Source organism: Rahnella sp. GSA61A, from assembly GCF_019969905.1.
GTDB classification, from domain to species: domain Bacteria; phylum Pseudomonadota; class Gammaproteobacteria; order Enterobacterales; family Enterobacteriaceae; genus Rahnella; species Rahnella aceris.
In genome coordinates, this window is sequence record NZ_JAHXYO010000013.1 from 57,672 (window position 1) to 173,014 (window position 115,343).

Here is a 115,343-nt window from a genome sequence, read left to right on the forward strand (position 1 = left end):
TTAGTGGTGATTACCAACATCATTGATATTAATGAACTTGAAACAAAACTGATTGCTCACTTTGAAAAACATCCAGTGTCCTGACCGGCACTGAATAACCCTACAAATAAAACAAATAGACAAACGAGGTGGATATGTTTATCCAGGAAACGCTCAAGTTTGTGGTCGATATATTAAAAGTGCCTTCCATACTGGTGGGGCTCATCGCATTAATCGGTCTGGTGGCACAAAAGAAAAACTTTTCTGATGTGGTGAAAGGCACGGTTAAAACAATACTTGGCTTTTTAGTATTGGGCGGTGGTGCAACAGTATTAGTTGGCTCATTAAATCCTTTAGGCGGTATGTTTGAACACGCCTTTAATATCCAGGGTATTATTCCTAATAACGAAGCGATTGTTTCCATCGCGCTGGAGAAATTCGGTGCACCGACAGCGTTAATTATGGCGTTTGGTATGGTGGCAAACCTGATCGTGGCCCGTTTCACCCGTCTTAAATATGTGTTTCTGACCGGTCATCACACGTTTTATATGGCCTGTATGATCAGCGTTATTCTGACGGTGGCCGGTTTTGAAGGCGTTTCACTGGTGTTCACCGGTTCCCTGACGCTGGGCCTTATCATGGCGTTCTTCCCGGCGCTGGCGCAACGTTACATGCGTAAAATTACCGGCAGCGACGACGTGGCATTTGGTCATTTCGGCACCATTGGTTACGTCTTATCGGGCTGGATCGGCAGCAAGGTCGGTAAAGGTTCACGTTCTACGGAAGAAATGAATCTGCCGAAAAATCTCAGTTTCCTGCGTGACAGTTCCATTTCTATCTCGCTCACCATGATTATTATTTACCTGATTATGGCGGTGTTCGCGGGTCAGGTCTTTGTTGAGGCGACCTACAGTGCAGGCCAGAACTACCTGGTGTACGCCATCATCATGGCAATTACCTTTGCGGCAGGCGTGTTCATCATTTTGCAGGGTGTGCGTCTGATCCTGGCGGAAATCGTTCCGGCATTCGTCGGCTTCTCCGAGAAACTGGTGCCTAATGCCCGTCCGGCGCTGGATTGTCCGGTGGTGTATCCGTACGCGCCGAATGCGGTGCTGATCGGTTTCCTGTTCAGCTTCCTTGGCGGTCTGGTGGGACTGTTCCTGTTAGGGCAAATGCATCTGGTGCTGATCCTGCCGGGCGTGGTGCCACACTTCTTCACTGGTGCGACGGCAGGTGTGTTCGGTAATGCGACCGGCGGGCGTCGCGGGGCAATGATCGGTGCGTTTGCCAACGGCGTGCTGATTACCTTCCTGCCGGTTCTGCTGTTGCCAGTACTGGGCGCGCTGGGCTTTGCTAATGCCACCTTCTCTGATGCGGACTTCGGCGTTATCGGCATCCTGCTGGGTAATCTGGCTCGCTTTATGTCGAAGGAAGGCATCATGGCGCTGATTGTCGGTATCTTCGCGGTACTGGTTGCCTGGAACTATCTCGGCAAAAAACCGGCGGCTGAGAAAGAAATCACTGAAAAGTAATTCCCTGCACCACTACGTTTTTTAACTCCATCCGGGAAACACTGTCCTGCCTGTTAGAAATAACAGGCCAGGATAAGTGCTCATTAAAATAAGGACCAATGAAGATGAAAGATGTCCAGGAGGTTCGTGATCTGGCCCGCCATATCCGTATCGAGACGCTAAAAATGCTGACCGGTTTAGGATTCGGGCACTATGGCGGCAGCATGTCCGTGGTGGAAACGCTGGCCGTGTTGTATGGCGATGTGATGCGCATCGACCCGAAAAAACCAGACTGGCAGGAACGTGATTATTTCGTGCTGTCCAAAGGCCATGCTGGACCAGCGTTGTATGCCACGCTGGCACTGAAAGGTTATTTCCCGGTCAGCGAATTACACACCCTCAACCAGAATGGCACAAAGCTGCCGAGCCATCCGGACCGGCTGCGGACCACCGGCGTGGATGCCACCACCGGCTCGCTGGGACAAGGCGTTTCCATTGCGGCGGGCATGGCACTTTCGCATAAGCTGGCTGGTCGCAGCAACCGCGTCTTCTGCATTCTTGGCGACGGTGAGTTGAACGAGGGCCAGTGCTGGGAAGCCTTCCAGTTTATTGCGCACCACAATCTGCATAACCTGACACTGTTCATCGATTACAACAAACAGCAACTCGATGGCACGCTGGATGAAGTGATTAAGCCATTCGATCTGGCCGGAAAATTCAGTGCGTTCGGGTTTGATGTAGAGACCATTAAAGGCGATGACATTGTGGCTATCAGCGAGGCGGTCACGCCGGTTCGTCACGCCGAGCAGCGTCCTCTGGTGGTGATCCTCGACAGCATCAAAGGGCAGGGCGTGAAGTATCTCGAGCAACTGGCGAACTCACATCACCTGCGTTTAACGCCGGATGTGAAACTGGAAATCGAAAACGCTATCGCTGAGCTGGAGGCCACTCATGTTTGAAGTTTCTCTTGAATTGCAAAAAGACGCAGTAGAAATGCGTAAAGTTTACGCCAGCACTGTGCGCGAAAAAATTGTAGAGAATACGCCGATTATCGCGCTGGAAGCCGATCTGATGAGCTCGATGGCGATGGACGGCGTACACAAAAATCATCCTGATCACGTGATTAACTGCGGCATCATGGAAGCGAATGTCATCGGTGTTGCCGCCGGGCTTTCGCTGACCGGTCGCGTGCCGTTTGTGCATACTTTTACCGCCTTTGCCAGCCGCCGCTGTTTCGATCAGCTGTTTATGTCGCTGGATTACCAGAAGAATAACGTCAAGATCATTGCGTCAGATGCGGGCGTCAGCGCCTGTCATAACGGCGGCACGCATATGTCGTTCGAAGATATGGGTATTGTGCGCGGGCTGGCGAGTTCGGTGGTGATGGAAGTCACCGACGCCGTGATGTTCCGCAATATTTTGCTGCAACTGATGGATTTAAAAGGTTTCTACTGGGTGCGTACCATTCGCAAACAGGCTACGCAGGTTTACAAGGAAGGCTCGACGTTTACCATCGGCAAGGCCAATGTGCTGCGTGATGGCACAGACGTGACGCTGATTGCGAACGGGATTATGGTGGCGGAAGCGCTGAGAGCGGCGCAAATGCTGGAACGCGAAGGGGTCAGTGCGGCAGTCATCGACATGTTTACCCTCAAGCCGATTGATAAAGATGTCATCATCAAATACGCCACGAAAACCGGCAAAATTGTGACCTGTGAAAACCACAGTATTCATAACGGACTGGGATCAGCGGTGGCGGAAGTGCTGGTGGAAAACCAGCCGGTGCCGATGCGCCGGGTTGGTGTCAAAGAGCGTTACGGACAGGTGGGCACCCAGGAGTTTTTACAGCAGGAATATGGCCTGACGGCTGAACATATTCTGGAAGCAGCAAAAACACTGCTCTGAATCTTTATCGATCAGCCATGAAGCGATCCACAAAAAAGACCAAAAAAAACGCCGGACTCAAAAAGCCCGGCGTCTTGCGTTCAGAGGGTTTGGCTTATTTGGCCGCAACCGCTGCTTCTGCCTGAGCAGACTGAATCGCAGTCAGTGCAACGGTGTAGACGATATCGTCAACCAGTGCGCCACGCGACAGGTCATTAACCGGTTTACGCATACCCTGCAGCATCGGCCCGATAGAGACCAGATCCGCAGAACGTTGTACCGCTTTGTACGTGGTGTTACCGGTATTCAGGTCAGGGAAGATGAACACGGTCGCTTTACCCGCAACCGGCGAGTTTGGCGCTTTAGATTGTGCAACATCAGCCATGATCGCAGCATCATATTGCAGCGGGCCATCGATGATGAGATCCGGACGTTTTTCCTGGGCCAGACGGGTCGCTTCACGCACTTTCTCAACGTCGCTACCTGCGCCGGAGTTACCGGTTGAGTAGGAGATCATGGCAACGCGGGGTTCGATACCGAAGGCTGCAGCGGAGTCCGCAGACTGGATCGCGATTTCAGACAGCTGTTCAGCAGTAGGATCCGGGTTGATCGCACAGTCGCCATACACCAGAACCTGATCAGGCAGCAGCATGAAGAACACAGAGGAAACCAGTGAGCTGCCCGGCGCAGTTTTGATCAACTGTAACGGCGGGCGGATGGTGTTTGCGGTGGTGTGAACAGCACCGGAAACCAGACCGTCAACGTTACCTTGTTCCAGCATCAGGGTGCCGAGAACCACGTTGTCTTCCAGTTGTTCGCGCGCAACCACTTCGGTCATACCCTTGCTTTTACGCAGTTCAACCAGACGCGCCACGTATTCTTCACGGACAGCCACCGGATCAACGATTTCGATGCCTTTACCCAGCGTCACGCCCTGAGCTGCTGCAACGCGTTTGATCTCGTCAGGGTTACCCAACAGAACACATTCCGCGATACCACGTTCAGCACAAAGCGCTGCCGCTTTCACAGTGCGTGGCTCGTCGCCTTCCGGCAGAACGATACGTTTACCGGCTTTACGGGCCAGTTCGGTCAGCTGATAGCGGAATGCCGGAGGTGACAGACGGCGTGAACGTTCAGAGTGTGCGCTCAGGGAGTTGATCCAGTCAGCATTGATGTGAGAAGCCACGTACTGTTGCAGTTTCTCTACGCGCTGATGGTCATCTGCAGGCACTTCCAGATTGAAGCTTTGCAGGCTCAGGGAAGTCTGCCAGGTGTTGGTTTCTACCATGAAGACTGGCAGGCCTGTCTGGAATGCACGTTCGCACAGGCTGTTGATGCGGGCGTCGATTTCGTAGCCACCGGTCAGCAGGATAGCGCCGATTTCCACGCCATTCATGGCTGCCAGACAGGCTGAAACCAGCACGTCAGGACGGTCAGCGGAGGTCACCAGCAGGGAGCCAGGACGGAAATGCTCCAGCATATGCGGAATGCTGCGTGCGCAGAAAGTGACGGATTTCACGCGGCGGGTTTTGACGTCGCCTTCGTTGATGATACGTGCGTTCAGGTGCTTAGCCATGTCGATTGCGCGGGTGGCAATCAGCTCGAAGCTCCACGGAATGCAGCCCAGAACCGGCAGCGGGCTGTTAGCGAACAGCTGAGTCGGGTCGATATTTGCCACGCTGGCTTTGGTGGAATCATCAAAGATTTCAGACAGGTCAGGACGTGTACGCCCCTGCTCGTCAACCGGTGCATTCAGTTTGTTAATGATTACGCCGGTGATATTTTTGTTTTTGCTGCCACCGAAGCTGGAACGGGCCAGTTCGATACGTTCTTTGAGCTGCGCAGGAGAATCATTACCCAGCGCCAGAACGAAGACGATTTCTGCGTTCAGGGTTTTGGCAATTTCGTAGTTCAGCGCATTGGCGAACTGGTGTTTGCGGGTAGGCACTAAACCTTCAACCAGCACCACTTCGGCATCTTTGGTGTTTTCGTGATAACGCGCGATGATTTCTTCCATCAGCACGTCTTGCTGGTTTGAGCTCAGCAAGGTTTCAACGTGGCTCATTTTCAGCGGTTCGGCTGCAGTCACGGTGGAGTTAGCGCGAATAATGGTCGTGGTTTGGTCAGGAGCATCTCCGCCAGTACGCGGCTGGGCGATAGGTTTGAAGATACTCAGGCTGACGCCTTTTTGTTCCATGGCACGGATCACACCCAGGCTGACACTGGTCAGACCGACACTGGTGCCTGTAGGGATCAACATAATTGTACGGGACACGGCTAAACCTCTTTAACGGTTGCCAGGCAGGGACATTCGCAGGTTTGTGCAGAGGGGATAATGATCAGCATAAGCGCGATGATTATCCTGCGCGGTGCGTCCAAACGGGCGGCGTTTGCCTATAAGTGAAAAATTGCCCGCATTACGCGGGCAGTCTTGAATCGAATTATGCAGTCAGACGCGCGGCGTCTTGTGCAATCACCAGCTCTTCGTTGGTTGGGATAACCAGAGCGGCGCGAGTGCCTTCTTTGTTGATCGCCCCGGATTTACCGAAACGGGCAGCCAGGTTACGTTCGTGATCCACTTCAAAGCCCAGCAGGCCTAATTTAGCCAGAGACAATTCGCGAACCATTGCGGCGTTTTCGCCGATACCGCCTGTGAATACGACGGCGTCCAGGCGGCCTTCCATCAGTGAAGTGTACGCACCGATGTATTTCGCCAGGCGGTGGCAGAAGACGTCCATGGCACGTCTGGCATCAGCTTTAGTGGTGTAGTTGTCTTCAACATAACGGCAGTCGCTGGTGACTTCAGTCAGGCCCAGCAGACCCGATTCTTTAGTCAGCATTTTGTTGATTTGATCAACGCTCATGCCCAGAGAATCGTGCAGGTGGAAGATAATTGCCGGGTCGATGTCACCGCTGCGGGTACCCATCACCAGACCTTCCAGCGGGGTCAGCCCCATGGAAGTATCCACACATTTACCGTTACGGATGGCACTGACAGAACCGCCGTTACCCAGGTGGCAAGTGATCAGATTCACTTCTTCCACGGGTTTGTTCAGCATTTTTGCGGCTTCCTGAGTCACGTAGAAGTGACTGGTGCCGTGTGCGCCATAACGACGGACATGGTGATCTTTATACAGGCTGTACGGCAGGGCGTAGAGGTATGATTCTTCTGGCATTGTCTGATGGAAAGCGGTGTCGAAAACGGCAACGTTTTTATCAGCCAGTTTAGGGAAAGATTTCAGTGCTTCATCAATACCGATCAGGTGAGCCGGGTTATGCAGCGGCGCAAACGGGATAGACTCTTTGATACCCTCGATGACAGCGTCGTTGATCAGCATTGATTTGGTCAGCTTCTCGCCGCCATGAACGATGCGGTGGCCGATTGCAACCAGTTCTGCGGACAGCTCAGGTTTTTTGCTCAGAATGTTATTAACGATGAATTTCAACGCTTCACTGTGTGCGGCGCCCGCACCTAAAGCGGCTTCTTCTTTGCCACCGTCCATTTTCCATTTAATGCGCGCTTCTGGCAGATGGAAACATTCGGCTAAACCTGAAATGTGTTCTTCGCCATTTGCAGCATCAATGATGGCAAACTTTAGGGAAGAACTACCACAGTTAAGAACCAGTACAAGCTTACTCGACATGGAAGTACCTATTTATTGTTGGTGCTGTTTAAAAAAAACAATACACGTGGTTAATAAATCGTCAGTCTGACATCAAGCGTAGCGCATAATGGCGGCGACAATTATGATTAACATCATGCCAGAGAGCCAAAACAGGCATGACGATGAAAAAGCTGAAGAATTGCCGGGCTTTGGTTTTTTTAAGCGTCCGGATGACAGAAATAAAGCGGTTTACTGCGCCGCATATTTCGGTTTACGTATCTTCAGGGTGTTACTAATCAGCAAAAACACTAACAAAAAATACAATAATTAATTACAAATCCTCTCAGACCGAGGCACTATGGTTATTATGGGGGCGAAAGATTGCAATTCACCGCGTTTGCCCCAAGTTTATATTGATCTCGTTGCCTGAGAGGGTTGCGAGGCTGCGATAGAATACCGACAGGTGCCAGCAAAAACAAAATATATTTTATCGTGATAAACTCCAGTTTGTGTTTTACAACTATTTTTTAAATTTTACACGTGAAGTTGAGGTGCAAAGATGACGAGTAAGCCAACAGGCTCGGTAGGCTGGTTCCAGGTATTCCAGCGCGGGCAGCACTATATGAAGACATGGCCGTCAGATAAGCGCCTGGCTCCGATGTTTCCGGAGAACCGGATTTCTACTGCTACACGCTTCGCGGTACGCATCATGCCACCGGTTGCGGTCTTTACCCTGACGTGGCAAATCGCGCTCGGCGGACAACTCGGGCTGGCCGTCGCCACGGCAATTTTTGCCTGTAGCTTGCCGATGCAGGGACTGTGGTGGCTGGGTCGCCGTTCTCTGACGCCACTGCCGCCGGGATTACTCGGCTGGTTCCACGATGTACGCAATAAACTCACTGAATCCGGACTGGCGCTGGCGCCAGTTGAAGGCACGCCGACGTATCAGTCACTGGCTGACGTCCTTAAGCGCGCGTTCAAACAACTGGACAAAACCTTTTTAGACGATCTGTAAGCCTGATTTCCCCGCTTACTGCGTCTGTCATCATCTATAGTCTTTCATAAGTCGCATTTCACCGGGGGAAAGTCTCCCCTGGTGATTATTTCAGATGAGATCCCGACCCAAATCAAAGAATGGTGTGCTTGCGATTTCGCAGAACTTTGCGCTATGCCATGCTTTGCTCATTATGCAGACATGAGGATTTTCACGATGGAAATGACGAACGCTCAACGCCTGATTTTGTCCAATCAATACAAGATGATGACCATGCTGGATCCCGATAACGCAGAACGCTATCGCCGGTTACAAACAGTGATCGAACGGGGTTTTGGTTTGCAAATGCGCGAGCTGGACAGAGATTTCGGCGAATTGCCGGAAGAAACCTGTCGCACAGTCATTAACATTATGGAAATGCATCATGCGATGCAGGTGTCGTGGACCAATTTGAAAGACACGCAAGACTTGGATCGCCGCCGAATTGATTTTCTGGGTTTTGATGCCGCAACGGAATCCCGTTATTTAAGCTATGTCCGCTTTATGGTGAACACCGAAGGACGTTACACTGATTTTGATGCAGGCACTCATGGGTTTAACTCGCAGACCAAAATGTGGGATAAATACCAGCGTATGTTGGCGGTCTGGCAGTCGTGCCCGCGTCAGTATCACCTGAGCGCGGTAGAGATCGCGCAAATTATCAATGCCTGATGTAAACACTTAAAGGAGTCGCCTGTGCTTTGTAAGGGTTTTTTGTTCGACCTTGATGGAACGTTAGTTGATTCATTACCTGCCGTTGAGCGTGCCTGGGTGAGCTGGGCGCTTAGCTGGGGTGTCAGCCCGCAGGATGTACTGGCGTTTATTCACGGTAAGCAGGCGATCACTTCTTTGCGTCATTTTATGGCGGGTGAAAGCGAAGAAACGATTCAAAAAGAGTTTCTCAAGCTGGAACAAATTGAAGCCACGGACACCGAGGGTGTCGCCGCTCTCCCGGGCGCACATTTGTTGTTGAGCGAACTCAATCGCCAGAATATTCCCTGGGCGATTGTGACTTCCGGATCAATGCCTGTTGCCAGTGCGCGCCATAAAGCGGCGCATTTGCCTGAACCCGAAGTGTTTATCACCGCTGAACAGGTCAAACACGGCAAGCCACAACCCGATGCCTACTTGCTGGGGGCAGAACGTTTAGGTCTGGCCCCGGAAGATTGTGTGGTGGTTGAAGATGCTGCAGCCGGCGTGATGGCCGGGCTGGCGGCGGGCTGCAAAGTCATTGCCGTCAATGCGCCAGACGATACACCCGGGATTGAAAATGTCGATTTCGATCTGACTACGCTCGAAATTCTGCTGGTCAGCAGTTCCGACGAAGGTGTGAAAGTCAGCCTGCGTTAAGGACAGAAAAAATACAATTTCCCTGTATAAATTGATATAAACCTCGCCTGTGCGGGGTTTTTTTATGCCATTCTCATACCCAGTCATACATCAAACTGTCTCAGCGTTGGCTGCGTTACCCGGCCCATCCATGGGCCTCGCCCCTGAACGAGTCGCTGCAAGCAGCATACCAGTCTGCTCCCGGCAGATTAGTCCCGAACCCCGGTCACTTACTCATGTAAGCCCCGGAGATTCACGCAGTTGCCGCCTTGATACAATTTGAATTATTTAGGGTATATAGCTATTTATCCTCCTCTCTCAACGCAAATGGAGTGTGTTTTGACCGGTGAATTGCTTTGGGTAGTCACGTTACTGGTTATTGCTATGGTGCTGTTCGCGCGCAATACGCTGCGAATGGATATTGTGGCATTGCTGGTGATTATTTCTTTCGTCCTGAGCGGCACGCTGACCATCAATGAAGCGCTGGCCGGATTCAGTGACCCGAACGTCATTTTGATCGCGGCGCTATTTGTCGTCGGGCACGGGCTGGTCAGAACCGGTGTGGCGTATCAGGTCGGTGACTGGCTGATGAAGGTGGCGGGCAACAGTGAAACGCGGATGCTGGTTTTGCTGATGCTCACGGTTGCCGGTCTCGGTGCTTTTATGAGTTCCACCGGCGTAGTCGCGATCTTCATTCCTGTCGTGATCAGCGTTTCGGCGCGAATGAAAACCTCTCCCGCACGACTGATGATGCCACTGAGTTTCGCCGGGCTTATTAGTGGCATGATGACGCTGGTCGCCACACCGCCGAACATGGTGGTCAACAGCGAACTGTTGCGTGAAGGATTCGACGGTTTTGGTTTCTTCGGCGTCACCCCTGTCGGGCTCGTGGTGCTGATAATGGGTATCGGATACATGTTGATCGCCCGTCGCTGGCTGTCATCAGAAGATGCGTCACGAGGCCAGCAGCGCTGGAAGCGGCGAACGTTCCGGGATTTGATCCGCGATTATCACCTGACCGGCCGGGCGCGTCGCGTCACTATCCGTCCGGGTTCGCCTCTGGTCGGGCGTACACTTGATGATGTGCATCTGCGTTCCCGCTACGGCGCGAACGTGGTGGGCATTGAACGCTGGCGTAAATTTCGCCGCGTGATGGTCAGCGCAACGGGGAATACCGAACTGTTTGCGCGCGATGTGTTACTGCTTGATATGTCAGATCCAGACATCTCCATCAGGCAATTTTGCACTGACGAAATGCTCGAGCCTATGGTGCTACGCGGCGAGTATTTCTCTGAGCAATCGCGGGATGTCGGGATGGCCGAAGTCTCGCTGATCCCGGATTCGGAGCTCCTGGGTAAAACGTTGCGTGCCGTCGCCTTCCGTTCGACCTACGGGCTGAATGTCGTCGGGATCCGCCGTCAGGGTGAAGCACTGGACGGAAAACTGGTGGATGAAGAATTACAGCTCGGCGATATGCTACTGGTCATTGGCGACTGGAAGCTGATCCGCCAGCTTCAGCAACAAATGCATGATTTCATTGTGCTTAATCTTCCTGCCGAAGTGGACGAGGTCGCGCCAGCCCTGAGTCAGGCACCGCATGCATTGTTTTGTCTGGCGCTGATGGTTGCGCTGATGCTGACCGATGATGTGCCTAATGCTATCGCCGCCATTATCGCCTGCATGCTGATGGGTAAATTCCGCTGTATCACGATGGAAGGGGCCTACAAAGCCATTCACTGGCCCAGTTTGCTGCTGATAGTCGGGATGATGCCTTTTGCGCTGGCGCTGCAAAAAACCGGCGGTGTGGCGCTGATTGTGAAGGGGTTAATGGAGGTAAGCGGCGGCTATGGGCCATATATGATGCTGCTGAGTTTATTCATTCTCTGTGCAGGTATCGGGCTGTTTATTTCCAATACGGCGACTGCGGTTTTGATGGCACCGATTGCTATCGCAGCAGCACACCAGATGGGGGTATCGCCATACCCGTTCACCATGATTATCGCTATTGCGGCTTCTGCCGCCTTTATGACACCGGTGTCTTCACCGGTAAACACGCTGGTTATGGTGCCGGGTAACTATAAATTTGGCGATTTCCTGCGCATCGGTGTGCCGTTCACTCTGCTGGTGATGCTGGTCAGCGTTTTTCTGGTGCCGGTGCTGTTCCCGTTTTGACCTTAAGATCAGAGCGGGGAATCCAGGCTGATTTCATCCAATGACAGACTGAAGCTCGGAATGAACACTTCCATAAAGTAGTCCATTTCCGGGCTTTTTCTGTCTGCCAGCGTTTTCTCCAGACGGGCTTTCGCCAGTGTGAATTCGTTATTGCCTGCCGACAATTCCTCCAGACATTTCAGGTAAGCACACAGCGCATCAGCCTGTTTGACGGTCAGTTTTTCTTCTTCAGTGTAATAATGCTCGTCAATCAGCGGTCGGAAATCTTCCTGTAATTCCTTTGGCAGCATTTCAATCAGTTTCTGCTGAGCAATTTTCTCAATCTTTTTGTACTCATGCGCGATTTGCGGATTGTAATACTTGATTGGCGTTGGCATATCACCGGTAATCACTTCGCTGGCATCGTGATACATGGCGAGCAGGGCAACGCGTTCTGCGCTCAGATTGCCGTTAAATTTGCGGTTCTTGATCACGGCTAAAGCATGGGCGACAAAAGCGACTTGCAGACTGTGTTCCGACACGTTTTCGGTGCGGACATTGCGCATCAGCGGCCAGCGGCTGATCAGTTTGAGGCGGGAAAGATGGGCGAAAAAATGGCTCTGGTTCATAGCACTCTCAATAACTACGGTGAATGAGTGACTATTGTGAGCAGTGCGAAACAGTTATGCAAATGCGGAAACTGGCGGGAGAAAGAAAAGGGCGCCATTATCAGCGCCCTTACTGCATTACTGGCGATAGGTTTCGAGGAAACGTCCCAGTTTGTTAACGGCCATTTCCAACTCATCAACGCGTGGCAGCGTCACGATACGCACATGGTCCGGATACGGCCAGTTGAATGCAGAACCCTGAACCAGCAAGACTTTTTGCTGTAACAGCAAATCGAGCACCATTTTCTGATCGTCATGGATGTTAAAACGTTTGGCGTCAATGCGCGGGAACATATACAGCGCCCCTTTAGGTTTCACGCAGGAAACACCCGGGATTTCATTGATCAGTTCCCATGCACGATCACGCTGTTCGACCAGACGTCCGCCCGGCTGAATAAACTCGCTGATACTTTGATAGCCGCCCAGCGCGGTCTGAATGGCATGTTGCATCGGCACGTTGGCACAAAGGCGCATCGAGGCCAGCATTTCCAGACCTTCGATATAACCTTTCGCATGTTTCTTCGGTCCGTTCAGAACCATCCAGCCTTGACGGAAACCCGCCACGCGATAGGTTTTTGACAGACCGTTAAAAGTGACGGTCAGTAAATCCGGTGCCAGTGAAGCGATGGAAATGTGCTGGGCTTCGTCATACAGGATTTTGTCGTAAATTTCGTCGGCAAAAATAATCAGATTATGTTCCCGGGCGATGTCCACAATCTGCATCAGCAATTCTTTGCTGTATACCGCACCGGTCGGGTTGTTCGGGTTGATGATCACAATGCCGCGGGTGCGTGGTGTGATTTTGTCACGAATATCGGCAATGTCCGGGAACCAGTCAGCCCCTTCATCACACAGGTAATGCACCGCATTACCGCCTGATAACGAAACCGCCGCTGTCCACAAGGGGTAATCAGGTGCCGGGACTAACATTTCATCGCCGGTGTTAAGTAATGCCTGCATTGACTGAACAATCAGTTCGGAAACACCGTTGCCGATATAAATATCTTCGACCGTGATGTCGCGCATGTCGCGTGCCTGATAGTGCTGCATGATCGCTTTACGTGCAGAAAACAGACCTTTCGAATCACAATAACCCTGTGCGGTAGGAAGGTTGCGGATAACGTCGACCAGGATTTCATCAGGTGCATCAAAACCGAATGGCGCAGGGTTGCCGATGTTCAGCTTGAGGACTTTATTACCTTCTTCTTCAAGACGTTTTGCTTCTTTGAGCACCGGGCCGCGAATGTCATAACAGACGTTGTCCAGTTTGCGGGATTTTTCAATCGGGGACATGTAAATGAGAGCCTTTTGCAATAAAGCCTGTTCTTCCCTGGTGCGGAGCGACCGTAGAACAGTGCGAAGGGCTCAATTTACTCTCCCGCAGAGGGCATGAAAAGGGCTGTGCACCGTTTTGGTGAAAAACAGCAGTAAAGCGGGCTATGGTGGGTTATTACCTCAAAGTATGAGAAGCTTAATGGTTTATTATGCTGTGTTATTGTTATTTTGTGATTTTATATTTTGCAAATGAGTGCTTTGTGAACAATAAATTCACTGTTTTTGCTGCGTTACCTCTATTCCCGGCGATGTCAGTTTGTTGTCTTTAATGGGGTGAACATCATGAAATCTTACCAAAGCTCGACAAATTCTGAAAAAAGTTCAGGAGGCTTTGTTTTACCGCTGAAAAATTTTAACAGGAATTAGTTATATTTATCTAATGATTAATAGCGAATGCTGGATGAATGATCATGTTCTAAGTAAAGTCTTAAACGTATTTTCCAGGATTAGATAAATGCTTTCAAAGGATATATTGCAACAGGCGGGCGTAAACAAAATTTGATGAAACAAGAAAAATCTTAATGTTACTTAAACAAAACACCTTGGGCATAAAATGGTTATTAGGGTGACTCAATGAATTTATTGAATTATATTTTTAATAATCACCTTTATTAGTTAATTTAGCTTATGTTTTTCTGACGATGATATTGCCGAAACTTAGCTTTATGGTTGCGGCAAGCGGTACTGTAAGGGATATGGAATGGTTTGCGGGGAAAGGCTATATTAAATAAGAGGTTCTAATCATTCAGCCTTTGTGAGGAATTATTGCGCACAGGTTTAATGACTGAACGCTCACAATGATGAAAACTTTCATGCACAAATATTTCTCAATTTAGGTTATCAAATGAGTGAGTATCCGACATATCTGGTATTCTGCTTTTTGCGGGTACTTTGACGCACCATCAGGGTAGCTTGTTATTAGATTCTATAAAGTGAAGAAAAACTATGACAATTGCAAATCGTCCAATCCTCAATCTCGATCTTGATCTGTTGAGGACATTTGTAGCTGTTGCTGATCTTAATACGTTCGCTGCGGCTGCTGCTGCGGTGTGTCGTACTCAGTCGGCGGTAAGCCAACAAATGCAACGTCTAGAACAACTCGTTGGAAAAGAACTGTTTGCCAGACATGGACGCAATAAATTATTAACTGAACACGGTATTCAGTTATTGGGATACGCACGCAAAATCCTTCGTTTTAATGATGAAGCCTGTACCTCTTTGATGTACAGCAATGTTCAAGGTGGGATAACAATTGGTGCATCAGATGATACTGCTGACACCATTTTACCTTTCCTGCTCAGCCGCGTGACATCCGTATATCCAAAGTTGTCTATTGATGTCCGCGTCAAGCGCAGTCCTTTCATGTTGTCGATGCTCGAAAGTGAAGAAGTGGATTTGGCCATCACTACGATGACAAACACTGATCACCCGCACATCGTATTGCGCACGTCGCCAACACTCTGGTATTGCTCGGCTGATTTTGCATATCCCTCCGGCGACAGTGTTCCGCTGGTGGTGCTCGATGAGCCAAGCCCTTACCGGATGATGGCGATAGAGCACCTCAGTCAGGCAGGTATTCCGTGGCGTATTGCTTATGTCGCGTCGACATTATCGGCAATTCGTGCGGCAGTGCGTGCGGGGCTGGGTGTGACGGCACGTCCCATCGAAATGATGAGTCCGGAGCTGCGTGTTCTGGGTGAACAGGACGGTTTACCACGTTTGCCGGATACGCAGTATGTGTTGTACAAAAATGCCCGTTGTGAAAATGAACTTGCAATGGCGATCTTCAATGCAGTTGAGCAAGGGAATGATCCCTATTCTCTCAGTGCCTATGGTCCTCGTCCGGTAGTGGATGACGATCATGAGTTACTGGCAGACTCTGAAAGTTAAGGTAATCCCCCGGCTTTACCTTCCGCCTCTGTCTAACGAGGCGGGGGTTAAGGCTTCTACCTATTAAGGGGCGGGAAAGTCGTTCTTTTAGTGATTTTGTTTAATATCCTTTCTAAAGCCTCTGTTTTTGTTCATTATCCTTTCTTCTTCCCAGTAATGACTGCCATCCTTATCACCAAGGACTACAGTAAATGGCGTAAAATGCTGACTTTTTTCAGGTTAAAAAAAAGCATCAAATTTTTCCGCAAATCGCTTGTCGTTTTTTGAAAATCAATAAAACTTGTTAAATGTGTGCCTTTTTTTCTATCAAAATTGACAGAACTCTGACATGGATCAAAAAAATAACCCCATTAAGAGAGTGGAAGCGCTGTCTATTCCTGCGACAATAGTAAAGTTGGAAAGATGTCATAACTCCCGTCACAGGCCCATGCTTTATCACAGAATTTAACTGACACGATTTAGCTTAAGTCCTGGCGCATGATATGTTAATTAAATGCTAAGCATGTAAACTAATGTGGAGATACTTTTGTCAAAGTTGACAAAAGGTTATAGAAAAGGGTAAAAAGCCCACAACAAATCACTGGCTTAATCCCTTGTTGAGCCGTGAACTGTGTGGTTTTTAATCCTTCCCTTGAATCGATGTGGTGCGCAAACTGCCGACCTTACAGAGCAGATGCCAAAGTGCCACTTTTGATGAGTAAGCAATGAGTATGTCAACAGCCACTGAAGTCATCGCTCAACACTGGGCGTTCGCCGTTTTTCTTGTCGTTGCAGTAGGCCTCTGCTGCCTGATGTTACTGGGCGCCGCGTTCCTTGGCGGGAGAGCCAGAGCACGCTACAAAAACACGCCTTTTGAGTCAGGTATCGCCTCTGTCGGCACTGCCCGGCTACGTCTTTCCGCCAAGTTCTATCTGGTCGCCATGTTCTTCGTCATCTTCGACGTTGAAGCCCTGTATCTCTATGCATGGTCAACGTCTATTCGCGAAAGCGGCTGGACCGGATTCGTGGAAGCTACCATTTTCATTTTGGTACTGCTGGCAGGTTTGTTCTATCTGGTGCGAATTGGCGCACTCGACTGGACACCAACACGTTCGAAAGGACCTGTTAAACCAAGCCCGGCGATTAATACCAACAGTCACCCTCAGTAAGCAGTCAAAGCGAGGCATTAAGATGGACTATACGCTCACCCGCATAGACCCGGACGGTGAGAACGACCGTTACCCCCTGCAGTCTCAGGAGGTCGTCGGCGATCCTCTTCAGGAACAGGTTAAACGCAGCGTCTTCATGGGAAATCTCCAGGAGTCGCTTCACGGAATGGTGAACTGGGGTCGTAAAAACTCCCTTTGGCCCTACAACTTCGGCCTTTCCTGCTGTTATGTCGAAATGGTGACGTCATTCACTGCGGTGCATGACGTTGCGCGTTTTGGTGCAGAAGTTCTGCGTGCTTCACCACGCCAGGCTGACTTTATGGTGGTGGCGGGAACCTGCTTCACCAAAATGGCTCCGGTTATCCAGCGTTTATACGATCAGATGCTGGAACCGAAATGGGTGATTTCGATGGGCGCCTGTGCGAACTCCGGCGGCATGTACGATATTTATTCTGTGGTGCAGGGCGTGGATAAATTCCTGCCTGTCGACGTGTACATCCCGGGATGTCCGCCGCGTCCGGAAGCCTATATGCAGGCTCTGCTGCTGTTGCAGGAGTCCATTGGCAAAGAACGTCGCCCATTGTCATGGGTTGTTGGCGACCAGGGTGTTTACCGCGCGAATATGCAGTCTGAAAAAGAGCGTAAACGTGCTGAGCGTATTGCCGTGACAAATCTGCGTTCGCCGGACGAGATTTAACACTGCGGTCTGAGAGTCAACCCTGAGGGGCGGTGTGTATGAATATCCCCCTTACGGCATAAATGACCATTTAGTGTGGTGAAAAAAATATGACAGATTTGACGACGCAAGATTCCGCCCTGCCAGCATGGCATACCCGTGATCATCTCGATGATCCGGTTATTGGCGAATTGCGTAACCGTTTTGGGCCAGAGGCCTTTACTGTTCAGGCAACCCGCACCGGAATTCCCGTGGTGTGGTTCAAGCGTGAACAGTTACTGGAAGCGATTACCTTTTTACGAAAACAGCCAAAACCTTATGTCATGCTTTTCGATTTGCATGGCTTTGATGAGCGTTTACGTACACACCGCGACGGTTTACCGGCCGCGGATTTTTCCGTTTTCTACCACCTGATCTCCGTCGAGCGTAACCGCGACATCATGATCAAAGTGGCATTGGCAGAAAACGATCTTCATGTTCCGACGATCACCAAAGTGTTCCCGAATGCTAACTGGTACGAGCGCGAAACATGGGAAATGTTCGGTATTACCTTCGACGGTCACCCGCACCTGACGCGCATTATGATGCCGCAGACCTGGGAAGGGCATCCGCTGCGTAAAGACTATCCGGCGCGCGCCACCGAGTTCGATCCTTACGAGCTGACTAAGCAGAAAGAAGAACTCGAGATGGAGTCGCTGACCTTCAAGCCTGAAGACTGGGGCATGAAGCGTGGCACCGAAAATGAGGACTTTATGTTCCTCAACCTCGGTCCTAACCATCCGTCTGCGCACGGTGCATTCCGTATCATTTTGCAGCTTGATGGCGAAGAGATTGTCGACTGCGTGCCTGACGTCGGTTACCACCACCGTGGTGCTGAGAAAATGGGCGAGCGCCAGTCCTGGCACAGCTACATTCCTTACACCGACCGTATCGAATACCTCGGCGGTTGTGTAAACGAAATGCCGTACGTGCTGGCTGTTGAAAAACTCGCCGGTATCGTAACGCCGGATCGCGTTAACACCATTCGCGTCATGCTGTCCGAATTGTTCCGTATCAACAGCCATCTGCTGTACATCTCTACGTTTATTCAGGACGTGGGCGCGATGACTCCGGTGTTCTTCGCCTTTACCGATCGTCAGAAAATCTACGATCTGGTGGAAGCGATTACCGGTTTCCGTATGCACCCGGCCTGGTTCCGTATTGGTGGCGTAGCGCATGATCTGCCGAAAGGCTGGGATCGTCTGCTGCGTGAGTTCCTTGACTGGATGCCAGCTCGTCTGGACTCCTATGTCAAAGCGGCGCTGAAAAACACCATTCTGATTGGCCGTTCCAAAGGCGTGGCTGCTTACAACGCAGACGACGCTCTGGCCTGGGGCACCACCGGTGCTGGCCTGCGTGCCACGGGGATCCCGTTCGATGTGCGTAAATGGCGTCCATACTCTGGCTACGAAAACTTTGACTTTGAAGTGCCGACCGGTGATGGCGTCAGTGACTGTTATTCCCGCGTCATGCTCAAAGTAGAAGAACTGCGTCAGAGCCTGCGTATTCTGGAACAGTGTTACAAAAATATGCCGGAAGGCCCGTTCAAGGCGGATCACCCACTGACCACGCCGCCACCGAAAGAGCGCACACTGCAACACATCGAGACCCTGATCACGCACTTCCTGCAAGTGTCGTGGGGGCCGGTCATGCCTGCGCAAGAATCTTTCCAGATGGTTGAAGCAACGAAAGGGATCAACAGCTACTACCTGACCAGTGACGGCAGCACCATGAGCTACCGTACCCGTGTCCGTACACCAAGCTTCCCGCATTTGCAGCAGATCCCGTCCGTAATCCGTGGCAGCCTGGTATCCGACCTGATCGTGTATCTGGGCAGTATCGACTTTGTAATGTCAGATGTGGACCGCTAACGATGACAGATATCAATAAAGACTCTGAAGTTCAGTACATCAATATCAGCGAGCCTGTTGTACCGCCGGTGTTTGTGCTGAGTGACGCTGAACGTGAAGCGATTGAGCACGAAAAACATCACTATGAAGATGCCCGTGCGGCCTCTATCGAAGCGTTGAAAATCGTGCAGAAAGCGCGTGGTTGGGTGCCGGACGGTGCTATCTACGCGATCTCCGATGTTCTGGGCATTCCTGCCAGCGACGTCGAAGGTGTGGCGACATTCTACAGCCAGATCTTCCGTCAGCCGGTCGGCCGCCATGTGATCCGTTACTGTGACAGCGTGGTGTGCCACATCACCGGTTATCAGGGGATCCAGGCCGCGCTGGAACAACAGTTGCACATCAAGCCGGGTGAGACGACCGAAGACGGGCGCTTCACCCTGCTGCCGACCTGCTGCCTCGGTAACTGTGACAAAGGCCCGTCAATGATGATTGATGAGGACACGCACAGCCATCTGACGCCGGAAGCGATCGGCTCGCTACTGGAGCGCTACGCATGACATATACCCCAAGACACATTGAACGCACACCGGAGATGCATCCGCTGACCTGGCGTATGCGTGACGACAAACAACCTGTCTGGATCGATGAATACCGTAGCAAAAACGGTTACGTCGGTGCGGAAAAAGCCCTTAAAGGCATGGCCCAGGAAGAAATCGTCAATCTGGTAAAAGACGCTGGCCTGAAAGGGCGCGGTGGCGCAGGTTTCTCCACGGGTCTGAAGTGGAGCCTGATGCCGAAAGACGAAAGCATGAATATCCGCTATCTGCTGTGTAACGCCGATGAGATGGAACCAGGTACGTATAAAGACCGATTGCTGATGGAACAAATGCCGCACCTGCTGGTGGAAGGCATGCTGATCTCCGCATTCGCGCTGAAATCTTACCGTGGTTACATTTTCCTGCGTGGCGAATATATCGAAGCTGCGGTGAACCTGCGCCGTGCGATTGCTGAAGCGACTGAAGCAGGTCTGTTGGGTAAAAATATCCTCGGCACCGGGTTTGATTTCGAACTGATTGTTCACACCGGGGCAGGGCGTTACATCTGTGGTGAAGAAACCGCGCTGATCAACTCCCTTGAAGGCCGTCGTGCTAACCCGCGTTCCAAGCCACCGTTCCCGGCATCTGCCGGTGCATGGGGTAAACCGACGTGTGTCAACAACGTCGAAACCCTGTGCAACGTGCCAGCGATTCTTGAGCATGGTGTGGACTGGTACAAAGGTATTTCTGCGGGCAAAAGCGAAGATGCCGGCACCAAACTGATGGGTTTCTCCGGCCGGGTAAAAAATCCGGGCGTCTGGGAACTGCCGTTTGGGACTACCGCACGTGAAATTCTTGAAGAGTATGCCGGTGGCATGCGCGATGGCCTGAAATTCAAAGCCTGGCAGCCGGGCGGGGCGGGGACAGACTTTCTGACCGCCGATCATCTGGATTTGCCGATGGACTTTGCCAGTATTGGTAAAGCTGGTAGTCGTCTGGGGACTGCACTGGCGATGGCCGTTGACAATGAAATTGGCATGGTTCCGCTGGTGCGTAACCTGGAAGAATTCTTCGCCCGTGAGTCTTGTGGCTGGTGTACACCGTGCCGCGATGGTTTGCCGTGGAGTGTGAAGATCCTCCGTGCGCTGGAACGTGGTGAAGGCCAGCCAGGGGATATCGAAACTCTCGAACAGCTTTGCCGCCAGCTTGGCCCGGGCAAAACCTTCTGCGCACATGCGCCGGGTGCTGTGGAGCCATTGCAGAGTGCGATTAAATATTTCCGGGAAGAGTTTGAGGCGGGTATCGCCAAACAGCATTACAACAACGCGCGTGCGATTGCAGGCATTCAGCCAAACAATCTGCTGAAAGAGCGTTGGTAGTGAGGGCAACAGGCAGCGGACGTGAGCCCGCTGTGCGCGAATTCCCGGAACAAGGGACGCGCTGTCGAGTGATATACGCCAACCCGGCAAGAATTTTTGATTAACGCCCGCCGTCAGGCGGGCCACGTGGAAGCATGCTGACTATGGCTACGATTCATGTAGACGGCAAAGAATACGATGTAGACGGAGCGGACAACCTGTTACAGGCTTGCCTCTCTCTCGGCCTCGATATTCCTTATTTTTGCTGGCATCCGGCGCTGGGAAGCGTCGGCGCTTGCCGCCAATGTGCGGTTAAGCAATACCAAAATGCGGAAGACACGCGCGGTCGTCTGGTGATGTCATGTATGACACCAGCGTCTGATGGCACCTTCATTTCCATCGACGACGGAGAAGCGAAAGAATTCCGTGAAAGCGTCGTGGAATGGCTGATGACCAACCACCCGCACGATTGTCCGGTATGTGAGGAAGGCGGTAACTGTCACCTGCAGGATATGACAGTCATGACCGGCCACAGTATGCGCCGTTACCGCTTCACCAAACGTACCCACAACAACCAGGATCTCGGCCCGTTCATTTCACACGAAATGAACCGCTGTATCGCCTGTTATCGCTGTGTCCGTTACTACAAGGATTACGCGGACGGCACCGATCTGGGTGTTTATGGCGCACACGACAACGTCTATTTTGGCCGTCCGGAAGATGGTCCGCTGGAAAGCGAGTTCTCCGGTAACCTGGTCGAAGTGTGTCCGACCGGCGTATTCACCGATAAAACGCACTCTGAACGTTATAACCGTAAATGGGACATGCAGTTTGCGCCAAGCATCTGTCAGCAATGTTCTGTTGGTTGTAACACCAGCCCGGGTGAGCGTTACGGCGAATTGCGTCGTATCGAAAACCGTTATAACGGTACCGTAAACCATTACTTCCTGTGCGACCGCGGTCGTTTCGGTTATGGCTACGTGAACCTGAAAGATCGTCCGAAGAAACCATTGCAGCTGCGTGGTAACGACTGGATCGAACTTAACGCTGAACAGGCGATGCAGGGCGCGGCAGATATTATCCGTCAGGCTAAGAAAACCATCGGTATCGGTTCTCCGCGCGCCAGCCTTGAAAGCAACTTTGCTTTGCGTGAACTGGTCGGCGCCGAAAACTTCTACACCGGTATCAACGCGGCAGAGCAGGGCCGTCTGCAACTGATGCTGAACATTCTGCGCAACAGCGGTGTTCACACACCGGCGCTGCGTGAAATCGAAGAGTACGATGCGGTTCTGGTGCTGGGTGAAGACTTAACCCAGACCGGCGCGCGTATCGCACTGTCTGTGCGTCAGGCCGTTAAAGGCAAAGCCCGCGCGATGGCGGCGGCACAGCGTGTTGCCGACTGGCAGATCGCGGCAGTCCAGAATATCGGTCAGCATGCCAAACATCCGTTGTTTATCACCAACGTGGATAACACCAAACTCGACGACATCGCGGCTTACAATTACCGTGCACCGGTCGATGAGCAGGCGCGTTTCGGCTTTGCTATCGCCCATGCGCTGGATAATTCTGCGCCCGCGGTCAGCGATCTGGCTGATGGCCTGAACAAGAAAATCGACGTGATCGTGCAGGCACTGACCGGTGCGCGCAAGCCGCTGATCATTACCGGCACCAGCGCCGGTTCTGATGCCATTATCGAAGCGGCCGCCAATATCGCCAAAGCGCTGAAAGTAGCAGGCAGCGATGTCGGCATTACGTTCGTGGCCTCTGCGGCCAACAGCATCGGTCTTTCGATGATTGGCGGCGGTTCGCTGGATGAAGCGCTTGAGTTGCTAACCCGTGGTGATGCTGACAGCGCCATCGTGATGGAGAATGACCTTTACCGTCAGGCTCCGGAAGCCAAAGTGGATGCGGCATTAGCCAAGGTGCAGAATCTGCTGGTTGTTGACCATCAGCGTACGCGCATTATGGATAGAGCCAGCCTGATCCTGCCTGCAGCAAGTTTTGCTGAAAGTGACGGTACGCTGGTGAATCAGGAAGGTCGCGCACAGCGCTTCTTCCAGGTTTACGACCCGGCTTACTACGACACAACGGTTGCCATGCTGGAAAGCTGGCGCTGGATGCACTCGCTGCATTCCACCATCAACAGCCGTCATGTTGACTGGACTCAGTTGGATCACGTGATCGAAGCCTGTGTTGAAGCACTGCCACAGCTGAAGGGCATGGTAGAAGCTGCGCCAAACGCCAGCTTCCGTATTCGTGGTCAGAAACTGGCCCGTTCTCCGGCACGTTCAAGTGGTCGTACTGCCATGCGCGCGAACATCAGCGTGCATGAACCGCGTCAGCCACAAGATAAAGACACCATGTTTGCCTTCTCGATGGAAGGGAACAACAGCCCGACAGCTAACCGCAATCAGGTGCCATTCGCCTGGGCGCCGGGCTGGAACTCACCGCAAGCCTGGAACAAATTCCAGAGCGAAGTTGGCGGCAGTTTGCGCCACGGTGATCCGGGTGTGCGTCTGATTGAAGCCGGTGAGGGGACACTCGATTACTTCACCACTATTCCGGCTGCCTTTACTGCACAGCGCGATAACTGGCGTGTCGCGCCTTACTATCACCTGTTCGGCAGCGAAGAAATGACACAGCGCTCGAAGGTTATCCAGCAACGTATGCCAGAAGCCTACGTGATGGTTAACCCGGCAGATGCCGCGCAGTTAGGGGTGAACGCAGGTTCTCAGGTGGAATTCACCTGTGCCGGTCAGACACTGAAACTGCCGGTTCGTCTGAGCGAAACATTGAGTCAGGGCCAGGTTGGCCTGCCGCTGGGCTTACCGGGTATTCCTCCGGTGCTGGTTGGCGCAACGGTTGAAAATCTGCGGGAGGCAGCACAATGAGCTGGTTTACACCTGTAGTCATCGATTCGTTGATCGCCATTCTGAAAGCGGTGGTGATCCTGCTGGTTGTGGTGACCTGTGGGGCCTTCATGAGCTTCGGCGAGCGCCGTTTGCTGGGCCTGTTCCAGAACCGTTACGGGCCAAACCGTGTCGGCTGGGGCGGTTCCCTGCAACTGGTCGCTGACATGATCAAGATGTTCTTCAAGGAAGACTGGGTACCTAAATTCACCGACAAAGCCATCTTTACGCTGGCACCGATGATTGCGTTTACGTCCCTGCTGATTTCCTTTGCGATTGTTCCGGTCAGCCCGACCTGGTTCGCCGCCGATCTGAACATCGGTATTTTGTTCTTCCTGATGATGGCCGGTCTGACCGTCTATGCGGTGTTGTTCGCTGGCTGGTCCAGTAACAACAAATACTCGCTGTTGGGGGCGATGCGTGCATCCGCTCAGACGCTGAGCTACGAAGTATTCCTCGGTTTATCGCTGATGGGTGTTGTGGCGCAGGCGGGTTCTTTCAATCTGCAAGACATCGTCAATTCTCAGGCGCATGTGTGGAACATCATTCCGCAGTTCTTTGGCTTCGTGACCTTTGCGATTGCCGGCGTTGCTGTTTGCCACCGTCACCCGTTTGACCAGCCGGAAGCCGAGCAGGAACTGGCCGATGGTTACCACATTGAATATTCCGGTATGAAATTCGGTCTGTTCTTCGTGGGGGAATACATCGGTATCGTGACGGTCTCTGCGCTGATCGTCACCTTGTTCTTCGGTGGCTGGCAGGGGCCGTTCCTGCCGCCGTTTATCTGGTTTGCGTTGAAAACTGCTTTCTTCATGGTGATGTTCATTTTGATCCGTGCTGCTTTGCCGCGTCCCCGCTACGACCAGGTGATGTCATTTGGCTGGAAAGTTTGCCTGCCACTGACATTACTTAATCTGCTGGCGACCGCTGCGGTCATTTTGTACAACGCGCAATAAGGGGTGATGTAACCATGACATTGAAAGACATAGTGGTCGGGTTCGGTACCCAGGTTCGCAGCTTGTGGATGATAGGCATGCACGCCTTCGCCAAGCGCGAAACCCAGATGTACCCTGAAGTTCCGGTCAACCCACCTCCGCGTTACCGTGGCCGTATCGTGCTGACGCGCGATCCGGACGGTGAAGAGCGCTGCGTTGCCTGTAACCTGTGTGCAGTAGCTTGTCCGGTAGGCTGTATTTCTCTGCAAAAAGCAGAAATGAAAGATGGCCGCTGGTATCCGGAATTCTTCCGCATCAACTTCTCACGCTGCATTTTCTGCGGTCTGTGTGAAGAAGCTTGCCCGACAACAGCCATTCAGCTGACGCCGGACTTTGAGTTGGGCGAATTTAAACGCCAGGATCTGGTGTATGAAAAAGAAGATCTGTTGATTTCGGGGCCGGGTAAATATCCGGAATACAATTTCTACCGGATGGCCGGTATGGCGATTGACGGCAAGTCGAAAGGCGAAGCTGAAAACGAAGCCAAACCGATCAACGTCAAAGGTCTGATGCCTTAAGGAGCCGCAAGCATGGAATTTGCATTTTATATTGCAGCCCTGGTGGCCGTGTTGGCGACATTGCGTGTGATCACGCATACCAACCCGGTACACGCACTGCTGTATTTGATCGTCTCTTTACTGGCGATCGCTGCGGTCTTCTTCTCGCTCGGTGCGTATTTCGCCGGTGCCCTGGAGATCATCGTATACGCCGGTGCCATTATGGTGCTGTTCGTGTTCGTGGTGATGATGCTCAACCTTGGCAACGTCCAGGAGCAGGAACGCGCATGGCTCAAACCTGCCACCTGGATCGGGCCTTCGGTTCTGTCTGTCATCCTGCTGGTGGTGATGATCATGTCAATCCTCGGGTTACACGATCACGGCATCAAAGGTGACATGGTTGATGCGAAAGCCGTCGGTATAGCACTGTTCGGACCTTACGTTCTGGCGGTTGAACTGGCATCAATGTTGCTGCTGGCCGGTCTGGTCGTGGCATTCCATATTGGTCGTGAGCACAAACCCGGTGAAGTCTTTGGTGACGCACCGGTGACGACCGAAATGGCAACAAAAAGAAAAACGGAGGAGAGAGCATGATCCCTCTACAACATGGTCTTATTCTGGCCGCGATCCTCTTTGTGTTGGGGCTTACCGGGCTGCTGGTTCGTCGTAACCTGTTGTTTATGCTGATCAGCCTCGAAGTGATGATCAACGCGGCAGCGCTGGCGTTCATCGTGGCGGGAAGCTACTGGGGTCAGGCGGACGGTCAGGTGATGTATATTCTGGCTATCAGCCTGGCTGCGGCGGAGGCCAGTATTGGTCTGGCGTTGTTGCTGCAACTGTATCGCCGTCGCCACACTCTCAATATTGATACTGTCAGTGAGATGCGCGGATGAACTTACTCTATTTAACAATTCTGTTCCCACTGATTGGCTTCCTGTTACTGGCCTTTTCACGCGGTCGCTGGTCTGAAAATACCTCCGCTACCATTGGTGTCGGGTCGATTGGTCTGGCAGCGCTGACCACTATTTATGTGGGTATCAATTTCCTCAGCCAGAAAGCGGCGGGTGTTGAAGTCTTTAACCAGCATTTGTGGAACTGGATGCAGGTCGGGGATTTCAATATTCCCGTCACACTCACGCTCGACGGTTTATCGATGACCATGTTGTCTGTGGTCACCGGTGTCGGTTTCTTCATCCACATGTTCGCTTCCTGGTACATGCGCGGTGAAGAAGGCTATTCACGCTTCTTCGCGTACACCAACCTGTTTATCGCCAGCATGGTGATTCTGGTACTGGCAGACAACCTGTTGCTGATGTACCTCGGTTGGGAAGGTGTGGGCCTGTGCAGTTACCTGTTGATCGGTTTCTACTACACCCATCCGGCGAACGGTGCGGCTGCGATGAAAGCGTTCATCGTGACCCGTGTGGGTGATGTGTTCCTGGCTTTCGCGCTGTTCATCTTGTACCGCGAGCTGGGTACGCTGAACTTCCGTGAACTGATGATCCTGGCACCGCAGAAACTGGCAGTAGGCGATACGGCGATCACCTGGGCGACCCTGATGTTACTGGGTGGCGCAGTGGGTAAATCCGCACAGCTTCCGCTTCAGACCTGGCTGGCAGACGCCATGGCCGGTCCGACGCCGGTTTCTGCGCTAATCCACGCCGCGACCATGGTGACTGCCGGTGTTTATCTGATTGCCCGCACGCACGGCCTGTTCCTGATGGCGCCGGAAATTCTGCATCTGGTGGGTATTATTGGTGCGGTCACGCTGGTTCTGGCAGGTTTCGCTGCGCTGGTGCAAACCGACATCAAACGTGTTCTCGCGTACTCGACCATGAGCCAGATTGGTTACATGTTCCTGGCGCTGGGTGTTCAGGCGTGGGATGCCGCTATCTTCCACCTGATGACGCATGCGTTCTTCAAAGCACTGTTGTTCCTTTCTTCCGGTTCGGTCATTTTGGCCTGCCACCACGAGCAGAACATCTTCAAAATGGGTGGATTACGTAAATCCATTCCTCTTGTCTATCTCTGCTTCCTGGTCGGTGGCGCGGCGCTGTCCGCCTTGCCAATCATCACTGCGGGCTTCTTCAGTAAAGACGAAATCCTCGCGGGTGCGCTGGCTAACGGCCACCTGAATCTGATGGTTGCCGGTCTGGTCGGTGCGTTTATGACCTCGCTGTACACCTTCCGCATGATCTTCATCGTCTTCCACGGCGAAGAAAAAATTAAAGCCCATGCGGGTAAAGGCATCACTCACCACCTGCCGCTGCTGGTGTTACTGGTTCTGTCCACCTTCATTGGCGCAATGATTGTTCCGCCACTGAAAGGCGTACTGCCGGATACCACCGAGCTGGCGCACGGCAGCGTGCTGACGCTGGAAATCACATCAGGCGTGATTGCAATTGCTGGCATTCTGCTGGCGGCAGCCCTGTATCTGGGTAAACGCTCGCTGGTCAACAGCATTGCGAAAAGCGCACCGGGACGTTTCTTCACGACCTGGTGGTTCCATGCCTGGGGCTTCGACTGGCTGTACGACATGATTTTCGTCAAACCTTATCTGCTGGTTGCGAAACTCCTGCAACGTGATCCGCTGAACTCAATGATGAATCTGCCTGCGCTGTTTGCCCGTCTGGGTAACCGTGGTCTGACTCTCAGCGAAAACGGTCAGGTACGTTGGTACGTCGCGTCAATGGGGCTCGGTGCAGTCGTTGTTCTGACGCTGCTGCTGGTGATTTAAGCCTGCACTACAGGTGTAGTTATCAATGCTGGCCTGTTCCCGTAACGGGCCGGCAAGTGAAATAGCCTTCGGGCATAAAAGAAGGGAACGACACGCCATGCTATTACCTTGGCTAATATTTATCCCCTTTATCGGCGGGCTGCTGTGCTGGCAGACTGAGCGCTTTGGGAGCAAAGTACCGCGCTGGATCGCGTTGATTGCGATGGGGCTGACGCTGGCTCTTTCCGTGCAATTGTGGTTGCAGGGAGGATATTCATTAACGACGCCTGCGGGTATTCCACAGTGGCAATCCGAGTTTTCATTGCCATGGATCCCACGTTTTGGCATCAGCTTCCATCTGGCACTGGACGGTTTGTCCCTGCTGATGGTGGTGCTGACCGGTCTGCTGGGTGTTCTGGCGATCCTCTGTTCCTGGCGTGAAATCCAGAAGTATCAGGGATTCTTCCATCTGAACTTGCTGTGGATCCTCGGCGGTGTCATCGGTGTGTTCCTTGCCATCGACATGTTCCTGTTCTTCTTCTTCTGGGAAATGATGCTGGTGCCGATGTACTTCCTGATTGCCTTGTGGGGTCACAAAGCGTCAGACGGTAAAACGCGTATCAGCGCAGCAACCAAATTCTTCATCTATACACAGTCCAGCGGACTGGTGATGTTGATTGCTATCCTCGGCCTGGTGTTTGTGCACTACAATGCCACCGGCGTATGGACATTCAACTATGCCGACCTGCTGAAAACGCCAATGTCGCACGGTGTTGAATATCTGCTGATGCTTGGCTTCTTCATCGCCTTTGCGGTGAAAATGCCGGTTGTGCCATTGCATGGCTGGTTGCCGGATGCACACAGTCAGGCACCGACCGCAGGTTCCGTTGACTTAGCCGGTATCTTGCTGAAAACCGCGGCCTACGGGATGTTGCGTTTCTGTCTGCCTCTGTTCCCGGAAGCGTCTCACCAGTTCGCACCGATTGCCATGTGGCTGGGTGTCATTGGTATCTTCTACGGTGCGTGGATGGCGTTCTGCCAGACCGATATTAAACGTCTGATTGCGTACACCTCCGTTTCGCACATGGGCTTCGTACTGATTGCCATCTACACCGGCAGCCAGCTGGCGTACCAGGGCGCGGTTATCCAGATGATTGCACACGGTCTGTCCGCAGCCGGTATGTTCATTATCTGTGGTCAGCTATACGAACGTCTGCATACCCGTGATATGCGCCAGATGGGCGGATTGTGGGGCCGGATTAAATACCTGCCAGCGTTGTCGCTGTTCTTCGCCGTCGCTACTTTGGGGATGCCGGGTACAGGTAACTTCGTCGGTGAATTCCAGATCCTGTTCGGCAGCTACCCGGTTGTGCCGGTGATCACTGTCATCTCAACCTTTGGTCTGGTGTTCGCTTCGGTTTACTCACTGGTGATGATGCAGCGCGCTTACTATGGCAAAGCAAAATCTGACGAACCGCTGCCGGGCATGACCTCACGCGAACTGTCGATCATCTTGTTACTTGTTGTATTGCTGGTGGCGCTGGGCTTCTACCCGCAGCCAATTCTGGATACTTCAAGTGCTGCGATGAGCAACATTCAGCACTGGTTCGGGTCTTCAGTTTCCACTATTTCAACGACAAGGCCGTAACTCGCCATGACATTTACACTTCAAAATCTGATCGCACTATTACCGCTGATGATCGTCGGATTGACGGTGGTGGTGGTGATGCTGTCCATTGCGTGGCGACGCGACCATTTTCTTAATGCCACACTGACAGTCATCGGGCTGAACGTTGCCTTACTTTCCCTTTACTACGTCGGGCAGGTCGGCCCGCAGGACGTCACACCGCTGCTGCGCGTTGACGGCTACTCGATGTTCTACATCGGGCTGGTGCTGCTGGCGAGCCTGGCTACCAGCACGTTTGCTTACCCTTGGCTGGCCGGTTATCCGGACAACCGCGAAGAGTTCTACCTGTTAGTTCTCATTGCGGCGATGGGCGGTATTCTGCTGGCATGCTCTAACCATCTGGCGTCAATGTTCCTCGGAATCGAACTGATTTCCCTGCCATTGTTCGGCCTGATTGGTTACGCCTACCGCCAGAAACGCTCGCTGGAAGCTGCCATCAAATACATGCTGCTGTCGGCTGCCGCATCATCCTTCCTGCTGTTTGGTATGGCGCTGCTGTACGCACAGTCCGGTGATTTGTCCTTTGCGTCACTGGGCAAAAACCTGGGCGACGGCGTGATGCTGCACCAGCCGCTGCTGATGGCCGGTCTGGGCATGATGATTGTGGGGCTGGGCTTCAAGCTGTCGCTGGTTCCGTTCCACCTGTGGACGCCAGATGTGTATCAGGGCGCACCTGCACCGGTCTCGACTTTCCTGGCAACCGCCAGCAAGATCGCGATCTTTGCTGTGGTCATGCGTTTGTTCCTGTATGCGCCGGTAGCTGACAGCGAATCCATCCGCATCGTGCTGGGCATTATTGCCTTCTGCTCGATTCTGGTGGGTAACCTGATGGCCATCAGTCAGAGCAACATCAAACGTCTGCTCGGTTATTCCTCCATCGCGCACCTGGGGTATCTGCTGGTGGCACTGATTGCGGTACAAACGCACCAGTTGTCGATGGAAACCGTGGGCGTATATCTGGCGGGTTATCTGTTCAGTAGCCTCGGCGCTTTCGGTGTGGTCAGTCTGATGTCCAGCCCGTACAAAGGGCCGGATGCTGAATCACTGTTCTCTTATCGTGGTCTGTTCTGGCATAAGCCAATTCTGTCTGCGGTGATGACCGTGATGATGCTGTCACTGGCCGGTATTCCGATGACGCTCGGCTTTATCGGTAAGTTCTACGTGATTGCGACCGGTGTGACCGCGCATCTGTGGTGGCTGACCGGTGCTGTGGTTGTCGGTTCTGCGATTGGTCTTTACTACTACCTGCGCGTAACGGTGAGCTTGTATCTGAGCGCGCCTGAAACGCTGGTTCGTGATACGCCAAACAACTGGGCGCTCACGGCGGGTGGGGTAGTCGTACTGATTTCCGCGATTCTGGTGCTGCTGCTGGGTATCTTCCCGCAACCGTTGATTTCGCTGGTACAGATGGCGCAACCGCTGCTCTGATAAAGTCTGCAAACGCAGTCTGAAAGCTGACGAAGCCGCTCGCATGAGCGGCTTTTTTAATCGTATTGGTTAGATGTTGTGATGCAAATCACATTTATATGTACGTTCAATAAATTATTACATTGGTTTTGTGATCTCTCCCATTTCATTATTCCTGCCAATGCGTACACTGCGCGCTTGTTCAGATTCGTACAGGTTCACACCATGAATGTTTTAGTGATGATCGCCATTACCACCGGTATCCTCTCCGGTATCTGGGGCTGGGTTGCGATTAGCTTTGGCCTGATAAGCTGGGCGGGTTTTCTTGGATGCACGGCATATTTTGCGTGTCCGCAGGGCGGATTACGCGGATTGCTGATCAGCACGCTGACCTGTCTCAGCGGTGTATTCTGGGCTGTCGTGATCATCGCGGGAAGCGCAATGCGTCCGGAATGGAGCATTCTTGGTTATCTGCTGACCGGCATCGTCGCATTCCTGATGTGTATTCAGGCGCGTCAGCAGTGGCTGGCCTTTGTACCGGGTACCTTTATTGGTGCCTGCGCGACCTTCGCCGCACAAGGTGACTGGCGTCAGGTGGTGGTATCTTTGCTGGTCGGGCTGGTATTCGGTTATGCAATGAAAAACAGCGGATTATGGCTGGCAAAACAGCGTGAAAAGCAGCAAAGCGACGCCAGGAAAGGGGCGGTTTTCACTGAAACGAAAGGGTCAGAAGGTTCTTAATTCCTCGGTTTTTCTGCAGTTTAGGGCGGATCCTTCAGGCAATTACTCCTGATATACGCTAGGGTTAAAAGCAGTCTATGCTTTTACACGAACACATCATAAGGAGATAACCATGGCTGACCAATTTGAGACACAGCAAAATTCGCTGGACGACGATTTACGCATGCTGACTGAAACGCTGGAAGAAGTACTGAAGTCCTCTGGTGACAAGGCGGATGAGAAGTACATTCAGGTCAAAGCACGCGCAGAAAATGCGCTGAAAGACATCAAATCACGTATTGACCCGGCTGCACGCTCTTACTGCAAGAAAGCCCGCCTGGTAGCGGAAAGAACTGACGACTATGTGCATGAAAACCCATGGCATGGTGTGGGTGTCGGTGCTGCCGTAGGTCTGGTTGTCGGCCTGCTTCTGCGTCGTTAATCTGACTGAACAGGGGCAGCGCGTGCTGCTCCTGTTTTGTTTCTCCCGGTTTGCTTACTCCTTTCTCCCTGCCTATACTCCTTCTTAGCTAATGGCACTCACTTCAGCTTGATCTGTCGCATATTTTCATTTTTCGTATCGCCGCATAATTCATCCGTAATTGATCCAACCCGTTTTTTGATCCAGAAGGGTATTTCTGCCCGTCACTAAACATCCGGTATGGCCTGAGGTAGCGGTGAAACAAATATCAGCAATCATTGAGCAGCTTGATACGACGCTGGCAGGCGAATGGCCTGATGCAGCGGGGATCCGGCAGTTCAGTTATTCCCTGCAAAAACAGCCTGACACCGGCCTGCTGGAATGGTTGTCTGCGCAACCCTGCTACCCGAAATTCTACTGGCAACATCGTGATGGCAATGAAGAAGCCGCTGTTTGTGGTGATGCCTACTCATTTTGCGATACCGCCCGGGCACAGGCGTTCATCCGCGAGCACCAGGATGAACCCGATTTGCATATCTGGGGGTTGAATGCGTTTAACGGGGCTGACGGAGCTGCAATAGCTGCCAACGCACTGTTTCTTCCGCGCATCGAACTTTGCCGTCAGGGAAACAGTTACTGGCTGCGTTGTACCGTTTTCAGCCCACATTCTTTACGCGATGAGACACGCCGCACCCGCTTATTTTTACGTTCACTGGTCGTCAGCCGCGCCTTACCGTCGATCGCTTCCCGTGTATTGCAACATCATCATTTACCGGACGAGCCTCAGTGGAAACAGTTGATAGACCGCGCGCTGTCGGGTATTGAGCAGCATCAGTTCGACAAAGTGGTGCTGGCGCGAAAAACCACCTTAACGCTCAGCCAGCCGCTGAATGCCTGCGCATTTCTTGCCGCCAGCCGCGACGTTAATCATCACTGTTACCATTTCATGCTGGCTTTTACCCCGCAACAGGCGTTTCTGGGCTCCAGCCCGGAACGTTTATTCTTGCGTGATCACACCGAACTCTATACCGAAGCGCTGGCGGGAACCGTGGCCAATCATCCCGATGACCGGGAAGCACGGGCGCTGGGGGACTGGCTGCTCAGCGATGGCAAAAACCAACGCGAAAATTTACTGGTCGTCGACGATATCTGCCAGCGCTTACAGGGCGGGGCGCATTCGCTGGATGTGACGCCAGCGGAGATTTTACGTCTGCGCAAGGTGCAGCATTTACGCCGCAATATTCACGGTGAGCTGACCGACCCCGATGACGCTGCTTGTCTGCAACGTCTGCAACCGACCGCAGCAGTGGCCGGATTACCCCGTCAGGCCGCGCGTGAATTTATCGCCGAATTTGAGCCTTTTGACCGCGAGTGGTATGCCGGTTCCGCCGGGTATCTCAGTGCTGAACAAAGTGAATTTACCGTCGCGTTACGTTCGGCGACGGTGAAAGGACATCATCTTGAACTCTACGCAGGCGCGGGGATTGTCGCCGGTTCTGACGCTGCACAGGAATGGCAGGAAATCGAAAACAAAGCCGCTGGTTTACGCACTTTGTTGGAAGAGCATTATACGCCTGCCGTTCAGGCCGGATAACCCCTTGCCGGAGTGAATTGAACATGTCTGTTGCCGTCTTTAACCGCCGCTGGGCGACGCTTATCCTCGAAGCGTTAACCCGACATCAGGTGCAGCATGTGTGCATCGCGCCCGGTTCCCGCTCTACACCGCTAACCCTTGCCGCCGCCGCGCATCCGCACCTTATCTGCCACACCCATTTTGATGAACGCGGCCTTGGCCATCTGGCTCTCGGGCTGGCAAAAGCCAGCGGGCAGCGGGTGGCGATCATCGTCACCTCCGGCACGGCGGTGGCAAATTTATATCCGGCGCTGATCGAAGCCGGGCTGACCGGCGAAAAGCTGGTGTTGCTCACGGCTGATCGTCCGCCGGAACTCATCGATTGCGGTGCGAATCAGGCTATCCGCCAGACCGGCATGTTTGCCAGTCACCCCGTCGGGACGCTGGATTTACCGCGTCCGACGCCTGAAATCAGTGCGCGCTGGCTGGTTTCTGCGCTGGATAATACGCTGGCGCAGCAGACGCACGGCGCCGTGCACATTAACTGTCCGTTCGCCGAACCGTTGTATGGCGAGGACAACGGCGAGCATCAGGACTGGTTGCTGGCGCTGGGCGACTGGTGGCAGGGCCATGAACCGTGGCTGAATTATTCTCAGGTTTTGCCTGCAATCGCGCAGCCGGACTGGTTTTCCTGGCGGCAAAAGCGCGGCGTCATTATCGCTGGCCGTCTTTCTGCCTGCGAAAGTGAACAGGTGGCGCAGTGGGCGGCGCAACTGGGCTGGCCGTTGATCAGTGATGTGCAGGCATCAACCGGCAATCCGCTTCCCTGCGCAGATTTGTGGCTGGCATCGCCGCAGGCGCAGGCGATACTGGCGCACGTCCAGTTGGTTATCCAGTTCGGTGGCGGTCTGACCGGTAAGCGCCTGCTGCAATGGCAGGCGACCTGTCAACCCGATGAATACTGGCTGGTTGACCCGCTGTCAGGCCGTCAGGATCCGGCGCAGCATCGCGGTCGTCGTCTACAGGCCCGCGTCAGTGAATGGTTACAGTCTCACCCGGCACAGCCTCAGCCTGACTGGGCAGAAGCCCTTGAGCATTGCTCGCAGCGGGCGTTACATGCGGTTGAAACCCGTCTCGACGGTGTATTTGGCGAGGCCGCCGCAGCGTGGCAGCTTCCGGCTTTATTACCTGAGCACGGCCAGTTATTTCTTGGCAACAGTCTGATTGTTCGTCTGGTGGATGCCTTTGCCCAACTCCCCGCCGGTTATCCTGTTTTCGCCAATCGCGGGGCAAGCGGTATTGACGGGCTGCTATCCACCGCCGCAGGTGTGCAGCGCGCGACCTGCAAACCGACGCTGGTGCTGCTGGGTGATATCTCTGCACTTTATGATTTAAACGCGCTGGCGCTGATGCGTCAGTGTTCCGCGCCGACGGTGATTATTGTGGTGAATAACAATGGTGGACAAATTTTCTCGTTGTTGCCAACGCCCGAAGCCGAGCGGCAGCGTTTTTACTGCATGCCGCAGAACGTCAGCTTCAGCCATGCGGCAGCGATGTTTGGTCTGGATTATGCCTGTCCGGCATCGATGTCTGAGCTTCATCATGCCGTCAGACAATGCTGGCAGCATGGTGGCGTGAAACTGATCGAGTTGAAAGTCAGTGAGACAGAAGGGGCAGAATGCCTGCGTTCGCTGGTGAAGGAGATGAGCGCATCATGACGCTGGCCTGTCACACACTCAACCCAGAGGTTAAAGATCGTCCGTGGCTGGTGTTTCTCCACGGCCTGCTGGGCAGTGCAGATGACTGGCAACCCTTACTTCCTGCGCTTGAAGGCTGGCCTTGTCTGTTTGTGGATTTACCGGGACATGGTCGTTCCGCGTCGCTGACAGCTGCCGGATTTGCGGATGTCAGCCAGCTGTTAACCGATACCCTGCACGAAAATAACGTCACTGCGTACTGGCTGATCGGCTACTCGCTGGGGGGGCGCATCAGTCTGTATCACGCCTGTCAGGGTGATCGCAGCGGATTGCAGGGGCTGCTGGTGGAAGGCGCACATCCGGGGCTGACCTGTCAGGCTGAACGCGCACAACGCCGCCATCATGATCAGCAATGGGCGGCTCGCTTTTTGCAAGTACCGTGGAAACAGGCGCTGGAAAGCTGGTATCGCCAGCCGGTGTTTTCCAGCCTGACCGATGCGCAACGCCAGCAAATGATCGTGCTGCGTGAGAACAACAACCCGCACACTGTCTCTGCCATGCTGGCGGCCACGTCGCTTTCGGTACAGCCTGATTTACGTGCACAATTGCTGCGGCTTTCCCTGCCGGTTGTGTGGTTGTGTGGCAGTCAGGACGCCAAGTTTATTCATCTTGCGCAGCAATCCGGTTTCGGGCTACGCACTGTCGCTAATGCCGGGCATAACGCCCACCGTGATAACCCGGCGGAATTTGCCCGTCAGGCGCTGGCATTTATTACTTCACCTGTCTTAAAGGAAGTTGAACATGATTTATCCTGATGAAAAAGAACTGTACGCGCCGGTCGAATGGCGTGATTGTACCGGCGAGTTTGAAGATATTCGTTACCACAAATCTACCGACGGCATCGCTAAAATCACCATCAACCGTCCGCAGGTTCGCAATGCATTTCGTCCGCTGACCGTCAAAGAAATGATCCGCGCACTCGACGATGCCCGTAACGACGAAGGCATCGGCGTGATCGTGCTGACCGGTGAAGGCGAAAAAGCCTTCTGTGCGGGCGGCGATCAGAAAGTGCGTGGCGATTACGGTGGTTATCAGGATGCCAGCGGTGTGCATCATCTCAACGTGCTGGATTTCCAGCGCCAGATCCGCACCTGTCCGAAACCAGTCGTGGCGATGGTGGCTGGTTATTCCATTGGCGGCGGCCATGTTCTGCATATGATGTGTGACCTGACCATTGCGGCAGATAACGCCATCTTCGGGCAGACCGGCCCGAAAGTTGGTTCTTTCGACGGCGGCTGGGGCGCATCCTATATGGCGCGTATCGTCGGTCAGAAAAAGGCCCGTGAAATCTGGTTCCTGTGCCGTCAGTACGATGCCAAAGCGGCGCTGGATATGGGGCTGGTCAACACCGTAGTTCCTCTGGCTGATCTGGAAAAAGAAACGGTGCGCTGGTGTCGTGAAATGCTGGAAAACAGTCCGATGGCACTGCGTTGCCTGAAAGCCGCACTGAACGCCGATTGCGACGGTCAGGCAGGGCTTCAGGAACTGGCAGGGAACGCCACAATGTTGTTCTACATGACCGATGAAGGTCAGGAAGGTCGCAACGCGTTTAATGAAAAACGCCAGCCGGACTTCAGCAAATTTAAGCGTAATCCATAATGCGTCGCGCCACGGTGTACCGGTACAGCGTGCCGATGGAGGCTGGGGTGGTGCTGCGCAATCAGCGCCTGAAAACCCGCGACGGTTTTTTGGTGTCACTGTGGCAGGACGAAGCAACGGGTTGGGGCGAAGTTGCGCCGCTGCCCGGTTTTAGTGTGGAAGATGTGTCTCAGGCGCAGGATGCCGTTCAGCATGGCCTGAGCCAGTGGGTGCAGGGGGCCTCGCTGGCTGCCGTTGCCTCTGCGTTCAGTGCTTTACCTTCGGTGGCTTTCGGGCTGAGTTGTGCGGACGCCGAATTACGCGGCGAATTGCCCGAAGTGCTGAGCACGCGCTGTGCACCGTTGTGTCATGGCGATCCGAATGAGCTTTATGCGCGTCTGGGGGCGCTGCCGGGCGATTTTCGCGGCAGGAAAGTGGCTAAGGTGAAAGTGGGATTGTACGAATCCGTCGGCGATGGTCTGAATGTCAGTATGTTGCTGGAAGCCTTGCCGGAACTGCATTTGCGCCTTGATGCCAACCGCAGCTGGACGCCGGTCAAAGCCGAAGGGTTTGCCCGTCATGTGGCGCCCGAACTGCGTTCACGCATCGCGTTTATCGAAGAACCGTGCCTGACCCGCGAGCAGTCCCGCGATTTCGCCCGTCTGACCGGTATTGCGATCGCCTGGGATGAAAGCGTGCGCGAAACCGGTTTTACCGTGAAGGCCGAACCCGGGCTGGCGGCGATCATCATCAAACCCACGCTGACCGGCAGTCTGATGCGTTGCCGTCAGCTGATCGCGCAGGCGCATGCCGCAGGGCTGGAAGCTGTGATCAGTTCCTCCATCGAGTCGAGTCTCGGGCTGACACAACTGGCGCGCATTGCCCAATGGCTGACGCCGGACGCCATTCCGGGGCTGGATACGCTGGATCTCATGCGGACGCAGCTTATCCGTCGCTGGCCGGGCTCTGAATTACCGCTAACGGATGTATCTGATCTGGAGATTGTGTGGCAGAGCAAATGATCAACGACTGGCCATGGCGTGAAAGGGCAAACCTTTCACCTTTTGCCGTAGCGCTGAAAGCGGGAGATATCACCTGGTGCTGGCGTGATTTACAGCACCGCATCGACACGCTGGCAGCCGGTTTTATTGCGCAGGGTGTGGGCGAAGGCGCGGGTGTGGTTTTGCGCAGTAAAAACACCCTTGATGCCGTACTCAGCTATCTGGCGTTATTACAAACCGGCGCGCGCCTGTTACCGCTTAATCCGCAACTGCCTTGGGCATTATGTGATGAACTGCTTTCGCAACTCGATATCGCTTTCGTACTGGATCTGGCGGAGCCGGAACTGCCGCTGAATATTCCCGCACTGACCATGCAGAATGCCTGTTGGCTCAGTTCTGCCGGATGGCAACCGCAGCGTATTGCCACGCTGACGCTGACATCGGGTTCCAGCGGTTTACCGAAAGCCGCAGCACATACGGTTGCCGCCCATCTCGCCAGTGCGGCGGGTGTGCTGAACCTGATCCCTTTCACCCGTAACGATAGCTGGTTACTTTCTCTGCCACTGTTTCATGTTTCCGGGCAAGGCATCGTCTGGCGCTGGCTGCTGGCCGGCGCTACGCTGATGCTGTCCGAAGACCAACCGCTCGATGCAGCGCTGGCAGAATGCAGCCACGCTTCGCTGGTACCGACGCAACTCTGGCGTCTGCTGCAAGGCACGCCGGTGCCTGAAAAGCTGACAGACGTTTTGCTTGGTGGGGCGCAAATTCCTCTGGCGCTGACTGAACAGGCAGAAAAAGCAGGAATACGCTGCTGGTGCGGATATGGGCTGACGGAAACTGCGTCCACTGTGACGGCGAAACGAGCCGATGGCAGCGCCGGTGTCGGTCAGGTATTGGCGGGGAAGGAAGTCAAAATCGTTGATCAGGAGATCCTGATCCGCACCGACAGTATGGCCAGTGGTTACTGGAAAAACGGTCAGCTATCACCGGTGACTGATGCGCAAGGGTGGTTGCATACCCGCGACCGTGGCACGTGGATTGACGATGAACTGCAGGTGGCCGGGCGGATGGATAATTTGTTTTTCAGCGGCGGAGAAGGGATCCAACCTGAAGATATCGAGAAAGTACTGGTCAGCCACCCGCAGGTTTCGCAGGCATTTGTGGTTCCGGTGGAAGATGAGCAATTTGGTCAGCGACCGGTCGCCGTGCTCGAAGCACAAGCCGGGCTGGTGTATGAGGAACTCAATCGCTGGCTGAGCGATAAGATACCGCGTTTCCAGTTGCCGGTGGCCTATCATCCGCTGCCCGGGGCTTTGTCGCAGGGGGGGATTAAAATCTCGCGGGCGAGCGTCCGGCAATGGGTAGAAATGCTTTCGTAAAACAATAGCCCGGAATAAACAATAAAGGCCGCATAATGCGGCCTTTATGATTTCTGATGGTAAAAAGTCAGTCTTTCAGTGCTTTCTCAACCCCTGCGCCATAAGCCGGATCGACTTTATAGAACAGTGCCAGTTGGCGTGCCTGTGTTTCCGGCGAAGCATGTTTCAGCTCACCGGCAATGCGTGCAAACATACGCTGATGTTCAGCCTCAGACAGCAGGTTGAATAGCAAACGTGGCTGAGTGAAGTAATCATCATCTTCCCGGTGATTCCAGTGGTCTGCCGCGCCTTCAGTGCTCAGTGGCGGTTCGCTGAAATCGGGCTGTTGCTGGAACAAGCCCGCGCTGTTGGGTTCGTAAGTCACGCCGTTGCCGCTGTTACCGTCCACACGCATTGCGCCGTCACGGTGATAATTATGGAACGGGCATTTTGGCGCGTTGATCGGGATCTGATGATGATTTACGCCCAGACGGTAACGGTGCGCATCGCCGTAAGAGAACAGACGCCCCTGCAGCATACGGTCAGGTGAGAAACCGATGCCAGGTACTACATTGGCCGGGCTCATGGCGACTTGTTCTACTTCGGCAAAGTAGTTTTCCGGATTGCGGTTCAGTTCGAATTCACCCACTTCAATCAGCGGATAATCGCTGTGCAGCCAGACTTTGGTCAGGTCAAACGGGTTGTACGGCAGTTTTGCAGCGTCCGCTTCCGGCATGATTTGCACAAACAGTTTCCAGCGCGGGAAATCGCCGTGTTCAATCGCTTCATACAAATCACGCTGCGAACTCTCGCGGTCGGTGCCCACCAGTTTTTCGGCTTCATCGTCCATCAGGTTTTCAATACCCTGCTGGCAGCGGAAGTGGAATTTCACCCAGAAGCGTTCATTTTCAGTATTGATAAAGCTGAAGGTATGGCTGCCGAAACCGTGGATATGACGGTAAGACGTTGGCAGGCCACGGTCGCTGACATCAATGGTCAGCTGATGCAGGGCTTCCGGAAGATGAGAGAAGAAGTCCCATTTGTATGCCGGATTACGCAGGTTAGTGCGCGGGTCACGTTTGACGACGTGGTTCAGATCCGGGAATTTCAGCGGGTCACGCAGATAAAACACCGGCGTATTATTGCCGACTAAATCCCAGTTTCCTTCTTCGGTGTAGAACTTCATCGAGAAACCGCGAATATCACGTTCGGCATCCGCTGCACCGCGTTCACCGGCAACCGTCGAGAAACGGATAAACATGTCAGTTTGTTTGCCGATTGCGGAGAAGATCTTCGCGCGGGTGAAAGCGGTAATATCGTGCGTCACGGTGAAAGTACCATAAGCGCCGGAGCCTTTAGCGTGCATACGACGCTCCGGGATCACTTCGCGGTCGAAATGCGCTAATTTCTCAAGAAACCAGACATCCTGCAAAAGCAACGGGCCACGGCGGCCAGCGGTAATCACGTTGTTATTATCGACGACTGGCGCGCCAGCGGCGGTGGTTAAACCTTTCTTGGTCATAAAAATTCCTTCCGGTAATTGCGTGTGTATGTAAGTAAAAACGTTGGGGGGGGCCTTTAACCTCACTTAAGTCAAATTAACTCTACCGATTAGAAATAAACCCTATATTGATCAGAGGCAAATAGGTGGGAGTTATCATTTCGATGGGAAACGTTCATTTCATCAATGAAAACGATGTTTCTTACAATTTTCACAACCCCGGTGAATGCATTCACGTTCCAAAAAGTTGTTACGACTGAGTGAATTGCTTTAGACTTCCCTTGGAAGATTTATTGTCGTTTGACTGTTATTTAGGATAAATAATGAAAAAGTTACTTGTCGCTGGTGCCGCTGCCAGTCTGATGTTTGTCGCGGCATCTGCCAGCGCAATCAGTGTCAATGGTGAAGTCGGTGAGCATTACACGCATCTGGGTGTGGGCTTCGGCACCACATCTCCGGGTCTGGCATTGAGCGGTGATTACACCCATAACGATGACGACGGTGATGTGGCAGGCTTGGGTTTGGGATACAACATTCCGTTGGGTCCGTTCATCGCGACCGTCGGCGGTAAGGGCCTGTACACCAATCCTAAAGACGGTGACGAAGGGTACGCTGCGGCCGTCGGCGGTGGTCTGCAACTGCCAATCGCGAAAATGTTCACCCTGTACGGCGACTATTATTATTCCCCGGATTCCCTGTCCAGCGGCATTGCTAACTATGAAGAAGCGAACGCAGGTATTCGTCTGACGGCCATCCCGTTGGTTACCGTGAGCGTGGGTTACCGTTACATGGCGATGGATGGCAAAGATGGCAACCGCGATAACGTGGTGGCAGACGGTGCTTATTTAGGTGGCGCTGTTAATTTCTGATTTTGTCTGAAGCAAAATCTGAAGGCTCGCATTCGTGCGGGCCTTTTTGTTTTCTGGCGAACGGAGATTGTTTTTCTGTCCCAGCCTTTCTACAGTGGAGTAACAAAAAAGACAGAAGGAGAACGGGATGCTTAGGGTTGAGATGCTGAGTACGGGTGATGAAGTGCTGCACGGCCAGATTGTGGATACCAATTCGGCATGGCTGGCGAATTATCTGTTTGAGCAAGGTTTACCGATGACCAGTCGTGAAACCGTGGGCGACAGTCTGGACGCGCTGGTGGCTGTTCTCAAAGAACGCAGCCACATCGCTGATGTGCTTATCGTGAACGGCGGCCTGGGGCCAACGACCGATGATTTAAGTGCGCTGGCGGCGGCTAAAGCCTGTGATGTGGAACTGGTGGAAGATGCTGGCTGGATTGAAACCATGCAGGCGTTCTTCAATGAACGTGGCCGTCCGATGGCCGAATCCAACCGCAAACAGGCACAAATCCCGGCCAATGCCGAGCTGCTGGATAATCCGGTGGGCACCGCCTGCGGCTTCAGCGTGAAGCTCAACCGCTGTCAGATTTTCTTCACGCCCGGTGTACCGTCCGAATTTAAAGTGATGGTGGAACAACAAATCGTTCCACGTCTGCACAAACAATTTCCGGCGCTGGAAGCCCCGTTATGTTTACGTCTGACCACGTTCGGACGTGGCGAAAGTGACCTTGCCACCGAGTTGGATCAACTTGAGCTGCCGGAAGGCGTGGTGATGGGTTACCGTTCGTCATCGCCGATTATCGAGCTGAAAGTCACCGGCCCGCGCTCTCAGGAGGCTGCAATGCACAAAGCGTTTGAACGCGTGCGTGAAGTCGCAGGGGAGAGCACGATTTTTGAAGGGCTGGGTAGCCTGCCGGATCGTCTGGCAGAACGCCTGCTGGCGCAGGATTTACGTCTGGCGGTCAGCGAAAGTTTCACCGGCGGCCTGCTGAACTGGCGTCTGCAAAGCGCCGGGGTTCCGCTGGTCAACGGCGAGTTATTGCCCCAGGGTGACGAAGCCTCACCAGAGAAATCCCTCGAATGCTTACTGGCGCGTGCGCAGACGTTGGCCGAAACCACCGGCGCACAACTGGCGCTGGCTATGGGCGCGCTGTCAGGTGCAGAATTAAGTCTGGCACTGCATACCCCAACCGGCACCAGCGGCCTGACAATCCGCTATACCGCCACGCGTCACGGACTGGCATTACGTCAGGAGACCATGGCGATGGTGGCGATGGATATGCTGCGGCGTTACCTGAACGGGTGGGAGCCGGTGGCGGATTACCCGTGGTTGGATCGGGTTGAGAAGGTTTAGCTTTAGCTCCCTCCCCTGCGAAGGGGAGGGCTGGGGTGGGGTATTAAAGCGAAATCAAAGAGTTGAGGTTGGCTTTGATGAGATGTTAGCCCTTAAAACCCCCTCCCGTCCTCCCCCTTCGCAGGGGGAGGAGTAAAGTCTAAAACGCGATCTCAATATCCCCAACCGGCATGCAACAACACGGTAAAATCTCGCCGTCTGAGATAAAGGCCAGGGGTTTCTCGCTGTAGGCGACCTCACCGTTAATCAACCGCATCCGGCACGATCCGCAATAACCTTCGCGACACTGGTATTCCACTTCAACCTGATGATGTTCAAACACCTCCAGCAAATTCCGGTGCTCTGACTTACACGCCAGTTGCTGTCCGTTTGCTGAAAGTGTGATGGTTCTGTCGGCCATTTAAAGCTCGAAATCACTCAGGTCATCGGCGTGAACTTCAGAATCAATCTGACCTACCAGATAGGAGCTGACTTCCACTTCCTGTGGCGCAACCTGCACGTTATCAGACACCAGCCAGGCGTTGATCCACGGGATCGGGTTCGAGCGGGTTTTGAACGGAGCATCCAGCCCGACAGCCTGCATACGGATATTGGTGATGTATTCGACGTACTGACACAGAATGTCTTTGTTCAGGCCGATCATCGAACCGTCTTTGAACAGGTATTCTGCCCAGTCCTTTTCCTGCTGTGCCGCCAGCACGAACAGGTCATGGCACTCCTGCTGACATTCCAGCGCGATTTCTGCCATTTCAGGGTCGTCCTGACCTGAACGCAGCAGGTTCAGCGCGTGCTGAGTGCCGGTCAGATGCAGCGCTTCATCACGGGCGATCATCTTGATGATTTTCGCGTTGCCTTCCATCAGTTCACGTTCGGCGAACGCAAATGAACAGGCAAAGCTGACGTAGAAACGTACGGCTTCCAGCGCGTTGACGCTCATCAGACAGATGTAGAGTTTCTTCTTAAGTTCATGCAGGTTAACTACAACGGTTTTGCCGTTGACCTGATGCGTGCCTTCGCCCAGCAGATGGTAGTAGCTGGTCATCTCGATCAGCGTGTCGTAGTAACCGGAGATGTCTTTCGCGCGCTTGAGGATTTCTTCATTGGTCACGATATCGTCAAACACAATCGCCGGATCATTCACGATGTTGCGGATAATATGTGTGTAAGAGCGCGAGTGAATAGTTTCCGAAAACGCCCAGGTTTCGACCCAGGTTTCCAGCTCAGGAATAGAAATCAGCGGTAACAGCGCGACGTTCGGGCTGCGGCCCTGAATGGAATCCAGCAGCGTCTGGTATTTCAGGTTGCTCAGGAAAATGTGTTTCTCGTGATCCGGCAACGCCTGAAAATCGATACGGTCGCGGGAAACATCAATCTCTTCCGGACGCCAGAAGAAGGACAGTTGCTTTTCGATCAGTTTTTCAAAGATTTCATGCTTCTGCTGGTCGAAACGGGCAACGTTAACCGACTGACCAAAGAACATTGGCTCAAGAAGCTGATCGTTTTTATTCTGGGAAAAAGTACTGTAGGCCATAACTTCCTCGAAATTCTCGGCAAAAACCCCCTGACGGGGGTTTTGAATAATATTCTTAGTTAAAACAAAAGATTAGATTTTGCAGGCGCCGCTTTCACAGTCATCAGCCACATCGGCTTTCATGTCTTCCTGTACATCATCAGCACCGTCACGGGTGTTCTGATAGTACAGCGTTTTCACGCCAAATTTGTAGGCGGTCAGCAAGTCTTTCAACAACTGTTTCATTGGTACTTTGCTGTTCGGGAAGCGCGACGGGTCGTAGTTGGTGTTTGACGAAATCGCCTGGTCGATGAATTTCTGCATTACGCCAACCAGTTGCAGGTAGCCGTCGTTGTTCGGCATATCCCACAGCAGTTCGTACTGATCTTTCAGACGCTCGTACTCCGGCACAACCTGACGCAGAATCCCGTCTTTCGACGCTTTGATACTGATGTGGCCGCGAGGTGGCTCGATACCGTTGGTGGCGTTGGAGATCTGCGAAGAGGTCTCGGACGGCATCAGCGCGGACAGCGTGGAGTTACGCAGGCCGTATGTTTTGATGTTTTCACGCAGCGTATCCCAGTCCAGATGCAGCGGTTCATCGCAGATGGCATCCAGATCTTTTTTGTAGGTATCCACCGGCATGATGCCTTGTGAATAGGTGGTTTCGTTGAACCACTGGCACGCGCCTTGTTCTTTCGCCAGTTCGTTGGAGGCTTTCAGCAGGTAATACTGAATGGCTTCGAACGTTTTGTGGGTCAGGTTGTTAGCGCTGCCATCGGAATAACGCACACCGTTTTTCGCCAGATAATACGCGTAGTTAATCACGCCGATACCCAGCGTACGTCGGCCCATCGCACCGCGTTTTGCGGCTTTGATCGGGTAATCCTGATAATCGAGCAGGGCGTCCAGAGCGCGAACTGCCAGAACAGCCAGTTCTTCCAGATCGTCGAGGCTTTCGATCGCACCGAGGTTGAAAGCAGACAGCGTACACAGCGCGATTTCGCCGTTTTCGTCATTAACGTCATCCAGCGGTTTGGTTGGCAGCGCAATTTCCAGACACAGGTTGGACTGGCGAACAGGCGCGATAGCCGGATCAAACGGGCTGTGGGTGTTGCAGTGGTCAACATGCTGAATGTAGATACGGCCTGTAGAGGCGCGTTCCTGCATCATCAGGGAGAACAGTTCCACCGCTTTCACTTTCTGCTTACGGATGCTGGCATCCTGCTCGTACTTCTCGTACAGACGCTCGAACTCGTCCTGATCGGCAAAGAATGCATCGTACAGGCCAGGTACGTCAGACGGGCTGAACAGGGTAATGTCGCCGCCTTTCACCAGACGCTGATACATCAGTTTGTTGATCTGCACGCCGTAGTCCATATGACGGACGCGGTTGCCTTCAACACCACGGTTGTTTTTCAGTACCAGCAGGCTTTCGACTTCCAGATGCCACATCGGGTAGAAGAGTGTCGCTGCGCCGCCACGAACACCGCCCTGAGAACAGGATTTCACCGCAGTCTGGAAATGTTTGTAGAACGGGATACAACCGGTGTGGAATGCTTCACCGCCACGGATCGGGCTGCCCAGCGCACGAATGCGACCGGCGTTGATGCCGATACCGGCGCGTTGTGAAACGTATTTCACGATGGCGCTGGAGGTCGCGTTAATGGAATCCAGACTGTCGCCACATTCGATCAGCACGCATGAGCTGAACTGACGGGTCGGAGTGCGCACGCCGGACATAATTGGCGTAGGCAGGGAAATTTTGAAGGTTGAAATCGCGTCGTAGAAACGTTTGATGTAATCCAGACGGGTTTCGCGCGGGTAGCCGGAGAACAGGCAGGCCGCGACCAGAATGTAGAGGAACTGAGCACTTTCGTAGATATCGCCGGTCACACGGTTCTGTGCCAGATATTTCCCTTCCAGTTGCTTAACCGCAGCGTAAGAGAAATTCATGTCGCGCCAGTGGTCAATAAAACTGTCCATCTGCTCGAACTCTTCAGCCGTGTAGTCTTCCAGCAGATGTTTGTCGTATTTACCCATTTCAACCATGCGGGTCACCTGGTCGATCAGTTTTGGTGGTTCAAACTGGCCGTAGGCTTTTTTACGCAGGTGGAAGATCGCCAGACGCGCGGCCAGATATTGGTAATCCGGTGCATCTTTAGAGATCAGATCAGCCGCCGCTTTGATGATGGTTTCGTGAATATCAGCGGTTTTGATGCCGTCATAGAACTGGATGTGTGAACGGAGTTCTACTTGAGAAACTGATACGTTTTGAAGACCTTCCGCTGCCCAGTCAATGACACGGTGGATTTTATCAAGGTTGATGCGTTCTGTGCGGCCATCACGTTTAGTAACAAGCAGACTTTGGTTCATTGGGTGCGATACCTTAAAGGTTTATAAAGGGTCTGACCTGACCGCGTAAAACATGCGCGGCAGCACAAGAGGTTCCTAGTGTGCTGGTCAGGATATAAACACAATATATTGTGGGTTTGTTATTTTCTGATGACAAGATAGTGATTGAATGTCCCTTTTGCAAGTGAACAAAACGGGCAGATTTGTGGATAAGTTGGGGAGAAATTTTGACGTCAAGCCTGAGAAGTCCGTCATTGCTGGCGCGACAAACCTGTCAATATCTCAGATACGATTTTCTTATATTTTTATGAAAGGTGATCAACTGCCGGTTTATTAAACGTTAGAAAAAAACGCTATATTGATCTGGATAACTATTCTAAAAAATCATGTTGCGGTGTTCACGCCAACCAACGTCCTAAAAACTAAGGTTTTAACCCCGGCATACCCCGTCTCTTAACGTAAATTCTACTGGATTAGCGGAAAAAATGACTTGCAACCGATGACGATTTGGCGTCGCCGTACAGCCGTTAAGCCGCTTCGGAGCAACCTTGCTACCAGGTTTTTGTTCACTTTCTGAAAAGTGCGTTTTTGAGAAAAATGAGCCTTATTATAAATACATATGATGAATGAATGATGTTGTTTATATATTCTAAATTTATCATTAAGTGGTCTCCCGGCACTGTGCATATTACTTTCGCTCCTCTTTCATCAGGTGCGGGATTAGAACTTCAATGGTCTTCAATAAAATCACGGCGTGTTTATTTTTAGTCTTTAATTTATTGCCTTTTTCAGAGGCGGCTTTTGCAGAAACTCTCCCGACCTGTTCAGGGTTGCAAATTACTGAAAGTTGCAACGCCACGGCCACCACGCTTGAAAATAAAACCCTCAATACCTATACCGTGGCTGATGGCGCTGAGATGCAGTTCTCCGGCCTGAACGGTTCAGGTTCCTCGGGCGGTGCCTTCCACCTGGGAAACAGCACCACACTGGAGATTATTCCTGAGAGCACCACCGGTTACAGCGTATTTACCGGAAACAGCAGTTCGGGAAACGGTGGCGCGATCTTTGCGAAAGAAAACTCGACGGTATATTTAGAAAATACCCTGTTCATTGATAACGTCGCCCATGATTACGGCGGCGCAATATATATGAATGGCACCAATGATGAAGGTGATACTGATCTTGCCATTACTAATGCCGTGTTTTCAGGGAATATTTCCAGTGAGGGGAAAGGCGGCGCTATTTATTCTCTTAATAATAAAGTCCAGCTGACAAATGTTTTATTTGAGGATAATCAGGCAAAGACCAACAAAAGTGCCAGTTCAGGTAATGGTAGCGGTGGTGCGATTGATGCCACGGACAATACGTCTGACTCCCACGGCAGCATGTTTATCACTAACAGTGAATTCACCGGCAATCAGGCCGAAGGACAGGGAGGCGCAATCTACACCAGCAGCGCGTCTACGCCATTCCTGATCAACATCAACATTGATGAAAACTATCAAGAAAATGATGGTGTTGCCTATTACCACGATAACGTCGCTGGCAATTATGGCGATGCACCCGATGCCGCTGGCGGCGGGTTCATGTATCTCGGCCACAGCGAAGCGGATTTTGATATTGCTGCAGATAAAACGCTGATCATCGGCAATACCGCCAACGACGGCGCTTATGACTCGATCGCCGGTTATGGCGCGATTTTCAAACGCGGTGCTGGTGAACTGGTACTTAATGCTGATAACAGCGGTTTTACCGGCGTATTCGACATTTTAGAGGGCACGGTCACGCTGGGACGTGATGGCACGCTGATCAATGTCGGCGACACCAACTGTCAGGCTGCGGCAGATACCTGTCACGGTATTGTGTTAGGTAACGATAATTATGTGAATGACACGGCAATACTGAATGTTGGCAGCACGCAGCAAACCTTTAAAAATGCCTTTATGGGGCATGAGAACAGCACATTGAATATTGATGCTGGCGGTAATGTCATTGTTAACAGCGGCTATATGGCGGGCACCACAACAGGTGCGGGCGATCTGACCGTGGCAGAAAACGGCAGTTTCACCCTGACCGGCGCGCAGTCTATGGGGCTGGATGGCGACATTGTGGTGGAACAAAACGCTGTACTCAGCGTTCAGGGCGATGCTGAAGATTTAGCGATATTGCAGGCCGATCCGCAGTCTGTTGTGCTCGACGGCGGTGTGCTGGATTTGTCGGACATGTCCACCTTCAACGGTGAAGCGAATCAGACTAACGACGGCCTGACGATTACAGGGTCCGGCGGTACGGTAATCGGTAATGCTGATCTGGTGACGCTGGGGACGGGCAGCGACTATCACGTTGATGGCGGTGTGTATGCGGTGATTGATGCCGGTGCCGGACGCGTCACGCTGGCGGATAACAATACTTATCTGGGCACGACGCAGATCGCTTCCGGGACATTGCAGGTCACCGGTAACTCTCAGTTGGGCGATGAAGCCTATAACCGTCAGGTCATTTTTACTGATCCGGCACAGGCCAGTACGCTGGAGATTTCTGCGCCGGGCGATACCAGCGGGCAGGTCGATACCACATCAGCACAAACCGGTAAGGCACGAGATATTGAAATGCGGGCCTCAGGGACGATGCAGGTGGACGACGGCGTGACCACGCAATGGGGCGGCTTAACCGCTGACAGTACCGGCGGGCAGGCAGACGTTGACAGCACGTTCACCAAAACTGGTAACGGTACGTTGATTCTGAAAGATTCGGGCAACAGCCATTCCGCTGTCCGGGTCGAACAGGGTACTTTGCAGGGAGGCGCGGAAAACATCATCGCAGACGCCTCTTCATTGTACGTCGGCGAAAATGCCACGTTTGCCACCGGCATGGATCAGCAGGTGCGAAGCATCGATGCGGATTCCACCGGTACACTGTTGATTTCCGACAACACTCAGCTGGTCCTGACAAATCAGGACACTTCCTCGGCGCTGGATGCCAGCCTGTTTACCGGCACGGGCGGCACGCTGGTGAATGCTACGTCCGGTATGGCGCTTAAAGGCACGCTGAACACGAATCTTTCCCTGGATGCATTGACCTATTTAGCCGGTGTGACGGTCAACGGCAGCCTTGATAACAGCGCAGGAACCGCCAGTCTGGAGAATGGCAAGGCCGGGGATACGCTGACGGTCAACGGTGATTACACCGGCGGCGGCACGCTGGTGCTGGAAACTGAAATGAATGGTGATACCTCGGCGACCGACCAGCTGATTCTTAACGGCAATACTTCCGGTGATACCGCGCTGGCGGTTGTGCCGGTCAGCGGCATCGGGCAGGCGACACAAACCGGCATCAAAGTTGTCGATTTTGTTGCCGACCCGCAAAGCTTCCAGAATGCGGCAGATTTCCATCTGGCCGGTGGTCAGCAATATATCAATATGGGCGCCTACGACTATTCTCTGGTGCAGGATAATCAGGACTGGTATCTGCGCTCGCAGGTGGTGACGCCGGAGCCTCAACCGGAACCTCAGCCCGATCCTGACGTCCAGCCGCAACCTGATCCCGATGTTCAACCGCAGCCGCAACCTGTGCCAGCCTCTGGCGGGGAAGATTTTACACCGGTGCTGAACCCTAAAATGGGCGGCTATATGAGCAACCTGCGCATCGCCAATAATGCCTTCAGTATGACGGCGCAGGATCATGCCGGTGCCGGTCATGACAATATTAAGCTGCGGGTGGATTCATCGCGCGACAGCTCAACCTTTGCCAGCCAGATTGACAGTCACAATGACACGTCAGTGGTTCAGATCAGCGGCAATTTCCTGCGCAATAATGCAGGTGACGGGGAAATCCTGGCGGGAGTGGTGGGCGGTTACAGTAACAGCCACGGCGATAGCACCAGTGTACTGACCGGGCGCAAATCAGATAATGACAGCCAGGGATACGCCGTCGGACTGACCGCTTCCTGGTATCAGAACGCACAGGATCATCAGGGTGCGTATCTCGACAGCTGGATGCAATATGCCTGGTTTGATAACAGCGTCAGCGAAGACGGTACAGGTGATGATAATTATCACTCTTCCGGACTTTCCGCCTCACTGGAAGGTGGTTACCGTTTTACCCTGATGCAGGGAAACCAGTGGAACTGGACGGTGCAACCCCAGGCGCAGGTGATTTATCAGGGTGTGAAGCAGAAAGATTTTACCGCGTCGAATCAGTCGAAAGTGGCACAACAGGGGGATAATAACGTTCAGACGCGCTTAGGCTTGCGCAGTGAATGGGATATTCATCCGTCGCCGACGCTGCATCTCAGACCTTTTGTAGAGGCGAATTACCGCCATAACAGTGCGGAAACTTCCCTGAATGTGGATGGCGTGAATTTCACCGATAACACCGCCAAAGACAGTGCGGAACTGAGTACCGGGATCAGTGGCAATTTGGGCGAAAATACCACGCTCTGGGGCAAGGTTGGACAGCAAGAAGGGTCAGATGATTTTTCGCAAACCGAAGCGTCAGTTGGGGTGAGTATTCGCTGGTAAGTCAGTCAGTTAGCCGTGAAATTAAAAGGGTGCAGCGCAGGCTGTACCCTTTTTTGCGGTCAGAATATTACAGCGCCTGGGTGTGGATCATGTAGTTCACATCAACATTTGGCCCGAGTTTGAAATGGTCGGTCAGCGGGTTGTAGTGCAGTCCCATAATGTGACGCTCAAACAGCGATGTGCGGTCAATCATGCCCAGCAATTCAGACGGCTTGATGAATTTTTTGATGTCGTGCGTGCCTTTCGGCACCATTTTCAGCACATATTCAGCGCCGAAAATGGCCATCAGCCAGGCTTTATTGTTGCGGTTGATGGTGGAAAAGAACACATGGCCGCCAGGTTTCACCAGACGCGCGCAGGCGGCAACGACAGAAGCCGGATCCGGCACGTGTTCCAGCATTTCCATGCAAGTCACCACGTCATATTGCTGCGGATGCGCGTCGGCGTGCGCTTCCACGGTTTCCTGCACGTACTCCACCTTCACGCCGCTTTCCAGTGCATGCAAACGTGCTACCTGCAAGGGTTCGCCGCCCATGTCCAGTCCGGTGACTGTCGCCCCCGCCACTGCCATGCTTTCACTCAAAATGCCGCCACCGCAGCCGACATCGAGAACATTTTTTCCAAACAGGCCATCAGCGCGTTCGAGAATGTAGTTCAGACGCAGCGGATTGATGCGATGCAGCGGTTTGAATTCGCCTTCCAGATCCCACCAGCGCGAGGCGACGGCTTCAAATTTGGCGATTTCTTCATGGTCGATGTTTTGCGGTGTTGCGGAGGGTGTGGTTGTCATGAGCGTGATGAACTCCTTATAACTTGATTAGCGGATTATACATATTCCATCTGCTTTGGCTCAGTTTTGTGGTTTTGGTTAATGTTTATACGAAATGAAGCCCTGCGTGCAAAGGTTTGAAACGCGTTGGATAATAGTAGGCAAAAGGGGGCGGTTGTTTTCCACGTTTGGCTGGTTTGTGGTATAGTTTTACACCTTTGCGCTATATATGCCTACGTGGGCAGCGGCCATGAATAATCAGTAGAGGGATAGCAGCTCCATGAGCGACCTTGCCAGAGAAATCACACCGATTAACATCGAAGAAGAGCTTAAAAACTCTTATTTGGATTATGCGATGTCCGTTATTGTCGGACGTGCGTTACCAGATGTGCGCGATGGTTTGAAACCGGTGCACCGCCGCGTACTTTTCGCAATGAATGTCCTCGGTAACGACTGGAATAAAGCCTATAAAAAATCGGCCCGTGTGGTCGGTGACGTTATCGGTAAATATCACCCACACGGTGATACCGCGGTTTATGACACCATCGTTCGTATGGCTCAGCCTTTCTCACTTCGCTATATGCTGGTGGACGGGCAGGGTAACTTCGGGTCAGTGGATGGCGACTCCGCAGCAGCCATGCGTTATACCGAAATCCGCATGTCAAAAATTGCACACGAATTGCTGGCAGATTTAGAAAAAGAAACTGTCGATTTCGTGCCAAACTATGACGGCACAGAACAAATTCCTTCTGTTATGCCAACGCGCATTCCCAACCTGCTGGTTAACGGCTCGTCGGGTATCGCTGTCGGTATGGCAACCAACATTCCGCCGCATAACCTCACCGAGGTGATCAACGGCTGTCTGGCGTATATTGAAGATGAAAACATCAGCATTGAAGGGCTGATGGAACACATCCCGGGGCCAGACTTCCCGACGGCTGCGATCATCAACGGTCGCCGTGGTATCGAAGAAGCTTACCGTACCGGCCGTGGCAAAATTTATATCCGTGCCCGAGCTGAAGTAGAAGCCGATGCGAAAACTGGTCGCGAAACCATCATTGTTCACGAGATCCCGTATCAGGTGAACAAAGCCCGTCTGATCGAAAAGATCGCCGAGCTGGTGAAAGAAAAACGCGTCGAAGGTATCAGTGCGCTGCGCGATGAGTCTGATAAAGACGGCATGCGTATCGTGATTGAAATTAAACGCGATGCTGTCGGTGAAGTGGTTCTGAACAACCTGTATTCCCTGACGCAACTGCAGACGTCTTTCGGCATCAACATGGTGGCACTGCACCAGGGTCAGCCGAAGATTCTCGGTCTGAAAGAAATTTTGTCAGCGTTCGTCCGCCACCGCCGTGAAGTGGTGACGCGTCGTACCATTTTCGAACTGCGTAAAGCCCGCGACCGTGCTCATATCCTCGAAGCACTGGCTATCGCGCTGGCGAACATCGACCCGATCATTGAACTGATCCGTGCGGCACCGACGCCGGCTGAAGCGAAAGCTGGCCTGGTCGCGCGTTCATGGGATCTGGGCAACGTGTCAGCAATGCTGGCAAGTGCGGGTGACGATGCAGCCCGTCCTGAATGGCTGGAGCCGCAGTTTGGTATTCATGATGGAAAATACTTCCTGACTGAGCAACAGGCACAGGCCATTCTGGATCTGCGTCTGCAGAAACTGACCGGTCTTGAGCACGAAAAACTGCTGGATGAATACAAAGAGCTGCTGGTGCAAATCGCTGAGCTGCTGTTCATCCTGTCCAACCCTGACCGTCTGATGGAAGTCATTCGTGAAGAACTGGAAGCGATCCGTGATCAATACAACGATCCGCGTCGTACCGAAATTACGGCAAATACCTCTGACATCAACATCGAAGACCTGATCAATCAGGAAGACGTTGTGGTGACCTTGTCGCATCAGGGCTACGTGAAATATCAGCCTCTGACTGATTACGAAGCGCAGCGTCGCGGCGGTAAAGGGAAGTCAGCAGCACGCATTAAAGAAGAAGACTTTATCGATCGTCTGCTGGTGGCCAACACCCACGACACTATTCTGATGTTCTCAAGTCGCGGGCGTCTGTACTGGATGAAAGTCTATCAGTTGCCGGAAGCCAGCCGCGGTGCCCGTGGCCGTCCTATCGTCAACCTGTTGCCGCTTGAGCCGAACGAACGTATTACCGCCATTCTGCCAGTACGCGAGTACGAAGAAGGTCGTCATGTGTTCATGGCAACCGCCAGCGGTACCGTGAAGAAAACCGCGCTGACCGATTTCAGCCGTCCACGCAGCGCCGGCATTATCGCCATCAACCTCAACGAGGGTGATGAGCTGATTGGTGTTGACCTGACTGACGGTAAAGACGAAGTCATGCTGTTCTCTGCAGCCGGTAAAGTCGTGCGCTTCTCTGAAGAAGCCGTCCGCTCAATGGGCCGTACGGCGACCGGTGTACGCGGTATCCGTCTGGGCGAAGGCGACAGCGTTGTATCGCTTATCATCCCACGCGGTGACGGTTGTATCCTGACTGTGACGCAGAACGGTTTCGGTAAACGTACTGAATCGACCGAGTACCCAACTAAATCCCGTGCAACGCAGGGCGTTATCTCAATCAAAGTGAGTGAGCGTAACGGACCGGTTATTGGTGCAATTCAGGTTGATGAAGCGGATCAAATCATGATGATCACCGATGCCGGTACGCTGGTGCGTACCCGTGTTTCCGAAGTGAGTACTGTTGGTCGTAACACTCAGGGTGTGACGCTTATCCGTACCGCAGACGATGAGAATGTGGTTGGCTTGCAACGTGTTGCAGAACCGGTTGAAGACGAAGAACTGGATGGCGTAGCCACCGAAGCGGGCGAACTGGAAGCGGCACAAGCAGCCGATCTGCCAGACGACGCGGAAAGTGAAGACGATCAGCCAGCTGATGACGAAGAAGAATAAGTTTTCTTAGTCAGCAGACAAAAGGGCATAACAATAGTTATGCCCTTTTTTATTGGATTCGTCTTAAAACAAATCTTTCACCTACACTGCATTATGCGGCGCTTTTTAGAAAGTCTGGCAATAGTGTATCCTGATCCCCATTCCGCTCGCTGAGCCGTTTTGCTAATGGTTAATCCTTGAAATATCTTGCTTCGTTTCGCACAACGCTAAAAATCTCCCGTTATCTTTTCCGGGTGCTGGCGCTTATGTTGTGGACACTGGGTGTGCTGCTGACCACCTTTTATGTGCTGAATATTTTCCATAACAAAGAATCCGAGATCCGCGATGAGGACAATCTCAATTACGATCTGGCGCAGAGTTACATCAAAAATTCCAATGATGTGATGCACAGCATTAAGTTTATGGCTGAGAATCGCCTGAGCGCTTCAGTGAACGGGCTGGATATCATCAACGGCATAATCAGCACTAAAAACACGGCGCCGTCTTATCTCTCATTGTTCCCTGAGTCCGACTGTTCGCAGATTAATGATAGCTACCGTAATTCGCTGGCTTCGCTGGGTAACATGATCCATTACTGGAAAGACAACTTTTCCGATGCCTACGATCTCAATCGCGTGTTCCTCATCAGTGGCGAGAGTTTGTGTCTGGTTGATTTTGGTATCAGCAGCGAACCGTTCGAGCGCGAAAGCCAGGAACAGTTGAAATCATTGCATGAAAAAATTATGCAATATCGCAACAGTAAGAGCACAGATAAAGAAAACAGCCTGTACTGGGTGTCGCAGTCCGGCAGTAAAGACTCCGGAAATTTGTATGTGCTGACCCCGATTTATGTCGGCAATAAACTCGAAGCGCTGATGGGTATTCAGCAAAATCTGCGCGCCGAAGATTTGTTGAATCCGAATTCACAGCACACCGCCGTGACGTTGCTGGATGAAGACGATCAGCCGCTGCTGGGGATTTCCGAGGACGGGCACTACAGCGCCGCGCCGGGCGATTATCCGCAGGCCAGTTCATTCTTCGGGTATGTAAATGGTTATAAAGATTTGGTCTACAAAAAGCCGCTGACACCGTCCTCGCTGAGTGTGGTGTATTCCATGCCGTTTAATACGGTGATCGAGCGATTTAAGATCCTGATTTTTAATGCGGTTTTACTGAATATATTCTCCGGCCTGTTATTGTTTATTCTGGCCTGGGTTTTTGAGCGCAAAATGTTTTTACCGGCCGAGGAAAACGCATTCCGGCTTGAAGAACATGAACAGTTCAACCATAAAATCGTGGCCTCAGCGCCGGTCGGCATTTCCATTTTGCGTATCAGCGATGGCGTTAACATCCTGAGTAATGAACTGGCGCATAATTATATCAGCATGCTGACGCAGGAAGACCGGCAGCGTATTACGCGGATCATCTGCGATCAGCAGACCAATTTCGTCGATGTCATCACCAAGAACAATAACAACATCCAGCTAAGTTTCGTGCATTCACGCTACCGTAATGAAGACGTGGCGATTTGTGTGCTGATCGACGTCAGTGCGCGCGTGAAAATGGAAGAGTCTTTGCAGGAAATGGCTAATGCGGCCGAGCAGGCCAGCCAGTCGAAATCAATGTTCCTGGCAACCGTCAGCCATGAATTGCGCACGCCGCTTTACGGTATCATCGGCAACCTGGATTTACTGCAAACGCAAGGGTTGCCTCAGGGCGTTGACCGTCTGGTGACGGCAATGAATAACTCGTCGGCACTGCTGTTGAAAATCATCAGCGACATTCTCGACTTCTCCAAAATTGAATCCGAGCAGCTGAAAATCGAGCCGCAGGAATTCTCCTGTCGCGAAGTGATCACTCACATTGCCGGTAACTATTTGCCGCTGGTGGTGAAAAAGCGTCTGGGACTTTACTGCTTTATCGAACACAACGTGCCGTTGTCATTCAATGGCGATCCGGTGCGTCTGCAACAGGTCATCTCCAACATCCTGAACAATGCGATTAAATTTACCGACACCGGCTGCATTGTTCTGAATGTCAGAACCTGCGGAAACTATCTTGAGTTTCAGGTGCGCGATACCGGCGTCGGGATCCCTGAGCGCGAAATCACCCGCCTGTTTGATCCGTTCTTCCAGGTCGGAACCGGCGTGCAGCGCCATTTCCAGGGCACCGGTCTGGGGCTGGCTATCTGTGAAAAGCTGATTAACCTGATGGATGGCGATATTGAGGTGGAATCGGAACCGGGGTTGGGCAGTTCGTTTACGGTGCGTATTCCGCTCTACAACGCCACTTTCCCGTCGGGTGAGCCGCTGGACAACTGGCAGGACAAAACGGTCTGGCTGGATGTGCGCAATGCTTATCTGGAAAGTTACCTGATGCAACTGATGCGTTATCACGGCGCGAATGTTCAGCGCTGCGAGCCGGAACTGCAAAGCCAGCGGGAAGATGTGCTGATTACTGACACGCCGCTGATCCATAAGGGCGAACTGGCCGCACAGATTGAATTCTCAATCGGCCATATCGGGCCGCCAGTCGAAACGCGTCCGGGTTACTGGATTCATAGTACGTCCACACCACTGGAAATCACTGCGCTGCTCAACCGGATTTACCGTCTCGAGACGACAGCGGAAGAGGGCGGCTCAGCGACGCCGGAATCCGCTGTGGCGCAGGATTACAGCGATATTACCTTGCTGGTGGTGGATGATCATCCGATTAACCGCCGTCTCCTGGCGGATCAACTGGGCACGATGGGCTATATCGTGGTGACGGCGAACGACGGGATTGACGCACTGGATGCCATGCGCGCGCATGAAATTGATATTGTGCTCAGCGACGTCAACATGCCGCGCCTCGACGGTTACGGGCTGACGGCAAAACTGCGCGAACTCGGCCATACCTTACCGGTGATCGGCGTCACCGCTAACGCGCTGGCGGAACAACGGCAGCGTTGTCTGGAAGCGGGTATGGATAACTGTTTATCCAAGCCAGTCACACTGGAAACCCTGCGCGATACGCTGCGTTATTACAGTGCGCTGGTTCGCAGAAAGCGACAATCCTGACGGACGACGTCGGAAAATACAAAAGGCACCGTTAGGTGCCTTTTTCACGTCTGAACCTACATAACGCCCTGAAGCGTTAGTCTTTATCTACCGGCTGGGAGCTGACGGAAGACAGATAGTTCAGCAGGGCGATATCGTTTTCCACGCCCAGTTTCAGCATCGCAGATTTCTTCTGGCTGCTGATGGTTTTAATGCTGCGGTTCAGCTTTTTGGCAATCTCAGTCACCAGGAAACCTTCTGCGAACAGGCGCAGAACTTCGCTTTCTTTCGGAGACAGGCGTTTGTCGCCGTAACCGTTGGCGCTGATTTTTTCCAGCAGTTTTGCCACGCTGTCCGGCGTGAACTTTTTGCCTTTCTGCAATGCGGCCAGCGCTTTTGGCAGGTCAGTTGGCGCGCCTTGCTTAAGCACAATCCCCTCGATATCCAGATCCAGTACAGAACTCAGGATCGCCGGATTATTGTTCATGGTCAGAACAATGATGGATAACTGCGGGTAGTGGCGCTTGATGTATTTGATCAGGGTGATGCCATCGCCGAATTTATCGCCCGGCATGGACAGGTCAGTGATCAGCACATGAGCATCAAGTTTGCTTAAGCTGTTAACCAGTGCAGTTGAGTCTTCGAACTCGCCTACAACATTCACCCATTCAATTTGTTCAAGGGACTTACGAATACCAAACAGGACGATAGGATGGTCATCAGCAATAATTACGTTCATATTATTCATGTGATTAGCTACCTTGCTGGAGCAGTCTGGAGACAAAAGAATCAATGTGGTTGATGGTTTCAGTAATCTGTAACGCATCGCCATCTGCGATGTATTGTTCTAACGATTCACACATTTGCTTGCCTGGGGTCAGGTTCAGCATAGCGAACACTCCCTTGAGACGATGTGCTGTTTGGGAAAGTGATGTGAAATCACGACGTTGGTTTTCATTATACAGTTTCTCAAGATCTTCCGGTACTGTCTCGACGAAAAGCTGATAGTAATCGCTTGATTTTAGCTGCTTTTCATAAAGGTCGAGAGAGTCTTCGCCGGGCTCTTCGGGTGAAACACTGTCATCGTATACAGAAAATTGCTGTTCGATTAACAGTAAGGTTGCGTCTATCAGCGCATTGCTGATGTTGTAATTGACGCGAATATAATGCTTTTCAAGCTGCTGGAATCCCGACTCATCGTCAGTCAGCAGCAGGGTAAATTTGTCACTGTTTTGCGGGTTATCTGTCAGTAAAACATCATATTCCCGCGCGACCTGACGATCGTCAGCCACGATGCACACCGCGCCGTAAGCGTTCATGGTCTGGGTCACAATACCGCGAACTTCCTCTGATGTGATATCGAGTAATACCGTCACATCATTGAGTAATTTCTCGTCTTCCGCTTCGATTTCCTGCGCTTCCTGACGTTGTTTAACACGTACAGTATAGCGTGTGCCGATGTTGAGCTTGCTGCGGATTTCCAGCTGACCGCCCAGTTTTTTGCACAGCTGATTACACAGGAAGAATGTCAGCCCGGAACCGTGGTTAAAGCGATCGACTAACGTCTGGCTAAGGAAAGGATAATTCAGATTACTCAATTCTTCTTTGGAAATTCCGCTACCCGTATCGTTTATGTGGAAAATCAGCTGATCCGGGCGATCTTCGTCCTGTTCGCTGGTCAGGGTCACCTTGCCCAGCGATGTGGTAACAATGGCATAATCGAGCAGCAGGGACAGAATTTTCTTCACTGCCTGCATATCGCCGACAAAGGCCGCTTCAGGGGCAATCTGGAAATGATTCAGCAACCCGAGGCCTTTCTGATTCAGGCGGGGCAGGGCCTCAAGCAACAGCTCATCTACCAGGGTTGAAAGCACGTACTTATCGTTCGCCGGTTGCCAGTCCTGAGTTTCCAGACGGGTCAGCAGCGTAATGTTATCAACCAGCGTCAGCGCGTTACGCGACTCACTCAGGAGTTTGCTTTCCAGCGCCTGACGTTCTTCCGGTTTCTGTTCTTCCACTAACGCCACGGCCAGCCCGTTCAGTTCCTGCAATGGCTGATTCAGCTCAATGCCCAGATTATGCAGCATCAGTTTGCGTGCCTGCAGGTTCTTCTCAAACTCACGTTTGGCCTGTTGCAGCGTGCGGTTCACCATCACTTCTTTATCCTGATCGTGGAGCATAAACAGGTAAGTTTCCGGCGAAATCTGGCTGCGGATCATGCGGATTTCATAAACTTCGTTATTGACGGTCGCCTGTATCGTGCCGTGATGCTGCTCGGCCATATTGGCAATTTTGTTCAGACTCAGATGCGGTAATAACTGGTCAGCAATTTTATTACTGAGGATCACGCTGTGGTTGCTGAAGTTATACACCAGTAAACCGAGCGGCAGACCCGAAATGATTTCCTGATTCAGCGCCTGCTGCATCTGTAATTGTGCCGCCATATTCTCGCTCGGGCGGATGTACTGATGGCGAATGAAATAGATACTGGTCATCGCCAGCCCGATCAGGAACAGGTTAATCAGGATCAGCCAGAAGTTATTACGTGAAAGATCAACCACAAGGCTGAACAGCGGAACGTGGTAGGTGAGTGACAGCGGTGAATTTCTCAGCGGCACATCAAACACCAGCGACCATCCCTGCATCACGATGCTGCTGGCCGCCGGATTATCATCGGCCGGATCACCTTCATTGACCGCCGTGGTGTTGCCATTAAGCTGGAAATTATCTCTCGACATACTGTAAGGGATGAGATCACTCATCGGTAAATCGAAGGCAATCACGGTCGCCAGATGTCCCGGATTATTAAAGGTGGTGCGCAGGGAGAAGGAATAGTCGTTACTCTGGCGCGATTTGCGCAGAGGAGAATAACTTTCGCGTTCGTCCAGCGTGTTCGCCTGCTGCAACATTTCGGCACGGCGTGATTGCAGCGTGCTGGTGAAATAGTTTTCCTTCAGGCGGGAGTCTTGCAACTGCAGCGGCACCGTGGTGATCAACAACATGCTGTTATCCTGACCGTTCAGGTAATACAGCGAATAAGGGTGAGTTGTTGAGCCCCACTGGTCATCCAGGAAGGATGAAATTTTCAGGGTTAAATCCAGCGTGGAACTGTCGTGTGCACCGAAAATCAGCGCATCAGTTTTCTTGTGAGGTTTGGAGACAAAATACATATCCTGACGCAGGCGGATTTCCTGCGCACTGACGGCATCCGCCGCCATCGGCTGGCCGGTGAAATTGTCGTAAATCTGGTAGGTCATGTAGCGATACTTATCGATGCGCTTTTGCAGCAAGTCAGCGGTATTTTGCACCGTGCGCAGTTTGTCGTTCAGATAAGCATTGGTGTAGTTATACCCGTAAAGGCCGAGGCCCATAGCCAGCAACAAAATGAACAACCAAAAGAATCGCGTGATATTGGTTGATGTCAGCGATAAATATTTACCAGCCATGATGATGAGTTTTTTCCTTCATTCTTGTAATGACGCTTTTAGCGGACGACGGTTTTTGCACAAACAGTGGTACACAACATCGTTGCCGCAACGCAACCTGATGCAACAGATAAACTGCTGACCTGCGCGATAAACCGGTCAGCGCAGAACCCGCTAAAGCCAGGTTGCGAAATATGTTCAGCGAACATTTCCTGCGAGGGCGGTGCAGTTATCGGGCCGTGAGACATGTTGTGAAAATCCCTTTGCGTTTAAAAAATTAAGCCTTTATCCGCCCACAGACGCACTGGGCGGACACTTTATCAGAAAGCATAAGTGCTGTGATTGCGCATAGTCCTAATTATGTGTTTGCCAAATACCCTTTTGCCATAAAATCTACAAGACGATCACACAATTGATAAGTTAATTTGATCGATTATCTGACTGCCTGTTGCCTGATTTCATTAACAATAACACCATGTATATTATGTGGATAATTTATTAATTTGTTGTTTTTTATAATAATAAAATTATCCGCATAGCGTTAAACCAAAATTTAACATCTGTCAAACTGATGGTTTGACTTTTTTTAATGAATTATTTCAATCTTAATGATTATGTCTTTTTATGGCGATTAACTCAAATCATGCATATAACTTATGGAGTTTCGGGAAAAAATACCGAAATGATGGTTAACCAAAGCCCCTAAAAAATATATAAATTTAATAACAGCCGTTTTTGTTTGTTTTGTAGCCTGTGGCAATACCTCACACCAGTTGGAAGTTTATCCATTTTTCTTAATGGTCTTCATTACCCGCTGAACCGCTTTTTACCTGAAAAGGAAGAGCGGTGTTTAGCGTGTATGGACAACAACTGGCGTAACAGGGGTACAACATGGCTCAGAACGGTAGCGTTGTTATTGATATTCTTTCTCGTACTAATGGTGCAGTAATCTCCCAGGTTTCAAACGCCAGTCAGGACGTAACTCTTAATCAAATCAGCATAGTACGCGTACACGCGACCCGTGACGTGGTCACCCGCTATGAGCGTGTGGGGAATGATCTTGTTATTCACATGAAAGACGGACGCACCGTCCGCTATCACAGTTTCTTCGATACAGATGGCAAGGGGAATCACAGCGAACTGATTTTTGATGATGGCACCCACCCGATCGAACATGCCGCGTTTGTCGATACCGGCGCAACAGCGGGGGCAACCCCGATCGTTCCCGCTTATGAAACCATTCCTGATGCCGGGGCGCTGGTCATCGACTCCTCTAATTTTGACCCGGCTGTTTTAGGTGCCGTTCTGGGCGTTGTCGCACTGGGTGCCGGGATCGCAATTGCTGCAGGTGGCGGCGGTGGTGGTGGCGGTGGCGGCAGCAGTAATAACGGTGGCAGCGACGGCGGCGGAAACACTGACGGTGGGAATACCGGTGGCGGGAATACTGGTGGCGGAAACACCGGTGGCGGAAACACCGGCCAGACCGCAACGTTATCGCTGGGCGCATTTGCCGGTGACAACACCCTTAACGCCACGGAATCGCGTTTAGCACAAATCTTTTCAGGCACCGCAAGTAACGTGGCCGCAGGCGAGACCATTACCCTGACCATCAACGGTAAAACCTACACCAGTACCGTAGGCGCTGACGGCAAATGGAACATCAATCTGCCGCCGGTAGATTTACAAAATCTGGCAGATGGTACTTACGTGGTGTCCGTCACTGTCACCGGTACTGATGGCAAATCGGTCACTCAGGGGATCACCGTTGTCGTGGATAAAACCCCGCCGGTGGTCTCGCTCGATCCTGTCGCCAGTGACAACATTCTTGACGCCGTTGAGCATCAGCAACCGCTGACAGTGACCGGCACAGCTTCTGTCTCTGAAGCCGGGCGCACACTGGTCGTTACCCTCAATGGCACGCAATACAACACGACGGTAGGTGCTGATGGCACCTGGTCGGTGACAATACCCGCCAGCACGGTTTCCGCGCTTGCTGAAGGCAATTATACGCTGACCGCGTCACTGACCGATGCCGCAGGAAACTCGACCACTACACCGGAAAGTTTCGTTATCAGCGACAGCGCCGGTATTTTGATGGTCAACCCGATCTCAGGTGATGGTCAGCTCAATGCCAGTGAAGCGCAAAGCGCGCTGGTGATCACCGGTACCACATCCAATGTCCCTGCGGGCACGCAGATCACGGTGACAATCGGCGGCGTGGCATATCAGACCACAACAACAGCGGAGGGGGGCTGGAACCTGAGTCTTTCTCCTGCCCGGTTGCAGGCGCTGACTGATGGCCCGACGACCGTAACCGTCAGCCTGGTCGATAGTCAGGGCAATACCATCAGTCAGACGACAGATCTGAATGTTGCTATCCATGGCGTTCCGCCGACGCTTGATCCGGCTTTCGGCGGTGACAATACGCTCAATGGCAGTGAATCCATCACCAGCCAGACATTGACGGGGAACACGGGTCTCACCGGCGATGGTCAGACCGTGACTGTCACCCTTGGTGGCCAGCAAATTACCGGCACGGTTACGCCAGACGGTATCTTCACCGTGACGGTTCCGCCTTCAGTACTCGGTAACCTGCCGCAGGGCAGCAATAATATCGTGGTCACCGTGACGGACCCGGCGGGCAATCACAACACCATTACCACGCCAGTCAGCATCGATACTGTCGCCCCAACGCTTGCTATCAATCCGCTGGCGGGCGACGGCCAAATCAGTCTGGCCGAAGCTGCAGGCGCACTGACCCTGTCAGGTACCGCCTCGGCAGCAGATGCAGGCAGAACGGTTACCATCACCATTAACGACCAGACATTTACCGCCGTTGTCGGCGATGACGGCGCATGGAGCACACAAATCCCGGCTGGCACGCTGACTGGTCTGAACGGTGATTTCCCGATCAGCGCCACCCTGACCGACGCTGCGGGCAACACCACCACCAGCACCAGCCCGCTGCATGTTGCTGCCGATTCCACTCTTCAGCCGGGCATTTCAGTGAATGCATTTGGCGGCGATGACGCCGTTGACGGCGCGGAAGTCCAGACGGCGCAGGTGCTGAGCGGGACCACTACCCGCGTCGAAGCGGGTCAGATCGTCACCATTACGCTCAACGGCAATACCTATGAAGCCACGGTGCAGGCCAGCGGCAACTGGAGTGTGATTATTCCGGCAGCCGATATGGTCACGCTGACCGACGGTACCCAAACCCTCAATGTCAGCGTGTCTGATAAAGCCGGTAACCCGGCGACCGGCACTGATACTTTCGAGGTTGATACCTCTCAGAACGGTATTGCGATTGACCCGGTAACGGGTGATAACGTCATCAACGCAGTGGAAACTGCAAACGGCATTGAAATCAGTGGTACCACTCTGGGGGTAGCGGAAAACGCCATAGTCACCGTGCAGTTCGGCTCGCTGTTTAAAACAGCCACGGTAGGGGCGAATGGCAGATGGTTCATGCTGTTAAGCACGGGCGAGATCGAGGACATTCAAGGAAGCAATCCAGATCTCAACAGCATTTCTGCCACTGTCGAAGGGCCTGGTGGAATAATTTTATCGAACAGTATTAATATCGGTATTGATAACACCAATCCTCTTCCCACTCTCAATACCCCGTTTGGCGATAGTCTGCTCAATGCGACTGAAGCCGCCGCCGGGCAGACTCTCAGCGGTACCACCGGAAAATCGGGTGATGGTCAAACCGTCACCGTCACATTAGGCGGGAAAACCTATAACGCGACTGTGGCCGCAGACGGCAACTGGTCAGTTCAGGTTCCGGCAGCAGATTTGCAGGCGTTGCCACAGGGCAATGTGGCGATTGCCGTCACTGCCACTGACGGCGCTGGCAATACCGCCACGTTAAGCAGTAACGCTACGGCTGATTTCACCGCGCCGCTTCTGATTGTTAACCCGGTTTCCAGCGACGGATACATCAACGCCTCTGAAGCGGCTGAGGGGGTGACGATCACCGGAACTGCCTCGATTTCGGAAGCCGGACGCACCGTCACCGTCACCCTCAACGGTGAAACCTATACCGGCATTGTGCAGCCAAACGGCCAGTGGAATGTTGCCGTGCCAGCCACCGCATTCAATGGTGTGGCAGATGGTAGCTACCCGGTGAGCGTCCAGTTGTCCGATGCGGCGGGCAACAGCACAACGGTTAACTCCGGCGTGCAGCTTGCAGCCGATGCGGCGAACGGCCCGACCATCACCGTTAATACCTTTGCGGGTAATAATGTGCTGGATGGAGCAGAACAACAAACCGCGCAGCAGCTCAGCGGTTCAACCTCCCGTGTTGAAGCGGGTCAGACAGTCCTGATCCTGCTGAATGGCCATTCTTATACGGCAGTGGTGCAGCCAAGCGGAAGCTGGAGCGTCAGCGTTCCGGCGGCGGATCTGGCGACCATCGCCAACGGCACCACACAAATTAGCGTGTCAGTGGCGGATAAAGCGGGAAATGTGGCGACAGGCAGCGAAACCCTGATCGTCAACAACCTGCTCAGCGGGCTGGCGGTGAATCCGGTGGCGGGCGATAACCAGCTCAATGCCGGTGAAGCCGCCGCAGGAATTACCCTCAGCGGCACCTCCAGCAATGTGCCGGTAAATGGCGTGGTGACCATCACGCTGAACGGTAAAATTTATACGGCAACCGTCGGCACGGGCGGTGCCTGGAGTGCGCAGATTCCGGCAGCCGATCTGGCGCTGCTCAGTGACGGCAATAACACCGTGAAAGTCAGCGCGACTGATGCGGCAGGCAATCCGGTGTCCGGCAGCAGTGACTTCGGTGTGATCATCCATTCCCTCCCGGACGCGACGCTCAACACGCCGTTTGGCGATACGCAGCTCAATGCCAGTGAAGCGGCAGCAGGCCAGACACTGACCGGCAGCACCGGGGTCAGCGGCGACGGACAGACTGTCATCGTCACCGTCGGCGGGACAGATTACACCGCCACGGTGGATGCCAGCGGGAACTGGAGCGCCACCGTCCCTGCCGGAGATTTGCAAACCCTTCCTCAGGGACCCGGGGCGGTGCTGGTGGCCGTCACGGATGCGGCAGGCAATACCAGCAATGTCAGTACGCCGGTAACTATTGATACCGTCGCGCCAGTAGTCACCATCACCACACCGGTCGCGGGCGACGGCACCATCAATGCCGCAGAAGCCGGGGCGATTATTCCGGTCAGCGGCACGGCAGGAGCGGGTGAGGCGGGCGATACCGTCACCATCAGCCTTGGCGGACACACTTATACCGGCACTGTGGCAGCAGGCGGCGGCTGGACAGTCAACATTCCGGCCGATGCGCTGGCAAACGTGGCGAACGGCACCTATACCCTGACCGCCACGGTGACCGATGCCGCCGGTAACGCAGGCACCGCAACCGCACCGGTCACTGTGACGGCGGATCCGGCATTGCTGCCGACAATCGACATTGACCTCTTTGCCGGAGACGGCACCCTCGACGGCGCGGAACGTATGAACCCGCAAACCGTCAGCGGAACGACCACCCATGTGGAAGCCGGACAAATCGTCACCGTGACCATCGGCGGCATTGATTATCAGGCTACAGTCCTGGCCAGCGGTGCATGGAGCGTCAGCGTACCGGCTGCCACCTTGCAGACCCTGCAAAATGGCGCGGCAACCATTGAGGTTTCTGTCGCCGATAAAGCCGGTAATCCGGCGAACAACAGCGAAGACTTCACCGTTAACAGCGCGCTGGGCGGTGTGACCATCAATCCGATCACCGGCGATAACAAAATCGACGCTACGGAAGCGGCTGCGGGTTTTGATATCAGCGGTAAAACCGCCAACGTGCCGGAAGGAACGCCGGTAACCGTTAAACTGGGTACGGTGACCTACACCACGCAGACCGATGCTGACGGTAACTGGACAGTTAACGTTCCGGCGTCTGACGTTGCCAGTCTGGCGGATGGCACCAGTCATGTGATTGCCTCGACTGTCACCACGGATCAGGGGCCGGTGACCACCACCCAGGATTTGGGCATCTACGCCACATTGCCGGAGCCAACGCTCAACACCCCGTTTGGCGATGGTTTGCTGAGCAGCGCGGAAGCCGCCACCGATCAGACACTGACCGGTAAAACCGGACTGACCGGCGACGGTCAGACGGTGACGGTTACCCTTGACGGCGTCCCTTATACCGGCACGGTTGCCACTGACGGTAGCTGGACCGTGACCATTCCTGCCGCGGATTTGCAGGGCCTCGGTGAAGGCACGAAGACCATCACTGTTGATGTGACAGACGCGGCGGGTAACACCGCAACCTTACCGGGTTCCGTGGATGTGGACTTCACACCGCCTCCGCTGACGCTGGATAACGTGGCGACGGACAATGTGATTAACGCTGCTGAAGCTGGGGCACCGATCACCCTCAGCGGGACCAGTGATCCGGCCGATGCAGGACAGTCAGTGACACTGACCTTTAACGGACAAACCTATACCGCAGAGGTGCAACCAGACGGTAGCTGGAGCACCACCATTCCGGCGAATACCCTCAACGGTCTGGCGGATGGCAGCTATCCGCTGACCACCACACTGACGGATGCAGCGGGTAATACCACCACTTTGCCACCGGTCAATATCGGGATCGCGACCAATAACGTCCCTGTGCCGGACATTGATACACCGTTTGGCGATACCTATCTCAACCTGACCGAGTCCGGCCAGTCGCAAACCATCACCGGCAGCATTGGTGCGACGGCTGACGGCCAGACGGTCGTGGTTTCCTTAGGCGGTGAAGATTATCCGGCGACGCTGAACCCGAACGGCACCTGGAGTGTCACGATTCCGGCGGCTGATTTAGGGGCGCTGGACAATGGCAGTCTGCCGCTGAGCGTGACGGTCACGGACGCCGCCGGTAACACTGGCACCACCAGCTCGCAAATCACGGTTGACCGCACGGCGCCGGTTCTCAGTATTAATGACGTGGCGACCGACAATATCATCAACGCGGCTGAGTCCCTGCAACCGGTGGTGATCAGCGGTACGGCCGGTCTGGACGATACCGGACGTACAGTGTCTGTAGTGCTGAGTTTCAACAACGTCAGCTACACGGCAACCGTGCAGCCCGATGGCACCTGGAGCTTCACGCTGCCAAGTACCGTCGTGCAGTCGCTGACGGATACCACTTATACGCTGACCGCCACGATCACCGATGCGGCAGGCAACAGCACGACAGCCACGCAGACCTTCAGTGTGGATGCGAATGTCGCTAATTTGCCGACGCTGGCGATTACAGCCGTGTCCGGCGATGATTACATTAATGCGGCGGAGAAAGGCGCGGATATTCCGATCACCGGGACATCCACCAATCTTGAAGTCGGGCAGACGGTGGTGGTGAGCTTTAACGGCAAAAACTACAACGCCGTCGTCGGTGCGAATGGCGACTGGACGGCAACCGTGCCGCTGGCTGATCTGGGCACCTTGTCTGACGGACCGGTTACCGTTACAGCGACCGCCAGCGATGTGGCGGGTAACCCGGCATCCGCATCGCACAACGCCACTGTTATCACCCAGCCGGGCGACCTGCCAACCCTGACCATCAACGCCATTTCCGGCGATGATTACATCAATAGCACTGAACACAATCAGGGCATGATCGTGAGCGGAACCTCCACGCATGTGCCCGTGGGCGGTACGGTGACCGTGGTCATTACCGGCGAAAACTACACGGCGACCTATACCGCTACCGTGCAGGCTGACGGGAGCTGGAGCTTCCCGATGACGGCGGCGCAGGTTCAGGCGATGCCCGCCGGGAACAATACCTTCACAGCAACAGCGGATGATGTGGCGCAAAACGTAGCAACCAGCACGCATGATGTCACGGTTGATACAACTCCTCCGCTGCTGACTGTCGAGGTGGATACCGGCGGTGACGGCATCATCAATCTGGCAGAAGCCGCGCTGGGTGTGCCGGTGAGCGGGACGACGGATCCTAATCTGACGGTCAAAGTGACCTTCAATGGTAAGGATTACCTGACCACGGCCAACGATCAGGGAGTCTGGTCGCTGACCCTGCCGGGCGTTGATGTGCAGGCACTCGCCACCGATGGCAGCAAAACCCTCGGCGTGAGCGTCAGTGATGCGGCCGGTAACATTGTGACCGCTTCAGGCAGTTTCACGCTGGCAACCCATTCGCTGCCAACCCTGACCGTCGGTGCTATTGCAGGCGACGGCGTGCTGAATATTGCTGAAGCCGCCGCAGGGTTTACCCTGAGCGGTACCAGTACCGGGCTGGTTGCGGGCACCACGGTGCTGGTCACTATTCCGGGGCTGGCGGATCCGATCACCGGTACCGTGAACGGCCTCGGAACAGGCTGGACAGCCGTCGTGGCACCGGGTCTGCTTAGCGGGCTGGACAACGGGCCGGTTCAGGTCAGCGTCTCCGCGACGGATACCGCGCTTAACCCGGCGTCTTCCAGTGCCAGTCTGAATGTGGTGCTGACCCAACCGGGTGTGCCAACCATTAATACGCCGTTTACCGATGGCGTGCTGAATGCCGCTGAAGCGGGCGCAACGCAGCTGATTACCGGCACCACCGGCATTACCGGCGCAGGTCAGACCGTGACGGTGACGATAGATGGCACGGCGGTCACCGCGACCGTCGGCGCGGATGGCAACTGGACCGCCACCGTCCCTGCTTCTGTCTTGCAGGGGCTGACGGATGACACACACACTATTTCGGTGACGGCAACCGACAGTGCAGGTAACCCGAGCAGCGCAGCCGGTACCCTTGATTTCACGTCGGTAACGCAAATCCTGCCGCAGGCCGGAATCAATACACCGTTCGGTGATGGTGTGCTGAATCTGGATGAAGCGACGGCGGGTGGCACCATTACCGGGACGACCGGTATCACCTCGCCGGGTCAGACGGTTACCGTCGTGATTAACGGTAATGCGGTGCCGGTGGTGGTGGATTCTGCTGCCGGAACCTGGAGTGTCACTCTGACACCCGCGCAGTTGCTGGGTTTACAGGATGGCACCTGGCCTGTTGTGGTGACGGTCACGGACAGTGCGGGTAACATCTCGCCGCTGACGACGTCGGTTGACGTACAAATCAACAACGTCCCGGCACCGGCAATCAATCTGCCGTTTGGTGACGGTACGCTAAATATTGCCGAATCCATTGATGTTAACGGGCAAACCCTTACCGGTACCACCGGCGTAACCGGAGCCGGGCAAACCGTCAGCGTGGCGATCGCGGGCATGACCGGCAGCCCGTTTACGGCAACGGTCGACCCGGACACCGGCAACTGGAGCCTTAACCTGACATCAGCGCAGCTCACTTCCCTTGGCACCGCGACGGCGTCACATCTGATTACCGTCACGGCCACCGACAGCGCGGGTAACCATACTGATGCGACACTGGCCTTCACCTCCTATCTGTCTGCCCCTGTGCCGGTTATCGACCCGCCATTTGGCGACGGCAATCTGAATATCACGGAAGCGGCTGATGTGAACGTGATTACCGGTAATACCGGCATCACCGGCAACAACCAGAACGTTAAACTGACCATTGATGTGAACGGCATTACCTATAACGCGACCGTCGATCCGCTGACCGGCGACTGGTCGGTAAGTCTGCCTGCAGGCGTGCTGAACTCTCTGGGCAGTGGTTTGCATGACATTAACGTCACCGTGACCGATGCCGCAGGCAACAGTACGCCTGCGACGTTGCCATTCACCAGCTATCTCACCGCGCCGGATGTCACCATCAACACGCCGTTTGGCGATGGTTATCTGAGCGCTGCGGAAGCCGCCACACCGCTAACCCTGAGCGGGACGACGGGGATTACAGGGGCGGGGCAAACCGTGGTGGTCACTATTGCCGGAATACCTCTTCCGGGTGTCACGGTGGATGCGGACGGTAACTGGACGGTGCCTGTGACGGCGGGCGAAATCGCCGATCTGCCGCAGGGCGCACAGCAAATCTCCGTGACGGTCACGGACGGCGGCGGCAACACCGGTTCGGCCTCGGCTGACGTTGGCATTGCCGTGACCCAACTGCCAGCCGTAGCAGTAACGTCCTTTGCCGGTGCCGGTTTTGATCTGACCTACGCCGAGAGCCAGAGCACGCAAACCATCACCGGTACAACGGTGAATGTGCAGGCGGGACAGCAGGTGACGGTCACTGTCGGCAGCATCAGCCATCAGGCAACGGTGCTGGGCGATGGCTCATGGAGTGTGACGCTGACACCGGCTGAGCTGGCTACGCTGAACAGCGCGGACACCATCACCGCTTCTGTCAATGATCTGGCGGGTAACACGGCAAACCTGCTGGCGCCACAGGCCATCACGGTCAACCTGACGCCGCCAACATTCGCCATCACCATTGATCCGGTCACGGGTGACAACATCATTAACGTGGCGGATGGCAATCCGGCGAACATTACCCTTTCCGGTAAAACAGTGAATGTGCCGGATGGCACATTGGTCAACATCACCGTGGGAGGTGTTCCGCATCTGGCGACAGTCACTGCGGGAAACTGGTCTGTGGCTGTTTCTGCCACTGAATTTGTGAATGGCACGACCACCACGGTGACCGCATCAACGCTTATTCCGTTGACCAATGCCACACAAAGCGTGCTGGTGGATACCACCGCACCGACCCTGACTATCAGCGCCTTTACCGGCGACGATATTCTGAATAATACCGAGTCGAAATCCGCGCAACTGATTTCAGGGACGGCGGATACCAGCGAGGTGGGCCGGGTGGTTACGGTCACGCTGAATGGCAAAACTTACAGCGGCACCGTGCAGGCAGGCGGTACCTGGTCTGTCAGCGTGCCAGCGGCCGATTTGCAGGCATTGCCACAAGGCACTGGCGCAACTAACGTGATCTCCGCGACCCTGACGGACGCGGCAGGCAACGTGGGGACGGCGGTTCCGCATACGGTGAACGTCGATACGTCTGCGCCGTTGCTGGCGCTGGATGCGGTGGCCGGTAACAACGTCATCAATCTGGCGGAATCACTGCTCAACGTACTGGTGGGCGGGACCTCCAGCGGCGCGGACGGTCAGACCGTCAACGTCACACTGGGCGGTGCATCAATCGGTACGGCGGTTATCCAGCCGGGCGGGGCATGGTCGCTCAACCTGACACCTGAACAACTGATTTTACTCAACGATGGCACCCTGACACTCGCGGCCACCGTGACCGATGCGGCGGGTAACACCACCAGCGTCAGTACCGGTCTGGATATCTTCTTCAACAAATTGCTGGACCTGAACGTGGCCAGCGGACTGGGGCTGACCGACGGTTTCCTCAATCTGGCGGAATCTCAGATAGCACAAACCATCAGCGGCACGGCGATTGGTGCGGGCGTGGGTTCAGTGGTGTCGACGGTTATCAACGGCACGCCGCTCTCGGCGATTGTCGGGGCTAACGGTGCGTGGTCGCTGAACATTCCGGCGGCCTTGCTCGGTGCGCTGGGTGAAGGTCAGCAGGTGCTCAACCTGAACCTCACCGATGCGGCAGGGAACGTGAAAGCGTCTGTGCTGAATCTGGACGTCATTAAAACGCTTCCGGTTCTGGGCGATCTGGATCCTCTGTTTGGTGGCAACGGTCTGCTGAATGCGGCGGAATCTCTGCTGGCACAAACCATTGGCGGCGTCGCGACAGCGGTTGACGGCACTCTGGTGACCGTGACGCTTGGCGGTAAAACCTACAACACTACCGTGACGGCGGGTACCTGGGATCTGCAGATCCAGCCGGGTGATCTGGGCGCGTTGCTGGATGGCAACCTGAATCTGGGCATCACCCTGACTGACCCGGCAGGCAACTCGTCTGCAACGAATATTCCGGTGGGGATTGCGATCCACAATCTGCCGCAGGTGGTGCTCGACACCGTGTTTGGCGACGGCGTGCTGAATATCGCCGATCTGCTGGTGAATCAGACCATCAGCGGCACGGTCTCTAACGTGGCTGCGGGGACAGCAATCGCAGTGCAGGTCGGAACGCAAACCATTGATGGCGTGGTCGATGCGACGGGGCATTTCCTGGTCACCGTCCCGCCGTCTGTTCTTGGTTTGCTGAGCGGCACGACCGCTGCGGTCAGCGTGACGATAGCAGATGCTGCCGGTAACGTTGGCAGCGCGGCCGTGAACGCGGTGCTGGATCTGGTCAGGCCGGTCATTAACCTGACCTCAGTTCTGGGCGACGGCTTGCTGAACGCGGCTGACGCGCTGACGACCCAGGTGATTGGCGGTACGGTCACCGGTGTGGCGACGGGTACGCAGGTACAGGTCACGCTGGGCGGGAAAACCTTCCTCGGGGCGACCGATGCCAGCGGTGCGTTCAGCATCACCCTGCAACCGGGTGACCTGAACGCGCTGGGGGATGGCACCTTCACGGTCGGGGTTTCTGTGACCGACAGTGTAGGCAATACCGCCACTACCAGCGGAACGCTGAACGCTATTATCAATGCGGTACCGAAAATTGTGCTGGATCCGGTCTTTGGTGCTGACGGTATTCTTAACGCCGCTGAAGCGCTGCTGACTCAAACCATCAGCGGTACGGTCACCAACGGCCAGGTCGGGGAAATCGTCAATATCAATGTCGGCGGCGGTCTGATTAACCTGACCGCTACCGTAGACAGCGACGGCAAATTCTCAGCGTCGCTGACGCCGCTGCAATTATCCGGCCTGCTTGACGGTAACCTCACCCTCGTCGCCTCAGTCACCGATGCGGTGGGTAACACGACCTCAAGTACCGTGGGCCTGAATGTCGGTATTAACAATCTGCCGTCGATTGTGCTTAACCCGCTGTTTGGCGATGGCGTGCTGAATGTGGTTGACCTGCTGACCGGACAAACCATCAGCGGTGTCGCGACCAACGTGGCGCAGGGCACGCAGGTGCAGGTTTCCCTGAATGGCAAAAATTATCTGGCGACGGTCGGTGCGGGCGGTGTCTTCAGTGTCACCGTGCCGGTGACCGATCTGACCGCCATCCTCAACGGCACGCAGTCGGTGGTCGCCAGCCTGACGGACGGATCCGGTAACGCGGCGTCGGTCACCGGCCTGCTGAGTGTGGTATCGCAGTCACTGCCAACCATCACGCTGAATCCGCTGTTTGGCGATGGTCTGCTGAACGCGGCAGATGCGCTGCTGACCCAAACCATCAGCGGTACCACGACTAACGCGCAGGGCTCAACGGTGACCCTGAACGTGGGCGGAAATACCCTGACGGCGCTGGTGAAAGCCGACGGCACCTTCAGTGTGGCGATTCCGCAGCTCACTCTGGCGGGCTTGCTCGACGGTACGCTGAACGTCGGTGCCTCGGTGACCAACGCCGCCGGTAACGCCGTCAGCGGCAGTGCTACAGCAACGGTGGGGATCCATACCTTGCCGACGCTGCTGGTCAATACCTTGTTTGGCGGAGACCAGTATCTCAATGCCGCAGAAGCCGGTGCGAATACTAATATTACCGGTACATCTAATCTGCTCAACGGCACGGTATCTGTCACGGTGGGCACCGTTACACACACCGGTACTGTCACTAACGGCGTCTGGAGCGTGCCGTTCACCTCTGCTGAATTGCAAGGACTGGCGGACGGTTCCACACAGGTTTCCGTGGTGGTGAGAGACAGTGTGGGTAACACCGCGACGTCTTCCAACCTGCTGAACGTCCTGACGCATGATCTGCCGCTGGTGGCGCTGAATCCGGTTCTCGGGCTGACGCTCGGTCTGGTGAGCAATATCCTCGGGGGTCAGGGGCTGACGCTGAGCGGCACCAGCCGCAATATCGCGCAGGGCGGTCTGGTCAGCGTAACCCTGCTGGGGAATACGCTGGCGGGTACCGTGCAGGCAGACGGTTCGTGGACGGTGAAGTTCAGCAGTGCGCTGCTGAGCAGCTACGGACTGGTGGGCCTGCTGTCGGCATTACTGGGATCGATTGTTGAACTGAAAGCCGTTGATGCCGCCGGTAACGGATTTGATGCCCATGTCGGGCTGACTGTCGGTTCATCATTACCGCCAGAAACCGCCACGCTGATGGCGACCTCTCTGTCTGCCGAGGATACCGACACGCATACACTGGCCGCCAGTGTGGTAGCCGATTCTACGACCACTTCTACATCGGAACCCACAGACACCACGCACGCCACCAGCACACTGGTCTCGTCGCTGGCGACTACGGAGTCTACTGCCACCACGACATCAGAAACCACCGCGCATGCTGATACTGCCTTCTCGATTGGCGGAGTCACTATCGATCTGACGGCAACGGACGGTGTCGCACTGGGCGGTACCGGCGATGACGTGATTGCAGTTCACACGCTGGACTTCGGTCTGATCGACGGAGGAACCGGTGTCGATACCTTGCTGCTGGCGGGCACCAATCAGCATCTGGATCTGACCCTGCTCGGGCTGAAAGTTGAGCATATCGACATCTTCGATTTGGGCAATTCCGGCACCAACAGTATCTCGCTGAACCTGCATGAGGCGCTGAGCGTGAAGGATAACCCGACCGATGAAGTGATCATCAAAGGCGGCGAGGGCAGTCTGGTGAATCTGCACATCGGCACTGACGGTGCGTGGAACGAAACCGGGCAACGCACGGTGGATGGCCTGACGTTCGACGTTTACCACAATACCTCAATAGAAGCCTCGAATACGCTGGGAGACGTTCTGGTGCAGCACGGTCTGCACGTTCAGCAAAGTTGATGCAGTGCGCCTCCCCCTGCGAAGGGGGAGGCGGGGAGGGGGGGGTGCAAACGACTGCGCCCACCCAACCCTCCCCTTTGCAGGGGAGGGAGCAGTACCAAAAATATAAATCGGCGTAATTAAGTGGTGTCGGTAATGAAAAATAAGAGAGTGATGCGGTCACTGACCGTGATGTTGGGCACCTTGTGCCTGACCGGTTTAACAGGGAATACGGGGGTGACGGCGGCGGTTAAACAGCCGGAATTTAACTGGCAGGCTGCGCCGACCGAGGAGATGCGTGCCAGCCTGACGTTGCAGGATGCCATCCTGCGGGCATTTGCGCGTAATCCGCAAATTTCAGAAGCGGCGGCGCAAATTCGCGTCGGCAAAGGCAACCTTGATGAGGCAAAAAGCGCCTGGTATCCGCAGATTTCCTTACAGGGAACTGCCGGAAAATCACATCAGACTGACTCGGCAGGTAGCCTGAGTAATAACGCATCGGCGGGCGTCCAGCTCAGCCAGCTGCTGTATGACTTTGGTCGTACCGGCGGCAGCATCAGTCAGCAGGAATACCTGTCTGATGCCTATCGTTATTCGCTTTACAGCACAATGACTGATGTGGCGCTCAGTACCCTGCAGGCCTATCTCTCGGTCAAACGCTATCAGGCGCTGAGCCTGGCGGCGCGCGACAATATCGCTTCTCTCGAACGTGTGCGGGACACCGCCAGACTGCGGGCAGACGCCGGACTGAGTTCACAGTCTGACGTGTTGCAGGCAGAAACGCGTATCGCCGGAATGAGAGCCACCGTTGAGCAATACCGCGCGCAGCAACGTTCTGCGCAGGCACAACTGACGGTGCTGACCGGCGTGGTGTCCGATAATTTGCCGGATCTGCCGCAAAGCCTGCTGGACCAGAAAGTGACCCTCGACAAAATCCCTTACGAAAACAGCACGCTGGTGCGTGCCGCGCAGGCTAAACAGCAGGCGGCAATCGAAGAAGTTAATCAGACCGAAGCTCAGCACTGGCCGACCCTGAAAGTGCAGGCAGGACGTACGCGCTATGAAAACAGCGGCGGTGGCGGTTCTTACTGGGACGATCAGGTACAGCTGGCGGTGGATGCGCCGGTGTATCAGGGCGGGGCGGTCAGCGCCAAAGTCCGCGCGGCAGAAGGCCAGCGGCAGGCGGCACAGGCCGAAGTCGAAAAAGCCAAGCTGGACATCAACCAGAAAGCGTCGGCAGCTTATGCCGATATGATCGGCGGTCAGCAGCGGCAACTGGCGGGTGAGGAACAGTTCGGCAGCGCGACGCATACCCGCAGCGTTTATCAGGATGAATACAAACTCAGCAAGCGCAGCCTGAACGATTTGCTCAGCGTTGAGCAGGACGTTTTTCAGGCCGATACGTCGCGCATTGGCGCGCTGTATGACGGCTGGGATGCGACGGTGCGCTACGCCGCCGCCGTGGACAATCTGGTCGATATGTTAGGCATCGACAGACACAAACAAACAGGTGACACCATCCCGATGCTGTAAGGCGCGGACAGGACGGGAATAAACCAGAAGCATTCGATATCGAGGTTGAAATGAGTAATGAAGCAACAACACCTTTGTCGATCGACGTCTGGATAAGCGCCATGGGGCGCGTGGCCGAAACATTCGGTAAACCAGCAGATCCGCTTTATCTTCGCCAGCAAATGCGCTGGTTCGAACATCAGCCGTTGCGGCGTCAGCTCGACCGGCTCAGCGGTCTGATGGGGCTTCAGGTGGGTATGGTCAGCTGGAATCAGGTGCGCTGGCGTCAGGAAGTGTTACCTGCCGTCATTACGCTGCAACAGGGTGGCATTGCGGTACTGGAAAATCTGCACGATGACGGCATGGTGGACTACTGGCTGAGCGATGGCGGCAACTTAGTGCGTTCGGCTGAACTGGTGGTGTTGCTTGAGCAAAGCACCGGTCCGGTCTTTCTGGTTGGTGTGGCACCGCGCGGGCGCGATCAGCGTATCGACCCGTTCGTTCAGCCGCATAAAAAACACTGGTTCTGGGATAACTTCCGGGGTTCCGGGCGCAAAATCGCGGAAATCTCGCTGGCCTCTATTCTCGGTAACGTGCTGGCGCTGGCGGGAATTTTGTTCTCAATGCAGGTGTATGACCGCGTTATTCCGGCGCAATCTTACCCGACCTTGTGGGTGCTGTTTTTCGGCGTGGTGCTGGCGGCGGGGATGGAATATGTCATCCGCCTGATGCGCACGCTGGTGTCGGATCTGATGGGCAAGAAAGTCGATCTGAAAGTCTCCTCGCTGTTTTTCGTGCGGGCGATGAATATCAAAAACGACGACCGGCCGAAATCCACCGGTTCCTTTATCTCTCAGTTGCGTGAAATCGATCAGGTGCGCGAACTGCTGACCTCGACCACCATCAGCGCGGCGGCGGATATGCCTTTCGTGTTGCTGTTCCTTGGCATCATGTTTTTCATCGGCGGCCCGCTGGTGATTATCCCGCTGCTGGCGATCCCGCTGATTGTCATTCCCGGCATTCTGATCCAGTGGCCGATGGCCAAACTGGCGAAAGAAGGTATGCGCGAAAGCGCACTGCGCAACGCCGTGCTGGTGGAAACCATCGAAGGCATCGAAGACATCAAAGCCTTGCAGGCGGAAGCCTATTTCCAGCGTCAGTGGGAACAGACGCACGAAGTGAGCGCGGCGGTGGGCATGAAGCAACGCGTGTGGGGCGCGCGCCTGACAGGCTGGGCCTCCACCGTGCAGCAACTGACTTACGGCGGCATGCTGGTTTTCGGCGTGTATCTGGTGCTCAGCGGCGACATCACCACCGGTACGCTGGTCGCCAGCAGCATGTTGTCATCGCGTACCATCGCACCGCTGATGCAACTGACGATGGTGTTTTCCCGCTGGCAGCATGCGAAAAGCGCCATGCGCGGGCTGGATGAACTGCTGAAAAAACCTGTTGACCGGCCAGCGGATGCGCAGTTGTCACATTGCCCGACGCTCAGCGGCCATTTCAATGTGCGTAATCTGCAATACACCTACGACAAAGAGAACGCGCCGAATGTGCTCGGTATCGGGCAACTGGAGATCAAGCCGGGCGAACGCGTGGCAATCCTCGGGAAGGTCGGTGCGGGTAAATCCACATTGCTCAAACTGCTGGCGGGGCAGGCCAGTCCGTCGCAGGGGAAAATTCTCATCGACGGCGTCGACATGACTAAAGTTGAACCGGCGGATATCCGCCGCCAGCTCGGTTATCTGTCGCAGGATTCGCGGCTGTTTTTCGGCACCTTGCGTCAGAACCTGATGCTGGGTTATCCGCACGCGACTGACCAGGAAATGCTGCAGGCGTTACGTATCAGTGGCGCGTTGTCGATGGTGCAGGCCGACGCGTCGAGCCTGGATAAAATCATTAACGAAGGCGGGCGCGGGTTGTCCGGCGGTCAGCGGCAGATGGTGATGCTGAGCCGCATGATCCTGCGTAACCCGCAGGTGGTGCTGATGGACGAACCGACCGCGTCGATGGATGAACAACTGGAAGAATACGTCATCCGTCAGTTACATGGCTGGTTGGTGGGGCGGACGCTGATTGTGGTGACGCACCGTCCGGCGTTGCTCAGGCTGGTGGACAGGATCGTCGTGATGGATAACGGGCGCGTGGTGGCTGACGGACCGCGGGATCAGATCCTCGCCAAAGTAGCCAGCACCACGCCCGCTCCGGCAGCGGCGGTCATGGACGATAAAAAACAAGGCGCAGCCTGAGCTGCTAAGGACACCGCATGGCACATCTGACATTGCATGATGAACTGGACGCCGAAAGCCGCAAAGTCTCGTGGATTATCTGGGGCACGCTGGCCAGTTTGCTGGTGTTTTTTGTCTGGGCACGTTTTGCTGTGCTGGACGAAGTAACGGTCGGTACCGGCAAAGTGACGCCATCGAGCAAAGCACAGCAAATTGACTCGCTCGATGGTGGCGTAATTTTAAAACTGATGGTGCAGGAAGGATCAGTGGTAAATCGCGGTCAGCTTCTGGCGCAGCTTGACCCGACACGTTCTCAGTCAAACTATGGCGAGGCCGCCTCCCGTGTGCGGACATTACGTGCTTCTTCTGAACGTCTGAGCGCCGAACTGACCGGCGCACCGCTGAAATTCAGCCCCGAAACCATGAAATCGCCGGAACTGGTGGCGCGTGAACGCCAGTTATATTTATCACGTAAGCAGAACCGTGATGAAACGGTGACTAACCTGCAACAGTCGCTCAGACTGGTGAACGATGAAATCAACATGACGCAACCCCTGGTGGCCAAAGGTGCGGCAGGGCAGGTCGAAGTCATTCGCCTCAAACGTCAGGCCAGCGAACTGCGCGGAAAAATCGACGATGCCACTAACCAGTACGCGGTACGTGCGCGTGAAGAGCAGGTGAAAAATAACGCCGATCTGGACGCTGAATTGCAGGTGTTGGCCGGTAAAGAAGATCAGGTGACGCGCTCTGAGCTGTATTCGCCGGTTCACGGCATTGTTAAAGACATTCAGGTTTCCACTGTCGGCGGTGTTCTGCAACCGGGTGGCAAGCTGATGGAAATCGTGCCGATTGAAGATCAGCTGCTGATCGAAACCCGCATTAACCCGCGCGACATCGCCTATATCCGCCCCGGACTGCCTGCCACGGTAAAAATCTCGGCGTACGATTCATCAATCTATGGCGATCTGGACGGTAAAGTTGAAGGTGTCTCACCGGATACGTTGCAGGATGAAGTGAAGCGCGACCAGTATTATTACCGCGTGTATGTCCGCACCGACAAAGCTTTCCTGACCAACAAAGCCGGGCGCCAGTTCCCGATCGTGCCGGGGATGGTGGCGAATGTGGATATCAAAACCGGTCAGAAAAGCGTGCTGGATTATCTGATTAAACCGTTGAATAAGGTGAAAGAATCCCTGAGGGAGAGGTAAGCAGGAGGGCGCTGCTGCTGAGGCTTTAAAGTCAACACCTTGGGCTCGCCGCCCAAACTGGCCCAGAGGACGCGTAAGCGCGCCCCCTCTGGACTCCGGCGGTATTTTAACTGCGCGCTCTGCTCGCTGACTATGTTTCAGCTGCCGCAGTGATAGCCATAAAGCTCCCTCCCCTGCGAAGGGGAGGGTTGGGGTGGGGTATTAAAGAAAAATCAGAGAGTTAAAGTAAGCTTTGACTAAGTGTTAGCCCGTAAAACCCCCTCCCAACCTCCCCCTTCGCAGGGGGAGGAGGAAAGATAAAACATTCTGTCGTTGAATTTAAGATCGTGCGGGCGATTCAGAAATCTTGCTGAACGGAGCGGCTTCGAGACCTGTGGCTCGAAGACCGAGTGAAGGCACCGCGCAGCGGCAAGATTTCCAGCCTGTCTCTGCGGCAACTGAAACATAGCCAGCACGCGATAGCGCTTGTTGAAAAGCGAAGGGAGATCCAAGAGGGAAAAAGCACTTTTCCCTCTTGGTCGGTTTCGGCGCGAAAGGCTCAGCGATAACAGTTATTGAGAAACCGAAATATTCCCGATTAAGCCTCCACGGCGAGTGAGAAACCGAAATATTCCCGATTAAGCCTTCACGGCCAGTGAAAATCCAAAATTTGCACCTTTATAAAAGGGGGGCAAGCCGCTATTGCAGCGGCTCCTGCAATCTAAACCCGGCGATAGGATCTTCAATCTCAGTCTTGCGCTTGTCCTGCCACAAATTCATCCTCGCCCGCAGCGAGCCGCTGAGTTCATCGTGAACCTGCTTCGCCGCCTCGGATTCCGGGTTCAGCTCGAGCACGAATTCCATAAATTTATCCGCGATATAACGGTTTTTCTTCACACCGGTACCGGTCAGCCAGGCCATGCCAAGGGTATAAGCGGCTTCGGCGCGATCCGGGTGTGCGGCGTTATGCAGAATTTCCGGCAGCCACACTTCTGCTGCCTGACGTTTCTCGGCATCGGAGCCATTATCCAACGCGCAACTGGCGCGATAGTAGGCGGCGGACAGGTGCCCGGCGTCTATCGCGCGCTGATACCACTGCATCGCCTGTTCATAATCCGGTTCGCCGCTCAGCCCGTCGCGCAGCGCGTTAGCGCAGGTAAACATAGCCGGAACCATGCCAGAGCGGGCGGCGCTGAGCACACAATCCATCGCATTACTGTCATTGTGATAATGCTCAGGCACATCATGGTGCCAGCCGTTGCGGTAGAAGAAATACAGCTCGTAGCAGTGAATGGCACTGCCGTGGCGCGCCATGCCGGTCATCAGAAAATGAGCGGCATCGATGTCGTCATTGATTGCCATATCATGCGCCAGCGTGACCAGATCGCTGACCGGTTGTTCATCCCCCGATTGCTGGATAAGCGACCATGCGTGTTCCATCAGCCCTTCACTTAACTCTGGCCGGGCTGGCAGTCCGTACAATCCGAATTGCAGCGCCGTCGCGGCAAACGCGACCAGCACCGGATCATTGGCCTGGCTCAGGCCGCGGGTCAGTAACTGAGTGAGTACCGGCAAACCTTCTTCATGACCGTTTGCCAGCACGGCGCGGGAAATAAACATGCGGGCAGAATGGCCCGGCATCGCCTGCGGTGAAACGGCGAACAATGCGTCATAAACGGTCAGGCCGGCCTGATCATCATCCTGCCAGTAAGCGGTACAAATCCCGGCGAGATCCAGCAGGCGGATGCGGGTTTCAGGCGTGAGGGGCTGAGCCAGTAAAGTCGCCAAACGCTGCTGGAGTTCCTGCGCCCGCGGTGATTCCCGTTCTGCAATATCGCCGGATAGCGCATCGCACAGCGCGTTCGCACGAAACTGGTTACGTTCTTCATCGCTGAATTCCGCACACAGCGGGCTGTCGATAATCAGCATCTGTTGCTCGTCGCTGCCGCCCCAGAACGCGGAATGGAATAACAGGTAGGATTCCATCGTGCCGACGTCGGCGTGACGCACGGACATCGCCATGCGCAACCAGTAATCCAGCGCTTCTTCACCGGTTTTTCGGGTTTGCTGTAACGCGGCAGGTAACATTTGCGGCCAGTGTGTGGCAGGTTCGAACCCGAGGGCGTGGATATGCGCCACCCCGGCTTGCCAGATTTCACTGTCCTGAATCGAAAACTTCTCATGCAGGGGCTTGGGGATTTCGCCAGCGAAAAGAGATTTCAGCCAGTAAGGCTCACCGAAACCCCCGCTGAGATTCATCAGATGGCGGAACGCATGAGTCGGGCGCGGGTGTAATTCGATGGCGCGTAAAAACGCCAGCACGGCGTAATCGCAACACAACTGGGCACCGAGCCACTGGTGATCTTCAATTTCATTTTCGCCCTGAGACTGGCGGATCAACCAGGCATTTTCATGCCAGACCATGCCCAGCAATACGTGAGCGTGGTAGCTCTGCGGGCATTGCTGCGCCCAGTCACTGAGAACTTCCAGCGGATTAAGTGCAGGCGATTCCGTACCGGTAAACAGAGTGGCCGGATGCATCAGCAGGCCGTAATCGCTTTGGCCTTCGCCCTGATTCTGCCAGCCACGCATCAGTGACAACAGCCACTCGTCGAGTTTTAGAAAACGGCGGGTTGCCAGAAGCATTCTGGCTTTGGATATGTTGTCGAGCTGATCCTGTTGTGGCATGAGGTTCCCTGAACGGTTGAATAAAGAAGCTGTTGCGTGGCACCGCAGTTTATCGGTCTTCCCGGCGGTGATCAGCGGGATTGGTCTGACTTTGGCTATAGTAACGGATCTGAAGTGTCGCTGACCAACAAAGCCTCTCCACAATATCGATTAATAATTTTCCGAAAATACCTTATTAATTTAATGGATTAGATATCGAATATTAAGAAAATCGAAATTCAAAAGATGGAGATAATGTGAAGTAATTATGGAGAAATACAGTCAACGGGCGAGATATAATCAATGATGAATATCACAGAGTGATATTATATCTTTGTAAATCAAAAAAAACCGGCCACAAAGGGCCGGCTGTTGTTTCCACAAAACGGGGAATGAGGGTAATTGAATAACAAATAATGATGATAGCGAGAGAGAGTATATATTATTGCTGAATGTATGATTTATCACTTAGTGCGGTAACGGGTTTAATTAATTAATTGATATATATCATTTTTTTATTAAATTAGCTTTGCGTGCTTTATTTTAACAAAAATAAACAGACGTAAATTTACGCAAAATTAATATCCTGTTACATATTCTAATATATACGTAATGTCTTCACTAATTTCGTATCATTTTCTTTCTGGATTAAAAGAATCTATATCATGAGAATGGAACTGCCATGTCGGACCAACATTTATACAGATACAAAAACGTTATGCAGATTTAAAGCGGTAAAAAAAACTGTACTTTACATTTAGTGGCACGGTCCGACACCTATCGAGGACAAAAAAATGAAAATCCGTGTTCTTTCACTCATGATCCCTGCTTTAGTGGTGGCGGGATCAGCAAGTGCGGCAGAAGTTTATAATAAAGATGGTAATAAACTGGACCTGTACGGTTTAGTGGATGGCTTGCACTACTTCTCTAACGACAAAGGTTCTGATGGCGATCAGAGCTACATCCGCCTTGGTTTCAAAGGCGAAACCCAGATTACTGATCAACTGACGGGTTACGGCCAATGGGAATATCAGGTTCAGGCTAATCAGGCTGAAAGCTCTGATGACGGTGACCGCGCATTTACCCGTTATGGTTTTGCAGGTCTGAAATTTGGCGACATGGGTTCATTCGACTACGGTCGTAACAACGGCGTGATGTATGACGTTGCCGCCTGGACCGACATGCAGCCTGAGTTCGATGGTTCCACTTATGGTGCTGACCAGTTCCTTTATCAGCGTACCAACGGCGTGGCAACTTACCGCAACGACAATTTCTTTGGTCTGGTCGATGGCCTGCACTTTGCCCTGCAATATCAGGGTAAAAACGACAGCGGCGGCGGCGAACCAGGTACCCGTGATGTGCTGACACAGAACGGCGACGGTTACGGTATGTCGCTGAGCTACGATATTGGCGCGGGCGTCAGCGTAGCGGGTGCCTTCTTCAACTCTGACCGTACTGACGAGCAGAACTCTGCACCGGGTATCATGGGCGACGGTAAAAAAGCCGAAGGCTACACTGGTGGTCTGAAATATGACGCGAATAACGTCTATCTGGCTGCGATGTTTACCCAGGCTTACAACGCTTCCCGCTTCGGTTCCACCGATTCAGAAGCTTACGGTTATGCTAACGAATCCCAGGCATTTGAAGCCTATGCAAGTTATCAGTTCGATTTCGGTTTGCGTCCGTTCGTAGCTTATAACCAAACCCGCGGTAAAGATTTAGGTTCAGACCGTCTGGGTAATAACTACCAGGATCAGGATCTGGTTAAATTTGTTGACCTCGGTGCGACTTACTACTTCAACAAAAACATGTCAGCCTACGTTGACTATAAAATTAACCTGATCGACAGCAGCACCTTCACCGACAACGCTGGCATCAATACCGATGACGTGACGGCGGTAGGTCTGGTGTATCAGTTCTAAGCGTGCCTTTCTCAGACACAGAATAGCGCTTAGCAGTAAAGAATAAGCAGTAAAAGAACGCGGCCTCTGATGGCCGCGTTTTTTGTGAGTTTCTGACAGCTTCAGGCAGATTTCTGATGGATGAGATGCAGCGGGGGAGAGACATCAAGTTTGATGTCAGGGTTCTGGCGGAATTCATGTGGCGTTATGTTGAAACGCTTGCGGAACATGTAGGTGAAATGCGATTGCGAACCAAAACCGAAATCCATAGCAATGTCAAAAATCGGGGTTTCACTGCTGCTCAGCTGATAAACAGCACTCGCCAGACGGCGTTCCCTGATGTACTTCCCCAGAGAAATGCCTGTCGATTCTTTGAACAGTTTTTGCATGTGCCAGAGCGAATAGCCTGAATACTCAGCCAGTTCTTCAAGATGGATCACACGACCAAGATGGCCTTCAATCCATTTGCTGAGTGCGCAGACGATAGCGATATGAATGTCTTGAGCCATAACCAGTCTGTATTAAGGTTGAATATCGCTATTATACACGAGTTCGCCAGGTTGGCGTGGCAGCTGTTGCTCAGAGATGTTCAGGGGGGGCAGACAATAATGGCCCGGTGGGCAGGACTGTAATGACAGCCGCGCGGGCCATGTTTTAACGCAACAGGATCCAGTGGATCAAACGGGCGATGCCATCGTCCACCACGACTATCCCGACGAGAATAAGAACAATCAAAACCACAAAGTTCTTACCGGTTGGCAAAATGATGTCTCCCTTTATCCCTTTTCAGGGAACGGAACTCAGTTACCAGGGGCTGCTGCCCTGCATATTCAGTGCAATCACACCCAGACAAACCGCAACAAAGATCAAAAATACGATAAGAAGCCGTTTCATTCTTTTTTTTACAGAGCTTGCGCTCTTCCTCCACAGTGAGTCAGCCAGCAATTTCTTTAGCCACAAACACTGCGAACGTTAACCGCTTATTTCTGCGAGATCCAGTCTGTCAGAAATTTTTCATCTTTTTGCTCGCGTTTGATTAACCGTCTGTGGCCGGGCGACGTACCAGATCGGTTTTCTGCCCGCCATTAATCACCGTCGTTGGTGGCGTTTCCGGCACCAGCGCATCCGGCGCAATGTTCATGTGGTTAAGGATTTCGCCCATAATCTGCCCGAAAATCGGGCCTGCAACCGAACCACCGAAGTGCTTGCCCGCTTGCGGATTATTGACCATCACCACCAGTGCAACACGCGGATTACTGGCAGGCGCAACACCGGCGGTGTAGTTGATGTAACCGCCGTCGTATTTGCCACTGGCTCCCATTTTTTCCGCCGTACCGGTTTTAATCGCCAGACGGTATCCCGGCACCGCAGCGCTGAGGCCGGAGCCGCCGGGCAGGGCGTCACTTTCCATCATATGAATCACGGTTCTGACCACGTCAGCCGACATCACACGGGTACCAAGCACCGGCGGCGTGACTTTGGTTATCGACAGCGGGCGGTAAATACCTTCGGCACCAATCGTGGCGTATTCACGGGCGATTTGCAGTGGCGTGACGCGCAGGCCGTAGCCAAAGGAGAAGGTAGCGCGCTCGATATCAGCCCAGCGGTCACGGTGGAGCGGGAAATAACCACTGCTTTCGCCACCGATACCCAGATCTGTCGGTTTGCCCAAACCAAAGGACTGATAAAGCTGAACCAGTACACTGGCAGGCATCGCCAGCGCAATGTGCGACACCGCAATGTCACTGGATTTTTGCAAGATACCGGTGATGGTCAGCGCTGGCCAATGACCAACGTCGCGGATCAGGTGGCCGTTAACGGTATACGGATGGGTATCGAGAACGGAATCCGGACGGATCATATGGCGGTTCAGACCCGCCATCACCACCAGCGGTTTGACCGTCGAACCCGGTTCGAAACTGTCGCTGATCGCCACATTTCGCATGTCTTTTGCCTGAACACCGGCATAGTTATTGGGATTATAGGACGGATAGGACGCCATCCCTAAAATCTCACCGGTATTCACATCCACCAGAACAGCAGCACCGGATTCAGCCTGGTTAAGCGTAACGCCATCGCGCAGCCGCGAGTACAAAACGTACTGCATAAAACTGTCGATACTCAGGTTGATGGTGGGCGGCTGTTGTGGCGCGACTTCTTTCAGGATGCCGATCACATTGCCATGGCGATCCTGACGGTATTCGCGCATGCCCGGTTTGCCCTGCAGCAGAGCATTAAAGCCTTTTTCAACGCCTGTCAGACCTTCATTATCTGTCCCGACGACGCCGACCAGATTTGCTGCGGCTTCACTCATCGGGTAATAACGGCTGTCATCGAGCTGACTGCTGATGCCGCCGAGGTGCAGCTGGCTGATATCTGCGGCGATGCCTTCTTCTATTTTGCGGCCGAGATAGACGAAGCGGCGTTGAGGATCACTGGTGATGGTTTGCTGGAGCTGCGAAAGTGGCATATTCAGCGCGGAAGCCAGATATTGCCACTTCGGACTGTTCAGGTCGCTGTGCAATTCCAGCACACGGAACGGATCGGCGATAATGTCTTTTGAGGCGACGCTCAGCGCCAGCGGATGGCCGTTACGATCAACAATAGTGCCGCGCCCGGCAGGGATGACAGTGGAACGCAACGAGCGGGAGTCGGCTTCTTTTTCCAGCATTGGCTGGTTGAGCAATTGCAGGTAGCCCACCCGGCCGAGCAGAAGCGCCAGACAACAGACAATACCGAGACAAATCAGCGCAAAGCGCTTGGTGTAGAAATTAGGTTGGGCGCTGGATTTTTTTAGGCTCGGTGGCATGGCGGTTTCGCAAAGTCATTGGCGCGTGTGAAGCGAAAAGCGAAGGTGCGGGAACAATGTACCGGATGAAATCACCCAGGTCTGTACCTCATTCTGTGCAACTCATCGCTCTGATTGATAATGAATTTCGTATAACCCGCACATCTTATATTAAGCCATAGCGATGGATTGTTTATTTCAATTGCTCTTTGTAAGTAAGTGCAACGGCAAGGTGGATTTTTACTCCACAGCGAGCCACTCATCGGCTTCTTCGAACATTTCCTCTAACATTTGGTTTAACTGCGAACGTTCCTGCTTGCTGGCACCGTGGGTATTCAGCCCGTTAGCCTGCATCGGTTTTACTTTTACTTCCGCGTCAGGAAACAGACGGTGTACCCGTTTAACCAGTTCCGCTTCAATCTTTTCACTGGCATTGGGGATGCCGGAGACATTCCGTTTGTCAAAAATCAGTTCGACCCGCATAACTTTCCTCATAAAAGACAGGGAGAAATAACTGTTGAAATATACAGTCTTATTTGTGCGGGTCCAAGTGATTTTTAGTCTGTTCTCTGCATAACGCCGCGCCCGATGAGACGCTGACGATCGTGAGGGCGGCGCAGATCAAGCTGCGGACCTGCCGGAACGATACCTGTCGGATTCAGCCATAAAATACCGTAGTAACCTTGTTTGATATGCGCCAGGTTTACCGTGTCGCTGACCCCCGGCCACTGATAGAGTTCACGCAAATAATTTGAAAGATTTCGATAGTCTTCAATACGGCGAATATTACATTTGAAGGCACCGTGATACGCGCTGTCGAAACGCACCAGAGTGACGAACAGACGCCAGTCGGCTTCGGTAATATATTCACCGGCCATGTACCGGTGGGTGTTTAAATGCGCCTCAAGGGTATCGAGCGTGCCGAACAGTTGGGTCACGGCGGCGTTATAGCTTGCCTGAGTCTTCGCAAAGCCTGTCTTGTACACACCGTTGTTGACGTCGTGATAAATCACTTCATTCCAGCGGTCGATGTCTTCGCGCAGGGCAGCAGGATAAAAGTTATCCCGATTTCCGGTCAGTGCATCAAACGTATGGTTAAGAATGCGGATAATGTCAGCCGATTCATTATTGATGATACGTCCTTCGCGACGGTCCCACAGTACGGGCACGGATACTTTGCCGGTATAGTGTGCATCGCTGGCGGTATAGAGCTGATGGATGTAACGCACCTGCTCAATCTTTTCGCCTGCATCCTGCGGCGTGTCGAACGTCCAGCCATTTTCACCAATCACTGGCTGAGCAACGGATACCTGAATGAATTTTTCCAGCCCTTTCAGATGGCGGAAAATTAACGTGCGCGAGGCCCACGGACACAAATAAGAGACGAAAAGCTGATACCGTCCGGCTTCCGGCTCAAGATGTGTCTGGCGAAAGGCAGTTTCCTCACGATGAAATGCCCCGTTTTTTATTTCTTCTTTCGCGACGTCGCCGCTTACCCATTTTCCGTTGACCAGTCCCGCCACGATGGTTGCACTCCGCTCATTTTTTTAGAAAGTTATCAGAATATAGGGTCCACCGTAACGGTTTCAGGCTGCGCTATAAACGACATTATTTTCAAGAAGAAGGTCAAATAATTTGATAGGGGAAAATGGGCGTGGCCCAATAAAAAAGCCAACCGGTCAGGGTTGGCTTTCATTTTTGCGCTAACGGCGAATGTCAGTTTGCCAGGAAGCGTTTTTCATCTGTCAGCACCTGAAGCAGCAAGCCAAGCTCGGGTTTCTGATCTTTAATCCGCTTGCCGTTAATGTCAAAAGCGCGGTAATCCCCGTTATTTTCCAGTTCCAGCGTCTGGTCCGGGGTGGTGATCACCAGCGTACCGTCGTCGCTGGTCGTGACCCAGTTATGACGACGCTTCGCAGCGAACAAATCTTCGCCCTGCGAGTAATCCGCCGGGGCCGTAGTGACGTGCAACAGGCGCTGCATCAGCGTGGTCATCACATCGGCATGATCCGTCAGCTTATCGATATTCTGCGCCGGTGTGCCCGGCCAGTGAATGATCAGCGGAACCTGCAACTGGCGGCGGTTCATCGAGTTACCTGACCCCCAGGTGCCATTCTCGTTGAATTCAATACCGTGTGAGGCGGTAATGACCACCACAGTTTTCTCCAGCTCTCCGCGGTCTTTTAACGATTGCAGGATGGCCTTGATTTGATCATCCACGCCCAGTGCACCGTTCTGATAGCGACGAATAAAGGTGTTACCGGTTGGCACACTGGCCCCGTCCTGACGCAATGCACTGCTGATGCCGTTCAGGTTCACGTAGGAGAACCACGGTCCGTTGCCAAGGCCATTCAGCCATTGTTGCCATTGATAAACGGTTTGCTGGTCAGTCTGTTTGACTGGCGGCGGCAAGGTGAAATCGGTCAGTAATGCCTGGCGGTACAGCGGGCTGTTAAAACCGTCTGAGGCAAATAAACCAAATTCGTAACCTTGTTGCTCCAGCGATGTCACCAGCGCAGAAGGTTTACGCGCCGCCAGAATCCCCTGCATATAGCTTGGCGAAATCCCGTAGAACAGGCCGAACTGCCCGGTGTCATTACGGTTTCCGGAACTGAAATGCTGATCAAAACGAATGTTATGTTTGGCAAAATCACTCAGTGCTGGCATGTCTTTATCCAGCGTGGCGGTATGGGCACCGTCGAGTACCACCATCAGCAAATTATACTTCGACCCGGTTTTCGCGAAGCTGAGGCTATTCAGCGGATATTCCACGGCCAGCGCTTCAGGGTTGCCTTGTTCGATCAGCCGTTTCTGGTATTCACCGGCATTCAGCAAGCCGTGTTTTTCAAGGAATTTGCGTGCCGTCATCGGATACGACAGCGGAAGATTCGCGCGCTGCATAGTGATCGGGCGATAGAAGTTGGCATCCGCCCAGATATACATCAGATGCGAAGCAAAGAAACTGGCAATGAACAGCACGACAATCGGTTTGGCGAAATTACGGCGGTTCAGGCTGCGCAGCTTTTGCCACGCCCAGGTACCAAACAGCATTTCGAGCAGGAATATCACCGGCACAGCAATAAACATCAGCTGCCAGTCGCGGGCCATCTCGCCCTGAACGGGATTGACCACCAGTTCCCACACAACCGGATTAATATGCAGGTGGAAACGGGTAAAGACTTCGGTATCGACCAGGAGCAGGGTCAGCCCGGCAGTAGCCAGGATAGCGGATAAGAACCGCAGCAGGCGTTGTGACATCACCACGAAGGTGAGCGGGAAGATGATCAGTAAATATGCCGAGAAACCGATAAAACTGAAATGCCCAAGCCAGCTGACCAGCGCGTAAATACGCCCCTGCAATGAAGAAGGCCAGTCAGAAACAAACAGGTAGCGGCTGCCGATCCCAAGAATGAGCAGGATATTAAACAGGGCGAACCAGTGGCCCCAGCTGATCATCTGGGATACTTTTTCGCGATAGCGCTGACGATTTGTCACCATGAGAGGGTTTGGGCAAGTTGTGAATTAATGGGCTTTATCTTCTCTTATCGACGCTTGCAACGCTTTCGCAAAGGACTGCGACAAGGCTTTGCGCTGTGCAGGAGCGACGCTGGTATTAATAAGGTTTGTCACCATATTGCCCAGAACCATCAGAGACAGGTCTGTCGGGGCGCGGTGTTTTTCCAGAACTGTCGCCAGCTCGGAAAGGAGCTGTTCAACGTGTTCGTCACTGTAACGGGATGATTGTGCCATAGAGTATTGTGCTTCTTGATCCGACAAAGTCCAATATCTTAGCGTATCACGCCTCTGTTTTCCGCATTTTTATAACCCCTTCACACTTCGGGTTGCAGATGCGTTGACTGCACTCAGTCACCCGAATCACTTACCGGCGTAAGCTCATCGGGATTTCTTCGTTTGCCGCCTTCCTGCAACACGAATTATTTTGGGTTTTTTCTCGCATCAAACTCTTATTTCTAAGGCATGAGCGGTTGCGGCTTTGACGCTTCGGTGTTTGAATACGCCCCGCAGACAAACCCTTCTTACACGGCTGCAATTCTTACAGGAGAAAATCCCCATGAGTCTGGATCTCGAGCAGATCGCTCTGCACCAGTTGAACAAACGTGATGAGCAAACGCTGGATGTTGTGCTGCGTGATACGCTTCTGACGCCCAATGCTGCCGTTGATGAAATGATGGCAGAACTGCACCGCGTCTACAGTGCAAAAAGCAAAGCGTACGGTCTGTTCAATGAAGACAGCGAGCTGGCAGTCGCATTACGCAGTTGCCGCAAAGGGGACGACGATTTCCTGTCATTCAGCCGCGCTGCCACTGGCCGTCTGCGTGACGAACTGGCGAAATACCCGTTTGCCGAAGGCGGCGTGGTGCTTTTCTGTCATTACCGCTTCCTGGCAGTCGAATATTTACTGGTTGCCGTGCTGAACAGCCGCAGCAGTATGCGCGTCAATGAACAGCTGGATGTCAGCAGCATTCATTATCTCGACATCAATCATGCGGATATTGTGGCGCGTATTGATCTGACGGAATGGGAAACCAATCCGGAATCGACCCGTTACCTCACCTTCCTGAAAGGCCGGGTAGGGCGCAAAGTCTCTGACTTCTTTATGGATTTCCTCGGCGCATCCGAAGGTCTGGATACCAAGGCGCAGAACCGTGGCCTGCTGCAGGCGGTTGATGATTTCTGTACCGAAGCGCAGCTCGATAAAAACGAGCGTCAGAATTACCGTCAGCAGGTTTATACCTACTGCAACGAGCAACTGCAGGCGGGCGAGGAGATCGCGCTGGATGATCTGTCCGAAGAACTGCCGCCGTGGAATGACAAGAAATTTAAAGAATTTACCCAGGAGCAGGGCTATCAGCTGGAAGAAACCTTCCCGGCCGACCGCAGCACCTTGCGTCAGCTGACCAAATTCGCTGGCAGCGGCGGCGGTCTGAGCATCAATTTTGATGCCATGCTAATGGGCGAACGCATTTTCTGGGATCCGGCGACCGATACGCTGACCATTAAAGGCACACCGCCGAATCTGCGGGATCAATTGCAGCGCAAAGCGGGCAATAAATAATCGCACCCTCCCCTGCGAAGGGGAGGGTTGGGGTGGGGTATTAAAGCAAAATCAAGATGTTGAAGTGTGCTTTAGAAAAGGGTATTAGCCCTTAAAACCCCCACCCAACCTCCCCCTTCGCAGGGGGAGGAGCAAATCAGAATAGCGCCCAATAAAAAACGCCGCATAAGCGGCGTTTTTTATTTGTTCTCGCACGGCGTCCCGATGCGCAACAACTCAGTCAGCGATTAAACGCGAACGAAGTCGATGTGAGCCAGTTTTGGCTTGAACGGGTGACGCTGTACAGCCTGAACTTTAACTTTGGTTTCTTTACCGTCGATAACCAGAGTAATTGCTTCAGAGTAGAACTCCGCTTTAACTTCCAGATTCTTGACAGAATCGTGGTCCAGTTTGATAGAAACCGGAGCAGCTGAGCCACCGTAAACGATAGCTGGGAATTTGTTTGCTGTACGCAGGCGGCGGCTCGCACCTTTGCCCTGCTCGTCCTGTGGACGTACTTCTACATTGATAGTGATCATTGTATGTTTCTCGATTAGAACTACTTCTAAAATGTGCCCCGCCACCTGCGACCGAGTGACGAGTTGAGTACTGCGGCTTTCACACAAGGCGAAAGCGGGCGGTATGATACCGGAGTCGGCGCGCAGCAACAATGAATAATTACCGATTTGGTCATCCCTGTTACCCGCGCAGTTCGTTAGCGCGCCGGTAGCGGCCTTCATAATCAAACATTTTTTCCCGCACCTGCCAGAACTGGCCTTTCATGCGCGCCACCACAAAATCCGGATGACGCAATAAAATCTGCTGCGCGACGATATCCGCGGCGGTATTCCATTCCAGCGGTACGCCCGGCGCGCGCTGGTGCGGACGCAGGAAGTTATGCAGAAACGCCATGCGCTGGGCAGGCGTCGTCAGGCGAAAGCGCTCGGAAACGTCAGCACCGTCTTCATCGTAATAAGTAATCTTCAGCCATTCGCCTTTGTCGTCGCGCCCGTTTTGCAGATTCATACCACCACAGCGCAGCACCAGCGCATCTTTCAGGCGCAGCGCGGCTTTCAGCATATCATCGGGATCGACCAGAATTTCCTGACACTGATGACAACGCCGTGCGGCGATATCGTTCTCGGCGCCACAGTGCGGACAGCTTTTAAAGCGAAAGCGGAAATCACATTGCTCGCGATTGCCTTCATCATCTTCCAGCACGCCCTGACAACGGCGGCCAAAATGCTCGATGACTGTGCCGTCTTCGGTGGTTTTTCCCCAGAAAATATTGGCGAAACCGCAGGCCGGGCAGAACACCTGCACCGGTTTGTTATCGCCCGCCGGTTTATGGCTGCCGACTTCCGGCGTAAACAGGTCATGCGGGTTTCCGGCGTAATCGAGGATCAGGCAATCCGTTTTGCCCGGTGCGAGCCGCAGCCCGCGTCCGACAATTTGCTGATACAGACTGACGGATTCGGTCGGGCGCAGGATGGCGATAAGATCCACATGCGGTGCGTCAAAGCCGGTAGTCAGCACCGATACATTCACCAGATAGCGTAACTGCTGCGCTTTAAACGCGGTAATCAGCCTGTCCCGTTCCACCGCGTGTGTTTGTGCGCTGATCAGCGCCGCTTCGCCTTTCGGCAGCAGACCGAAAATTTCACCGGCGTGTTCCACCGTCGAGGCAAAAATCATCACCCCTTTGCGGTCCTGTGCGAACTCAATAATCTGGCTGATGATGTGCGGCGTGATGCGCTTTTGCTGGCGCAATTCGTCATTCAGATCGGCTTCACTGAACAGACCATTACTGCTGGCCTGCAGGCGGCTGAAATCGTAACTGACTACCGGCATATCGAGCCGTTCCGGCGGTACCAGAAAGCCGTTTTTAATCATGTAACGCAATGGCAGTTCATAGATGCAGTCGCGGAACAGGCTGCTGGCATCGCCGCGTACAATGCCCTGATGGTGATACTGATAAATCCAGCCCTTGCCCAAACGGTAGGGCGTGGCGGTCAGGCCGAGCAGCCGCAGGCGCGGGTTTTGTGCTTTGAGATGGCCGATGATTTGCTGATACTGACTGTTGTCATCGTCGGAGATACGGTGGCATTCATCGACAATCAGCAGGGAAAACTCACCGCTGAACTCCGACAGGTTAGGCGCGACGGACTGCACGCTGCCAAATACCACTTTGCCGCTGCTTTGCTTGAGATTCAGACCGGCTGCGAAGATATCGGCTTCCAGCCCGTAAGAAAGGTATTTGCTGTGGTTTTGCGCCACCAGTTCTTTGACGTGGGCGAGCACCAGCACACGCCCGCGGGCAACGCGCGCCAGTTCGGCAATCACCAGACTTTTTCCCGCGCCGGTCGGCAGCACAATCACAGCCGGTTCGTCGTGCTGGCGAAAATGACGCAGCGTGGCATCCACGGCATCTTGCTGGTAAGGGCGGAGGGTAAAAACAGTCACGCGATGATCACCTGTTCGTTATTGAGTTAACTTACCTGTTTATAAAAACAGTAATGCAGTATGCCAAGAAATCCGGCTGATGGCGATGAGCAAAGAAATCGCCCGCTGTGAATGTTTAGCCTGCTTATTTTCCTTCTTCCTTGCAGGATGCACGGCTATACTAATGCGCTCAATGCGGCAGTATTTCTGCCCCCCCGAAGTAATAATAACTCTTTGCAATTATTACGAACCGAACAACCCTGAACCCTGTCAGTTGCTGTATTGCGACGGCGGGGTCTTGTGTTTTATCAGTAACGCGATCACTCAGATCGCCATGAAGGCAAGTCGATCCAATGCGTCTGGACAAGTTTCTCTCTCAGCAATTAGGCGTAAGCCGCGCGCTGGTTTTGCGCGAACTGCGTAACAAACGTGTCACCGTAGACGGTGAAATCGTCAAAACCGGCTCAATGAAAATCAGCCCTGAACAACGCGTCGAGTTTGATGGCAATGTGCTGGATCAAATCACCGGCCCGCGTTATTTCATGCTCAACAAACCGCAGGGATACGTGTGTTCTACCGATGATCCGGATCACCCGACCGTGCTGTATTTCCTCGAAGAACCCGTTGCCTACAAACTGCATGCCGCGGGGCGTCTGGATATCGACACCACCGGTCTGGTGCTGATGACCGACGACGGTCAGTGGTCACACCGCATCACCTCGCCGCGTCATCACTGCGAAAAAACCTATCTGGTGACGCTCGAACATCCGCTGGCTGACGACACCGCTGCGCAGTTTGAGGCCGGTGTGCAGTTGCATAACGAAGATTCCCTGACCAAACCGGCACAGCTCGAAAAAATCGAAGACTGTCTGGTGCGTCTCACCCTCAGCGAAGGCCGTTACCATCAGGTAAAACGCATGTTTGCCGCCGTCGGTAACCGTGTGGTTGCGTTGCACCGTGAACGTATCGGCGAGATTGTGATGGATGAAGATTTAGAACCGGGTCAGTACCGTCCGTTAACTGAGCAGGAAGTGGCCAGCGTTGGCGTTCCTTCGCGATAGTTTTTTCGATAACTGGAGCAGCTGAAAGTGCAAGAAAAACCGGTCTCCCACGTCGGACTGATTTTCATCCTGGGATTGATATCGATGCTGATGCCTCTGGCCATCGATATGTATCTGCCAAGTATGCCCGTGATCGCACAGGAATATGGCGTTCCGGCGGGCAGCGTGCAAATGACGCTCAGCGCTTACGTGCTGGGTTTTGCAATAGGGCAGCTGTTTTACGGACCGATGGCGGACAGCCTCGGGCGTAAGCCGGTTATCTTCTGGGGCGTGATGATCTTTGCCGTCGCGGCCGGTGCCTGTGCGCTGGCGCAGTCGGTCGAGCAACTGGTCTGGATGCGTTTCCTGCACGGTCTGGCAGCCGCTGCCGCAAGTGTGGTCATCAATGCGCTGATGCGCGATATGTTCACCAAAGATGAATTCTCGCGAATGATGTCTTTCGTGGTGCTGGTGATGACGGTTGCGCCGCTGCTGGCACCGATGCTCGGTGGTTTGCTGATGGCCATATTCAGCTGGCACGCGATTTTCTGGGCAATGGCCATCGCCGCGCTGATTGCCGCGACGCTGGTGGGCGTCTATATCAAAGAGACACTGCCCAAGGAACGACGGCAGAAATTTCATCTGCGTACCAGCGTCGGTAACTTTGCGTCCCTGTTCCGTCACAAACGTGTGCTCAGTTATATGCTGGCGAGTGGTTTCTCATTTGCCGGGATGTTCTCTTTCCTCAGCGCCGGTCCGTTTGTTTACATCGAACTTAATGGCGTTTCGCCGCAGAACTTCGGCTTTTACTTTGCGCTGAACATCGTCGCACTGGTCATTCTGACACTCATCAACAGCCGTAACGTGCGCCGTACGGGCGCGGTGAAAATGTTCCGCTTCGGGTTGTTTGTGCAACTGACGATGGGGATGTGGCTGGTGATTGTGTGTACCTTCGGATTGCCATTCTGGGCGATGGTGATCGGTGTGGCGGGGTATGTCGGTGTGATTGCGATGGTGACGTCTAACGCCATGGCCGTCATTATGGATGACTTCCCGCACATGGCCGGTACAGCCGCTTCACTGGCTGGCACGATTCGTTTCGGAACCGGTGCGGCGATTGGTTCTGTGCTGTCACTGTTTACGGCGAAAAGCGCCTGGCCGATGGTCGGTTCAATGGCGTTCTGTGTCCTGGCCGCCACCTTGCTGTATCTCTACGCCAGCCGTCCGGCGAAAGCAGTATCTGCATAACTTCCTCCCCCTTCGCAGGGGGAGGAGCAAAGTCCGGTTGGCCTGCTGATTTTACAGATGTCGAAGCAGGAATTCGGTCTGCTCCCTCCCCTGCGAAGGGGAGGGTTGGGGTGGGGTATTAAGGTCAAAATCAGAAAGCTAACGTTTTCTTTAACAAGGGGTTAGCCTTTAAAACCCCCTCCCAACCTCCCCCTTCGCAGGGGGAGGAGCTAAACCAGCACCGTTTTGGATCATTAAACCACTTCTGCTTTCACTCCCTGAACCCTGCGCGCGGCTTTGGCACGGGCGTATTCATCCGCCATGGCTTTGGCCTTCGCCCCCGGTACCAGCGCCATATCGCACTCTTTTGGCAGCAACGTGGTGACTGCCGCGGCAATCAGTAATGAGGCCACCAGGGCATAAATCGCGGTGCTCTGGCCGTAGAGACTGACCAGCACGCCGACCAGATACGGACCGCAGAAACCGCCCAGATTCCCCAGACCGTTGATCACACCCCGTGCGCTGCCTGCCACTTCCGGCGTGGTGACTTTACCCGGAATGGTCCAGAAGGCGCTGGTGGCGGCTTGCAGGAAGAAACCGGCACCGACCAGGAAACCGTAGGCCGCCATGATGTTATGGCCAAATGCGACAGAGGCCGCCAGACAAGCTGCGAAACCACACAGCGGCAGGGCAATGAACATACGACGCTTACCGGTTTTATCCGACAGCACCGACATCGCCAGGATCCCCAGCATGGTGCCGACGTAAGGGATAATCGCCAGCATACCCACTGAACTCATGTCACCGCCGGTCAGGTTTTTCAGGATGGTCGGCAGCCACAAGGTATAGCCGTAAATCCCGGTCTGATAGAAGAAGTTAATGATGATCAGTTTGACGATAGACTTGTTACGGAACACCTCTTTCAGCGGCGCATTGTTTACCGGCGCCAGGGCTTTCAGGGCTTCGCGTTCGCGGTTCAGTTCCGTCACCAGATAGTCGCGTTCACGCTCTGACAGCCATTTCGCTTCTTCCGGACGGTCGCTGATGGTGAACCACCAGAAAAGCATCACCACGAAAGATAATGCCCCTTCGATGATGAACAACCAGCGCCAGTCGAGCGTATCAAGAATCAAACCGGACAACGGCGCGGTGATCATCCCGCCGAGCGGCGCGAACATCAGCACGTAAGCATTGGCGCGGCCACGTTCTTTATCAGGGAACCAGTTGCTGACCATCGTCAGCACCACCGGCAGCATCCCGCCTTCTGCCACACCCAGCGCAAAGCGCAGGAACAACAGCTGATACTGATTGGTGATAAAGCCGGTCAGGATGGAGATCACCGCCCAGGCAATCAATGAGCAGGCAATGAATTTCCGTCCGCTGCCGTGTACCGCCAGGCTGCCGCCCGGCACCTGCAGGAATAAATAGCCGATAAAGAAGATACCGGCGGCCAGACCGGCCATTGAAGCGGTAATCCCTAATTCCGCGTCCATCCCGCCGGGCATGGCGAAACTAATATTGACCCTGTCCATGAAGGAAATAATGCAAGCGATAAGGATTGGCGTTATTACTCGAAGCCAGCGAGCCTTAGGAATCTTATTATCCATATTCTTTCCTCTGTATGCCTGTAACCGGTGATGGCTTAATAAAAGCATTTTGAGGAAAGTATTTCGTGACAGGAGTCACGTTGAATTATGTTAAGAAAAGGTGTTACCACTTACGTGATCCTGCACCGGAGTTGGCGTGCAGGACGAAGGGGGAGAAATGGACGGGAAAGGAGGATTAAATGGTGCCGCCGAGGGAAATACGGTAATGCAAATCCACCCTTTCGATCGTCGGCAGGTTCCTGATTTTTTTGAGCAATATCTCTGCCACCACTTTCCCCATCTCAAAGCGCGGGGTGATCACGCTGGCTAATAATGGTGTAGTGGCGAGGCCGATATCCAGCCCGTGGAAACCGGAAATTGCCATATCCTGCGGGACGCGGATCCCCTGTTTGATACATTCTTGTAACACGCCGACGGCAATATCGTCATTGGTACACAAAATAGCGTTGGTCTGCGGATATAACTGACGCGCCATGGCCAGCATGCCCGCACCAATAGATACCGACGACACTTTATTAGGCGTGATATGCACCGGCGTCAGCCCGCGTTCATCCATTGCGCGGCTGTAACCCTGATAACGCTTCTGGTCGCGGGCATCTGACATCGAACCGAAATACACCACATGTTCTTTGCCGCTGGCGAGCAACGTATTCGCCATATCGTAACCGGCCTGCTGGTTATCAAAACCGACGGCAATCCGCCCGTGCGGATCGTCGAGATCCATCACCTGCGCAACAGGAATTTCTGCGGCATTCAGATACTTATCGGCTTTCAGGGTATGCACGGAATCCGTGAGGATCAGTCCGGCAAGCTGATAACCGAGCAGATTAATGATGTGTTCTTCCTCGCGCTCTTTGCTGTAATCGTAATTGACGACCAGCGTCTGAAAGCCCTGCGCGGAAGTGACCGACTCAATGCCCGCCAGTAAGTCGGAGAAAATCTGGTTGTTAAATGACGGCACTAAAATGCCGATACGCGGCGCTTTGGCCGGTCCGCGGGCTTCTTCCAGCGGATATCCCACTTCTTCCATCACCTTCGTGATGCGTTCGCGGGTTTCAGGAGACACCTTTTCCGGCGTGCGCAGAAAACGGCTCACCGTCATCTTCGTGACATCCGCCAGTTGGGCGATGTCCTGTAGTGTCACGCGCTGGTTTCTCATGCGGAGTTTTCCTGATTGGGCCTGCAAATATACCTTGTTATTGAAACAGAAAGCGCCGGAGATTGTTATCAAAATGATGATGATCACACCCGGAGTAACAGGGTTTTTTAACATTCCGTCAGGTGATCTGCATCACAGTTTAGCGCGGGGTAAACCGGTGTAGTGAAGCTAACTTTTTAAATCAGCGTTCAATAAGGCCAACGTCATGACAAATCTCTTCTCACTGGACAATAAAAAGATTCTGATTACCGGCTCGACGCGCGGTCTGGGTTTCCTGCTGGCGAAAGGGCTGGCGCAGCATGGCGCGGAAATTATCGTTAACGGTACACAACAGGAATCCACGCAAAAAGCGGCCGAAGCCCTGCGTGCTGAAGGCTTTATCGCCCATGCCGTCTCATTTGATGTCACCAGCAGTCAGGCGGTGAATCAGGCGATTGATCATATTGAAAGCACCATCGGGCCGATTGATGTGCTGGTGAATAACGCCGGTATTCAGCGCCGCCATAAATTCACCGAGTTTCCGGAAAAAGACTGGGACGACGTGATTGCCGTAAACCAGAAATCTGTGTTCCTGGTATCGCAGGCGGTGGCGCGTTACATGATCCAACGCGAGCGCGGCAAAATCATTAATATCGGTTCGATGCAAAGCGAGCTGGGTCGCGACACCATCACGCCATACGCCGCTTCAAAGGGCGCGGTAAAAATGCTGACCCGTGGCATGTGCGTTGAACTGGCACGCTACAATATTCAGGTGAACGGCATCGCGCCGGGCTATTTCAAAACTGACATGACCCAGGCGCTGGTCGATAACAAAGAGTTCTCCGAATGGCTGTGTAAACGCACGCCGGCTGCACGCTGGGGCAATCCTGAAGAGCTGGTGGGCGGCGCGGTTTATCTGTCCTCTAGGGCCTCAGATTTCGTGAATGGTCATTTACTCTTTATTGATGGCGGCATGCTGGCTGCAGTATAGGAGGCCCAATGAACAAAATCGCATTAATCACTGGCGGGGGCAGCGGTATCGGCCTGAGCGCCGCGAAAGCGCTGGAAGCGATCGGATTTAAAGTGATTCTGGCCGGGCGTAATAAGGCAAAACTCGACCAGGCGGTCGCGTTGTTTACACCGGGGCAGGCGGTGGCACGTCAGCTGGATGTGACCAGCCCGCAATCGGTGGCCGCGCTGTTTCAGGATATTCAGGAAACCTTCGGACGTCTGGATTTGCTGTTCAATAACGCCGGTAATAACGTGAAGGATGTGCCGATCGAACAACTGCCGGTGGAAGACTGGCTGTCGGTGATCAATACCAATCTCACCGGCGCTTTTTTGTGTACGCAGGCGGCGGTAAAACTGATGAAACAACAAACGCCGCAAGGCGGACGTATCATCAACAACGGTTCGATTTCGGCGCAGTCGCCGCGCCCGAATTCTGCGCCGTACACCGCCAGCAAGCACGCGATTACCGGACTGACCAAATCCACCGCGCTCGATGGTCGCGCGTTCAACATTGCCTGCGGGCAAATCGATGTCGGCAATGCGGCGACGGATATGGGCAATAAAGCGCTGGCAGGCAGAATGCAGGCGGACGGACATATCGCTGAGGAACCGGTGATCCCGGTGGAGCGCGTCGGTGAGGCGGTGGCGTTTATGGCCGGTTTACCGCTCGACACTAACGTGCTGACCATGACCGTAATGGCGAGCGCCATGCCGCTGGTCGGGCGCGGTTAGTTTTCAGATCCGCATATAAAAAACGGCCCAAACAGGGCCGTTTTGCATTTCAGTGTACGGATTACGCTGCTTTGGTTTTGCGTTTCCGGCCAAGCCAGAAAATCAGCACCAGCAGAACAATCACGCCAGCCACCATTGCAGGAGCCATAAACGGTTGCAGTTTCGCCAGTAATGTCACCGGACCGCCTGCGCGTAACACCGCGACATCATGTGCGCTGACCTGAATGGCCGCATTGCCGTAGTTTTTCAGCACGTAGTTGGAGATGTCAGCAATCTGCTGATCATCTAACTGACCGACATACGAGCCCACGCCAAATTTCGGCATCAGTACGTGATGGTCGCCGACCTGTCGATCCACGCCGTAAAGAATGGCGGAAATCAGGTTAGACGCATTACCCATGCCGGTGGCGGTATTGTTGAACAGCGACGGATATGCCTGATTTTCGCTGCCAGAACCGTCCGGCTGGTGGCAACTGGCGCAATAACCGCTGAACAGTGCCGCACCGTTGTCGATGGTTTTGTTCGCATTAAACGGGTGCGCGCCGCGTAAACCTTCTTCCACGTTCACCGGTTTACCGAAGGTGTCCGCCGCCTGCGTATCACGCGGGTCACGCACCGGCGTGCTGTTTTTCAGGTAGAAAGCAATCGCGTTCAGGTCACTGTCAGACATGTATTGCAGACTGTTTTGAACCGCTTCCGCCATACCGCCCGCTGCCTGGTTTTTCCCGGCGGTGCGGCCCGTTTTCAGGTATTCCACCAGCTGAGGTTGCGACCAGTTACCAATACCACTGACCGGATCCGAGCTGATATTCGGGGCATACCACGGGCCGACCATGCCGCCTGCCAGCGGTTTATCGGTCACAGAACCCATCATCAGGTTACGTGGCGTATGACAGGTATCACAGTGACCGGCACCGTTGACCAGATACGCACCGCGGTTCCATTGTTCACTTTTCGACGGATCCGGCTTAAACGGCGTGCTGTCGAGATACATCATGTTCCAGCCCGCCATCGCAATACGCATGTTGAACGGGAACGGCAGGGCAGTTTCAACATTCGGTTGTTCGACCGGCTTCACACCCTCTTTGAAATAGACATACAGCGCATGCATGTCGGCATCGCTCATATGACTGTAAGAGGTATAAGGCATGGCCGGATACAGATTGGCACCGTCAGGGCGAACACCTTCCCGCACCGCGCGGGTGAACTGTGCTTCGGTGTAATTACCGATACCGAACTGTTTCGACGGTGTGATGTTGGTGGTGTAAATCGTGCCCATTGGTGAATGGATTTCATAGCCACCGGCAAACGCTTTACCGCCTTCCGGGGCAGTATGGCAGGCCTGACAGTCGGCGGCTGTCGCCACTTCTTGCCCCTGACGGATCAGTTCAGCCTGATTGTCCGCAGCGAAGGCGAATCCGCTTAGCGATGCGCTCAGCAGGCAGGCGGTGAGAAGTTTCTTCATGCGGCACCTGCCAGTTTTTTCGCCATATCATCGGCGGCTTTCAGGCCGAGTGCGGCCATAGTCAGCGTACTGTTCACCACGCTGGAGGACGGGATCGCGCCGCCGCCCGGCAACCACAGGTTAGCGTGGTCGTGTGCGCGGCATTCGCCGTTGACTACAGAATCTTTCGGATCACTGCCCATGATGGTGCCGCCCATGATGTGGTTGTTGGCGTTCAGGCTGGTGGTGATATTGAATTCTTCTGCCATGAACAGGGAACCGATGTGCTCAAGCTGCTTGTGAGCCGCTTCCGCGCCTTTGCGCACGTAATCCCCGACATCGTAGTGAATATCCGGGCATGGCAAACCGTGTGGATCTTTACGGGTGGTGCTGAGTGTCAGGCGGTTATTTGGATCCGGCAGCGGTTCCAGGCTGATGGACAAATCCACGCCAAAGATGGAACGGCGGCGGATTTCTTCATCCAGCTCTTTGCCCACCAGCCCCATCTGCAACGCTTTAGAGGTCGCAGGGATCACGCGGCTGATGTTGTTGAGGATCATTTTGTTGGCAGAATAGTCTTTGCGGAAATCGCCATCGCGCGGGCCGACCAGACAACTGCTCTGCGCCGGACCACGACCGATCCACAGCGGCTCTTTGGCGATAAACGTGCAGTGGAAACCGGAGTGATCCATCATGTTACGACCAACATGATCAGACGAATTGGCGATACCGTTTGGATTTTTTTCGTTTGCGGCCATCAGCAACAGGCGTGGCGTCTCGATGCCGTTACAGGCCAGCGCGAACACTTTACCGGTCGCTTTATGCGATTTCTTCTGATTATCCAGCCAGTGAACGGCGGTCACATTGTTGTTTTCATCCGTGTCAATTTTGTAGACCACCGCTTCAGCCAGTACCACGGCACCTTTGTTCTCAGCGCGTTCGACGTGCGCAATTCCGTTATACATCGCACCAATCGGGCAGATTGGCTGGCAGTTGTTGTTGCCACAACAGGTCGGGCGGCCATTCCACGGACGGGTACTGCGACCCTGCGGAATTGGCACGGAACGGTAACCGTGCGGGTTAACGATTTCAGCAAAACGGGTGTCGCCGTAACCGTAAGGCACCTGTTCCATCGGATAGGGTTTGCTGCGCTCAGAAGGCGACTGCAACTCAGGGTCATTGGGACCGGCTACGCCGATTTCTTCTTCAGCACGGCAGTAATAAGGTTCGAGTTCATCATAGGAAATTGGCCAGTCGCGGCCCACGCCGTACAACGTTTTCATTTTGAAATCGTTGGGAACGTGACGCCAGCAGGATGCTGCCCAGTGCCAGGTGGTGCCGCCGACGGTGCGCAGATAACCTTGTTTGAAGCTGCTGGCGCTCGGCCCGGTCAGATGGACGTAGTTATTTTCCGGGAAGTACAGCGGTGCGGGGGCTTTTTCAGACTGCGGGTAAAGCCCCTGGAAGTCAGAGCCAGCGCGGTTTTCGAAAGGCATGTTGCGCCAGTTTTCAACGGCCTGCGCGCGCTCAATGCGCAAACCTGCTTCCAGCACCAGAACGGAATATCCCTGGCTGACCAGCTGATCGGCAATCATGCCGCCCACGATACCGGAACCGACAACAATCACATCAGCAGACGCATCGCCGTCTGCCGTAAATTCTGGTTTTTTCATCAGGCTTTGCTCACAACATGTGTTTCAGAAGGATTAGTAAAACGATCAGCATTCATGGATTCAGGCATCGCAGCGGCGGGAGGTGCGGCGGTGAAGTACAGCGGACCGTTTCCGCAGTAAGTGGGCACAATCAGGCCGTCACTGACCGGGCGATACATCAGCGCATCTTTGTATGCAATTAAAATGGAATCGGTTCCATGTCCAACCGTGCCAGTATACCAGGCGGTGACGATGCGGGTCACCAGTTCACCCAAACCGTTTTGCTTTGCCACTTCCTGCAAATCCTTCGCTGCCTGACCGGGTTTCACCAGCGCGTGTAGTTTGCTGACCTGCGCAGGGAAGTCGGGTTGTGAGCGATAGAATGCGTTGAAAATCTGTGCGGAAGAGCCTTCGCTGATATTTTTATGTTCAGTGATAGCCTGCGATACCAGGTAGAACTGGCCGAAGATAACCGGATCCTGCGTGGCGGTTTCTTTCTCCGCCTGGCTCAGGAACGGGAAGCCGAGCAGGGTAGTTGCCACCATCGCAGACGTCAGGCCTTTGAGGAGTTCACGACGACTGAAACCGGTTCCATTTTCGGGTGTGTTGCTTCCAATGATTGAAGGATCGTTTTCCATCTCTTTCTCTCTGGGAATGGGTTTTTGCCAAAAGGCAGGGAGTTCGCTGTCTGATTCTTATTATAATTTGCGTAATACGAGATTTATCAGCGGGTTAGTTTTGCCGATGTCTGTCCCGATAGGGTATACCACTTATAACGATGCGGATGATAAGCCAGAGAAGAGGGATTTGTGCAAACAAATTGTGCGGATTTATTAACATTAGATCCAGATTTTAACGTATGATGCGCGACGATAAAAAATGTAACCAACAGGTTCATTTCAAAATGAAATTAACCGATACCGCATCATTCTTAACTCCTCTGACTTAACTATCCTGTTGATAATAATCATTTTAGTGCGGAATTAGTCATGTTTACGTAGTTTGATTTGTATATTAAATGTAAAAAAATAAGGATCGAAAGGTAGCGACAATTGATTAAAGTGGTTGTTAATAAAGGCGTAAAAGGTTACAAATAAGCCAAAATGAGATCTGCCTCTCAATATGGTCGGGAGCAGACATAAAATTAGCAACAGTCTGTCAATTTGTATCCTATTACGTTAATTCAATGTTAATAATTTGAACGAAGAGTAGGCAAAGAGCAGCCTGTCGGCTATAACTTAAGCAGTGTGGTTGTAGCTATTTTGTAAAAACAGCGTGTAAATAATTTGCATGTATCATTGTCTGGGGAACGACGTGAATAATATCCAACTTTCGGTAGTACATCGTTTGCCGCAAAGTTATCGCTGGTTGTCAGGTTTTGCGGGTATCAAAGTTGAACCGATTCCGCTGCCTGGTAATGATGAAGATAACAACCTGATCGGCCTGAAACTGCTCAGCCATGAGGGCGAATTCGCCTGGCAGGTGATGCATCAGCTCACTGATGCATTAGAAGATATTCAGGTAAAAGCGGCGATTGTCGAAATCGACGGTGAGCCGTGTTTATTCGTTCATCGTGAAGATGAAAGTGCCACGCTCTGTTGCCTGAAAAATATCGGTGCAGCGATCGCGGAATCTGTAACTGCACTTTATCCTTTCTGACACGCCGCAATCCCGGTGCATTCCGGCGTGTTTTGCCTGCGTCTCAGCGCTGGTGGGTGTCGAAAGCCTCTGACGCGGCCAGTAATTCGCGGGTATAAGCCTGCTGCGGTGCAGTAAAAATCTGCTCACACTCTCCCTGTTCGACCACTTCTCCGTTTCGCAACACCATCAGCTGATGGCACAAAGCCCGCACCACGTGTAAATCATGACTGATAAACAGATATGTCAGGCCGTGACGTTGCTGTAACTCACTTAAAATGGTCAGAATCTGCGCCTGAACCGATTTATCCAGCGACGACGTAGGTTCATCCAGGATCAGCATTTCCGGTTGTAAAATTAACGCACGGGCGATCGCGATACGCTGGCGCTGGCCGCCAGAAAACTCCGTCGGGTAGCGGTGGCGGGATTGCGGATCCAACCCCACTTCCTGCATTGCGCGGATCACTGCTTTATCGCGCGCCTGTTCACTGACGTTGCGATGCACCAGCAGACCTTCAGCGATGATTTGCCCGACGGTAAAGCGCGGATTTAACGCAGAGAAAGGATCCTGAAACACCACCTGAATCCGGCTGCGGAACGGCAGCATTTTCTTACGCGAGAAAGCATGCAGTGGCTGGCCGTCAAACCAGATTTCCCCTTGCGATTTGAGCAAACGCAGCAATGCCAGCCCGGTGGTGCTTTTGCCTGAACCGGACTCGCCCACCACACCGAGACTTTCTCCCCGGCGAAGCTGGAAACTGACCTGGTTCACCGCGTGTTTGATGCCGACCGTGCGACGCAGCAGGCCGCGTTTGACGGGAAAACCGACATCCAGATTTTTCACATCCAGCAGAACAGGCGGTTTACCGGTCAGCGGCTGCGGGCGACCCTGTGGTTCGGCTTGTAACAGCTGGCGGGTATAAGGGTGCTGAGGCTGACTGAAAAGTGCGGTACGTGATTGCTGCTCCACGACGCGCCCGTGTTGCATGACTGCTACGGTGTCTGCCAGACGGCGCACTATGCGCAGGTTATGGGTGATAAACAGCATCGCCATCCCCATTTCCTGCTTGAGCTCGTCGAGCAGCGATAAAATCTGCGCCTGCACGGAGACGTCCAGCGCGGTGGTTGGTTCATCGGCAATCAGCAGCTTTGGCCTGGTTAGCACCGCCATGGCAATCATCACGCGCTGGCGTTCACCGCCGGAAAGCTGGTGCGGAAAATCCCGCAGGCGCGAGGCTGCCTGACGAATACCCACGCGATCCAGACAGCGCAGAATTTCAGTGCGTGCTGCATCACCGTGAAGATTACGGTGCAGCGTCAGCACTTCAGTCAGCTGTTTTTCGATGGTATGCAGCGGATTTAGCGACACCATCGGTTCCTGAAATATCATCGAAATCTGGTTGCCACGGATCTGGCGCAATGTGCTGGCATCTGCGTTCAGTAAGGATTGGCCAGCAAACAGAATGTCGCCTTGCGGATAGACCACGGAAGAGGGCAGCAGACGCAACACTGACAGCGCAGTGACGCTTTTGCCGGAGCCGGATTCACCCACCAGCGCCAGGGTTTCACCGGCACGGATATCGAGCGATACATTGCTGACCACTTCACGTTGCTGTTTTCCCTGACGGAATGCGACGCTGAGATTTTTGATTTGCAGTAACGGGGCGGATAACGCAGCGTCTGTCATTTCAGAGCACCTCATTATGGTGTGCGGACGGATTGAAGGCATCGCGAACGGCTTCACCAATGAAAATCAATAATGACAGCAGCGCGGCCAGCACCACGAAAGCGCTGATCCCCAGCCACGGCGCCTGCAAATTATTCTTCCCTTCCATCAGCAGTGTACCCAGCGATGGCGAGCCCAGCGGCAGGCCGAAACCGAGAAAATCCAGTGACGTCAGTGTGGTGATCGAGCCGCATAGGATAAACGGCAGATAGGTCAGCGTGGCGACCATCGCATTAGGCAGCATATGACGCCACATGATAGCGCGGTCGCTGACGCCCATCGCCTGCGCGGCGCGGATATAATCAAAGTTACGGGTACGCAGGAATTCGGCGCGCACCACGCTGACCAGCATCATCCAGCCGGAAAGTACGGTGATCAACAGCAGCCACCAGAAGTTGGGTTGCACCACGCTGGCCAGAATAATAATCAGGAACAGCGTGGGAATGCTCGACCACACTTCGATAAAGCGCTGCCCGAGCAAATCGATTAATCCGCCGTAATAGCCCTGCGTGGCACCGACAATCATGCCAATCACCGAGGTCATCGCCGTCAGCAGAACGCCGAAGAACAGCGAAATCCGCAACCCGTAAAGGATTTGCGCCAGCACATCATGCCCGTTACTGTCGGTGCCCAGCCAGTTTTGAGAAGAAGGCGGTGAAGGGAAGGGCTGCGCGGTAGAAAAGTTAATGGAGTTATAACTGCTGCGGATCGGTGCCCAAATCGCCCAGCCGTGGTCTTCAATCTGGCGCACAACAAACGGATCCTGATAATCGGTTGGCGTTTCCAGCTCACCACCAAACGTCGTTTCGCTGTAATTGACCAGAAACGGCACATAGAGATGTCCCTGATAACGTGCCAGCAGCGGTTTGTCGTTGGCGAGGACGTTGGATAACAGCACCAGGATCAGCATCACCATGAAAATCCACAGCGACCAGTAACCACGGCGGTTCTGGCAAAAACGCGCCCAGCGCGCCTGACTGACGGAGTTCAGTTTAAAAAGGCTCATTACTGGCGGCCCTCAAAATCGATACGCGGATCAACCAGCGTGTAAGTGATGTCGCTGACGATATTGAGCAGCAATCCAATCAGCGTGAAAACATACAGCGTGCCGAAAATCACCGGGAAATCGCGCTGTACGATAGCGTCGTAGCCCAGCAATCCCAGCCCCTGTAAGGAGAACATCACTTCAATCAGTAATGAACCGGTGAAAAACATGCTGATAAAAGTCGCCGGGAAACCGGCGATCACCAGCAGCATCGCGTTGCGAAAAACGTGCCGGTACAAAATTTGTTTTTCGTTCAGCCCTTTCGCGCGCGCAGTCATCACATATTGTTTACCGACTTCATCCATAAACGAGTTTTTGGTCAGCATCGTGAGGGTCGCAAACCCGCCAATCACCGTCGCCAGCACCGGCAACGTTATATGCCAGAGGTAATCGGTTACTTTGCCGTACCACGGCAGGGTATCGAAATTCGGCGACGTCAGGCCGCGCAGCGGGAACCAGTCGAGATAACTGCCGCCTGTGAATAGCACAATCAATAAGATGGCAAACAGGAAAGAGGGAACGGCATAACCGACAATAATGACGGAGCTGCTCCAGGTATCGAATTTCGTGCCGTTACGCACCGCTTTGCGGATCCCGAGCGGGATCGACACCAGGTAGATAATCAGCGTGCTCCACAGGCCGATGGTAACGGAAACCGGCAGCGCGCTTTTCACCAGTCCCATAACGGATGAGCCGCGGAACAGACTGTCGCCAAAATTAAAGCGAACATAGTTGGATAACATCTCGAAATAACGCACATGCAGCGGTTTATCGAAGCCGAAGCGGTGGGTGATTTCGGCAATGACTTCCGGATCCAGGCCCCGTGCGCCGCGATACTGACCTTCACCAAACTGCGCTAAACCCGGCGACGCTTTGCCATTTCCGCTGCCCGCGCTGGCACCCGGTAAACCGCCTGACTGCCCCATTTCAATAGCGGCAATCGCCTGATCAACCGGACCGCCGGGAGCAATCTGCACAATAAAAAAGTTAATGGTGATGATCGCCCACAACGTGGGGATCACCAGAAGCAGTCGTCTTAAAAGATAGGCGGCCACAGTATGCTCCTCAGCGGCGTTGCGCAGGTAAACGGGCTGCGCGGTTAACGTCGTACCACCATGTATCGAGTTCCATTCCGTTGGATGGGGTGACGGCTGGCATCGAGAATTTATCCCAGTAAGCGTAGCGCTCGTGATGGGTATACCACATTGGGATCATCAGCATATTCCACGTCAGCACACGGTCGAGCGCATGGCCCAGCGACAACAGGGCATCAGGTTTGCCCTGATTGGCGGCGATTTCGTCGGTCAGCTTGTCAATGGCCGGATCGCTGACACCTGATTTGTTATAGGTGGAATCGAGATATTTACTGTTCCAGTAAATCTGCAAATCGCTGCTCGGATACGACGTGGCGGGATAAACCGTCGGCAGCATATCGTAATCACGCTGGCGCATACGGCGCACGAACTGCGAATTATCCACTTCACGGATCGACATCTTAATGCCCAGTCGCTGTAAATTATGCTGGAACGGCAAGACGTACTGTGAATTCCCGCCGCCAGGTAACAGCAGCTCGAAGGTAAACGGCTTACCGGTTTTGCCATTCACCAGCACCTGATTTTTCACTTCCCAGCCCGCTTCTTTCAGTAATGCGGTGGCTTTCAGCAGATTTGCGCGGTCATTACCGGTGCCGTCAGAGCCGGGTGGCTGATACAGCGCGCTAAAGACTTCAGGCGGCACTTGGCCTTTCAGCGGCCCCAGCCACGCCAGTTCTGCGGAGTTCGGATAATCTTTTGCCGCGTAGTCGGTATTCTGGAAGTAACTGTTCACCCGCTGATACGCCCCGAAATACAGCGCCTTGTTCATCCAGTCAAAATCAAAAGCCAAAGTGATGGCTTCGCGCACCTTGCGGTCGGCGAATTGCGGGCGATGGATATTGAATGCCAGCCAGCGGGTATCCTGCGCTGCCTGATTTTCCACATCAGCTTTAACGATAAAGTTTTTGCTGAAATTACCGCCCTGATATTGCGTCGCCCAATTTTTCGGCGAGGTTTCCATGCGGAAATCAAACGCGCCGGACTTAAACGCCTCCAGCGCCACATTGTCGTCGAGGTAATAGTCGTAGCGGATGGTGTCAAAATTATAGCGGCCCCGGTTGACGGGCAAATTGGCCGCCCAGTAATCCGGCACGCGGGAATAGGTGATGTACTGACCGAGTTTGTAATCGCTGATGCGGTAAGGCCCGCTGCCCGGCGGCGGTGTACTCAGCGGTTCATTGAATTTATGCTTTTCCCAGAATGTCTGCGGCAAAATCGGCAAACCGAGCAGGCCGAGCATCATGTCTTTATCCGCTTTCGGCAACACCATGCGTACTGTCAGGCGCGAAATGGCTTTTACTTCCACACCTTTATACACCACGCGAAATTGCGGTACGCCTTCGGTCATGAATTTTCGGAAGCTGAAGGCCACATCACTGGCGGTAATCGGGGTATTGTCGTTGAAACGGGCGCGCGGATTGATATCCACTTCGACCCAACGGTACTGGCTGTCATAACGGGCAGAATCGGCGATCAGCGGATAATAACTGCCAATCTCATCGCTGGAGGTGGTAAACAGGCTGTCGTAAAGCGAGCCGCTGCGCGCAGCCGGATTACCGCGAGACGCGAAGCGGTTGAAGTTGTCGTAAGTACCAATGGCCGCCAGTGTGATCTGACCGCCTTTCGGGGCGGCAGGATTGACGTAGTCAAAACTGGTGAAGTTTGAGACATACTTGGGCTCGCCTAATATGGCGAACGCGTAACTGTCCTGTATGACTTCAGCTTGTGCGCTGAGACTCAGCAGGCACAGCACACCGGCAAAAACGCGAGAAAACATCCTGAATCTGCACTCCTGTGATGACGACAGCATAATGCGGCATTACCGCGGGCTATTTCGATATTAATCAATTGAAAGCAAAGATTTTGTCACGCACGACTCTTCGGTTTCGTCCCTGATTTTGGCCTTTTTATCACAACCGGATGCAGACGCCTAAAAGAAAAATGGAACAAAAGATGCGGGACTGATGCAGGTCAAATCTGCCAGGTGGCTTCTTTCTCATTGAAATCACGTATAAAGTCCAGCAGCTCAGGAACACCGAGCGATTTGCTGTACAGATATCCCTGTAAATAGGTCACGCCGTGATTGCGCAGATACTCCGCCTGCATCTGGGTTTCGACGCCTTCGGCTACGGTTTTGATCTTCAGTTCTTCCGTGAGTTTAAGGACGGTATCCAGCACCGGGGCGATCAGGGTGTTCTGATCAATCGACATGACAAAGCCGCGGTCAATTTTCAGATAATCCAGCGTGAACTTCTCAAGATAGATCAGCGCGCTATGGCCGGTGCCAAAATCGTCAATGGCTATTTCAATCTTATGGCGGCGCAGCCAGTTAAATTCCCGTAATGCACCTTGTGTATCAATCATTCCACGTTCTGTAATTTCGAATACCACCTGGAAAGCATTCTCAGGTAACGCTTCAATAAAATTCATCACATCGTCATGAAAGCTGATTTTGTTCATGTGGTGAGGAGAAATGTTGATACTGAGTTTGCCCGGACCGGGAAAAGCGTGCTGCAAGGTATGGGCGTCCGCTGCCACCAGAGCCATCATATGTTGAGTCAGGTCGACGATAAGCCCCTGATTTTCAGCATAGCTGATAAAAACATCGGGCGGAATGGGCCCCTCAATGGGGTGCTGCCAGCGCAGCAGGGCTTCAACGCCAGTCACCTTCAGGCTCTTTGAGTCGATAACCGGCTGATATTCAACAAAGAATTCTTTATTTTTCAGCCCGCGCAGAACCTCACGCTCAACGTTATGGCGGTTCAGCAGGCTGTGGTAAATCAGCGCGCAAACCAGCAGGCTAAGCAGCAGGCCGCCTGAGAACGTAAAGAGTATGTTATCGCGGGTCAGGGAAGGAGAGTAGAGACGAATGCTGAAAGGATAATTATCTATTTTGACTTGAGTAAAATGGCTGCGGGGCAAATCACTGATCTTGATCAGACCGGCCTGAGAAGAAATCAGTGCGCTCTTTCCCACCAGCAGTGCAAAACCCCGGTAGCCGGAACCTGGCTGCGCAAAAAGCATATACGGCGACAACGTCAGTTCCAGCGTTGCTATCACGCCATCGTCCGTTGCACCGGGGTTACGCTGCCATATAAGGATCACCGCGCGGTTCGGGACGGCAGGGGTGCCCATCTGCAGGCCGATACTCATGTTGTTATCAAATTCGAGGTCATGCAGGGTACTGTTTACAGGAATGTGCTGATTACCGGAAGCCGAGGAACAAAAAACGATGCCATTACGCACCAGCTGAAAATCACGAACACCCATGCTGAATGCGACGTCACGGCTTAATTCCCCGGCAATGGAATGGCAGGGTTCTGTCGTGAGCAGTCCGATTCTGTGCATCGTGTCGGTTAACTGGCGCAGATAATCAGCAGTAAATTGTGCCGTTCGTTGCGCGATTTCATTTTGTTCGCGGAGATTGTTGGTTTTAATAACGGTGAGGGTAACTGCGATAAATAAAATGAAAAACAGGGCTGAAAAAAGCAGGCTTCTCTTTAAATACAGATGTTTGGGCAATACGGTGTGTGTTAACGCCGTTTTTAAACCCATATGTTTTGCCCTTTTCGCGCAGAGGAAATAAAAGAATAACGTCGTCAAAAAATCAACAGACACTTCATACACTTTATTACAGGCATAAAAAAACGCCATCCAAAGATGACGTTTTTTTATTCGCTTGGCATAGGACAA

General features: G+C 53.6%; 78 protein-coding genes (1 of these 78 only partly in view). 48 read left to right on the forward strand and 30 right to left on the reverse strand.

The window, feature by feature from the left end; translation table 11 throughout:
• From LC431_RS16790 to LC431_RS16805, 4 genes are all read left to right on the forward strand, one after another.
• Positions 1-84 carry the end of a PTS sugar transporter subunit IIB gene (locus LC431_RS16790; protein WP_104921260.1) on the forward strand. The gene continues 198 nt to the left of window position 1, outside the view, so 84 of the gene's 282 nt are visible here — the last part of the coding sequence; its start codon lies off the left edge, out of view; it ends in the stop codon at positions 82-84.
• 50 nt (positions 85-134) lie between these two features.
• Complete coding sequence (locus tag LC431_RS16795) at positions 135-1,511, forward strand: PTS ascorbate transporter subunit IIC (RefSeq protein ID WP_013574576.1); 1,377 nt, start codon at positions 135-137, stop codon at positions 1,509-1,511.
• Between the two features lie 104 nt (positions 1,512-1,615).
• Positions 1,616-2,449: a transketolase gene (locus LC431_RS16800; protein WP_013574577.1), complete on the forward strand. Its 834-nt coding sequence runs from the start codon at positions 1,616-1,618 to the stop codon at positions 2,447-2,449.
• A complete protein-coding gene (locus LC431_RS16805; protein WP_153374937.1) occupies positions 2,442-3,395 on the forward strand; it encodes a transketolase family protein in 954 nt (317 codons plus the stop codon). The genes LC431_RS16800 and LC431_RS16805 overlap by 8 nt, the downstream gene beginning before the upstream one ends.
• A 94-nt stretch (positions 3,396-3,489) precedes the next feature.
• On the opposite strand, the gene pta is transcribed toward LC431_RS16805, so the two are convergent.
• Both pta and ackA read right to left on the reverse strand, forming a co-directional pair.
• On the reverse strand, positions 3,490-5,634 hold the full coding sequence (pta, locus tag LC431_RS16810) for a phosphate acetyltransferase (protein ID WP_153374992.1): 2,145 nt from the start codon (positions 5,632-5,634) through the stop codon (positions 3,490-3,492).
• A 181-nt stretch (positions 5,635-5,815) separates the two neighbouring features.
• Positions 5,816-7,018 carry an acetate kinase gene (ackA, locus tag LC431_RS16815; RefSeq protein WP_013574580.1) on the reverse strand — a complete coding sequence of 401 codons (1,203 nt, stop codon included), beginning with the start codon at positions 7,016-7,018 and terminating at the stop codon, positions 5,816-5,818.
• Between the two features lie 103 nt (positions 7,019-7,121).
• On the opposite strand from ackA, the gene LC431_RS16820 reads away from it, so the two are divergent.
• The 5 genes from LC431_RS16820 (at position 7,122) to LC431_RS16840 (ending at position 11,513) form a co-directional block, all read left to right on the forward strand.
• A complete protein-coding gene (locus LC431_RS16820) occupies positions 7,122-7,310 on the forward strand; it encodes a hypothetical protein (RefSeq protein WP_013574581.1) in 189 nt (62 codons plus the stop codon).
• A 228-nt stretch (positions 7,311-7,538) separates the two neighbouring features.
• Positions 7,539-7,994, forward strand: coding sequence for a terminus macrodomain insulation protein YfbV (gene yfbV / locus LC431_RS16825; RefSeq protein WP_013574582.1), 456 nt, complete (start codon positions 7,539-7,541; stop codon positions 7,992-7,994).
• A 195-nt stretch (positions 7,995-8,189) separates the two neighbouring features.
• Positions 8,190-8,684 (forward strand): YfbU family protein, encoded by a 495-nt coding sequence (locus LC431_RS16830; protein ID WP_013574583.1) that lies wholly within the window; start codon positions 8,190-8,192, stop codon positions 8,682-8,684.
• A 24-nt stretch (positions 8,685-8,708) separates the two neighbouring features.
• Positions 8,709-9,362, forward strand: a complete 654-nt coding sequence (locus LC431_RS16835) for a sugar phosphatase (RefSeq protein ID WP_013574584.1) — start codon at positions 8,709-8,711, stop codon at positions 9,360-9,362.
• A gap of 318 nt (positions 9,363-9,680) precedes the next feature.
• Positions 9,681-11,513, forward strand: coding sequence for an SLC13 family permease (locus tag LC431_RS16840; protein WP_013574585.1), 1,833 nt, complete (start codon positions 9,681-9,683; stop codon positions 11,511-11,513).
• 8 nt (positions 11,514-11,521) lie between these two features.
• Here the strand turns inward: LC431_RS16840 and yfbR are convergent, their stop codons facing one another.
• A complete protein-coding gene (yfbR, locus tag LC431_RS16845) occupies positions 11,522-12,121 on the reverse strand; it encodes a 5'-deoxynucleotidase (RefSeq protein ID WP_013574586.1) in 600 nt (199 codons plus the stop codon).
• A gap of 62 nt (positions 12,122-12,183) precedes the next feature.
• On the opposite strand from yfbR, the gene LC431_RS26410 reads away from it, so the two are divergent.
• Positions 12,184-12,279, forward strand: coding sequence for a hypothetical protein (locus tag LC431_RS26410; protein ID WP_353050891.1), 96 nt, complete (start codon positions 12,184-12,186; stop codon positions 12,277-12,279).
• Here LC431_RS26410 and LC431_RS16855 read toward each other — a convergent pair.
• A complete protein-coding gene (locus tag LC431_RS16855) occupies positions 12,239-13,453 on the reverse strand; it encodes a pyridoxal phosphate-dependent aminotransferase (protein WP_013574587.1) in 1,215 nt (404 codons plus the stop codon). The two genes, LC431_RS26410 and LC431_RS16855, sit on opposite strands and share 41 nt — an antisense overlap.
• Positions 13,454-14,440: 987 nt before the next feature.
• On the opposite strand from LC431_RS16855, the gene lrhA reads away from it, so the two are divergent.
• The 22 genes from lrhA (at position 14,441) to menE (ending at position 39,635) form a co-directional block, all read left to right on the forward strand.
• Complete coding sequence (gene lrhA, locus LC431_RS16860) at positions 14,441-15,385, forward strand: transcriptional regulator LrhA (protein WP_013574588.1); 945 nt, start codon at positions 14,441-14,443, stop codon at positions 15,383-15,385.
• Between the two features lie 704 nt (positions 15,386-16,089).
• A complete protein-coding gene (locus LC431_RS16865) occupies positions 16,090-16,533 on the forward strand; it encodes an NADH-quinone oxidoreductase subunit A (RefSeq protein WP_013574589.1) in 444 nt (147 codons plus the stop codon).
• Between the two features lie 22 nt (positions 16,534-16,555).
• On the forward strand, positions 16,556-17,230 hold the full coding sequence (locus LC431_RS16870) for an NADH-quinone oxidoreductase subunit B family protein (RefSeq protein ID WP_013574590.1): 675 nt from the start codon (positions 16,556-16,558) through the stop codon (positions 17,228-17,230).
• 89 nt (positions 17,231-17,319) lie between these two features.
• A complete protein-coding gene (gene nuoC, locus LC431_RS16875; protein WP_013574591.1) occupies positions 17,320-19,119 on the forward strand; it encodes an NADH-quinone oxidoreductase subunit C/D in 1,800 nt (599 codons plus the stop codon).
• A 2-nt stretch (positions 19,120-19,121) separates the two neighbouring features.
• Entirely contained in the window at positions 19,122-19,658 is a 537-nt protein-coding gene (gene nuoE / locus LC431_RS16880; protein ID WP_013574592.1) for an NADH-quinone oxidoreductase subunit NuoE, read from the forward strand.
• On the forward strand, positions 19,655-21,016 hold the full coding sequence (gene nuoF / locus LC431_RS16885) for an NADH-quinone oxidoreductase subunit NuoF (protein ID WP_013574593.1): 1,362 nt from the start codon (positions 19,655-19,657) through the stop codon (positions 21,014-21,016). The genes nuoE and nuoF overlap by 4 nt, the downstream gene beginning before the upstream one ends.
• 143 nt (positions 21,017-21,159) lie before the next feature.
• Entirely contained in the window at positions 21,160-23,886 is a 2,727-nt protein-coding gene (nuoG, locus tag LC431_RS16890) for an NADH-quinone oxidoreductase subunit NuoG (protein WP_126124692.1), read from the forward strand.
• Positions 23,883-24,860 carry an NADH-quinone oxidoreductase subunit NuoH gene (gene nuoH, locus LC431_RS16895; RefSeq protein WP_013574595.1) on the forward strand — a complete coding sequence of 326 codons (978 nt, stop codon included), beginning with the start codon at positions 23,883-23,885 and terminating at the stop codon, positions 24,858-24,860. Before nuoG ends, nuoH begins: the two co-directional genes overlap by 4 nt.
• Before the next feature lie 14 nt (positions 24,861-24,874).
• On the forward strand, positions 24,875-25,417 hold the full coding sequence (gene nuoI, locus LC431_RS16900) for an NADH-quinone oxidoreductase subunit NuoI (RefSeq protein ID WP_013574596.1): 543 nt from the start codon (positions 24,875-24,877) through the stop codon (positions 25,415-25,417).
• Positions 25,418-25,429: 12 nt separating this feature from the next.
• Positions 25,430-25,990, forward strand: a complete 561-nt coding sequence (gene nuoJ / locus LC431_RS16905; RefSeq protein ID WP_013574597.1) for an NADH-quinone oxidoreductase subunit J — start codon at positions 25,430-25,432, stop codon at positions 25,988-25,990.
• Positions 25,987-26,289, forward strand: coding sequence for an NADH-quinone oxidoreductase subunit NuoK (gene nuoK / locus LC431_RS16910; protein ID WP_004936014.1), 303 nt, complete (start codon positions 25,987-25,989; stop codon positions 26,287-26,289). The genes nuoJ and nuoK overlap by 4 nt, the downstream gene beginning before the upstream one ends.
• Positions 26,286-28,133 carry an NADH-quinone oxidoreductase subunit L gene (nuoL, locus tag LC431_RS16915; protein WP_013574598.1) on the forward strand — a complete coding sequence of 616 codons (1,848 nt, stop codon included), beginning with the start codon at positions 26,286-26,288 and terminating at the stop codon, positions 28,131-28,133. Before nuoK ends, nuoL begins: the two co-directional genes overlap by 4 nt.
• 97 nt (positions 28,134-28,230) lie before the next feature.
• Positions 28,231-29,760 (forward strand): NADH-quinone oxidoreductase subunit M, encoded by a 1,530-nt coding sequence (gene nuoM / locus LC431_RS16920; RefSeq protein WP_013574599.1) that lies wholly within the window; start codon positions 28,231-28,233, stop codon positions 29,758-29,760.
• Between the two features lie 6 nt (positions 29,761-29,766).
• Positions 29,767-31,227 carry an NADH-quinone oxidoreductase subunit NuoN gene (gene nuoN, locus LC431_RS16925; RefSeq protein ID WP_013574600.1) on the forward strand — a complete coding sequence of 487 codons (1,461 nt, stop codon included), beginning with the start codon at positions 29,767-29,769 and terminating at the stop codon, positions 31,225-31,227.
• Between the two features lie 204 nt (positions 31,228-31,431).
• The gene (locus tag LC431_RS16930; protein ID WP_112151207.1) at positions 31,432-31,947 is read left to right on the forward strand and encodes a DUF1097 domain-containing protein; all 516 of its coding nucleotides are present in this window, start codon (positions 31,432-31,434) and stop codon (positions 31,945-31,947) included.
• Between the two features lie 112 nt (positions 31,948-32,059).
• The gene (elaB, locus tag LC431_RS16935) at positions 32,060-32,368 is read left to right on the forward strand and encodes a stress response protein ElaB (RefSeq protein WP_013574602.1); all 309 of its coding nucleotides are present in this window, start codon (positions 32,060-32,062) and stop codon (positions 32,366-32,368) included.
• Positions 32,369-32,603: 235 nt separating this feature from the next.
• A complete protein-coding gene (gene menF / locus LC431_RS16940; RefSeq protein WP_223510111.1) occupies positions 32,604-33,941 on the forward strand; it encodes an isochorismate synthase MenF in 1,338 nt (445 codons plus the stop codon).
• A gap of 23 nt (positions 33,942-33,964) precedes the next feature.
• The gene (menD, locus tag LC431_RS16945) at positions 33,965-35,638 is read left to right on the forward strand and encodes a 2-succinyl-5-enolpyruvyl-6-hydroxy-3-cyclohexene-1-carboxylic-acid synthase (protein WP_112198242.1); all 1,674 of its coding nucleotides are present in this window, start codon (positions 33,965-33,967) and stop codon (positions 35,636-35,638) included.
• Positions 35,635-36,432 (forward strand): 2-succinyl-6-hydroxy-2,4-cyclohexadiene-1-carboxylate synthase, encoded by a 798-nt coding sequence (menH, locus tag LC431_RS16950; RefSeq protein ID WP_013574605.1) that lies wholly within the window; start codon positions 35,635-35,637, stop codon positions 36,430-36,432. Before menD ends, menH begins: the two co-directional genes overlap by 4 nt.
• Positions 36,419-37,276, forward strand: coding sequence for a 1,4-dihydroxy-2-naphthoyl-CoA synthase (menB, locus tag LC431_RS16955; protein WP_013574606.1), 858 nt, complete (start codon positions 36,419-36,421; stop codon positions 37,274-37,276). Before menH ends, menB begins: the two co-directional genes overlap by 14 nt.
• A complete protein-coding gene (gene menC / locus LC431_RS16960; RefSeq protein WP_013574607.1) occupies positions 37,276-38,277 on the forward strand; it encodes an o-succinylbenzoate synthase in 1,002 nt (333 codons plus the stop codon). Before menB ends, menC begins: the two co-directional genes overlap by 1 nt.
• Positions 38,274-39,635 (forward strand): o-succinylbenzoate--CoA ligase, encoded by a 1,362-nt coding sequence (gene menE, locus LC431_RS16965; protein WP_255611226.1) that lies wholly within the window; start codon positions 38,274-38,276, stop codon positions 39,633-39,635. The genes menC and menE overlap by 4 nt, the downstream gene beginning before the upstream one ends.
• A 67-nt stretch (positions 39,636-39,702) precedes the next feature.
• Here menE and LC431_RS16970 read toward each other — a convergent pair whose 3' ends face one another.
• Entirely contained in the window at positions 39,703-41,136 is a 1,434-nt protein-coding gene (locus LC431_RS16970) for a catalase (protein ID WP_223510112.1), read from the reverse strand.
• 302 nt (positions 41,137-41,438) lie between these two features.
• Between LC431_RS16970 and LC431_RS16975 the strand changes: the two genes are divergently transcribed.
• Positions 41,439-41,984 (forward strand): YfaZ family outer membrane protein, encoded by a 546-nt coding sequence (locus tag LC431_RS16975; RefSeq protein ID WP_013574610.1) that lies wholly within the window; start codon positions 41,439-41,441, stop codon positions 41,982-41,984.
• Positions 41,985-42,111: 127 nt separating this feature from the next.
• Entirely contained in the window at positions 42,112-43,317 is a 1,206-nt protein-coding gene (locus LC431_RS16980) for a nicotinamide mononucleotide deamidase-related protein YfaY (RefSeq protein WP_223510113.1), read from the forward strand.
• Between the two features lie 139 nt (positions 43,318-43,456).
• Here the strand turns inward: LC431_RS16980 and yfaE are convergent, their stop codons facing one another.
• The 3 genes from yfaE to nrdA form a co-directional block, all read right to left on the reverse strand.
• Positions 43,457-43,717, reverse strand: coding sequence for a class I ribonucleotide reductase maintenance protein YfaE (gene yfaE, locus LC431_RS16985; protein WP_013574612.1), 261 nt, complete (start codon positions 43,715-43,717; stop codon positions 43,457-43,459).
• Positions 43,718-44,848 carry a class Ia ribonucleoside-diphosphate reductase subunit beta gene (gene nrdB / locus LC431_RS16990; protein WP_112198666.1) on the reverse strand — a complete coding sequence of 377 codons (1,131 nt, stop codon included), beginning with the start codon at positions 44,846-44,848 and terminating at the stop codon, positions 43,718-43,720.
• Positions 44,849-44,920: 72 nt separating this feature from the next.
• Positions 44,921-47,203, reverse strand: coding sequence for a class 1a ribonucleoside-diphosphate reductase subunit alpha (gene nrdA, locus LC431_RS16995; protein ID WP_013574614.1), 2,283 nt, complete (start codon positions 47,201-47,203; stop codon positions 44,921-44,923).
• 710 nt (positions 47,204-47,913) lie between these two features.
• Here nrdA and yfaL point away from each other — a divergent pair.
• Complete coding sequence (yfaL, locus tag LC431_RS17000) at positions 47,914-51,702, forward strand: AIDA-I family autotransporter adhesin YfaL/EhaC (protein ID WP_223510114.1); 3,789 nt, start codon at positions 47,914-47,916, stop codon at positions 51,700-51,702.
• A 67-nt stretch (positions 51,703-51,769) separates the two neighbouring features.
• Here yfaL and ubiG read toward each other — a convergent pair whose 3' ends face one another.
• On the reverse strand, positions 51,770-52,492 hold the full coding sequence (gene ubiG / locus LC431_RS17005; RefSeq protein ID WP_013574617.1) for a bifunctional 2-polyprenyl-6-hydroxyphenol methylase/3-demethylubiquinol 3-O-methyltransferase UbiG: 723 nt from the start codon (positions 52,490-52,492) through the stop codon (positions 51,770-51,772).
• Between the two features lie 259 nt (positions 52,493-52,751).
• On the opposite strand from ubiG, the gene gyrA reads away from it, so the two are divergent.
• Positions 52,752-55,403, forward strand: a complete 2,652-nt coding sequence (gyrA, locus tag LC431_RS17010) for a DNA topoisomerase (ATP-hydrolyzing) subunit A (protein ID WP_013574618.1) — start codon at positions 52,752-52,754, stop codon at positions 55,401-55,403.
• Between the two features lie 176 nt (positions 55,404-55,579).
• The gene (gene rcsC / locus LC431_RS17015) at positions 55,580-58,441 is read left to right on the forward strand and encodes a two-component system sensor histidine kinase RcsC (RefSeq protein WP_013574619.1); all 2,862 of its coding nucleotides are present in this window, start codon (positions 55,580-55,582) and stop codon (positions 58,439-58,441) included.
• A 76-nt stretch (positions 58,442-58,517) separates the two neighbouring features.
• On the opposite strand, the gene rcsB is transcribed toward rcsC, so the two are convergent.
• Both rcsB and rcsD read right to left on the reverse strand, forming a co-directional pair.
• Positions 58,518-59,168 (reverse strand): response regulator transcription factor RcsB, encoded by a 651-nt coding sequence (gene rcsB, locus LC431_RS17020; protein WP_013574620.1) that lies wholly within the window; start codon positions 59,166-59,168, stop codon positions 58,518-58,520.
• 4 nt (positions 59,169-59,172) lie between these two features.
• Positions 59,173-61,866, reverse strand: a complete 2,694-nt coding sequence (gene rcsD, locus LC431_RS17025; protein ID WP_223510115.1) for a phosphotransferase RcsD — start codon at positions 61,864-61,866, stop codon at positions 59,173-59,175.
• A gap of 870 nt (positions 61,867-62,736) precedes the next feature.
• Between rcsD and LC431_RS17030 the strand changes: the two genes are divergently transcribed.
• The 4 genes from LC431_RS17030 to LC431_RS17045 all read left to right on the forward strand — a co-directional run bounded on the left by LC431_RS17030 (position 62,737) and on the right by LC431_RS17045 (position 81,463).
• Complete coding sequence (locus tag LC431_RS17030) at positions 62,737-76,536, forward strand: Ig-like domain-containing protein (RefSeq protein ID WP_223510116.1); 13,800 nt, start codon at positions 62,737-62,739, stop codon at positions 76,534-76,536.
• Positions 76,537-76,671: 135 nt separating this feature from the next.
• Entirely contained in the window at positions 76,672-78,048 is a 1,377-nt protein-coding gene (locus tag LC431_RS17035) for a TolC family outer membrane protein (protein WP_041673044.1), read from the forward strand.
• Between the two features lie 50 nt (positions 78,049-78,098).
• Positions 78,099-80,276 (forward strand): type I secretion system permease/ATPase, encoded by a 2,178-nt coding sequence (locus LC431_RS17040; protein ID WP_013574624.1) that lies wholly within the window; start codon positions 78,099-78,101, stop codon positions 80,274-80,276.
• Between the two features lie 17 nt (positions 80,277-80,293).
• A complete protein-coding gene (locus LC431_RS17045) occupies positions 80,294-81,463 on the forward strand; it encodes an HlyD family efflux transporter periplasmic adaptor subunit (protein ID WP_223510117.1) in 1,170 nt (389 codons plus the stop codon).
• A 678-nt stretch (positions 81,464-82,141) separates the two neighbouring features.
• Here the strand turns inward: LC431_RS17045 and LC431_RS17050 are convergent.
• Positions 82,142-84,130 carry a DUF4034 domain-containing protein gene (locus LC431_RS17050; protein WP_217244219.1) on the reverse strand — a complete coding sequence of 663 codons (1,989 nt, stop codon included), beginning with the start codon at positions 84,128-84,130 and terminating at the stop codon, positions 82,142-82,144.
• A gap of 773 nt (positions 84,131-84,903) precedes the next feature.
• Between LC431_RS17050 and ompC the strand changes: the two genes are divergently transcribed.
• Positions 84,904-86,031: a porin OmpC gene (ompC, locus tag LC431_RS17055; RefSeq protein ID WP_013574627.1), complete on the forward strand. Its 1,128-nt coding sequence runs from the start codon at positions 84,904-84,906 to the stop codon at positions 86,029-86,031.
• 101 nt (positions 86,032-86,132) lie between these two features.
• On the opposite strand, the gene LC431_RS17060 is transcribed toward ompC, so the two are convergent.
• The 6 genes from LC431_RS17060 to LC431_RS17085 form a co-directional block, all read right to left on the reverse strand.
• Positions 86,133-86,519 (reverse strand): helix-turn-helix domain-containing protein, encoded by a 387-nt coding sequence (locus LC431_RS17060; protein WP_013574628.1) that lies wholly within the window; start codon positions 86,517-86,519, stop codon positions 86,133-86,135.
• Positions 86,520-87,046: 527 nt separating this feature from the next.
• A complete protein-coding gene (locus tag LC431_RS17065) occupies positions 87,047-88,819 on the reverse strand; it encodes a penicillin-binding transpeptidase domain-containing protein (RefSeq protein ID WP_013574629.1) in 1,773 nt (590 codons plus the stop codon).
• Positions 88,820-89,038: 219 nt separating this feature from the next.
• Positions 89,039-89,281: a DinI family protein gene (locus LC431_RS17070; protein ID WP_013574630.1), complete on the reverse strand. Its 243-nt coding sequence runs from the start codon at positions 89,279-89,281 to the stop codon at positions 89,039-89,041.
• A 74-nt stretch (positions 89,282-89,355) separates the two neighbouring features.
• Positions 89,356-90,321 (reverse strand): glutathione S-transferase family protein, encoded by a 966-nt coding sequence (locus LC431_RS17075; RefSeq protein WP_013574631.1) that lies wholly within the window; start codon positions 90,319-90,321, stop codon positions 89,356-89,358.
• Positions 90,322-90,514: 193 nt separating this feature from the next.
• A complete protein-coding gene (gene yejM / locus LC431_RS17080; RefSeq protein ID WP_223510118.1) occupies positions 90,515-92,296 on the reverse strand; it encodes an LPS biosynthesis-modulating metalloenzyme YejM in 1,782 nt (593 codons plus the stop codon).
• A gap of 24 nt (positions 92,297-92,320) precedes the next feature.
• Complete coding sequence (locus LC431_RS17085) at positions 92,321-92,548, reverse strand: YejL family protein (RefSeq protein WP_015696497.1); 228 nt, start codon at positions 92,546-92,548, stop codon at positions 92,321-92,323.
• 322 nt (positions 92,549-92,870) lie between these two features.
• Between LC431_RS17085 and yejK the strand changes: the two genes are divergently transcribed.
• Positions 92,871-93,875 (forward strand): nucleoid-associated protein YejK, encoded by a 1,005-nt coding sequence (yejK, locus tag LC431_RS17090; RefSeq protein ID WP_013574634.1) that lies wholly within the window; start codon positions 92,871-92,873, stop codon positions 93,873-93,875.
• A gap of 227 nt (positions 93,876-94,102) precedes the next feature.
• Here yejK and rplY read toward each other — a convergent pair whose 3' ends face one another.
• Together rplY and LC431_RS17100 are read right to left on the reverse strand one after the other, a co-directional pair.
• Positions 94,103-94,393, reverse strand: a complete 291-nt coding sequence (gene rplY, locus LC431_RS17095; RefSeq protein ID WP_013574635.1) for a 50S ribosomal protein L25 — start codon at positions 94,391-94,393, stop codon at positions 94,103-94,105.
• A 160-nt stretch (positions 94,394-94,553) separates the two neighbouring features.
• The gene (locus LC431_RS17100; RefSeq protein WP_223510119.1) at positions 94,554-96,317 is read right to left on the reverse strand and encodes a DEAD/DEAH box helicase; all 1,764 of its coding nucleotides are present in this window, start codon (positions 96,315-96,317) and stop codon (positions 94,554-94,556) included.
• Positions 96,318-96,649: 332 nt separating this feature from the next.
• On the opposite strand from LC431_RS17100, the gene rsuA reads away from it, so the two are divergent.
• Together rsuA and LC431_RS17110 are read left to right on the forward strand one after the other, a co-directional pair.
• Complete coding sequence (gene rsuA, locus LC431_RS17105; protein ID WP_013574637.1) at positions 96,650-97,357, forward strand: 16S rRNA pseudouridine(516) synthase RsuA; 708 nt, start codon at positions 96,650-96,652, stop codon at positions 97,355-97,357.
• A gap of 27 nt (positions 97,358-97,384) precedes the next feature.
• Complete coding sequence (locus LC431_RS17110) at positions 97,385-98,584, forward strand: Bcr/CflA family multidrug efflux MFS transporter (protein ID WP_217244215.1); 1,200 nt, start codon at positions 97,385-97,387, stop codon at positions 98,582-98,584.
• Positions 98,585-98,817: 233 nt separating this feature from the next.
• Here LC431_RS17110 and LC431_RS17115 read toward each other — a convergent pair whose 3' ends face one another.
• Together LC431_RS17115 and LC431_RS17120 are read right to left on the reverse strand one after the other, a co-directional pair.
• Positions 98,818-100,170 carry an MFS transporter gene (locus LC431_RS17115; protein WP_112198531.1) on the reverse strand — a complete coding sequence of 451 codons (1,353 nt, stop codon included), beginning with the start codon at positions 100,168-100,170 and terminating at the stop codon, positions 98,818-98,820.
• A gap of 175 nt (positions 100,171-100,345) precedes the next feature.
• Positions 100,346-101,329, reverse strand: a complete 984-nt coding sequence (locus LC431_RS17120) for a LacI family DNA-binding transcriptional regulator (RefSeq protein WP_013574640.1) — start codon at positions 101,327-101,329, stop codon at positions 100,346-100,348.
• A gap of 205 nt (positions 101,330-101,534) precedes the next feature.
• On the opposite strand from LC431_RS17120, the gene idnO reads away from it, so the two are divergent.
• The gene (gene idnO, locus LC431_RS17125) at positions 101,535-102,299 is read left to right on the forward strand and encodes a gluconate 5-dehydrogenase (protein ID WP_112151190.1); all 765 of its coding nucleotides are present in this window, start codon (positions 101,535-101,537) and stop codon (positions 102,297-102,299) included.
• Positions 102,300-102,307: 8 nt separating this feature from the next.
• The gene (locus tag LC431_RS17130) at positions 102,308-103,051 is read left to right on the forward strand and encodes an SDR family oxidoreductase (protein WP_217217033.1); all 744 of its coding nucleotides are present in this window, start codon (positions 102,308-102,310) and stop codon (positions 103,049-103,051) included.
• A 61-nt stretch (positions 103,052-103,112) separates the two neighbouring features.
• On the opposite strand, the gene LC431_RS17135 is transcribed toward LC431_RS17130, so the two are convergent.
• From LC431_RS17135 to LC431_RS17145, 3 genes are read right to left on the reverse strand one after another with little or no spacing between them, the layout of a single operon-like run.
• On the reverse strand, positions 103,113-104,516 hold the full coding sequence (locus LC431_RS17135) for a cytochrome c (protein WP_013574643.1): 1,404 nt from the start codon (positions 104,514-104,516) through the stop codon (positions 103,113-103,115).
• Positions 104,513-106,168 carry a GMC family oxidoreductase gene (locus LC431_RS17140; protein WP_112151188.1) on the reverse strand — a complete coding sequence of 552 codons (1,656 nt, stop codon included), beginning with the start codon at positions 106,166-106,168 and terminating at the stop codon, positions 104,513-104,515. Before LC431_RS17140 ends, LC431_RS17135 begins: the two co-directional genes overlap by 4 nt.
• On the reverse strand, positions 106,168-106,785 hold the full coding sequence (locus LC431_RS17145; protein ID WP_037036152.1) for a sorbitol dehydrogenase family protein: 618 nt from the start codon (positions 106,783-106,785) through the stop codon (positions 106,168-106,170). Before LC431_RS17145 ends, LC431_RS17140 begins: the two co-directional genes overlap by 1 nt.
• A gap of 676 nt (positions 106,786-107,461) precedes the next feature.
• Between LC431_RS17145 and LC431_RS17150 the strand changes: the two genes are divergently transcribed.
• Entirely contained in the window at positions 107,462-107,806 is a 345-nt protein-coding gene (locus LC431_RS17150; RefSeq protein ID WP_015689537.1) for a YejG family protein, read from the forward strand.
• Positions 107,807-107,849: 43 nt separating this feature from the next.
• Here the strand turns inward: LC431_RS17150 and yejF are convergent, their stop codons facing one another.
• The 5 genes from yejF to LC431_RS17175 all read right to left on the reverse strand — a co-directional run bounded on the left by yejF (position 107,850) and on the right by LC431_RS17175 (position 115,205).
• The gene (gene yejF, locus LC431_RS17155; protein ID WP_037036151.1) at positions 107,850-109,472 is read right to left on the reverse strand and encodes a microcin C ABC transporter ATP-binding protein YejF; all 1,623 of its coding nucleotides are present in this window, start codon (positions 109,470-109,472) and stop codon (positions 107,850-107,852) included.
• Position 109,473: 1 nt separating this feature from the next.
• Entirely contained in the window at positions 109,474-110,517 is a 1,044-nt protein-coding gene (locus LC431_RS17160; RefSeq protein WP_112151187.1) for an ABC transporter permease, read from the reverse strand.
• On the reverse strand, positions 110,517-111,611 hold the full coding sequence (gene yejB / locus LC431_RS17165) for a microcin C ABC transporter permease YejB (protein ID WP_112198100.1): 1,095 nt from the start codon (positions 111,609-111,611) through the stop codon (positions 110,517-110,519). Before yejB ends, LC431_RS17160 begins: the two co-directional genes overlap by 1 nt.
• A 10-nt stretch (positions 111,612-111,621) precedes the next feature.
• Positions 111,622-113,427 (reverse strand): extracellular solute-binding protein, encoded by a 1,806-nt coding sequence (locus LC431_RS17170; RefSeq protein ID WP_112198101.1) that lies wholly within the window; start codon positions 113,425-113,427, stop codon positions 111,622-111,624.
• Between the two features lie 194 nt (positions 113,428-113,621).
• Positions 113,622-115,205 carry a cyclic di-GMP phosphodiesterase gene (locus tag LC431_RS17175; protein ID WP_223510120.1) on the reverse strand — a complete coding sequence of 528 codons (1,584 nt, stop codon included), beginning with the start codon at positions 115,203-115,205 and terminating at the stop codon, positions 113,622-113,624.
• Positions 115,206-115,343 lie beyond the last annotated feature (138 nt).

Coding starts and splice junctions, on each gene's coding strand:
- lrhA (WP_013574588.1), top strand. CDS start 14,441: ATGACAATTGCAAATCGTCCAATCCTCAATCTCGATCTTGATCTGTTG.
- yejF (WP_037036151.1), bottom strand. CDS start 109,472: ATGACAGACGCTGCGTTATCCGCCCCGTTACTGCAAATCAAAAATCTC.
- yejK (WP_013574634.1), top strand. CDS start 92,871: ATGAGTCTGGATCTCGAGCAGATCGCTCTGCACCAGTTGAACAAACGT.
- LC431_RS17085 (WP_015696497.1), bottom strand. CDS start 92,548: ATGGCACAATCATCCCGTTACAGTGACGAACACGTTGAACAGCTCCTT.
- LC431_RS17030 (WP_223510116.1), top strand. CDS start 62,737: ATGGCTCAGAACGGTAGCGTTGTTATTGATATTCTTTCTCGTACTAAT.
- LC431_RS16795 (WP_013574576.1), top strand. CDS start 135: ATGTTTATCCAGGAAACGCTCAAGTTTGTGGTCGATATATTAAAAGTG.
- menH (WP_013574605.1), top strand. CDS start 35,635: ATGACGCTGGCCTGTCACACACTCAACCCAGAGGTTAAAGATCGTCCG.
- nuoJ (WP_013574597.1), top strand. CDS start 25,430: ATGGAATTTGCATTTTATATTGCAGCCCTGGTGGCCGTGTTGGCGACA.
- LC431_RS16975 (WP_013574610.1), top strand. CDS start 41,439: ATGAAAAAGTTACTTGTCGCTGGTGCCGCTGCCAGTCTGATGTTTGTC.
- LC431_RS16830 (WP_013574583.1), top strand. CDS start 8,190: ATGGAAATGACGAACGCTCAACGCCTGATTTTGTCCAATCAATACAAG.
- LC431_RS16980 (WP_223510113.1), top strand. CDS start 42,112: ATGCTTAGGGTTGAGATGCTGAGTACGGGTGATGAAGTGCTGCACGGC.
- LC431_RS16805 (WP_153374937.1), top strand. CDS start 2,442: ATGTTTGAAGTTTCTCTTGAATTGCAAAAAGACGCAGTAGAAATGCGT.
- LC431_RS17160 (WP_112151187.1), bottom strand. CDS start 110,517: ATGAGCCTTTTTAAACTGAACTCCGTCAGTCAGGCGCGCTGGGCGCGT.
- ackA (WP_013574580.1), bottom strand. CDS start 7,018: ATGTCGAGTAAGCTTGTACTGGTTCTTAACTGTGGTAGTTCTTCCCTA.
- LC431_RS16970 (WP_223510112.1), bottom strand. CDS start 41,136: ATGACCAAGAAAGGTTTAACCACCGCCGCTGGCGCGCCAGTCGTCGAT.
- yfaE (WP_013574612.1), bottom strand. CDS start 43,717: ATGGCCGACAGAACCATCACACTTTCAGCAAACGGACAGCAACTGGCG.
- rcsD (WP_223510115.1), bottom strand. CDS start 61,866: ATGGCTGGTAAATATTTATCGCTGACATCAACCAATATCACGCGATTC.
- yejM (WP_223510118.1), bottom strand. CDS start 92,296: ATGGTGACAAATCGTCAGCGCTATCGCGAAAAAGTATCCCAGATGATC.
- LC431_RS17170 (WP_112198101.1), bottom strand. CDS start 113,427: ATGTTTTCTCGCGTTTTTGCCGGTGTGCTGTGCCTGCTGAGTCTCAGC.
- LC431_RS16820 (WP_013574581.1), top strand. CDS start 7,122: ATGATTAACATCATGCCAGAGAGCCAAAACAGGCATGACGATGAAAAA.
- rcsB (WP_013574620.1), bottom strand. CDS start 59,168: ATGAATAATATGAACGTAATTATTGCTGATGACCATCCTATCGTCCTG.
- LC431_RS17120 (WP_013574640.1), bottom strand. CDS start 101,329: ATGAGAAACCAGCGCGTGACACTACAGGACATCGCCCAACTGGCGGAT.
- nuoI (WP_013574596.1), top strand. CDS start 24,875: ATGACATTGAAAGACATAGTGGTCGGGTTCGGTACCCAGGTTCGCAGC.
- nuoM (WP_013574599.1), top strand. CDS start 28,231: ATGCTATTACCTTGGCTAATATTTATCCCCTTTATCGGCGGGCTGCTG.
- ompC (WP_013574627.1), top strand. CDS start 84,904: ATGAAAATCCGTGTTCTTTCACTCATGATCCCTGCTTTAGTGGTGGCG.
- nrdA (WP_013574614.1), bottom strand. CDS start 47,203: ATGAACCAAAGTCTGCTTGTTACTAAACGTGATGGCCGCACAGAACGC.
- ubiG (WP_013574617.1), bottom strand. CDS start 52,492: ATGACAACCACACCCTCCGCAACACCGCAAAACATCGACCATGAAGAA.
- LC431_RS16865 (WP_013574589.1), top strand. CDS start 16,090: ATGAGTATGTCAACAGCCACTGAAGTCATCGCTCAACACTGGGCGTTC.
- LC431_RS17060 (WP_013574628.1), bottom strand. CDS start 86,519: ATGGCTCAAGACATTCATATCGCTATCGTCTGCGCACTCAGCAAATGG.
- nuoK (WP_004936014.1), top strand. CDS start 25,987: ATGATCCCTCTACAACATGGTCTTATTCTGGCCGCGATCCTCTTTGTG.
- LC431_RS17145 (WP_037036152.1), bottom strand. CDS start 106,785: ATGGAAAACGATCCTTCAATCATTGGAAGCAACACACCCGAAAATGGA.
- LC431_RS17050 (WP_217244219.1), bottom strand. CDS start 84,130: ATGCCACAACAGGATCAGCTCGACAACATATCCAAAGCCAGAATGCTT.
- LC431_RS17115 (WP_112198531.1), bottom strand. CDS start 100,170: ATGGATAATAAGATTCCTAAGGCTCGCTGGCTTCGAGTAATAACGCCA.
- LC431_RS17035 (WP_041673044.1), top strand. CDS start 76,672: ATGAAAAATAAGAGAGTGATGCGGTCACTGACCGTGATGTTGGGCACC.
- nuoC (WP_013574591.1), top strand. CDS start 17,320: ATGACAGATTTGACGACGCAAGATTCCGCCCTGCCAGCATGGCATACC.
- gyrA (WP_013574618.1), top strand. CDS start 52,752: ATGAGCGACCTTGCCAGAGAAATCACACCGATTAACATCGAAGAAGAG.
- LC431_RS17065 (WP_013574629.1), bottom strand. CDS start 88,819: ATGCCACCGAGCCTAAAAAAATCCAGCGCCCAACCTAATTTCTACACC.
- yfaL (WP_223510114.1), top strand. CDS start 47,914: ATGGTCTTCAATAAAATCACGGCGTGTTTATTTTTAGTCTTTAATTTA.
- nuoN (WP_013574600.1), top strand. CDS start 29,767: ATGACATTTACACTTCAAAATCTGATCGCACTATTACCGCTGATGATC.
- LC431_RS17040 (WP_013574624.1), top strand. CDS start 78,099: ATGAGTAATGAAGCAACAACACCTTTGTCGATCGACGTCTGGATAAGC.
- idnO (WP_112151190.1), top strand. CDS start 101,535: ATGACAAATCTCTTCTCACTGGACAATAAAAAGATTCTGATTACCGGC.
- LC431_RS16870 (WP_013574590.1), top strand. CDS start 16,556: ATGGACTATACGCTCACCCGCATAGACCCGGACGGTGAGAACGACCGT.
- nuoE (WP_013574592.1), top strand. CDS start 19,122: ATGACAGATATCAATAAAGACTCTGAAGTTCAGTACATCAATATCAGC.
- nuoF (WP_013574593.1), top strand. CDS start 19,655: ATGACATATACCCCAAGACACATTGAACGCACACCGGAGATGCATCCG.
- LC431_RS16855 (WP_013574587.1), bottom strand. CDS start 13,453: ATGTCCCCGATTGAAAAATCCCGCAAACTGGACAACGTCTGTTATGAC.
- LC431_RS17135 (WP_013574643.1), bottom strand. CDS start 104,516: ATGAAGAAACTTCTCACCGCCTGCCTGCTGAGCGCATCGCTAAGCGGA.
- LC431_RS17130 (WP_217217033.1), top strand. CDS start 102,308: ATGAACAAAATCGCATTAATCACTGGCGGGGGCAGCGGTATCGGCCTG.
- LC431_RS26410 (WP_353050891.1), top strand. CDS start 12,184: ATGCGGAAACTGGCGGGAGAAAGAAAAGGGCGCCATTATCAGCGCCCT.
- LC431_RS17140 (WP_112151188.1), bottom strand. CDS start 106,168: ATGAAAAAACCAGAATTTACGGCAGACGGCGATGCGTCTGCTGATGTG.
- nuoH (WP_013574595.1), top strand. CDS start 23,883: ATGAGCTGGTTTACACCTGTAGTCATCGATTCGTTGATCGCCATTCTG.
- nuoL (WP_013574598.1), top strand. CDS start 26,286: ATGAACTTACTCTATTTAACAATTCTGTTCCCACTGATTGGCTTCCTG.
- elaB (WP_013574602.1), top strand. CDS start 32,060: ATGGCTGACCAATTTGAGACACAGCAAAATTCGCTGGACGACGATTTA.
- menB (WP_013574606.1), top strand. CDS start 36,419: ATGATTTATCCTGATGAAAAAGAACTGTACGCGCCGGTCGAATGGCGT.
- yfbV (WP_013574582.1), top strand. CDS start 7,539: ATGACGAGTAAGCCAACAGGCTCGGTAGGCTGGTTCCAGGTATTCCAG.
- rplY (WP_013574635.1), bottom strand. CDS start 94,393: ATGATCACTATCAATGTAGAAGTACGTCCACAGGACGAGCAGGGCAAA.
- LC431_RS16800 (WP_013574577.1), top strand. CDS start 1,616: ATGAAAGATGTCCAGGAGGTTCGTGATCTGGCCCGCCATATCCGTATC.
- nuoG (WP_126124692.1), top strand. CDS start 21,160: ATGGCTACGATTCATGTAGACGGCAAAGAATACGATGTAGACGGAGCG.
- LC431_RS17175 (WP_223510120.1), bottom strand. CDS start 115,205: ATGGGTTTAAAAACGGCGTTAACACACACCGTATTGCCCAAACATCTG.
- pta (WP_153374992.1), bottom strand. CDS start 5,634: ATGTTGATCCCTACAGGCACCAGTGTCGGTCTGACCAGTGTCAGCCTG.
- nrdB (WP_112198666.1), bottom strand. CDS start 44,848: ATGGCCTACAGTACTTTTTCCCAGAATAAAAACGATCAGCTTCTTGAG.
- rsuA (WP_013574637.1), top strand. CDS start 96,650: ATGCGTCTGGACAAGTTTCTCTCTCAGCAATTAGGCGTAAGCCGCGCG.
- yfbR (WP_013574586.1), bottom strand. CDS start 12,121: ATGAACCAGAGCCATTTTTTCGCCCATCTTTCCCGCCTCAAACTGATC.
- LC431_RS16930 (WP_112151207.1), top strand. CDS start 31,432: ATGAATGTTTTAGTGATGATCGCCATTACCACCGGTATCCTCTCCGGT.
- LC431_RS17045 (WP_223510117.1), top strand. CDS start 80,294: ATGGCACATCTGACATTGCATGATGAACTGGACGCCGAAAGCCGCAAA.
- menC (WP_013574607.1), top strand. CDS start 37,276: ATGCGTCGCGCCACGGTGTACCGGTACAGCGTGCCGATGGAGGCTGGG.
- menE (WP_255611226.1), top strand. CDS start 38,274: ATGATCAACGACTGGCCATGGCGTGAAAGGGCAAACCTTTCACCTTTT.
- menD (WP_112198242.1), top strand. CDS start 33,965: ATGTCTGTTGCCGTCTTTAACCGCCGCTGGGCGACGCTTATCCTCGAA.
- LC431_RS17070 (WP_013574630.1), bottom strand. CDS start 89,281: ATGCGGGTCGAACTGATTTTTGACAAACGGAATGTCTCCGGCATCCCC.